A 100,827-nucleotide genomic window follows, 5' to 3' on the forward strand; every position below is an offset into this window, starting at 1 on the left:
TTCGCCTGTCGGTCTACGCGATACCCCTGTGGATTCTCTTTCTCTGGTTCTGCTTTTGCCTGCGCCGCAAGGCGATCCGCTCAAGCACGGCGGCCAGCTGAACCGGGACCCAAAAAAAACCCGGAAGCCAAAGGGATCCGGGTCAAGACCATTAGGAGTCGAAGACGCATTCCTAGCGACTTCAGCTGGCTTCGCATCGGGGGATTGCGTTGCCAGTTGATGAAGTATTGGCGCGAATGGACGGCTTTGCAGGGTGATCGCTGGCTAATTTTTAAACAAATTTGGAATAGCTTTCCCGACGTTGATCGCTAGCCGTTGGCCAGTCGGTGAACGATGGCCAGGGTCTCCTCGATTACCGATGCCGGAGTATAGAAGTGCGGCGACAGCCTGACGCCGCCGCCACGTTGTGCGCATACCACCTGCTCGGCCTTGAGCTGAGCGAACAGCTCGTTGCTATCCAACTGCTCGACCCTGAAGGTCAGGATGCCCGAGCGCCTCGATTGCGCGTGCGGGCTGAGCAACTCGACACCGTCAATTACGTCGAGGCCGCTGCGCAGCCACTCGATACGCTCGAGCACTAGCTTGGCCACCTGATCCATGCCTACCTCTTCGAGCAGTGACAGGCTGGCCTCGAGCGCCATGCAGCCGAGCATGTTGGGGCTGCCGCATTCGAAGCGCCTGGCGCTGCGTGCGGGCTGCCAGTCGTTGCGGTCGTAGTTGCCGGCATCCTCGAGCATGTGCCAGCCGTATTCGTGGAGCTTCAACTGGCTGCGCAGATCGCTGCGGCAATAGAAGACGCCCAGGCCTTCCGGCCCCAACATCCACTTATGTCCATCAGCCATCGCGAACGCGCAGCGCGCGGCCTGCACATCCAGGGGCAAGGCGCCCAGCTGCTGAATGGCATCGATGCACAACAGTACGCCTAGTTGCTCGCAGGCGAGGCCAAGGCGTTCGAGATCCAGACGCAGGCCGCTGGCGTACTGCACGGCGCTGATGGCCATCAGCCGTGTCCTGGGTCCGCAGGCAGCGAGCAGGTCGGCTTCCGGGTCTTGCCCTTTGAGGCTGACCTGGATCACCTCCACGCCTTGCGGAGCAAGCGCCTCCCATACGACGCGATTGGATGGGAACTCTTCGTCGCTGATGACGATCTGGTCGCCGGAACGCCAATCCAGCCCGAAGGCCACGAACGAAAGTGCCTCAGAGGTATTCTTGACCAAGGCGATGTCGGCTCTGCTCGGCGCGTTCAGGAGGCGGGCCAGACGTTCACGCAAGCGTAATTCCACATCAAGCCACTTGGGGTAGTCGCGCGCGCCGATGGTGTGGTTCTCCTTGGCGAAAGCCATTACCGCATCGCTTGCCCGCTTGGGCCAGGGCGCGACCGCAGCATGGTTGAGGTAACGCAGGCCGGCGGGGTGCGGGAATTGCTCGTCGAAGGTATTCATAGGCTGATGTTCCGTGCATTTCTGGGCTAGATAGGCATAATATCCCGCTTCGATTTTCCACCCCGCAGTCTTCTCACCTATGCAGAATGAACCTCGAAAAGTCCGCGAGTTTCGGCGGCGCGAACAGGAAATCCTCGATACCGCGTTGCAGCTTTTTCTCGAACAAGGAGAAGACAGCGTCACCGTGGAGATGATCGCCGACACGGTGGGCATCGGCAAAGGCACGATCTACAAGCACTTCAAGTCCAAGGCCGAGATCTACCTGCGGCTGATGCTTGACTACGAGCGCGACCTGAACGAACTGCTCCACTCTCCGGACGTCGACCGTGACAAGGAAGCGCTTTCGCGCGCCTATTTCGAGTTCCGCATGCGCGATCCACAGCGCTACCGCCTGTTCGACCGCCTCGAAGAAAAGCTGGTGAAGGGCAATCAGGTGCCGGACATGGTCGAAAACCTGCACAAGATCCGCGCGTCCAACTTCGAACATCTGACCCAGCTGATCAAAGGACGCATCGCCGAGGGCAAGCTCGAGGACGTGCCGCCTTATTTCCATTACTGCGCGGCTTGGGCGCTGGTGCACGGTGCCGTGGCGCTGTATCACTCTCCCTTCTGGAGCAGCGTGCTCGAGGATCAGGAGGGGTTCTTCCAGTTCCTCATGGATATCGGCGTACGCATGGGCAACAAGCGCAAGCGCGATTGATCCTCACGGCCTCGCAGGTGCGTTGCTTGTGCCGATGATGGCCTGGATGCTGCATTGCCTCGGGAATTGCCGGTTTTCCGTCACCGGCCTGGAGACGATGATGAAGTATCTGAGCGCGCTATTGGCGCTGGTGCTGTTGAGCGGCTGCATGAACGTCAGCGACATGGCCGAGGGCACGCGCTACCACCTGCGTGACGCTGGCATTCTCGACCACAGCGATACTCAGCGCTCGGCCACCTGGCGCATTCAGCCGGACTCCCTCATCTATATTGCCCAGGGCCACTTCGTACCGCCGGGCCAATTCTATCCGCGGCCGAACGTGGTGGCCGAAGAGGCGTTCAAGGGGTTCGTCGAGTATTTCCCCATGGTCCGGCGGGCGCCGGAACCTGCCGGTCTCGAAGAGGCATTGAACCAGGCGGCCGCCAATGGTGCCCATTACCTGTTGTACACGCGATTCGCCGCTGCGGACGACCGCATCGGCACCTATGAGGAATGGGATGATCAGCGTGTGATCGATCGGCTGGGCGTGGATACCAGCGTCATCCAGCTGATGCTGATCGAAACCGGGACCCGCTATCAGGTGGACAATGCGCGCATTCGCACCCGTGGCGGCATCCTGACCCTTTATGACGCCAAGCCGGATCAGTACCTGGGCCCGCCGCTACGCGACTATGCCCGGCGCCTGCTTGGCCTTGGACGTTGAGGAAAGCGCGATGCCCGTTTCAGGCAAGGCCAACGATTTGCTTGGCCAGATTCCGAAAAGCGAGAAGAAAGGACTGCCTCCGGTTCACCTCTGGAATCCGCCGTTCTGTGGCGATCTGGATATGCGGATCGCCCGCGATGGCACCTGGTACTACCTGGGTACGCCTATTGGCAGGCCGGCGATGGTACGCCTGTTCTCCACCGTGATCAGGCGCGACGGCGACGACTATTTTCTGGTGACGCCGGTGGAGAAGGTCGGTATCCAGGTCGAGGATGCACCCTTCGTGGCAGTGCGCCTGGACGTCCTGGGCGAGGGGGAAGGGCAGGTGCTGCGCTTCATCACCAATGTCGAAGACGAGACAGAGGCTGGTACCGAGCATCCGTTGCGGGTCCTGGTCGATCCCAAGACGCAGGAGCCGGCGCCCTATGTCCACGTCAGGGCCAACCTCGAGGCGTTGATCAGCCGAAACGTGTTCTACCAATTGGTGGAGCTGGCGGTGCCTCGGGATATCGACGGCCAGCCCTGGCTGGGCGTTTGGAGTCACGGCGAGTTTTTCCCGATAGGGCCGCAAGGCTAACCACTGAAGAACTTCGCACAGTTGTGAAAAAGGCTCCCGAGGGAGCCTTTTCTGTCTTACATGTTGGGATAGTTCGGCCCGCCGGTACCTTCGGGCGCTACCCAGGTGATGTTCTGCGCAGGGTCCTTGATGTCGCAGGTCTTGCAGTGCACACAGTTCTGCGCATTGATCTGGAAGCGCTTGCTGCCGTCGTCGTTGGCCACCACCTCGTAGACGCCGGCTGGGCAATAGCGCTGTGCCGGTTCGTCATAGAGTGGCAGGTTCTTGTCGATCGGGATGCTCGGGTCGGTCAGCTTCAGGTGTACCGGCTGATCTTCCTCATGGTTGGTGTTGGACAGGAACACCGAGCTGAGCTTGTCGAAGCTGAGTTTGCCGTCCGGCTTGGGATAGCTGATCTTCTCCGCCTCCGAGGCCTTCTTCAGGCAGGTGTGATCCATGCGGGTGTCACGCAGCGTGAAGGGGAGCTTTCCGCCCAGCAGGTTGTATTCGACGAAGCTGAACGCCGGACCCATGATCGGGCCGAATTTGTGCATCGCCGGACCGAAGTTGCGGCTCTGGTAGAGTTCTTCATGCAGCCAGCTCGCCTTGAACCCTTCGACGTAATTGGTCAGTTCGTCGGCTTCCCGGCCTTCGGCCAGGGCGGCGGCAATGGCTTCGGCGGCCAGCATGCCGGATTTCATGGCGGTGTGGCTGCCCTTGATCTTGGCGGCGTTGAGCGTGCCGAGGTCGCAGCCGATGAGCGCGCCGCCCGGAAATACCATCTTCGGCAGGGAGTTGAAGCCGCCCTTGACCAGCGCTCGCGCGCCGTAGGAGATGCGCTTGCCACCCTCGAGGTACTGTTTGATGACCGGGTGATGCTTGTAGCGCTGGAACTCGTCGAACGGCGAAAGGTGCGGGTTGCTGTAGGCGAGGTCGACGATCAGTCCGACCACGATCTGGTTGTTCTCCAGGTGATACAGGAAGGAGCCACCCGGATTTTCCTTGTTCAGCGGCCAGCCGGAGGTATGAACGACCAAGCCCTGTTCATGCTTGGCTGGATCGATTTCCCAAAGCTCCTTGATGCCGATGCCGTAGTGCTGCGGATCAACATTGGCGCTGAGCTGGAAGCGCTTGATCAGCTGCTTGCCGATGTGGCCGCGGCAACCTTCGGCGAACAGGGTGTACTTGCCGCGCAGCTCCATCCCTGGCGTGTAAACGCCTTCTTTCGGATTGCCCTCGCGGTCGACGCCAAGGTCACCGGTGATGATGCCCCGGACGATGCCTTCTTCGTCGATCAGGGCTTCCTGGGCGGCAAAACCCGGGTAGATCTCGACCCCCAGGTTCTCGGCCTGCTGCGCCAGCCAACGGCACAGGTTGCCGAGGGAAATGATGTAGTTGCCCTCGTTGTGCATCGGCTTCGGCACGAAGAAGTTAGGTACTTTCGTGGCTTTTTCGGCATTGTTGAGCAGGTAGATATCGTCGCGCTTGACCGGGGTGTTCAGCGGCGCGCCAAGGGCTTTCCAGTCGGGAAACAGCTCGTTCAGCGCGCGGGGCTCGAACACGGCACCGGAGAGAATATGCGCGCCAACCTCAGAACCTTTTTCGACGACGCAGACACTGATCTCTTGGCCAGCGTCGGCGGCTTTCTGCTTCAGCCGGCAGGCAGCCGATAGGCCCGCGGGGCCGGCACCGACGATGACAACGTCGAATTCCATGTATTCGCGTTCCATTAGCTATCTCCTACTCAAGGCTTGATATTTTATAAGATGGAGGGCCAGGCTGGTCCCTTCGCTGGCCGAGCGGCAGATTATATCTACACCCCAAGGCAGGTCCAATACAAACGTTTGTTTGAATTTGCTGGAAGCCTGATAGAATCGAGGATCTGTGGTTTATGACGGGGTATTTGCGTTGTTGACCCCTCTATAGGCACCCGTCAAGATACGAGCGGTTTTGCGCGCGCAGACGGTGCTGGCCACAGTTTGGGGTGCCATGCAGGGCCCGGTTCGCCTCGGCGGAATTCAATTCACCGGAGAGTAACGAGGAATCCATGAAGGTTCTTGTAGCTGTCAAACGAGTGGTCGATTACAACGTCAAAGTCCGCGTCAAGGCGGACAACTCCGGCGTCGACCTCGCCAACGTCAAGATGTCGATGAACCCCTTCTGCGAAATCGCCGTGGAAGAAGCCGTGCGCCTGAAAGAGAAGGGCGTGGCCAGCGAAATCGTTGTCGTCTCCATTGGCCCGACCGCTGCCCAGGAGCAGCTGCGCACCGCGCTGGCGCTGGGCGCTGACCGTGCCGTACTGGTCGAGTCTGCTGACGAGCTGAACTCCCTGGCTGTGGCCAAGCTGCTCAAGGCCGTCGTCGACAAGGAACAGCCGCAGCTGATCATTCTCGGCAAGCAGGCCATCGACAGCGACAACAATCAGACCGGACAGATGCTCGGCGCCTTGACTGGTTACGCCCAGGGCACCTTCGCTTCGAAGGTTGAAGTGTCGGGCGACAAGGTCAGCGTGACCCGCGAGATCGATGGTGGTCTGCAGACCGTTGCACTGAACCTGCCGGCGATCGTCACCACCGACCTGCGTCTGAACGAGCCGCGCTACGCTTCGCTGCCCAACATCATGAAGGCCAAGAAGAAGCCGCTGGAAGTGCTGACGCCCGATGCGCTCGGCGTTGCCACCAGCTCCACCCTCAAGACCCTCAAGGTCGAAGCGCCTGCCGCCCGCAGCGCAGGCATCAAGGTCAAGTCGGTAGCCGAACTGGTCGAGAAACTGAAGAACGAGGCGAAGGTAATCTAAATGACTATCCTGGTTATCGCTGAACACAACAATGCGGTCCTGGCGGCTGCGACCCTGAACACTGTCGCGGCAGCCAAGGCCATTGGCGGTGACATCCATGTGCTGGTAGCCGGCGCCGGTTGCGCTGCCATCGGCGAAGCAGCTGCCAAGATCGAAGGCGTGTCGAAGGTGCTGGTCGCCGACGATGCGGCCTATGCTAATCAGCTGCCGGAAAACGTCGCGCCGCTGATCTCCGATCTGGCCAAGCAGTACAGCCATGTTCTGGCGGCCGCCACCACCAACGGCAAGAACTTCCTGCCCCGCGTCGCCGCCCAGCTGGACGTCGACCAGATTTCCGAGATCGTCGCGGTCGAGAGTCCGGACACCTTCAAGCGTCCGATTTACGCCGGCAACGCCATCGCCACCGTGCAGTCCAGCGCTCCGGTCAAGGTCATCACCGTGCGCACAACCGGTTTCGACGCGGTGAATGCCGAAGGCGGCTCGGCTGCCATCGAGCAGATCGCCGGTCCAGGCGATGCCGGCAAGTCGGCCTTCGTCGGTGAAGAGCTGGCCAAGTCCGATCGGCCCGAACTGGCTGGCGCCAAGATCGTGGTTTCCGGCGGTCGCGGCATGCAGAACGGCGACAACTTCAAGTACCTGTACTCGCTGGCCGACAAGCTCGGCGCTGCCGTCGGCGCCTCGCGCGCTGCCGTCGACGCCGGCTTCGTGCCGAACGACATGCAGGTCGGCCAGACCGGCAAGATCGTCGCGCCGCAGCTGTACATCGCGGTCGGCATCTCCGGTGCCATCCAGCATCTGGCGGGCATGAAGGATTCCAAGGTGATCGTCGCGATCAACAAGGACGAAGAAGCACCGATCTTCCAGGTAGCCGACTACGGCCTGGTCGGCGATCTGTTCGAAATCGTGCCGGAGCTTGAACGCCTGGTCTGATCGACCGGCGCGTTACGAAAAACCCGCTTCCAGGAGCGGGTTTTTTCATGGGCGAGCGATCGTGCCGCCAATGGTAAGATTCGCCGCATCGTCCTACAGGCCAAGAGGTATTCATGGGGTTTCCCAGGCTAAAGCCGGCGTTGCTCCTCATCATGCTCAGCGTGACGGGGCTTGCGAGCGCGGCGGGCAAGTGCGATCGGGTGATTGCCACCGGCGCTGCCGACAACCCGCCGTTCCTCTGGCGTGACCCACAACATCCGGAGCGGCTGATCGGTGCCAGTGCAGACCTGCTCAGGCAGATCACTGACGCGATCGACCTGAAACTGGAAATTCTCTACACCGGCGATGCGGACAAGGCGCTCGACGAAGTTCGCAGCGGCAGGGTCGATATTTTCGCCGGGGCGCCGCTCAGTATCGAGCGGCTCGAGGAGCTGGACTTCGTCCACCCGGCCGTCGCCGAGCTGGAAACGCTGCCCTGGGTGCGTCGGGATCATGTCTGGTTCTATGGCAGCCGTGAGGACCTCATCGGGCGAGCCGGTGCTTATGTGTCGAGCTCGCGCTTCGGTAGCCAGTTCGACGCGTTCGCCAGGGACAGCCTGCGCTTGCAGTCGACGCCTAATCTGACGCAGGCCTTGCAGAACCTCCTGGTGGGCGAGAGCGACTACGTGCTGCATGAGCGCTATTCGGCCATGGCACAGGCCGACACGCTGGGGCTGCTCGATGATTTGCTGCCCCTCGACCCGCCGGTGCTGAGCCAGGGTCTGCATCTGGCAGTGTCCCACGATTCGGCTTGTAATGACGCCTGGCTGCGCGGGAAATTGGCGCTGCACATGACGCAGTTGCGCGCTGCTGGCGTGCCCCGCGCACTGCTGATGAAAAACGTCGATCTCTGGAAAAGCCAACAGCTGGCACCTGCCAGCGCAGGTCAAGATTAGGAAATCTGTCGTGAACGCTTTCTCCCCCTGCCTTTTGCTGTCGGCGCTGTTGATCGCCGGCTGTGCTACCGACCCGGCTCCCACCGAGCAACTTCGCCTCTCCGAACAAGCCGTGGCGCAGGCGCGCGCTGTCGGTGCCGACGAAACGCTGGCCGAGCTACCGCTGGCCGAGGCAAAGCTCGCCCGGGCTCAAGCCGCCACGGCGCGCGGCGATAACCGGGCGGCGCGGCTGCTGGCCGAGCAGGCCGAGCTGGACGCTCGCCTGGCCGAGACCCGTGCTCTAAACCGACGCAGCGAGGAGCAACTGGCTGAGTTGACCGCGCGTATCGGCCGGTTGCGCCAGCAATTGGGAGCCCTGCAATGAAGCGCTTCGGATGCGGTTGGCTGGTGTTCATCGGCCTCTCGATCGGCGGCTGCGCCAGTCAGTCGCAAGGCCCGGCGCTGGATGACGCGTTGGCGGCGTACACACGGGTCAAGACGGATCCGGATGTGCTGCGCAGCGCGCCCAAGGATGTGGTTCGCGCCGGTGAGACCCTGGCGCGTGCCGAGCGTTTTTCCAGCTACCTGGGCAGCGGCGAGGACGTCGCGCATTATGCCTATCTCAGCCAGCGCTACAGCGATATCGCCACCCAGCACAGCGAACTGGAAAAAGCGCAGCAGCGTATCGCTCTGCTCGAGCGTGAGCGCGACCGGCTGCGCCTTGCCTTGCGTGAGGGCAGGATGCTCAGTTCGCAGCAGGAGAACCGGTGGGTCGAAGACCAGATGATGAGCCTCGCGGCCAGCGAGACCGATCGCGGGCTGGTGATGACGCTCGGCGACGTGCTGTTCGAGACGGCCAGCGCGACCCTGAGCCCGTCGGCCAACCGTACGCTGCTCAAGCTGGCGCAGTTTCTCCAGATCAACCAGCGACGCAACGTCAGGATCGAGGGCTACAGCGACAGTCTCGGCAGTGCCGAACAGAACCTGGCGCTATCGAAAGCACGTGCGCAGGCGGTTGGCGATCTGCTGGTCGACCTGGGTATCGAGGCTCGCCGGATCGAGGTCGTGGCATACGGCGAACGTTATCCGATCGCTGAAAACGCCTCGGCGCAGGGGCGAGCGCAAAATCGACGCGTCGAGATTCTGTTTTCCGACGACCAGGGGCGGATAGCGCCTCCCCGGTAACAGGCGAAGGCTTTGGCGCGACTGTTTCGCGCACTCTGCTCACAACTGTTATGGTGAAATACCGCTCCGCTGAGCTACTGTTATGGTTCAGTTAGCGGAGGCCGACGGAATGACCAATCTGTTGCTTTATCAGCGTATCGCGCACCAGCTTGCCGAAGACATTCGTCGCGGCGTCTATCGCCCCGGCGAGCGAGTGCCTTCGGTGCGCAAGATGAGCGTCCAGCTCAATGTCAGCCACGCCACCGTGCTTCAGGCCTATGCGAATCTAGAGGATCAGGGGCTGATCCGCGCCCGCCCGCAATCGGGATTCTATGTTCATCAGACGCCTGCGCTGACCGCGCCGACCCCGGATATCGCACGGGTCGAGAAGCCGACGCTGGTAACGCGCAGCAGCATCATCCATCAGGTGCTACGTGAGGCCCGGCGCGAGGGTGTCATCCCGCTCGGTGCGGCGGTACCCCATGTCGATTATCTGCCTGTGCGGGCACTGCACCAGCAGCTGGCCAAGGTCACCCGGTTCCAGAGCGCCGAAGTCTTCGCCTACATGTTCAGCCCCGGATACGAGCCGTTGCGGCGCCAGGTTGCGATTCGCATGCGCGATGCGGGCGTCGTGGTCAGCCCTTCGGACATCGTCATCACCCATGGCTGTGTGGACGCTCTGCAGATGGCGCTGCGGGTCCTGACCAAGCCAGGCGACCTGATCGCCGCCGAGTCGCCTACGTACTATGGGCTCCTGCAGCTGGCCGATCTGTTGGGCCTGAAGGTCATCGAGATTCCCAGTGATCCGGCAACCGGAATCAGTCTTGAGGCATTGCAGCTGGCGGCCAGTCAGTGGCCAATCAAGGCGCTGGTGCTGACTGCGCGACTGAGCAACCCCTTGGGCGGATGCATCCCCGAGATGCGCCAGCGGCAGCTCCTGACGCTGGCCGAGACCTTCGACATCCAGATCATTGAGGACGATATCTACGGCGAGCTGATGTTCGAACAGGGGCTGTCAAAGGCTCTCAAAGCCAATGACCGGCACGACCGGGTGATCTATTGCTCGAGCTTTTCCAAGACCCTTTCGCCGGGCGTGCGCATCGGCTGGATGATCGCTGGCAAACATCAGGAAGAAATCCAGCGCATGCAGACCTTCAGTACTCACTCAGCCTGCAGCGTGACTCAGATGGGGGTTGCCGCCTATCTGGAAAATGGCGGCTACGACCGACATTTGCGCTATATCCGCCAGGAGTATCGCAAGAACCTCAGCGCGTTCCAGTTGGCCGTACAGCGCTATTTTCCCGAAGGGACACAAATGACCCGGCCGATCGGGGGGTTCATTCTCTGGGTTAGCCTGCCGGTCAAGGTCAACACCAAGGAGTTGCATGCCAAGGCGCTCCTGCAGGGTGTGAGTATCGCGCCGGGGCTGATTTTCAGTAACACCGAGCAGTTCAATCACTGCGTGAGACTCAACTGTGCATTTCCCAGGGGGCGTGACGCGGAGCAAGCGGTGCGAACCCTCGGGGCGCTGGCCGGCCAGTTGTGCCAACAGGCGCAATAGCCGAGATTTCATGGTCTAACCGAGGGTGGGTGTTTGGAGAGGCTGACATGAAGCGCTGGATTTTTTTTCTGCTGCTGGTGCCGATGCTTGTCGCCTGTGACAACGCCGATGAGCCGATGTCCCGGGAGGCCGTATCCGAGGCGGCATCGCAGCCGCCGGCCTTGGAACCGGTTGAGTCAGAGCCAGAGGCTCAACCGGCGCCGACAGCGCCCGCCGATCCGGCAGGCGAAACGGCTCCAACCTCGATGCCCCCAGCGATCGAGATCGAATCGCCATCCTTACCCGACCCCCAGGCCGACACGCCACCGGCTGTGGCGATTCGCTTGCCGGATCCGGATAAACCGACCCCGCCGGTTGCCACCGCCAAGTCAGCGAAGCAGGCGGTGAAGGACGTTGAGCTCGCCGCGTCGCGGTTGGACCTCAGCTTGCCTGACGATTGGGTGGACGAGTTCGTCTTCGCCGAGGAAGAAGTCGCCGATGGTAACCGCGTCCTGCCGCCGCTGTTCACCGAGCCTCGCCCACAGCTTCAGATGAGCGGGCGGCTGCTGTCTGGCAGCACCTATGAGGACAACGACAAATTTGACGGCGCCGAGATTCAGTTCGAGCTCAAGCGCTGAGTCTGGGTCATGTCTGTCGAGTCCGTCGGGGGCGGCACCAGACTCGTGAACGGCCCCGTCTGTTCCTTTTGTACGAGGCGGGCACCCTGGACGGATAGCAGGTGCGAATCGTATTGACGGCTGGGTGCGAGCGGCGCGACGCCGATTGCTCGGATGCGCCGTCCATCTATTTCTGCAACCAGGGATGCGCCGGAGGGGTCAGCGGTATTTGGCGTCTTCGGCATCAGCCTGGGCATTGCGTTTGGCAATGCGCTCTTTCTGTTCTTCGGTCAGCGGAATCTTGCGCGCCGTCTTGAGCAGCATCATCAGGCTGGCCACGATCGAGCCGAGCACAATCGCGATCAGCAACCATACGTACCAGGGCATGAAATTCTCCTTTCGCTGGGCAGCCTTCAACAGGCCGGGTCCGCTAACGATAACGGCTGCGCGGTGGCGCAGCATCTACTCTTGTTGGACAGGCGCGGTTCGGTTTCGTCGCGCAGGTTGATTTCTGCGACAATGCGCGCCGAAATTTTAGCCGAGGAGCCGCCATGTCCTGCCAGACCCCCATCATCGTCGCGCTCGACTTTCCGACCCGCGATGCCGCGCTGGCACTGGCTGGCCGGCTGGACCCGTCGTCGTGCCGCGTCAAGGTTGGCAAGGAGCTTTTTACCCGTTGCGGCCCGTCAATCGTAGAAGACCTCCAGGCCAAGGATTTCGAGGTGTTTCTGGATCTGAAATTCCACGACATCCCCAATACCACGGCGATGGCCGTCAAGGCGGCGGCGGAGTTGGGCGTGTGGATGGTCAACGTGCATTGTTCCGGCGGTCTGCGGATGATGCAGGCCTGCCGCGAGGTGCTGGAGCAGCTCGCGGGTGCTCGCCCGCTGTTGATCGGTGTGACCGTCCTGACCAGCATGGAGCAGGCCGACCTTGCCGACCTGGGTCTCGACATCGACCCCCGCCAGCAGGTGCTGCGTCTGGCCGCGCTGGCCGAGCGTGCCGGGCTCGACGGCCTGGTGTGTTCGGCCCAGGAAGCCTCCGCCCTGAAGGACCAGTCGCCGGGTCTGCAGCTGGTGACTCCGGGCATTCGTCCGGCCGGCAGCGCAGCCGACGATCAGCGCCGCATCCTCACACCCGGCCAGGCCATGGCGGCAGGCTCCGACTTCCTGGTGATCGGCCGTCCGATCAGCCAGGCCGCCGACCCTGCGGGTGCGCTGGCGCAGGTGCTGACTGAGCTGGGCTGACGTCGCGGTCGAATGGTGCTCGCCTGCTCAGACCTTGAGTATGAGCTTGCCGAAGTTGCCGCCGGTGAAGAGCTTCATCAGGGTTTCGGGAAAGGTTTCCAGTCCTTCGACGATGTCTTCTTTGCTCTTGAGTTCGCCGCTGGCGAGCCAGCCGGCCATGTCGCGCATCGCCTCGGGGTAGCGCGACATGAAGTCGGTGACCACCATGCCCTCCATCCGGGCGCGGTTGACTAACAGCGAGAGGTAATTGGACGGACCCTTGACCGCTTCCTTGTTGTTGTACTGGCTGATGGCGCCGCAGAGCACCACCCGTGCCTTGACGTTGATGCGAGTAAGCACGGCGTCGAGGATGTCTCCGCCGACGTTGTCGAAATACACGTCCACCCCCTTGGGGCACTCGCGTTTGAGGGCTGCGTGGAGGTCCTCGTTCTTGTAGTCGATGGCGCCGTCGAAGCCGAGCTTCTCGATGAGGAAGCGGCACTTGTCTGCGCCACCGGCAATGCCTACGACGCGACAGCCTTTGATCCTGGCGATCTGCCCGGCCACGCTGCCCACTGCGCCGGCGGCGCCGGACAGCACCACGGTCTCACCAGCCTGGGGTTGGCCGACGGCGAGCAACGCAAAGTAGGCGGTCATGCCGGTCATGCCCAGCGCTGACAAATAGCGCGGCAGCGGTGCCTGAGCAGGGTCTACCTTGTAGAAGCCCTTGGGTTCACCCAGGTAATAGTCCTGAATGCCCAGCGCTCCGTTGACGTAATCCCCTTCGGCAAAGCCCGAGTGGTTGGAGGCGATGACCTTGCCGACGCCGAGCGCACGCATCACCTCGCCCAGACCGACCGGGGCGATATAGGACTTGGCATCGTTCATCCAGCCACGCATCGCCGGGTCCAGCGACAGGTATTCGACCTTCACCAGAATCTGGTTTGGCCCGGGCTCGCCGAGCGGCGTCTCGGCAAAGCTGAAAGTCTCGCGAGTGGGTGCGCCAACCGGGCGCTGGGCGAGCAGGAACTGGCGATTGGTCTGTGTCATGGCAGCCTCGATCTGTCGAAAGCTCAGATGTAGTCCCGCTGGTACACGTGGGCAAGGACGTTCGGCACGTTGGAATGCAGCGGCATCCAGGTGGGTGATAGTCCTGTCGGCGCACTTAAGGCCGCAGCATGAAAACCGGTATAACCGTGACCAGAACAAGAACTGTAGTCACAACGGCTGCGGAACCCATCTGGCAGAGGATGTTTCGATGAGCATGACGTTTTCCGGAAAGGTCGCCCTGGTGACCGGTGGCGCGGCGGGTATCGGGCGGGCGACTGCCCAGGCGTTCGCCCAGCAGGGGCTGCAGGTAGTGGTCGCCGATCTCGATGTCAACGGCGGCGAAGCCTGCGTCGAAGCCATCCGCGGCGCGGGCGGCCAGGCAACGTTCGTGCGTTGCGATGTCACCCGCGAGGCAGACGTCAAGACGATGATCGAGCAGACCCTGGCGAGCTACGGCCGGCTCGATTACGCGTTCAATAACGCGGGCATCGAGATCGAGAAGGGCCGCCTGGCCGAGGGTAGCGAGGCGGAGTTCGACGCGATCATGGGCGTCAACGTCAAGGGTGTCTGGCTATGCATGAAGCACCAGCTGCCAGTCATGCTGGCGCAGGGCGGAGGTGCGATCGTCAACACCGCCTCGGTGGCGGGGCTGGGCGCGGCTCCGAAGATGAGCATCTATGCCGCATCCAAGCATGCGGTGATCGGGCTGACCAAGTCGGCCGCGATCGAATACGCCAAGAAGCGGATTCGCGTAAACGCGGTGTGCCCGGCGGTGATCGACACCGATATGTTCCGCCGCGCCTATGAGGCCGACCCGCGCAAGGCCGAGTTCGCCGCCGCGATGCACCCGGTCGGGCGCATCGGCAAGGTCGAGGAAGTCGCTGGGGCCGTACTTTACCTCTGCAGCGACGGCGCCGCGTTCACCACCGGTCAGGCGCTGGCGGTCGACGGCGGCGCCACTGCCATCTGATTCAGGCGCGGTGGCGGGCGTTGAGGATCAAAAGCGTCAGGATCCCGGCGATCAGCCCCCACAACGCCGATCCGACTCCCAGCAGCGTTAGCCCCGATGCCGTCACCATGAAGGTGATCAGCGCGGCTTCGCGCTCGTTCGGCTGTTGCATGGCCTGGGTCAGGCCGCTGGCGATGGAGCCGAGCAGGGCCAGGGCGGCAATCGACAGCACCAGTGCCGCAGGGAAGGCCGCGAACAGTGCCGCCAGGGTCGCCCCGAACAGCGCCGCCACGCCATAGAACAGACCACACCAGACTGCCGCGGTGTAGCGCTTGGCGGGATCGGGATGCGCCTGCGAGCCTGCGCAGATCGCCATGGTGATGGCCGCCAGGTGAATGCCATGGGAGCCGAACGGCGCCAGCAGAACCGATGCGATACCCGTAGTGGAAATCAGCGGCGAGGCCGGCACCTGGTAACCCTCGGCACGCAACACCGCAAGGCCGGGCGTGTTCTGCGAGGCCATCGCCACGACGAACAGCGGAATGCCGATGCTGATCATCGCCGCGAAGGAAAATGCCGGCGTTGTCCAGACCGGAACGGCGAGTTCCAGGCTCAGCCGCTCGAAATCGAGCAGCCCGAGCAGCGCGGCCAGCACGCAGCCCACCAGAAGGGCGCAGAGCACCGCATAACGCGGCGCCAGCCGCTTGGCCAGCAGGTAGCCGAAGAACATCGATAGCACCAGCAAGGGCTGGAATTCGATGGCGCTGAACATCTCGATGCCGATGCGGAACAGGATACCGGCCAGCAGCGCGGCAGCCAGCGAGCCGGGCAGATGGCGCATCAGCCGCTCGAAGCTGCCGGTCAGCCCGCACAGAGCGATCAGCGCCGAGGCCATGATGAATGCACCGATGGCCTCGCCATAGGGAACCCCCGGCAGACTGGTGATCAGCAACGCTGCGCCGGGTGTCGACCAGGCGACCACCACCGGTGTGCGATAGCGCAGCGAAAGGCCGATGCTGCAGATCGCCATGCCGATCGACAGCGCCCAGATCCAGGACGCGATCTGTCCCTCGCTGAGGCCTGCCGCCTGGCCTGCCTGGAACATCAATACGATGGAGCTGGTATAGCCGGTGAGCATCGCCACGAAGCCGGCGACGATGCTCGAAGGGGAACTGTCTGCGAGCAGGCGCAACGGATGGGAGGTTGCCTGGGTCATTGTTATAGGGTCTCGGTCCTTGTGCAGGTGCGCATAGACTAGCCGGAGCGGCCAGGCTACGTCGCCGTACAGCCGGCCACGCGATGGCAATAACAGTGGAGGGGGCGATGCAGCCAGAGGATCCATACCGCGTGCCCGAAGCCGAGCTGTTGGACAGCGCGCCGGCGGAACGGCTCGCGGGTTGGACGGCCGGACAGTTGCGGCTGTTGGCCATGTTCTGTTTGCTGCTCGTGCTCGGCACCTTGCTGCTCATCGCTCTGGTGCTGGGCGAATCCTTCAGCGGCGTGGCGCTGCCGCTCTGGTATGAAACCTGGTTCGGCCTGGTGCTCGATCTGCTGGGTTGCTATCTGCTGATCAGCTTCAAGCGTTTTGCCGAGGCGCGCTTCGCTGCTCGAGGCCTCGGTTGGCCGGTATGGTTGCTGGTGGGCGTCAATCTTTTGCTCGAGCCGGCCGAATATTGGGCCTCGACTTACGTGGCCGCAGGGCTTTGGCCTATGCGGCTTTACCTGGGCCTGTTGCTGGCTGTCGGGCTTCTGCTGGTCTGGCTAGGCGGGCGCCTGCTGCTTATGCGCAGCGACTGGCACTGCTTTCGCATGATGGGCTGGCTGTATCTGATCGGTGGCGCAGCCTTCGCTTCCCAGGTGTTGATGCCATTGGCAGCGTTACTGCTGATCAGCGCGCAGCTGGCGATGATGCGGGTTTTCCTGCGCGGCTGTTCGGAAGTTCTGACGCTACGCCCTCGCTCTCCTTGAGCACCTGCGCCGGCGCTACGTTTTTCCGAACGGAATCAGTTGGATAGCGGATTTCGAAAAACTGGCACCCTTGTTGCTATATCCCTCTTGCTTGCTGCGTACGCGTCAAAATTTTCGCGGCTGTTGGAGGAAAGATGAGCCAGGGTGTCGAATTCAATCGCTTGATGCTGGAAATGCGCTCCATGCAAATGGACGCAATGGCCCGTGCCAAATCGGCTGCCGCCCCGCAGGAAGTCGCGGGTGCACCGAGCTTTTCCGACATGCTCGGCCAGGCCGTCAACAAGGTCCACGAGACACAACAGATTTCCAGCCAGATTTCTTCGGCTTTCGAAATGGGGCAGGGCGGCGTCGACCTGACCGAGGTAATGATCGCCTCGCAGAAAGCCAGCGTTTCCTTCCAGGCCATGACCCAAGTGCGCAACAAGCTGGTCCAGGCTTATCAAGACATCATGCAGATGCCGGTTTGAGGCAGGGTTGAATCATGGCTGAAGCGTTGTCCACCTCCGTTCCTGTCCCTGCCGCATCGGGCGAGCCGAAAAAGCCGCTGTTCGGCCTGTCGGTTCTGGAAAACCTCTCCGAAATGTCGATGCTGCGCCAGATCGGCCTGCTGGTCGGTCTCGCCTCGAGTGTGGCGATCGGCTTCGCCGTGGTGCTCTGGTCGCAGCAGCCCGACTACCGTCCGCTGCTCGGCAGCCTGGCGGGCATGGACACCAATCAGGTGCTGCAGGCCTTGGGCGAAGCGAACATTTCCTACACCGTCGAACCCAATTCCGGCGCGCTGCTGGTCAAGGCGAGCGACCTCGGCCGTGCGCGGCTGAAGCTCGCCGGGGCGGGCCTGGCGCCGGCCGATACCAATATCGGCTTCGAGATCCTCGACAAGGAACAGGGTCTGGGTACCAGCCAGTTCATGGAAGCAACCAATTACCGGCGCGGCCTGGAAGGCGAACTGGCGCGGACGATCTCCAGCCTGAACAATGTCAGGGCTGCCCGTGTTCACCTGGCCATTCCGAAGAGTTCGGTATTCGTGCGCGACGAGCGCAAGCCGAGCGCCTCGGTATTGGTCGAACTCTATCAAGGGCGTGGCCTGGAGCCGAGCCAGGTGATGGCGATCGTCAACCTGGTCGCCACCAGCGTGCCGCAGCTGGGCAAGTCGGAAATCACCGTGGTCGACCAGAAGGGCAACCTGCTCTCCGACCAGCAGGAGCTGTCCGAGTTGACCATGGCTGGCAAGCAGTTCGACTACAGCCGACGCATGGAAACCCTGTTCACCCAGCGCGTGCACAACATCCTGCAACCGGTGCTTGGCAGCGGTCGCTACAAGGCCGAGGTGTCGGCCGACGTGGACTTCAGCGCTGTGGAGTCGACCTCCGAGACCTTTAACCCGGATCAGCCGGCGCTGCGCAGCGAGCAGAGCGTCAATGAACAGCGCCAGAGCAGCCTGCCGCCGCAAGGCGTACCCGGCGCGTTGAGCAATCAGCCGCCCGGCGCCGCGACCGCTCCCGAGCAGGCCGGTGCAGGGCAGGCCGCTGCCGGCGCGATCGCTCCCGGCCAGCCACTGCTCGACGCCAACGGCCAGCAGATCATGGATCCGGCCACCGGCCAGCCGATGCTGGCGCCGTTCCCGGCCGACAAGCGCGAGCAGGCTACCCGTAACTACGAGCTGGACCGTTCGATCAGCTATACCAAGCAGCAGCAGGGCCGCCTGCGCCGGTTGTCGGTGGCGGTGGTGGTGGACGATCAGGTGCGCGTGGGCCCGAACGGTGAAGTCGTCCGTACGCCCTGGAGCGCCGATGATCTGGCGCGCTTCACCCGCCTGGTGCAGGACTCGGTCGGTTTCGATGCCAGCCGTGGCGACAGCGTCAGCGTAATCAACACGCCGTTCATGGCCGACAACGTCGAGCAGTTCGTGGACATTCCGTTCTATTCGCAGCCGTGGTTCTGGGACGTGGTCAAGCAGGTGCTCGGCGTACTGTTCATCCTGGTGCTGGTGTTCGGCGTGTTGCGCCCTGTGCTCAACAACCTGACCAATGCCGGCAAGAACAAGGACCTGGCCAGCGCGGGCGGCGATCTGGAATTGGGAGACATGGCCGGTGGCCTGGACGGCGACCTTGCCAGTGATCGGGTAAGCCTCAGCGGTCCGCAAAGCATCCTGCTGCCGAGTCCGACCGAGGGGTATGATGCCCAGCTGAACGCAATCAAAGGCTTGGTAGCCGAAGATCCGGGTCGTGTGGCCCAGGTGGTAAGAGAGTGGATCAACAGCGATGAGTGATAATCGAGTCCCTGCCAAGCTGAACAAAGTCGACAAGGCCGCCATTCTGCTGCTTTCGCTCGGCGAAACCGACGCCGCCCAGGTGTTGCGTCACCTGGGGCCCAAAGAGGTCCAGCGCGTTGGCACCGCCATGGCGCAGATGCGCAACATCCAGCGCGAGCAGGTCGAGAAGGTGATGAGCGAGTTCGTCGAGATCGTCGGCGACCAGACCAGCCTCGGCATCGGTTCCGACGGCTATATCCGCAAGATGCTCACCCAGGCGCTGGGCGAGGACAAGGCGGGCGGCCTGATCGATCGCATCCTGCTGGGCGGCAACACCAGCGGCCTGGACAGCCTCAAGTGGATGGAGCCGCGCGCCGTTGCCGATGTGATCCGCTACGAACACCCGCAGATTCAGGCCATCGTGGTGGCCTATCTGGACCCGGACCAGGCCGGCGAGGTGCTGTCGCACTTCGACCATAAGGTGCGTCTGGATATCGTCTTGCGTGTGTCTTCGCTCAACACCGTGCAGCCGGCTGCGCTCAAGGAACTCAACCTGATCCTGGAGAAGCAGTTCTCCGGCAGCTCCAATACCACCCGCGCCAGCCTGGGCGGCGTGAAGCGGGCGGCCGACATCATGAACTACCTCGACAGCTCCGTCGAAGGCGCGCTGATGGACGCCATCCGCGAGGTGGACGAGGACCTCTCCAGCCAGATCGAAGACCTGATGTTCGTCTTCGACAACCTCGCCGACGTCGACGACCGGGGCATCCAGGCGCTGCTGCGCGAAGTCTCCTCCGAAGTGCTGGTGCTGGCGCTCAAGGGTTCGGACGAAGCGATCAAGGAAAAGGTCTTCAAGAACATGTCCAAGCGCGCCGCCGAACTGCTGCGCGACGACCTGGACGCCAAGGGACCGGTACGTGTCAGCGACGTGGAGACGGCGCAGAAGGAAATCCTTACCATTGCCCGCCGCATGGCCGAAGCCGGAGAAATCGTTCTCGGTGGCAAAGGCGGCGAAGAAATGATCTAAGCAGGTACCCCATGGCGAAGGAAAACCCCAGCGACCTGATCCGAGCGAAAGACGCCAGCGTCTTCGATCGCTGGGCCTTGCCGAGCTTCGATCCGGACAAGGCCGATCTGGTCGAGCTGGAGCCCGAGCAGGCGCCGGTCGAGGAAGTCCCACAGATCGAGGACGTTCCGGTCGAAGACGTCAAACCTCTGACGCTCGACGAGCTGGAGGCGATCCGTCAGGAGGCCTACAACGAAGGCTTCGCCACGGGCGAGAAGGATGGTTTCCATGCAGGCCAACTCAAGGCACGGCAGGAGGCCGAGCCGGTGCTGGCAGCCAAGGTCGCCAGCCTCGAACAGATAATGGGCCAGTTGCTCGAGCCGATCGCCGATCAGGACCGAAACCTCGAGCACGCGATCGTCACCCTGGTCAGCCATCTGTCGCGGGAAGTCATCCAGCGCGACCTGCTGATCGATTCGAGCCAGATCCGCCAGGTACTTCGCGAGGCGTTGAAGCTGCTGCCTATGGGCGCCGAAAACGTACGCATCCACATCAACCCTCAGGACTTCGAACAGGTCAAGGCGCTGCGTGAGCGCCATGAGGAAAGCTGGCGGATTCTCGAGGACGAAGGCCTGCTGCCCGGCGGTTGCCGCGTCGAGACCGAGCATAGTCGCATCGATGCGAGCGTCGAGACGCGTTTGTCCCAGGCGATCAAGCAGCTGTTCGAGCAGCAGCGCGAAAATGCGACCAACCCGCCGCCGGCCGATCTGACCATTGATACGGACAGCGCCGATGAAGGTTGATCGGGTCAGCTTCGGGCGGCGTTTCGACACCTACGTCGAGGCGATCAAACTTCCGGGCCAGCCGGTTCTGGAAGGCCGGCTGCTGCGCATGGTCGGGCTGACCCTGGAGGCTGAAGGCCTGCGCGCGGCCATTGGCAGCCGCTGCCTAGTCATCAACGACGACGACTACAGCCCGTCCCAGGTCGAGGCTGAGGTCATGGGCTTTTCCAGCGGCAAGCTGTTCCTGATGCCGGTCGGCAGCCTCGCGGGCATCGCGCCCGGCGCACGGGTCGTGCCGCTGCCCAATACCGGCCGCCTGCCGATGGGCACCTCGATGCTGGGTCGCGTGCTAGACGGCGCCGGCCGTGCTCTGGACGGCAAGGGCGGAATGAAGGCCGAGGACTGGGTACCGATGGACGGTCCGGTGATCAACCCGCTCAAGCGCCATCCGATCAGCGAGCCGCTGGATGTGGGCATTCGCAGCATCAACGGTCTGCTCACGGTTGGCCGTGGCCAGCGCCTCGGGCTGTTCGCTGGCACCGGCGTGGGCAAGAGCGTGCTGCTCGGCATGATGACCCGCTTCACCGAGGCCGACGTCATCGTCGTCGGCCTGATCGGCGAGCGGGGCCGCGAGGTCAAGGAATTCATCGAGAACATTCTTGGCGAGGAAAGCATCAAGCGCTCGGTAGTGGTCGCCTCACCCGCTGACGAGGCGCCGCTGATGCGCCTGCGCGCCGCCATGTATTGCACGCGCATCGCCGAATACTTCCGCGACAAAGGCAAGAACGTTCTGTTGTTGATGGATTCGCTGACGCGCTTCGCCCAGGCCCAGCGCGAGATCGCACTGGCCATCGGCGAACCTCCGGCGACCAAGGGCTATCCGCCGTCGGTGTTCGCCAAGCTGCCGAGCCTGGTCGAGCGTGCCGGCAACGCCGAGGAGGGCGGCGGATCGATTACCGCCTTCTACACCGTGCTATCGGAAGGTGACGACCAGCAGGACCCGATCGCCGATGCCGCCCGCGGTGTGCTCGACGGCCATATCGTGCTGTCACGTCGGCTCGCCGAGGAAGGGCATTACCCGGCGATCGACATCGAGGCCTCCATCAGTCGGGTCATGCCGCAGGTGGTCAGTGCCGACCACGTGCGCGCCTCGCAGCGTTTCAAGCAGCTCTGGTCGCGTTACCAGCAGAGCCGCGATCTGATCAGCGTTGGCGCCTATGTGGCCGGCGGTGATCCGGAAACCGACCTGGCGATTGCACGGCAGGCCGACATGGTTGCCTATCTGCGACAGGGTCTCAATGAAAGCGAAGGCCTGAGCCAGAGCGCCGCAAGCCTCGCTGCGGTATTTGCCGGCCGCCAGGGTAGCTGAGCGTGACGGCCAGCCGCGCCGCCCGCCTGGGGCCGGTCATCGAAATGGCCGAGCGTGCCGAGCGCGACGCCGCGCGAATGCTCGGTCAGGGCCAGGCGCAACTGACCCAGGCACAGAGCAAACTTGGCGATCTGGAACAGTACTTCGGGGACTACCAGCAGCAGTGGATCAGCGAAGGCAGTCGCGGTGTTTCCGGCCAGTGGCTGATGAACTATCAGCGCTTTCTTTCCCAGCTCGAGTCGGCCATCGCCCAGCAGCGGCGTAGCGTGGGTTGGCACAGTGACAACCTCGACAAGCTGCGCGCCCAATGGCAGCAACGCCACGCGCGGCTGGAAGGTTTGCGCAAACTGGTCGAGCGTTATCTGCAGGAAGCGCGGGTGGCCGCCGACAAGCGTGAACAGCGTCTGCTCGATGAGTTCTCGCAGCGACTCGCCGGTCGGGTCAAGAACGATTGAGTTGCCGCTCCGGAGGTTGAGTGCTAAATCTTCAGGGGCGTGGCGTATTTGTCGTCGCTGCGCAGTTCGTTAAGGATCAGGGAGCGCTACATGACCATCACTTCGCAGCCTTCGGCAGATGGACAGGAACTGACCATCAATATCCAGGGCCGCTTCGATTTCAGTACCCATCAAGCTTTCCGTGATGCCTACCAGCGCGTCAGCGAGACGCCCAAGCGCTACGTGATCGACCTCAAAGAAACCACCTATCTGGACAGCTCTGCCCTGGGCATGCTGCTCCTGCTACGCGACCATGCGGGCGGCGAGGGCGCCGTGATCCGCCTGGTCAATTGCAGCCCGGAAGTTCGCAAGATCCTGTCGATCTCCAATTTCGAACAGCTGTTCGCGATCGACTGATGGCCCGCGGCCTGACGATACTCATCGCTGAGGACAATCCGGCCGATCGGATGCTTCTCTCGGCGATCGTCAGTCGCCAGGGGCACCGCGTTCTCACCGCGGGGAACGGCCTGGAGGCCGTGGCGATGTTCGAGCAGGAGCGGCCGCAGCTGGTCCTGCTCGATGCCCTGATGCCGGTGATGGACGGTTTCGATGCTGCTCGCCGCATCAAGACGCTGGCCGGCGACGAGCTGGTACCGATCATCTTTCTCACCTCGCTCACCGAGAACGAGGCGCTGGTCAAATGCCTGGATGCCGGTGGCGACGACTTCGTCGCCAAGCCCTATAACCCGATTATCCTCGAAGCGAAGATCCACGCCATGGGCCGCCTGCGGCAGCTGCAGGCGACAGTGCTGGAGCAGCGCGACCTGATCGCCCGGCAAAACCGACAGTTGCTCGACGAGCAACGCCAGGCCAAGGCGATCTTCGACAAGGTGGCGCATGCCGGCTGCCTTGCGGCGCCGAACATTCGCTACCTGCAGTCGCCGCTGGCACTGTTCAACGGCGACCTGCTGCTCGCCGCGCAGGCGCCCACCGGCAGCATGTTCGTCCTGCTCGGCGATTTCACCGGACATGGGCTACCTGCCGCGATTGGCGCCATGCCCCTGGCCGAGACCTTTTACGGCATGACCGCCAAGGGCTATTCGAGCCAGGACATCGTTCGCGAGCTGAACACCAAGCTCAAGCGCATCCTGCCGGTTGGAGTGTTCTGTTGCGCCACGCTGCTGGACATCAACCTGGCACAGCGAATCCTGCAGGTGTGGGCTGGTGGGCTTCCCGACGGCTATCTGATCAGGTCGGCCGAGGGGGGCCATGTGGCGCTGCGTTCGCGACATCTGCCGTTGGGGGTTCTCGACGCGCAGGTGTTCGACGATCGCTTCGAAAGCTATTCGCTGACGCTCGGCGATCGCCTGCTGCTGGTGTCCGATGGCGTGGTGGAAAGTCGCAACCCCCAGGGCGAGCTGTTCGGCGAGGAACGCTTGCTCGCATTGATAGCCAGCCGCGACCCGTCCAGCCTGTTCGACGAGACCCGTGCCGCGTTGATGGCTTTCCATGGCGAACTCCAGGATGACCTCAGCATGGTCGAGGTTCATCTGGTCGAAGGGGTCGAGAACGGCATCTTGCCCGCAGCGCCGGCGCCGAGCGGGACGCTGCAGCCGAGCCCGCTGGACTGGTCGGCGAGTTTCGAGTTGCGCGCCGAATCCCTGCGCGACTACAACCCGCTGCCGTTGCTGTTGCAGCTGCTGCTGCAGGTGCAACCGCTCAGGCCGCAGGCCGGCACCATCTCTACGGTACTGGCGGAGCTCTACTCCAATGCGCTGGAACATGGAGTGCTCGGTCTGGACTCTTTCCTCAAGAGCGACGCCCAGGGTTTTGCCCGTTATTACGAGCTCAGGCAGCAGCGCTTGCAGGCTCTCGAAGCGGGGCACGTGAGGTTTCACTTCCAGCTGCAGCCAACGCCGGATGGCGGCCGCCTGTGCATCACCGTGGAGGACAGCGGGGGCGGCTTCGATGCCGCCCGGGTATGTGCGCTTCGCTACGATACCAAGGGGCTTGCGGGTCGAGGGTTGCGCCTGGTGGAAGAATTGTCCGACCGATGCGAGTGGGGGGCCGACGGTAGGAGCGTACACGTGGAGTTCAGCTGGTCGCTCGGCGCATAATCACCATTTTCCCGGAGCGGGCCCGTGTCCCTACCACATCTCGACAGTGCCGTACTGGCCACGCTGCAGGACGTGATGGAAGGCGAGTACCCGGTACTGCTGGATACTTTCCTCAACGACTCGGACGAGCGCTTGCGCTCGTTGCACCTTGCCTACGAGGCGAACGATGCCGACGCTCTGCGGCGGGCCGCCCACAGCTTCAAGGGCAGCTGCAGCAACCTGGGCGCGCCGGCCCTGAGCGACTTGCTGCGCAGGCTCGAGGAGCAGGCGAGCGAAGGGCGGCTGAGCGATGCCGCAGGGCTCATTGAACAGGTGGAGCGAGAGTTCGCCATCATCCGTATCCTGTTTCGCGCCGAGCGGCAGCGTCATAGTCCTGACTGATGCCAAGTCTCTGACGGTTTTCGCTGGCCCGGAATTTGCTCTGGTAGCGGTACGACCCATCAAAGCGGAAATAACGATGTCCGTTTCCCCTGATCTGCTACTGAAGCTCACGCCACCTGACCTGCGCGCCAAGGCGCTGTCCCAGGGGCAGAGCGCGCCCGTCAATAATGCAGGCGCCAGCACGGCCCCTAATACGGGCAAGGCCGCCAGCCGAAGCGATGCAGCCAGCTTTGCCCAGGTCTTCGCGCAAGAACGCCAGGCCAAGCCGGCGCAGCCGTCCAAGCCCGCCGAGCGCAGCGAAAGCACCGCAGCCAAGCCGCAGCGGGACAAGCCGGCTGACGCCAAGCCCAAGGCCGATTCGCGAGATGGCGCGGCCGCCGCACCGGCAGAGGCGCCTGGCGCAGCACCAGCCAACGTTGCCGCTAGCGGCAACGATTTGCCTTCGACAGAGACCGAGCAAGCGCCTCCGCAGGAAAGCGACCTCGATCCGCTGCTGATGCTTGGCCTTTCCGGTCAGTTCCAGCCTGCGCTCGATCCACAGGCCACTCAGCAGGCGTCGCAGTTCGGCCTCGGTGGTCTGCTGTCGCAGGCGTTCGACGGTGCGCCGGAAGGCGAAGCTGGCGACTCGACGCTGTCGCTGGCCGGCTTGAGCACCGAACCTGCCGTTGACGAACTTGCCCTACAAAAGACGCTGTCGGCAGCCGTCGAAGGCGAGGCCGAGCCTGACGTCTTGCAGTCCTTCGCTAGCGCGCTGCTGGGCGCTTCACAGAACGCCGAAACCGAATCCTCGGTCGAGCTGGATGCGGACCTCGAAGAGCTGTTGGGCGGGGCGGTGAGCCTCAAGGACAGCCGCGCTCTAGCCAGCGAATCCCAAGACAATCGCGTCAATGCGCTGACTCAGCCGGCCGCCGCTCAGGTCCAACCCCACCGACCGACGCTGGCACCAGGACAGCCGGTGCAGATGCAGCAGGAGGGCTGGAGCGAGGCAGTGGTCGATCGGGTGATGTGGCTGTCCAGCCAGAATCTCAAATCGGCGGAGATCAAGCTCGACCCCGCCGAGCTCGGCCGCATGGAAGTGCGGATCGAAATGAACAAGGATCAGACCCAGGTGACCTTCCTCAGTCCGCACGCCGGCGTGCGCGATGCACTCGAAGGGCAGCTGTCACGCTTGCGCGACATGTTCGCCCAGCAGGGCATGAACCTTGTGGACGTGAATGTCTCGGACCAGTCGCGCGGCTGGCAAGGCCAGGGCGAGGGCGGCGGGCGCAACGCAGGTCGTACCGGCAGCGGCTCGCAGGAAGATGAAACCGTATTGGGCGTCAGTGAAATCAGCAGCTCCCGAACCTCCGGCGATCGCGGCCTGGTGGATTACTACGCCTGATTGCAGCTGGCGACTCGCCGTACTTCGCGACTGGCTTGGTAATACGGTGGGCTTCGCCATTTACGGCATCGCTGGCGTGCCCGATACTTCGACCTATCAAGTTCCTGTCCAGCATTTGACGCTCGGCATGGCGCGCTTAACGACGGATTTTTGTCATGGCTAAGAAACAGGCACCTGCCGCTGCGGCAGGGCCGGACGCTTCCCCCGGCGGCAAGAGCAAACTCAAACTCATCATCATCATGGTTCTGGCGCTGTTACTGGCAGTGGGAGCCTCGGTCGGCGCGACTTGGTTTCTGATGAAAAAGGATGGTGCAGACACCCCCGAGCGTGACGAGGTGGCCTCCACGGCACCGGCCGTCAGGCCGGAGGCGGTGTACGAGGTACTGGCGCCTGCTTTTGTTGTCAATTTCAATCACAAGGGCCGCCAACGCTACATTCAGGTGAGCATCGCGCTGATGTCGCGTGACCAGGTTGCGCTCGACGCGCTCAAGGAACAAATGCCGCTGTTGCGCAATCGCTTGGTGATGCTCCTGTCCAGCCAGGACTTCGCGGCGCTGATGACGCCGGTCGGCAAGGAGATGTTGCGCCAGCAAGTGACCGCGGGCGTGCAGGAGCTGGCCCAGAAAGAAACCGGCAAGCTTGCCGTCGAGCAAGTGCTGTTCACCAACTTCGTACTGCAATAGAAGGGCTTGCCCCAGATGGCCGTTCAAGACCTGCTCTCACAAGACGAAATCGACGCGCTCCTGCACGGGGTCGATGACGGTCTGGTCGAGACCGAAAACGATGCCGAGCCGGGGAGCATCAAGAGCTACGACCTGACCAGCCAGGATCGCATCGTCCGTGGACGCATGCCGACGCTGGAAATGATCAACGAACGTTTCGCCCGTTACACCCGCATCAGCATGTTCAACCTGTTGCGGCGCTCGGCCGATGTATCGGTCGGCGGTGTGCAGGTGATGAAGTTCGGCGAGTACGTGCATTCGCTCTACGTGCCGACCAGCCTGAATCTGGTGAAGATGAAGCCGATGCGCGGCACGGCGTTGTTCATCCTCGACGCCAAACTGGTGTTCAAGCTGGTGGACAACTTTTTCGGTGGAGACGGCCGCCATGCCAAGATCGAAGGTCGTGAGTTCACCCCCACGGAGCTACGCGTCGTGCGCATGGTGCTGGACCAGGCCTTCGTCGATCTGAAAGAAGCCTGGCATGCGGTAATGGACGTCAACTTCGAATACATCAACTCCGAAGTGAACCCGGCGCTCGCCAATATCGTCAGCCCCAGCGAAGTGGTGGTGGTCTCCACCTTCCATATTGAGCTGGACGGCGGCGGCGGCGATCTGCATATCACCATTCCCTATTCGATGATCGAGCCGATCCGCGAAATGCTCGACGCCGGCTTCCAGTCCGATGTCGACGATCAGGACGAGCGCTGGATCAAGGCGCTGCGCGAGGACATCCTCGACGTCAGCGTGCCGCTCGGGGCCACGGTCGTGCGCCGCCAGCTCAAGCTTCGCGACATCCTGAACATGCAGCCGGGCGACATCATTCCGGTTGAAGTACCTGAAGACATGATCATGCGTGCCAATGGGATGCCGGCTTTCCGGGTCAAGCTCGGCGCGCACAAGGGCAACCTGGCCCTGCAGGTGCTGGCGCCAGTGGAACGGCCACGCTAAAGCAACTTTTTCATCTTTAATTTCGCGCCAGTCGAGGATTTGCAATGGCAGACGAGAACGAACAGTCCCCTGAAGAGCAGGCGCTTGCCGACGAATGGGCGGCCGCGCTGGCCGAGGCCGGCGATGCCAGTCAGGACGACATCGATGCGCTGATGAACGGGGGCGCTGCCGCGGCTACTGCTGCTGCTCCGGCAGCACCGCGCGCGCCGATGGAAGAGTTTGGCGGAATGCCAAAGCCCAGCGGACAGGTGAGCCTGGATGGACCGAACCTGGATGTGATTCTGGATATCCCGGTGTCGATCTCGATGGAAGTCGGCAGTACCGAAATCAGCATCCGCAACCTGCTGCAGCTCAACCAGGGTTCGGTGGTGGAGCTGGACCGTCTGGCGGGCGAGCCGCTCGACGTTCTGGTCAACGGAACCCTGATCGCCCATGGCGAAGTGGTGGTGGTCAACGAGAAGTTCGGCATCCGCCTGACCGACGTGATCAGCCCCAGCGAACGCATCAAGAAGCTGCGCTGATATGCGAATCCTCCGACTTTTCGCCTCGCTGGCGTCCCTCGCCGCGTTGCCCGCTTTCGCCGCTGAACCCGCGGCTACCATGAGCAGCGCGAGCATGGGTTCGCAAGTGACCAAGCTGCTGCTCGGGTTGCTGCTGGTCATCGGTCTGATCTTCCTGCTGGCCTGGCTGTTGCGCCGCGTCCAGCAGCTCAACCCGCGTGGCGCTCAGGTCATCAAGCTGATCTCCACCCAGGCCCTGGGACCACGGGATCGCCTGGTGCTGGTACAGGTTGGTGGCGAGCAGGTGTTGCTGGGCATCAGCGCCGGGCGGATCACGCCGCTGCACGTACTCAAGGAACCGGTGCATCTGCCCGATGCGGAGCCGGCCAATCCGGAATTCGCTCAGCGCCTGATGGAGTTGCTGGGCAGGGACAACAAGGACAAGCTTTGATGCCGCGTATTCTGCTGGCGATTTTCCTGGCGCTGGTCGCGCCCTTCGCGCTCGGCCAGGACGCCGGCGGGCTGCTTTCCCAGGGCGACAGCCCATTGTCGATCCCTGCGATCACCCTGAGCACCAACGCGGAGGGGCAGCAGGAGTATTCGGTCAGCCTGCAGATCCTGCTGATCATGACGGCGCTGAGCTTCATTCCGGCGTTCGTCATGCTGATGACCAGCTTCACCCGGATCATCATCGTGTTTTCCATCCTGCGTCAGGCGCTGGGGCTGCAACAGACGCCGTCGAACCAGATCCTGGTCGGCCTGACTATCTTCCTGACGCTGTTCATCATGGCGCCGGTGTTCGACCAGATTAACCGCGACGCCCTGCAGCCCTACCTGAACGAGCAGTTGCCGGCCCAGGAGGCCATCGCGCGTGCCGAGGGGCCGATGAAGAACTTCATGCTGGCGCAGACCCGCGAGAGCGATCTGGAACTGTTCGTGCGCCTGTCGCGGCGTACCGACATCCAGAGTCCCGACGCCACGCCGCTGACGATCCTGGTTCCGGCTTTCGTGACTTCCGAACTCAAGACCGCGTTCCAGATCGGCTTCATGATCTTCATTCCATTCCTGATCATCGACATGGTGGTTGCGAGCGTGCTGATGGCCATGGGCATGATGATGCTGTCCCCACTGATCATCTCGTTGCCGTTCAAGATCATGCTGTTCGTGCTGGTCGATGGCTGGGGGCTGATCATCGGTACCCTGGCCGGCAGTTTCGGAACCCTTTAGGAGGCTCGACCATGACACCCGAAGTCGCAGTCGACCTTTTCCGCGAAGCCCTCTGGATGACCGCCATGATGGTCGGCATCCTGGTGGTGCCGAGCCTGCTGATCGGCCTGGTGGTCGCGATGTTCCAGGCCGCGACCCAGATCAACGAGCAGACCTTGAGCTTTCTGCCGAGACTGCTGGTCATGCTGTTGACCCTGATCTGGGCGGGGCCTTGGCTGGTCCGTGTGTTCATGGAATACACCGAGACGCTGGTCCGCAACATTCCCATGCTGATCGGCTGACATGCTCGAGCTGAGCAATGCGCAGATCGGCGGTTGGGTGGCGCAGTTCCTGTTGCCGCTGTTTCGTATCGCCGCCTTGCTGATGACCATGCCGATCATCGGTACCCAGCTCGTGCCGGGGAGGGTGCGGCTGTACCTGGCGTTGGCGATTACCGTGGTGCTGGTACCGGCTCTGCCGCCGATGCCGGTGGTCGACGCGCTGACCCCGCGGGCGCTGTTGCTGATTGCCGAGCAGATCCTCATCGGGGCGATGCTGGGGTTCGCGCTGCAATTGTTCTTCCAGGTGTTCATCGTCGCCGGTCAATTGCTGGCGATGCAGATGGGCCTTGGCTTCGCCTCGATGGTCGACCCCGCCAACGGCGTCTCGGTGGCGGTGATCGGGCAGTTCTTCAACATGCTGGTCGTGCTGCTGTTCCTGGCGATGAACGGCCACCTGGTGGTGCTCGAAATCATCACTGAGAGTTTCGTCACCCTGCCGGTGGGCGGCGGGCTGAGCAGCAATCATTTCTGGGAGCTGGCCGGCAAGCTGGGCTGGGTGCTCGGCGCCGGCCTGTTGTTGGTGTTGCCGGCAATCACCGCGCTGCTGGTGGTCAATCTGGCGTTCGGCCTGATGACCCGCGCCGCGCCACAACTGAATATCTTCAGCATCGGCTTTCCGTTGACGCTGGTGCTGGGGCTGTTCATCGTCTGGGCCGGCATGGTCGATTTTCTTGCGCAATACCAGCAGTTCGCTACCGAAGCGCTACAACTGCTGCGCGAGCTGGTCGGCGCGCGATGAGCAGCCCATCAACAGAGGCGATTTCGCATGGCTGAAAGCGAAAGCGGTGCCGATAAAAGCGAGGAACCCACGGAGAAACGGCTCCGTGAATCCCGTGAAAAAGGCCAGATCGCGCGCTCGCGCGATCTCACCACCGTCGCTGTCACGCTTGCCGGCGTAGGCGGGTTGCTCGCTTCTGGCGGCAGCCTCGGCCAGGCCATGATGGGAATGATGCGCGGCAATTTCGCCTTGAGCCGGGAAACCCTGCTCGAAGAGGGCGCCATGGCGATGATGCTGATGAGCAGCGGCATGATCGCGCTCAAGGCGATCATGCCGTTATTGATGGTGCTGCTCGTGGCTTCGATCGTCGGCCCGATCGCCCTGGGTGGCTGGCTGTTCTCGGCCAAGGCGATGGCGCCGAAATTCAGCCGGATGAACCCCGGCGCGGGGCTCAAGCGGATGTTCTCGACCAAGGCGCTGGTCGAGTTGCTCAAAGCGCTGGGGAAGTTCCTGGTGGTGCTGCTGGTGGCGCTGGTGGTGCTCTCTGCCTACCAGGACGACCTGTTGTCCATCGCCAAGCAGCCGCTGGATCTGGCGGTCATGCACAGCGCGGAGATTGTCGGCTGGTGTTCCCTGTGGATGGCGTGTGGCCTGATCCTGATCGCGGCGGTGGATGTGCCGTTTCAGCTCTGGGACAACAAGCAGAAGCTGATGATGACCAAGCAGGAGGTGCGCGACGAATACAAGGACACCGAGGGCAAGCCCGAGGTCAAGGCGCGTATTCGCCGCATGCAGCGTGAAATGGCCGACCGGCGGATGATGCAGGCGATCCCCGAGGCCGACGTGATCATCACCAACCCGACCCACTTCGCGGTAGCGCTCAAATACGACGCCGAACGCGGCAACGCGCCGATGCTGCTGGCCAAGGGCGGTGACTTCCTGGCCCTGAAGATCCGGGAGATCGGCCAGGAGCACAAGATCACGGTCTTGGAATCACCGGCACTCGCCCGTGCGGTGTATTACTCAACTGAAATCGATCAGGAAATTCCCGCAGGGCTGTACCTGGCGGTTGCGCAGGTACTGGCCTATGTCTACCAGTTGCGCCAGTACCGCTCGGGCAAGGGCCGGAGGCCCGACCCGCTGCCGGACCTACCGATTCCGCCGGACTTGCGCCGCGACGAATAGCGGCCAGCGCTGCAAGCGGAGGCTGGAAGACTTGCACAGTGGCTCGACAACCACATCCTGCCCAGCTTCCAGCTTCCAGCTTCCAGCTTCCAGCCTTATTCAATCACCCCGCAGGCGACGCGGGCTCCGCCACCACCAAGCGGCTCGGGATGGTCGGAGTGGTTGTCGCCGCCCTTGTGGACCATCAGCGCGAGGCCCTTGAGATCGCCCAGGCTCTTGAGTCGCGGTGCCTGCACGGGTTGGCTAGCAGTACCGTCGCTCTCGACCGTCAGGCCCGGCAAATCGCCCATGTGGCCGTCGCCCCAGGGCTCGCCGTGCTTGCCGGTGTTCTGGGGATCCCAATGGCCGCCCGCAGCTCCGGCCGGTACCGTTTTGCCATCTTGTTCTGCGGTGCCGCAATTGCCCTTGGCATGAACGTGAAAGCCATGAATACCGGGCTCAAGCCCTTTTAGTTCGGGGCGGAACACCAGGCCGTATTCGTTGCTTTCGATCTTTACCGTGCCGACCGATTGGCCGACGCCTTCCTGGTTGACCATGTTCATCGGGACCGAGAGCGTTTCGGCGTGCAGGCCCGCGGCCGTGCAACTGGCCAGCGCGGCGATTATCCATTGCTTCATGTCTCGTCTCCTGTGCGAAGGGGGAAGGGTGGCGTGGCCACCGTTGAGTTCTGACTGCGACATGGCAGTCAGGTTCGCCCTTGGGCTCCACGCCCCGGCCCCGCAGGGTGGGCGCGAGTTTCGCGCCAGCCCAAAAAAGTTGGACCCCTTCTTGCTATAGCTCATGCGAGACGCAGATAGCGTCAAAAGATTGTTATGCCGGTGGGGGCTCCGTGGATCGCACGCAACTAGTCAATATGCGCAACAACCTGGCGGGACTCAGCCGCGGCAACCTCGGGGTGCCACTGCTGTTGCTGGTCATGATGGGCATGATGATGCTGTCGGTGCCGCCGTTCCTGTTGGATCTGCTGTTCACCTTCAACATCGCTCTGTCGATCGTGGTGTTGCTGGTTAGCGTCTATGCGCTGCGCCCGCTGGATTTCGCGGTGTTTCCAACGATCCTGCTGGTCGCGACCCTGATGCGTCTGGCGCTGAACGTGGCGTCGACCCGCGTGGTGCTTATCAACGGTCACGAGGGCGGTTCTGCGGCCGGTCACGTGATCGAAGCCTTCGGCAACGTGGTGATTGGTGGCAACTACGTCGTCGGTATCGTCGTTTTCGCGATCCTGATGATCATCAACTTTGTCGTGGTCACCAAGGGTGCCGGCCGTATCTCGGAAGTGAGCGCACGTTTCACCCTCGATGCGATGCCCGGCAAGCAGATGGCAATCGACGCCGACCTCAACGCCGGCCTTATCGATCAGGCCGAGGCCAAGAAGCGGCGTGTCGAGGTGTCGTCCGAGGCAGACTTCTACGGCTCGATGGACGGTGCCAGCAAATTCGTGCGCGGCGATGCCATTGCCGGCTTGCTGATTCTCTTCATCAACCTCATCGGTGGTGTCGCCATCGGTATGGCACAGCACGCGATGAGCTTCTCCGAAGCCGGCAAGGTCTACGCATTGCTGACCATCGGTGACGGCCTCGTGGCTCAGATCCCGTCGTTGCTGCTGTCCACAGCCGCGGCGATCATGGTTACCCGTGTCACCAGCTCCGAAGACATGGGGCAGCAGGTCCAGCGCCAGATGTTCGCCTCGCCCAAGGCGCTGGCGGTCTCGGCGGCCATCCTGATCGCCATGGGTCTCGTCCCAGGCATGCCGCACATGTCCTTCCTTAGCCTGGGTGGCGTCGCCGCTGGTGGAGCCTATTGGATCTGGCACCGCCAGAATCAGGTCAAGGTACAGGCCGAACAGGAAGTCCAGAAGCAGCAGGAACTGCTGCCAGCCCAGCGCGCGTCCGAAACCAAGGAGCTGGGCTGGGATGACGTGACGCCGGTCGACATGGTCGGACTGGAAGTGGGCTACCGGCTGATTCCGCTGGTCGATCGCAACCAGGGTGGTCAGCTGCTGGCGCGAATCAAGGGCGTGCGCAAGAAGCTCTCCCAGGAACTCGGTTTCCTGATGCCGTCGGTTCACATCCGCGACAACCTGGATCTGATGCCCAACGCCTATCGCCTGACATTGATGGGGGTGAGCCTGGCCGAGGCGGAGGTGTATCCGGACCGGGAGCTGGCAATCAACCCGGGCCAGGTGTTCGGCACGCTCAACGGCATCGCCGCCAAGGATCCGGCGTTCGGCCTGGAGGCGGTCTGGATCGAAGCCAGCCAGCGCGATCAGGCGCAGTCGCTGGGCTACACGGTGGTGGATGCCAGTACCGTGGTCGCGACCCATCTGAACCAGGTATTGCACAAACATTCCCACGAGCTGCTGGGGCACGAGGAAGTGCAGCAGTTGATGCAGCTGCTGGCCAAGAGTTCGCCCAAGCTCGCCGAAGAGCTGGTGCCGGGAATGATTTCGCTGTCGACGCTGCTCAAGGTGCTGCAGGCGCTGCTGCAGGAGCAGGTGCCGGTTCGTGATATTCGCACCATCGCCGAGGCGATCGCGAACGTTGCGCCGCGGAGTCAAGATCCCGCCGCGATGGTTGCTGCGGTCCGTGTCGCGCTATCCCGTGCAATCGTGCAAAGCGTTGTGGGACTAGAGCCCGAGCTGCCTGTGATCACGCTCGAGCCAAGGTTGGAACAGATATTGCTCAACAGCCTGCAGAAGGCCGGACAGGGCTCCGACGACGGAATTTTGCTGGAACCCGGAATGGCCGAGAAGTTGCAACGTTCCCTGATAGACGCCGCACAGCGTCAAGAAATGTTCGGCAAGCCAGCGATCCTGCTGGTAGCCGGTCCGATCCGCGCGATGCTCTCGCGGTTCGCCCGGCTCTCGGTTCCGAACATGCATGTGCTGGCGTACCAGGAAATACCGGACAACAAGCAGGTCACCATCGTTTCGACGGTGGGTCAGAATTAATCGAGGGTGTAGGCCATGCAGGTCAAACGTTTCTTCGCAGCCGATATGCGTCAAGCCATGAAAATGGTGCGTGACGAGCTGGGCGCCGATGCCGCGATCCTCGGCAACCGCAAGGTTGCCGGCGGGGTCGAGCTGACCGCTGCGCTGGACTACCCCGTGCAGGCGCCGGCACCGCGCCAGCCGAACCCGGCACTTGAGGCAGAACTGCGCAAGACGCAGTCGCGTATCGCGGCCGCACACGCCGAGCTGAGCAGTCGTGCCCAGGCCGATGCCGTGAGCAATCGCCAACTGCAAAGCGAGCAGAAGCCTGCCGCTCCGGCCATGCCCGCGCCCGCTGCTGCCCCGGTTGCCGCCGTCGATCCGCGCGCCTTCGATGCGATGCGTTCCGAGCTGCACGGTCTGCGCGAGCTGATCGAAGTCCAGCTCGGCTCGATCGCCTGGGGGCAAATGCAAAGCCGCAAGCCGCAGCAGGCCAACCTCTGGCGCCGCCTGCAGCGCATGGGCCTGCCGGCCGAGCTTTCGCGCGCGCTGCTGGAAAAGGTGGCCGGCATCGACGAGCCACGCAAGGCCTGGCGCATGGTCCTGGCCTACCTGGCCCAGGCGATCAAGACCACCAAGGAAGAGCCGCTGGAGGAGGGCGGGGTGATCGCTCTGGTCGGCCCGGCAGGCGCCGGCAAGACCACGACGCTGGCCAAACTGGCCGCCCGTTATGTTCTCAAGTACGGCGCGCGCAACATTGCGCTGGTGAGCATGGACAGCTACCGCATCGGTGCCCAGGAGCAGCTCAAGACCCTCGGACGGATTCTTGACGTGTCGGTGACCCCGGTGGATGCCGGCCAGTCGCTGACCCAGGCGCTCGCGCCGCTGGCGCGCAAGCGTGTGATCCTGATCGATACCGCCGGTTTGCCGGCGAGCGATCCGGCCCTGCGCATGCAGCTCGAAGCCCTGGCCAGCCGTGGCATCAAATCCAAGAACTATCTGGTGCTGGCGGCAACCAGCCAGAGTCAGGTCCTCAAGGCTGCATGGCACAGCTACAAGCGTTGCGGCCTGGCCGGCTGTATCCTGACTAAACTGGATGAAGCCAGCAGCCTTGGCGAAGTGCTGGGGCTGGCCATAAGCCAGCGTCTGCCGGTAGCCTATCTCGCTGACGGCCCGCGGATACCGGATGACCTGCATCTGCCGCGCAGCCACCAGTTGGTCAGCCGGGCGGTAAGCCTGCAAAGTGCCGAAGATCCCAGCGAGGAGACGATGGCTGATATGTTCGCAGGGCTGTACAACGACTCTTCGCGTCGGGTCGGGTGAACGTTGCCCGCACCGTCCAGACAAAAACAGAGGTGTCCCGCCGGGACGCATCTATGGCCGACAGGCCTCAGCGAGACAAAGGTGTTTAATTAAAATGGGTATGCATCCCGTACAGGTGATTGCGGTGACCGGCGGCAAGGGTGGCGTCGGCAAGACCAATGTGTCGGTCAATCTGGCGCTCGCCCTGGCCGACCTCGGTCGCCGGGTGATGCTGCTCGATGCCGACCTCGGGCTTGCCAACGTCGACGTCCTGCTCGGGCTGAGCGCCAAGCGCACCCTGGCCGACGTGATCGAAGGCGACTGCGACCTGCGCGACGTCATCCTGCAGGGGCCTGGCGGTATCCGCATCGTTCCGGCCGCATCCGGCACGCAGAGCATGGTGCAGCTGTCGCCCATGCAGCATGCCGGCCTGATCCAGGCATTCAGCGACATCAGCGAGAACCTCGATGTGCTGATCGTCGACACCGCGGCCGGCATCGGCGACTCGGTGGTCAGCTTCGTTCGCGCCGCCCAGGAAGTGCTTCTGGTGGTGACCGACGAGCCGACGTCGATCACCGACGCCTACGCCCTGATCAAGCTGCTCAACCGGGATTACGGCATGAGCCGGTTCCGCGTGCTGGCCAACATGGCTCACACCCCGCAGGAAGGGCGCAACCTTTTTGCAAAGCTCACCAAGGTGACCGAGCGTTTCCTCGACGTGGCCCTGCAGTATGTGGGTGCCGTGCCGTACGACGAGACGGTGCGCAAGGCGGTACAGAAGCAACGCGCCGTTTATGAAGCCTATCCTCGTTCCAAATGCTCGCTGGCCTTCAAGGCCATCGCGCAGAAGGTCGATACCTGGCCGCTGCCGGCAAACCCCCGCGGCCATCTCGAGTTCTTCGTGGAACGCCTCGTTCGACCAACCGCAGATAACTCCGTATGACAGCAGCCGGACTTCGTATGTATGAAAACAAGGCACAAGCGAAGGACTCGCAGTACCAGCTGATTGACCAGTACGCCCCCTTGGTTAAGCGCATCGCCTATCACTTGCTGGCCCGTCTGCCGGCCAGCGTTCAGGTCGATGATCTGATGCAGGCCGGCATGATCGGTCTGCTCGAGGCATCCAAGAAGTACGACGCCGGCAAGGGCGCCAGTTTCGAGACCTATGCAGGGATTCGAATACGCGGTGCCATGCTCGACGAAGTGCGCAAGGGCGACTGGGCTCCCCGTTCGGTACACCGTAATTCGCGTATGGTCAGTGACGCGATTCGCTCGATTGAAGCGAAAACCGGACGTGACGCTAAAGATCACGAGGTTGCTGCCGAACTTAAATTGAGTCTCGATGAGTACTACGGCATCCTTGGCGACACTTTGGGCAGCCGCCTGTTCAGCTTCGATGACCTGCTCCAGGAAGGTGAACACGGCGAACTGAACGAAGACGCCAGCAGCGCCCACCCCGAGCCTTTTCGCGACCTTGAAGACGAGCGTTTCCAGCAGGCTCTGGCCGATGCGATCGCCAATCTTCCCGAGCGCGAGAAACTGGTGTTGTCGCTGTACTACGACGAAGAGCTGAACTTGAAGGAAATTGGACAGGTGCTCGGCGTCAGCGAATCGCGCGTGAGTCAGCTGCACAGTCAATGTGCCGCCCGCTTGCGTGCTCGCCTCGGCGAATGGCGCGCGCACTGAACGGTTTCTCAATGGATGACGTGCTCAGCTGCTAAGGCATTTTGAGACTTACGGAGGTCGACTTGGACAAGAACATGAAAATCCTCATCGTCGATGATTTCTCGACGATGAGACGGATCATCAAGAACCTCTTGCGTGATCTTGGCTTCACCAATACTGCCGAAGCGGATGACGGCACCACTGCGCTGCCAATGCTGCAGAGCGGTAGTTTCGATTTCCTCGTGACCGACTGGAACATGCCTGGCATGACCGGTATCGACTTGCTGCGCGCCGTGCGCGCCGATGATCGCCTCAAGCACCTGCCCGTGCTGATGGTGACCGCCGAAGCCAAGCGTGACCAGATCATCGAGGCGGCCCAGGCCGGCGTGAACGGTTATGTGGTCAAGCCGTTCACGGCCCAGGTATTGAAAGAAAAGATCGAGAAGATCTTCGAGCGGGTTAACGGCTGATGTATGCCGCGAGGGCATTATGGCGCATATCGATTCACAACCAGGTGACCTCGAGTCGACCCTGAAAAACCATGCCCGCGAGCTGACGGAACACCTGGAAAAAGGCCAGTTCAGCGATGCGGCGCAATTGATTCACGCAATGGCGCAGGTTCACGACAACGGCCTGTACCGTGAGGTCGGCAAGCTGACCCGCGAACTGCACACCGCCATCGTCAATCTCCAGATCGACCCCCGGACTCCGCACGCGACGGAGGTATCGCAGATTTCCGATGCCACCGAGCGGCTTTCGTACGTCGTCCAGATGACCGAACGCGCCGCCAACCGGACCATGGATCTGGTGGAGGAGTGCGCGCCGCTGGTCAACGATCTGAACGACGAGGCCAAGTTGCTCAGTGTCGAATGGGGCAAGCTGCTGCGCCGCGAGATTGGCCTGGAATCGTTCCGTGAGCTGGCCAAGCGCATCGAACTTTACTTGGCACGCAGCGAGCGCGACACGCAAAAGCTGTCCTCTCACCTGAACGACATCATGCTGGCGCAGGACTATCAGGACCTGACTGGGCAGGTGATCAAGCGCGTTACTCAACTGGTGACCGAAGTCGAGGGGAACCTGGTCAAGCTGGTGCTCATGGCCAGCCAGGTCGACCGCTTCACCAACGTGACGCATGACCATGAACAGATCAAAAAAGAGCAAGAACTACAAAAAGGTCCTTCCAAAGGTGAAGGTCCGCAGATTCATGCCGATAAGCGTGAAGACGTCGTATCCGGACAGGACGATGTCGACGATCTGCTTTCCAGTCTTGGTTTCTAGGGGTATGCCAATATGAGCTTCGACGCCGATGAAGAAATCCTCCAGGATTTCCTAGTTGAGGCTGGCGAGATTCTTGAGTTGTTATCCGAACAGTTGGTCGAGCTGGAAAGCAGCCCTGACGATACGGCACTGCTCAATGCCATTTTTCGCGGTTTCCATACGGTTAAGGGCGGCGCCGGTTTCCTCCAGCTGAACGAGCTGGTCGAGTGCTGCCACATCGCCGAGAACGTGTTCGACATCTTGCGCAAGGGCGAACGACGCGTCGATTCGGAGTTGATGGACGTCGTGCTTCAGGCACTCGACGCCGTCAACGAGATGTTCGGCCAGGTCCGCGAGCGGACCGACATGACGCCTGCCTCGCCCGAGCTGCTCGCAGCCCTTGCACGGCTGGCCGAGCCGGCTTCCGCCGCGGCACCTGTTGCGGCAGCACCGGCGCCGGTCGTCGCTGCTCCGGTGGCCGCCCCACGGCCCGCTTCCGGTGACATCACCGAAGAAGAATTCGAGCAGATGCTCGACTCTCTGGGCCAACCGGACACTGCTACCGAGCCGTCCGCCGCGGGAGCGGCTTCGGACGAAATCAGCGACGACGAATTCGAATCGTTGCTCGATCAGTTGCACGGCAAAGGTCAGTTTTCCACAGCGCCGGCGGCCCAAGCGCCAGCGGCCGCTCCGTCGGCCAATGCCGCGGCAGGCGATGAAATCAGCGACGACGAATTCGAGGCCCTGCTTGATCAGCTGCACGGCAAGGGCAAGTTCGAGCCGGCCGTGGCCGCTGCCGAAGATAAGCCCGCCGCACCGGCACCGGCACCGGTGGCGGCCTCGGGCGATGAAATTACTGATGACGAATTCGAAGCCCTGCTCGATCAGCTGCATGGCAAGGGCAAGTTCGTCGAGCCCGTTGCAGCGTCCAGCGCGCCAGTTGCTGCGCCAAAGCCCGCCGCTGCTCCTGCCCCGGTAGCTGCCGCGCCGGTCAAGGCTGCGGCCGCTGCTGCCGAAGCGCCCAAGCGCGCCGCGGCTGCAACAGCCGAGAAGCCGGCTGCGGCCAGCGAGGCGGAGACAACCGTTCGGGTCGACACGGCGCGCCTCGACGAGATCATGAACATGGTCGGCGAGCTGGTGCTTGTGCGTAACCGTCTGGTGCGCCTGGGTTCCAACAGCGGCGACGAGGCGATGTCCAAGGCCGTGTCGAACCTGGATGTTGTGACCGCCGATCTGCAGACCGCGGTCATGAAGACCCGCATGCAGCCGATCAAGAAGGTCTTCGGACGCTTCCCCCGGCTGGTTCGCGACCTGGCGCGCAACCTGAAGAAAGAAATCAATCTGGAGCTGGTCGGTGAAGAAACCGACCTGGACAAGAACCTCGTCGAGGCGCTGGCCGATCCGCTGGTGCACTTGGTGCGCAACGCGGTCGACCATGGCATCGAGTCGCCGGATGAGCGCGAGGCCGCCGGCAAGCCGCGCACCGGTCGAGTGGTGTTGTCCGCCGAGCAGGAGGGTGACCACATCCTGCTGATGATCACCGATGACGGCAAAGGGATGGACGCCGCGGTCTTGCGTGCCAAAGCGGTCGAAAAAGGCCTGTTGGACAAGGATGCTGCCGATCGTCTGAGCGAGCTGGAGTGCTACAACCTGATTTTCGCGCCTGGCTTCTCGACCAAGACCGAAATCTCCGACGTCTCCGGGCGCGGCGTGGGCATGGACGTGGTCAAGACGAAGATTTCCCAGCTCAACGGCACGGTCAACGTGTTCTCCACCAAGGGCAGCGGATCGAAGATCGTGATCAAGGTCCCGCTGACACTGGCGATCATGCCGACCTTGATGGTGATGCTGGGCGAACAGGCCTTCGCCTTCCCGCTGGTCAACGTCAACGAGATCTTCCACCTCGACCTGTCGCGCACCAACGTGGTGGACGGCCAGGAAGTGGTCATCGTCCGCGACAAGGCTCTGCCCCTGTTCTACCTCAAGCGCTGGCTGGTCCGGGGCGCCGCCCACGAAGAGCAGCACGAAGGGCACGTGGTGATCCTCAGCATTGGCAACCAGCGCATCGGCTTTGTCGTCGATCAGTTGGTCGGCCAGGAAGAAGTGGTCATCAAGCCGCTGGGCAAGATGCTGCAGGGCACGCCCGGCATGTCTGGCGCGACTATCACCGGCGACGGACGCATCGCTTTGATCCTCGACGTGCCGAGCATGCTCAAGCGTTACGCGCGCAAGATCTGATTCAGCGAGGCAGTGGCCGCACGGCCGCTGCCGCTAGGAGTTGTTCAATGGCAGTCAAGGTCCTGGTGGTAGACGATTCCGGCTTTTTCCGCCGGCGCGTCTCCGAGATCCTCTCATCCGATAAAAATATCCAGGTTGTTGGCACCGCGACCAATGGTCGTGAAGCCATCGATCAGGCGCTGGCGCTCAAGCCGGACGTCATCACCATGGACTACGAGATGCCGATGATGGACGGCATCACGGCGGTTCGGCAGATCATGCAACGCTGCCCGACGCCGGTCCTGATGTTTTCCTCGCTTACCCACGAAGGGGCCCGAGTCACTCTCGATGCGCTCGACGCCGGTGCGGTCGATTATCTGCCGAAGAATTTCGAGGACATCTCGCGCAACCCCGAGAAGGTCAAACAGATGCTCTGCGAGAAGGTCCATACCATCGCGCGGAGTAATCGACACTACGGCAGTTTCTTGAGCACTGCTGCTTCGGCAACGACTTCCACCGCAGCCCCGGCTTCGCGCTCCGCTGCCGCTCCGGCGCCGCGGCCGAACGCCACGCCAACGACCAGCGCGGCGCCCAAGCGCAAGAACTACAAGCTCGTTGCCATTGGCACGTCCACCGGCGGCCCGGTCGCGCTGCAGCGCGTTCTGACGCAGCTGCCGGCCGGCTTTCCGACGCCGATCGTGCTGATCCAGCACATGCCTGCGGCCTTCACCAAGGCTTTTGCCGAGCGCTTGGACAAGCTCTGCCGGATCAACGTCAAGGAGGCCGAGGACGGCGATCTGCTACGTCCCGGCCTGGCGCTGCTGGCGCCAGGCGGCAAGCAGATGATGATCGACGGGCGCGGATCGGTACGCATCCTGCCCGGCGACGAACGCCTGAATTACAAACCCTGTGTCGACATCACTTTCGGCTCGGCCGCCAAGTCGTTCAATGACAAGGTGCTGGCCGTCGTGCTGACCGGCATGGGCGCCGACGGCCGTGAAGGCGCGCGCCTGCTCAAGCAGTGCGGAAGCCAGGTCTGGGCTCAGGACGAGGCCAGTTGCGTGATTTACGGAATGCCGATGGCGATCGTCAAGGCCAATCTCAGCGACGCCATCTACAGCCTCGACGACATCGGCCGTCACATCGCCGAGGCATGCAGCTAGTGGATGTACTGAGCCTCATTGGGCTTGCCTTGGCGTTCATCGCCATCGTCGGCGGTAACTTCCTGGAAGGCGGTCACATTTCGGCCCTGCTCAACGGCCCGGCTGCGCTGATCGTGCTCGGCGGTACGCTTGGCGCGGTGCTGCTGCAGACGCCGATCACGGTGTTCAAGCGTGCCATGGTGATAGGCCGCTGGATATTGTTCCCGCCGCGTATCGATCTGGCCCGGGGCATCTCCGATGTGGTTGGCTGGAGCATGACGGCGCGCAAGGAAGGCCTCCTAGGATTGGAGCCGGTCGCCGACAGCGAAGCCGATCCCTATGCGCGCAAGGGGTTGCAACTGCTCATCGACGGTGCCGAGCCCGAGGCGATCCGTAGCATCCTCGAAGTCGATCTTTACACTCAGGAAGGGCGAGATCTGCGCGCGGCCAAGGTGTACGAAAGCATGGGCGGCTATTCGCCGACCGTCGGTATCATCGGCGCGGTGATGGGGCTGATTCACGTCATGGGCAATCTCGCCGACCCCAGCCAGCTCGGCAGCGGTATCGCCGTGGCCTTTGTCGCGACCATTTACGGGGTTGCCTTCGCCAACCTTCTGGTGTTGCCCATTGGCAACAAGCTCAAGTCCGTCGTGCAGAAACAGTCGGCCTATCGGGAAATGATCCTCGAAGGTGTGCTGTCGATCGCCGAAGGAGAAAATCCACGCTCGATCGAACTCAAGCTGCAAGGCTTCATGGACTGAGCGATGGCACGACGCAGGCGTGAGGAAGAGCATGAAAACCACGAGCGTTGGCTGGTCTCCTATGCCGACTTCATTACGCTGTTGTTCGCATTCTTTGTGGTGATGTATTCGATTTCGTCGGTGAACGAAGGCAAATACAAGATTCTTTCCGAGTCGCTGGTTGGCGTATTCAGCAGCCAGGATCGCGCGATCAAGCCGATCCCGGTCGGCGAGGAGCGTCCGCGCACGACTGAGCCGATTCGCCTGGACATCGACCAAGGCGCCACAAACGACCAAGCCGAAGCGCCTGAAGACCCGCTGAAAAGCATCGCACGGAGCATGCGCGAAGCGTTTGGCGATCTGATCGGCGACGGTCAGTTGACGGTTCGGGGCAACGAATTGTGGATCGAGCTGGAGCTGAGCTCGAGCCTGCTGTTTCCCAGTGGCGATGCGATTCCCAATGACCGTGCGTTCGAGCTGATCGAAAAGGTCGCCGCCATTCTCGCGCCGTATCAGAACCCGATCCATGTCGAAGGCTTTACCGATAACCTGCCGATCAGTACCGCCAGCTACCCGACCAATTGGGAGCTGTCTGCCGCCCGTGCCGCCAGTGTGGTGCGCATGTTGGCCGCCCAAGGCGTCGACGCCGACCGGCTGGCTGCCGTCGGTTATGGGGAATTCCAGCCGGTGGCCGACAATGCGACGGCCGAAGGGCGCGCGCGCAACCGGCGCGTCGTGCTGGTGGTCTCGCGCAATCTCGATGTGCGCCGCAGTGTGACGAGCGCCGGCAGTGCCAATACCGAGGCGGACGCGACGCTGCAACGCGCTGGCACGCAAACTGCACCACGTGCCGACAGGTAGTCTGCCCGTGTCGGCACCGTCAAATCACCGTCGTGCCTGTTCGGGGCGACGCCAGTTCCCGATCCGTATCGGTCCGGGAGGAAGAACGTCATGAGAGTCTGGGCTGTAGCCAATCAAAAAGGTGGGGTAGGCAAGACCACCACCTCTGTCGCGCTGGCAGGCTTGCTGGCCGACGCGGGCAAGCGCGTGGTCGTGGTCGATCTGGATCCACATGGGTCGATGACCAGCTATTTCGGCCAAGACCCCGATAGCCTCGAGCACAGCGTCTTCGAGCTGTTCCAGCATCAAGGCAGCGTGCCGGAGGGTTTGCCGCGCCAGCTGCTACTGCCGACCAGCCACGAGCGCATTTCCCTGCTGCCATCCAGCACCGTGCTGGCGACGCTCGAGCGGCAATCGCCGGGCCAGAATGGCCTTGGGTTGGTGGTTGCCAAAAGTCTGACACAGCTCTGGCAAGACTATGATCACGCGATCATCGACAGCCCGCCGCTACTCGGCGTGCTGATGGTCAATGCCCTGGCGGCCAGCCAACAGCTGGTGATACCCGTGCAGACGGAGTTTCTGGCAGTGAAAGGACTCGAGCGGATGGTCAGCACGCTGGCGATGATCAACCGTTCACGCAAGCAGGCGTTGCCATACACCATCGTGCCGACGTTGTTCGATCGGCGTACCCAGGCGTCGATGAACACGCTCAAGGTGCTGCGTCAGGGTTATGAGGCGAACCTATGGCAGGCGTTCATCCCGGTCGATACCCGTCTGCGCGATGCGAGCCGTGCGGGTCTGGTGCCATCACAGTTCGATTCGGGTAGCCGCGCGGTGATTGCCTATCGTGCGCTGCTCAAGCATTTGCTGGCCTACCAGGCTACCCCACAGGTAGCCTGAGATGTACGCAACTAATTGCGGTCGGGGCTCAAGTCCGCGGCGATGCCAGCCGATAGCCTGTTCAGATATTTCCTACGAGTGCGTTTCATGAGTCGCTCTGTTCTCGCCGCAACCCGCCCTCAGCTGGCTCTCCAGTCCTATCTCGACGCGCTGCTTCAGGATGCGGCGATCGAGCTGGCCGACTCGGTCACGCTCGACGAGTTTCAGGCTGCCGTGCTCGAAGAGCAGCAGCGCGACGCGGTGCCGAAGGTGCCCGTGGTCGCATCGCCTGCGGTGGCCCCGGCACCTGTTGCGGCAGTGCCGGCTGCGCCTGTGCTTGTCGCGCCGGGTGCGGAAAGGCCTGTGCTGGTTCCGCCGGTACCTGCGGTCGTGCCCGCTGTTGCGCCTGTACTGGACATCGGTTCGCCTGTGGTCGAGCTGGTGCCGAAGAGCGAGCCGCCGCTGACACCGCCATTGCAGTTCGATGGACAGCCTGCGTGGGGTGAAGAGCCGTTCGAGTGCCTGCTGTTCGATGTCGCGGGGCTGACATTGGCCGTCCCGCTGGTCAGTCTGGGCTCGATTTATCCGTTGGCAGGACAGGAGCTGACGCCGTTGTTTGGTCAGCCCGACTGGTTTCTCGGAATCCTGCCGTGCCAGGCGGGCAATCTCAAGGTGCTCGATGCGGCGCGCTGGGTAATGCCGGACCGCTACCGTGACGATTTCCGCGAGGGCCTGCAGTATGTGATTTCGGTAGAGGGTTACGAGTGGGGTTTGGCGGTGCATCAGGTCAGCCGTTCGATCCGGCTCGATCCGCGGCAAGTCAAATGGCGTTCCCAGCGCAGCCAGCGTCCCTGGCTCGCTGGAACGGTGATCGAACACATGTGCGCACTGCTCGATGTGGCCGCGCTGGCCGAGTTGATCGCAAGCGGTGCGGCCAAGCGCGCCGAGCATGAGCAAGCGTCGGCGGCGAAGCCAGCAGGGCGCAAGCGAAACTGAATGGAAACCCGGGCGTGTCTTGCTCCCGGTATGGATAATCGACCGTCACAGCGGTAACTGAGAGGCTGGGCTATGAAAATGACGTCTTCACAGGGTTCGGAAGATCCCATTCTGCAATGGGTGACCTTCCGCCTGGACAACGAGACCTACGGCATCAACGTGATGCAGGTTCAGGAAGTGCTGCGTTACACCGAGATCGCCCCGGTACCGGGTGCGCCGAGCTACGTGCTGGGGATCATCAACCTGCGTGGCAACGTGGTGACGGTGATCGACACGCGCCAGCGTTTCGGTCTCGATCCCGCGCCGGTCAGCGACAATACCCGTATCGTCATCATTGAGGCCGATCGCCAGGTCGTCGGCATTCTGGTCGATAGCGTTGCCGAAGTCGTTTACCTGCGGCAATCGGAGATCGAAACCGCGCCCAACGTGGGCAACGATGAGTCGGCCAAGTTCATCCAGGGCGTCTGCAACAAGAACGGCGAACTTCTGATCCTGGTCGAACTCGACAAGATGATGACCGAAGAAGAATGGTCGGACCTGGAGAACATCTGATCCATGCTGATCGCTGCGGTGGCTGTGCTGGCGGTGTGCTGCGTCGGCCTGTTGGGTCTGCTGCTTTGGCTGATGCAGAGCCACAAGTTGCAGGCACAACTACAGGCCGAGCGCGACGCCATGCGCGACCAGCGCATCAAGGAGCTGGGCAAGCGCCTGGATGCCTATCTTGAAGGCAGCGTCCGCATCGGCGAGGAGCTGCATGAGGTGCGCCGTCTTGTTGCGCCGCTGCCTGACAAGCTGACCCAGCTCGAGCAGCGCGATCCAGGCAGCCTGTCGTTCACCCAGGCCGCCCGGCTGGTGGGCATGGGCGCCAGCGTCGATGATCTGACCCAGTCCTGCGGCCTGACCCAGGCCGAAGCGGAGTTGATGAGCAAGCTGCACCAGAGTCGGCGCCCGCAGCGCTGACTTTCCTGATGCCGGCATGCCGGCTCCGAGTCCCTTCCACCCGCCAGCGCGATGCCTGGCCGATCCCCTCGACATCAGGTCGATTGAACCCCGCGCGACTTCCTGCTCTCCAAGGTTAAGGAATGACCCTTCGGTCATTCGGGCTCCGCATGGCTCAGGCCGGGGAGGGCGTGATGTTGCGCATTCTGGTTCTCATCCTGTTCAGCGTTCCCGCCTGGGGGCAAGCCGAAGAAGCGCCGCTTGAAGTCGAAGGCGCGATGACAGTCAACGTCTATCAGGCCAAGCGTCTCTACGACCTGGGGGCAGTATTCGTTGACGTCAGGCCGACGCGAGAGTGGAGCTGGGGGCATATCCATGGCGCCGTTCATCTCGACCTGCACGGTCGCTTTCCGGGACTGTCCCAGGGGCAGTGGCCGCGCGAGGTGCCGCTGGTGCTCTATTGCGACAGCGAAGTCTGTCCCAGTGGCGCGGCCGCGGCGCGGCGCGCGGTGGCATGGGGCTACAAGCAGGTGTTCTATTTTCGCGAGGGCTACTTCGCCTGGCAGCTGGCGGATTTCCCCCAGGGCAAGAGTATGGCGGGCGAACTCTCCGCCCTTAGCGCTCAGGCCCACTGAGCAACAGCGGCGCGTCGCCGTCGTCGCGCTGGCCGAAGCCTACGGGGGCCTTGCCCTTGAGATACCAGGCGAAGGCGATGACTTCGGCGATGCTGCGGTAGAGCGCCTCGGGAATCGCGTCGCCGAGTTCGAGCCTTGCCAGCAGCCGGACCAGTTCGGCGTTCTCGTAGATCGGCACCTCGTGTTCGCGAGCGATGGCGAGAATTGCCTCGGCCAGCGCGTCGTCACCCTTGGCGGTCACGCTCGGCGCGTTGCGGCCGTCATAGGCCAGTGCGATGACTTGCTTGCTCATGCGGTTTCATCCACGAAACGTTGTTCAAGCGAGGTTTTTGGCCCTTGCGGTGGCGTGCCCTGGCGACAGGCCAGTTCGGCGACTGCGAGGCCGGCCGCCGTTAATCGTTCGCGAAGATGCGCGAGTTCTCCATTGATCAGTTGTGCAGTGCCGGCGCGCTCGGCCCATAGCTGGCTCGACAGATTGCCCTGCGCCAGCTGAGCCTGTACCTGCAGCGGGCCGAGGGGCGACAGGTCGAAGGCGAGCTCCACTCGCCAGACGATTTCCGGCTTTTCCTTGCGTTGTTCGGGTGGGCTTTCCTCGCGCTGCAGCTTGACCTGCAGGGGCACGATATCGCGTTGATCGCGCATGGGGATTTCCATCTGCCAGGTCGTCAGCAAGGTGCCTTCCGGGCCGACCTGGGATTGCGCCAAGCTGGACAGTTGATGCGTCTGCAGGCGAGAGACGGCTGCGGCGGCGAGTTTGAGCAGGGTTTCCAGGTCCGCTTCCTCATCCATGCCTTGAAGCAGCCGGCTCGGTAATGGAAAGCCCATTGCCGGCTGGCGCGCGCCGTTCTGCCCGAATACACCGAGTGCGTGACGGGCGAAGGCCGGTAGCGCTTGGCCCATGGCTGCGCCGGCCTGGGCGGAGGCGAGCGGCGTGCTGCCGGGCAGGTTGGGTAGCAGTTGGGCGATGAGCCGCAGCAACGCGGCCTTCATGTCGCCCTGCGCCGCGCCGTGCTGGCCTGCGAGCAGCCGTGCCTCCAGCAGCGTGCCGCTTTTTTCCAGTGCCTGAGCCAGGGCCTTCGGGTCGGTGAGTTCGCTGACGTCCGGCATGAGACCGAGCAGTTTTTCCGCGGCGCCCCTCAGGCCCTCCGGCAGCGAGCCTGCATTGCGCAACGCCCCGAGCAGGCCCTCGAGCGAAGCCTGGCGCTCCTGCTGCGAGGCCATCTGCTGGCCGAGCGCGAGCTGGTCCAGCCGACCGCTCAGGGGCAGGAAGCTCAGGGCCTGGCTGCCCTTGACCTGGGCAGTGAGCAAGGTGCCCAGGGGCAACGGTGTGGTGGACTCGATCTCGAGTTTTTCACTGGCCATGGCGGTATTGAGCAGCTGGATCACCATCTTGAATACGGCTTGTTCGCCTTTGGCCGCCGCGATCTGCTGGCTGGCCACCACCTTGCCCTGCAGCACGGTGCCAATGGGCACTCGCTCCAGATCGATGCTGCCCACTGGCTGACGAGCCAGCGCCTGCAGACTGGCCATCAACCGATTGTCGGAAAGGGCGGTGACGGCATAGGCGGTGCCGCTGGCCACGGCACGATTGCTGAGGGCTTCGAGGGTGGTTTGGCGACCGTTGTCGAGCGTCAGGCGCAGGATGAGCTGGAACGCCTGACCGCTTTCCTTGACGCTGACGACCTCCGCCTCGGCGCTCTCGCCAGCGGCGAGCAGGCCCTGCATCGGCTGGAGCAGCTTGAGCGCCAGATCCGCAGCGGCCGCCGCGGAGCGGGGCGGGGCGGCTGGAAGAGGCTGTGCGGCCTTGATCTCGGTCATGTTTGCTTCAAATGCCCTTACAACCTGATGACTTTGCGGTCTTCGGCGGTCATGGATGCCATGTATAATCGCGCCCCGGTTCGGCCGGCGCCCGGTGTCAGTATAGCGGCCCGTCCATTCCCTTCTTGAATGCCAGCAGGTGTCCACAAGCGTGACCGATCCTTTCCTTCAAGCTGTTGCGCTCACCTGCGAGAGGGATTGGCGGCTGCTGTTCGACGGTCTGGCCTTTAGCCTTGAGCGTGGTCAGATGCTTCAAGTCTCCGGGCCCAACGGCAGTGGCAAGACCAGCCTGCTGCGTGTGCTGGCCGGTCTGATGCAGCCGACCGCGGGCGAGGTCCTGCTGGACGGCGAGCCGTTGGCGGCGCGCCATGCCGATGTGGCCCGCAATCTGTTGTGGATCGGCCATGCCGCGGGCATAAAAGGGTTGCTCAGCGCCGAGGAGAACCTTGCGTGGCTCTGCGCGCTGCAGCAGCCGGTCAGTCGCGAGAGCATCTGGCAGGCCTTGGCGACGGTCGGACTGCGCGGTTTCGAGGATGTTCCTTGCCATACGCTTTCGGCCGGCCAGCAGCGCCGTGTCGCCCTGGCCCGGTTGTACCTCACTGCCGCACCGCTGTGGATTCTCGACGAGCCGTTCACCGCGCTGGACAAGCATGGCGTGGCCCAGCTCGAAGCGCATCTGGCTGCCCATTGCGAGCAGGGCGGTGTCGTGGTGTTGACTACCCATCACAGCCTGCAAGTGCGGCCGTCGGAGTTTCGCGACATCGCGCTGGGGCAGGCGGCATGAGTGGCGTGTTCACGCTGCTGCTCAAGCGCGAGGCGCGCCTGCTCGTTAGGCGTCCTGCGGAGCTGGCCAACCCGCTGGTGTTCTTCGCCATCGTCATTGCGCTGTTTCCGCTGGCGGTCGGGCCGGAGTCTCAACTGTTGCAAGGCATTTCCCCAGGATTGTTGTGGGTAGCGGCGCTGCTGGCCGTGCTGCTCTCGCTCGACGGGCTTTTTCGCAGCGATTTCGAGGATGGTTCCCTGGAGCAGTGGGTCGTTTCGCCGCACCCTCTGGCGCTTCTGGTGCTCGCCAAGGTGCTGGCACACTGGTTGTTCTCCGGCCTTGCGCTGGTTCTGCTGGCGCCCTTGCTCGGGTTGATGCTGGGCTTGCCACTCCAGGCGCTACCGGTGTTGCTGCTGTCGCTTTTGCTGGGCACGCCTGCCTTGAGTCTACTGGGCGCGGTGGGTGCGGCACTGACCGTCGGCCTCAAGCGCGGCGGCCTGTTGCTGGCGCTGCTGATTCTGCCGCTGTACATCCCGGTGCTGATTCTTGGCAGTGGGGCGTTGCAGGCGGCCTTGCAAGGATTGCCGACGGCCGGCTACCTGTTGTGGCTGGCCAGCCTCACTGCATTGGCTGTGACCCTGACACCCTTTGCGATTGCCGCCGGGCTGAAGATCAGCCTCGGTGAATAGACGCAGGTACGGACCGCTGGGGCTCGACGGCGCCCTGGCAGAGCATTCTCCGGGGGCTTGCCCTCACCGGAAACGAGTCATTCGATGAACTGGACATGGTTTCACAAGCTGGGTTCGCCCAAATGGTTTTACGAAATCAGCGGCCGCTGGCTGCCCTGGTTAGGCTGGAGCGCCGCCCTTTTGCTGGCGGTGGGCGTGGTCTGGGGCCTGGCATTCGCGCCGCAGGATTACCAGCAGGGCAACAGCTTCAGGATCATCTACATCCATGTGCCGGCCGCGTTCCTGGCTCAATCGGTCTACGTGATGCTCGCGGTCGCGGGCGTCGTCGGGCTCGTGTGGAAGATGAAGCTGGCAGACGTCGCACTTCAGCAAGCGGCACCGATCGGCGCCTGGATGACCTTCATCGCACTGCTGACCGGCGCCGTCTGGGGCAAGCCGACCTGGGGCGCCTGGTGGGTCTGGGACGCGCGACTGACCTCGATGCTGATCCTGCTGTTTCTCTATTTCGGCATCATCGCGCTGGGTAACGCGATCAGTAATCGGGACAGCGCTGCCAAGGCGTGCGCGGTGCTGGCGCTGGTCGGCGTGGTGAACATCCCGATCATCAAGTACTCGGTGGAGTGGTGGAACACCCTGCATCAGCCAGCCACGTTCAAGATCACCGAAAAACCGGCGATGCCGATGGAGATGTGGCTACCGCTACTGGTCATGGTGCTCGGTTTCTATTGTTTCTTCGCTGCCGTGCTGCTGATGCGCATGCGCCTCGAGGTACTGCGTCGCGAGTCGCGCAGCAGTTGGGTAAAAAGCGAGATCAAGGGATTGGTAGGGGGCTCACGATGAATTTTTCCTCGTTCGCCGAATTCGTCGCCATGGGTGGCCATGGCGTCTATGTCTGGTCCTCCTATGGCATCAGCCTGGCGGTACTGGCTTTGAACGTCGCGCTGCCTGTACTGGCACGTCGGCGTCACCTGCAAGACGAGGCGCGTCGTTTGCGCCGGGAGGAAATGAAGTGAATCCGGTACGCAAGAAGCGGCTCTACATCGTCCTGGCGATTCTCGCCGGTGTCGGTATCGCGGTTGCCCTGGCGCTTTCCGCGCTGCAGCAGAACATCAACCTGTTCTACACGCCGACCCAGATTGCCCGGGGCGAAGCGCCCGAAGGCACGCGTATACGCGCTGGAGGCCTGGTCGAGGAAGGTTCGGTCAAGCGTGATCGGGACTCGCTGTCGGTCGATTTTCGCGTTACCGACGGCGCCGAGACTGTCACCATTCGCTTTCAGGGCATCCTTCCCGACCTGTTCCGCGAGGGGCAGGGCATCGTCGCGCTAGGGCGCGTGAATGAGGAGGGCATCATGGTGGCCGACGAGGTGCTGGCCAAGCACGACGAAAACTACATGCCGCCCGAGGTCACCCAGGCGCTGGAGCAGAGCGGCATGATGAAGCATTACGAAGATGGCAAGGGGTACTCGAAATGATTCCGGAGCTCGGCCATCTGGCAATGATTCTGGCCCTGTGCCTGGTCCTGGTACAGTCGATCTTCCCGCTGATCGGCGCCTGGCGCGGTGATCGTCTGTGGATGAGTCTGGCGCAGCCGGCGGCGTGGGGGCAGTTCGCCTTCCTGGCGTTCTCCTTCGCCTGCCTGACCTACGCGTTCATGGTCGACGACTTCTCGGTCGCCTACGTCGCGAGCAATTCCAACAGCGCATTGCCGTGGTACTACAAGTTCAGCGCCGTATGGGGTGCCCACGAGGGCTCGCTGCTGCTGTGGGCGTTGATCCTGGCCGGTTGGACCTTTGCCGTGTCGGTGTTTTCCCGCCAACTGCCCGAAGAAATGCTGGCGCGCGTGCTCGGCGTCATGGGCCTGATCAGTCTCGGCTTCCTGCTGTTCCTGATCGTCACCTCGAACCCGTTCGAGCGCTTGCTGCCGCAGGCGCCGACCGATGGCCGCGACCTGAACCCGTTGTTGCAGGACTTCGGTCTGATCGTTCACCCGCCGATGCTCTACATGGGCTACGTCGGCTTCTCCGTAGCCTTCTCCTTCGCCATCGCGGCCTTGCTCGGCGGCCGGCTGGACGCGGCCTGGGCGCGCTGGTCGCGGCCCTGGACGCTGGTGGCCTGGGCGTTCCTCGGGATCGGTATCGTGCTCGGCTCCTGGTGGGCCTACTACGAACTGGGCTGGGGCGGCTGGTGGTTCTGGGATCCGGTGGAAAACGCTTCCTTCATGCCCTGGCTGGTCGGCACCGCACTGATCCATTCCCTGGCGGTGACCGAAAAGCGCGGCGTGTTCAAGAGCTGGACGGTGCTGCTGGCGATCGCGGCCTTTTCGCTGAGCCTGCTTGGGACCTTCCTGGTGCGCTCCGGGGTGCTGACCTCGGTGCATGCCTTCGCGACCGATCCGGAGCGCGGCGTCTTCATTCTGTGCTTCCTGCTCCTGGTCGTCGGTGGATCGCTGACGCTGTTCGCTTTGCGGGCCCCGGTGGTCAAAAGCCAGGTCGGCTTTGGACTCTGGTCCAGGGAAACCCTGCTGCTGGTCAACAACCTGCTGCTGGTAGTGGCTACCTCGATGATCCTGCTGGGCACGCTTTATCCCTTGCTGCTCGACGCGCTGTCAGGGGCCAAGCTGTCGGTTGGCCCTCCCTATTTCAACGCGATGTTCCTGCCGCTGATGGCGCTGGTCATGCTGGCGATGGCGGTCGGTATCCTGGTGCGCTGGAAGGACACGCCGGTGAAGTGGCTCACGGGCATGCTGGTGCCGGTGCTGATTACCAGTGGCGTGCTCGGGGTCGTCGCCGCGTTTGTTTTCGGCGATTTCCACTGGTCGGTCCTGGCGACCTGCTTCCTCGCCGCCTGGGTGGTGGTCGCCGGTGTTCGCGACCTGCTCGACAAGACTCGCCACAAGGGCCTCTACAAAGGTGCTCGCGGCCTGTCGCGCAGTTATTGGGGCATGCAGGTCGCCCACCTGGGGATCGCGGTCTGCGCGCTCGGCGTCGTGTTGTCCAGTCAGCAGAGCGACGAGCGCGACCTGCGCATGGCGCCGGGCGACTCGCTGCAGATGGGGGGCTACAGCTTCATATTCGAGGGTGCCATCCATCATGATGGCCCCAACTTCACTTCGGACAAGGCCACCATCCGCGTGCTCAAGGGCGACCGCCAAATCGCCGTGCTGCATCCGGAAAAGCGGCTCTACACCGTTCAGCAGATGCCCATGACCGAGGCCGGTATCGATCCGGGCTTCACCCGCGACCTCTATGTCGCCCTGGGCGAGCCCCTGGAAGATGGCGCCTGGGCCGTGCGCGTGCACATCAAACCCTTCGTCCGCTGGATCTGGCTGGGCGGCTTGCTGATGGGGCTCGGCGGTGTGCTGGCGGCCTGCGATCAGCGCTACCGGGTCAAGGTCAAGACGCGGGTACGCGAAGCCCTCGGCCTGGCTGCCCAAGGAGCCTGATGATGAAAAGAGTGCTGCTGCTGTTGCCGCTAGTGATCTTCCTCGGCATCGCTGTCTTTCTCTACCGTGGGCTGTTTCTCGATCCGTCCGAGCTGCCCTCGGCGCTGATCGGCAAACCCGTACCGCAATTCTCGCTGCCTTCGGTTGAAGATGAGCAGCGCCTGATCAGCGAGGCCGACCTCAAGGGCAAGCCTGCGTTGGTCAATGTCTGGGCGACCTGGTGCGTGGCCTGCAAGGTCGAACATCCGGTGCTCAACGCGCTGGCGGCGCAGGGCGTGAACATCCACGGGGTCAACTACAAGGACGACAACGCCGCGGCGCAGAAATGGCTTCGCGAGTTTCACGACCCCTACCAGCTGAATATTCGCGACGAACACGGCAGCCTGGGCCTGGACCTTGGTGTCTACGGCGCGCCCGAGACTTTTCTGATCGACAAGCACGGCGTGATTCGGCACAAGTTCGTCGGCGTCATCGACGAGCGTGTCTGGCGCGAAAAACTCGCCGTGCTCTATCAGGAGCTGGTGGACGAATGAACAGATTTCTTTGCGCCTTGCTGTTCGGATTGACGCTAAGCACGGCTGTCTTCGCTGCGATCGATACCTATGAGTTTCGCGACGAGACCGAGCGTCAGCGCTACCGCACGCTGACAGAGGAGCTACGGTGTCCGAAATGCCAGAACCAGAACATCGCCGATTCGAACTCGCCGATCGCGATGGACTTGCGCCAGGAAATCTTCCGCATGCTCGAGGAGCAGAAGAGCGACGACCAGATCGTCGACTATCTGGTCGCCCGCTATGGTGATTTCGTTCGTTACAAGCCGCCAGTCAACACCAAGACCCTGGTCCTCTGGTACGGCCCGTTCGTGCTCCTGGCGATCGGTTTTGGCACTGTAGCGATGATCCTCTTGCGCCGTCGCCGTCGTGTCGATGGCCCCACCTCAAACACCCTTTCCGAGGCCGAGCGCGAACGGCTCGCCACGCTGCTGGATAACAAAGACCCATGATCGATTTCTGGATTGGCGCCGGCCTGCTGTTGATGGCGGCGCTGCTGTTTCTGCTGCTGCCCATCATGCGCGGTCGCCGCGCCCAGACGGAGGAGGATCGCACCTCCCTCAACGTCGCGCTCTATCAGGAGCGGCTCGATGAACTGCAGGCTCAACATGCCTCGGGTACGCTCACGTCCGAGCAGCTCGAGGCGGGACGGGCAGAGGCCGCCCGCGAACTGTTGAATGACACCGAAGGCGGCGAAGCGCATCGGGTCTCGCGCCTGGGTCGAGGTGCGCCGCTGGTGGCCGCATTGCTGGTGCCGCTGATGGGCTATGGCCTGTATCTGCATTGGGGCGCCAGCGACAAGGTGGAGCTGGCGCGCCAGTTCGCCCAGCAGGCCGGCTCGATCGGAGAAGTCACCCAGCGCCTCGAGCGCGCCGTCGAGGCCCAGCCGGAATCTGCCGAAGGTTGGTATTTCCTCGGCCGCGCCTACATGGCCCAGGAGCGTGCCGCCGATGCGGCCGTGGCCTTCGAGCGTGCTACCAATCTGGCGGGGCGCCAGCCCGAACTGCTGGGGCAATGGGCCCAGGCGTTGTATTTCGCGGGCGACAAGCAGTGGACCGAGCAGCTTCAGGCGCTGACCGACGAGGCGCTGAAAGCCGATCCGGCAGAAGTCACCAGCCTTGGGCTGCTAGGCATCGCCGCCTATGAAGAAGGTCGCTTCGCCCAAGCGATCGCCTTCTGGGAGCGGCTGGTGGCAGTGCTGGGTGACCAGGATCCGTCTCGCGCCGCCATCGAAGGTGGCATCGCTCGCGCCCGCGCCGAACTCGGTGAGTCCGCGGTTGAATCGCAGGCGGCTGTCTCGGGCGGATCGGCCCCTTCGGTAGAAGTGAAGGTAAGCGTTCAGCTGAGTCCTGAACTCGCCGACGAGGTGCAGCCGGATGACAGCGTTTTCGTCTTCGCCCGTGCCGTATCGGGTCCGCCGATGCCTCTGGCGGTGAAGCGGTTGAGCGTTGCCGATCTTCCCGCCGAGGTCACGCTAGCAGATGCCGATGCAATGATGCCGCAACTGAAGTTGTCCAACTTCGAACAGGTGCAACTGGTTGCCCGGATTTCCCGCGATGGCGATGCCACCCGGGGCGAATGGACCGGGCAGAGCGATGCGCTGGACCTCGCTGCGAGCGCCGAGCGTCCGGTTCAGCTGACCATCGACAAGCCGGAGCGCCGCTGATTCGTTCTGACGATCGAGGTAATGCATGACCGCACAGGATTTTCCCCCTCGCCAGGTGGCCTTCAGGCGTGTGCGCCTGGGCGCGGTGGCTGCGCTAGGCGCCTTGCTCGCGGCGTGCGCCGGCACGCCCTATGAGACCGCCCCTCAGCCTCAGCCGCCGGTGCCGCAGACACCAGCGCCGGGCCCGGTGATCACCACCCCGCCGCCGGTGCAGACGCCGCCGGCACCGCGCCCGCCGGCCACACAGCAGAGCCACCCCCGTTATGCACCGCCGCCACATGCGCCGGCGCACTGGGACAATCGTCTGGGCGTCTATGTGGTGGAAGGCAAGGATCTTTACTACCGTGAACGGCTCTATTACCGCTGGGATGGCGAGTGGCTGTGCGCCGGCCGGCCTGACGGCCCCTGGGAGCCTGTAGCGCTGCCGAGCGTGCCACCGGGGTTGCGCAACCGCTATTGAGTCGGGACACGCTGTAGCGGCGCTGCGATGGTTATTTGGGCTAAAGCTGTTCCGCCGCTTGCCGATAAGAGGGACAAGCGCGAACAGTGCGCCTTTTTCCGTCCCGGTGGATGCCCGGTGACGCAGGACAATCGGAGTAGATTCATGAATGCCTCTGTGAAGCGTCTCGAAGAAACCGGCAGCGCGCTGCGCTCGGCCCTGGCACAGCAGGACTGGACCGCCATCGGCGAGCTGGATCTGCTGTGCCGGCAAGCCGTGGAAGACGCGATGCGCGAGCCGGAGCGGGACGAGGGTGTCATTCGTTTGCGCATCCAGGAGCTGCTTGAGCTCTATCGCGAGTTGGTCGGCTTGTGCCAATCCGAGCAGCGCCGCATTGCCGATGAGCTCATGCAGCTCAATCAATCCAAGCAAGGGGCCAAGGTCTATCAGCTTTTCGGCTGATCTCACCATCGTGCCGTTCCATCCGTCGTGCCGGGATCATTCGGCGCCGATGCCTCACATTCGTTGTTGCGTTTCCTTACCGTCTTCGTGTTTAAATCACGTCATAAATTTGACTCAGTGCTCGTTTTTTACTTAACTAGTGGCCAAATGCCGGTTTGTGAGGTCGTCTGACGTCAGTGCCGGCTTTCTTCCAGCCCCATAGAGTTCTGAAACCACGATGTGGCGCGAAACCAAGATTCTGTTGATCGACGATGACAGCGAACGTCGCCGCGACTTGGCGGTAATTCTGAATTTTCTGGGCGAAGACCATCTGGCCTGCTCGAGCACCGACTGGCGTAACGCCGTTGCACCGCTCGAATCCAGCCGCAGCGTGCTCAGCGTGATGCTCGGAGAGGTCAAGGCTCGGGACGGAGCCGTCGAGCTGCTCAAGCAGATCAGCAAGTGGGACGAGAACGTTCCCCTGCTGCTGATCGGCGATCCGGCGCCGGCCGAGTGGCCGGACGAAACCCGCCGCCGCGTGCTGACCAGCCTGGAGATGCCGCCCAGCTACAACAAGCTGCTCGACTCGCTGCATCGCGCCCAGGTCTATCGCGAGATGAACGACCAGTCCAAGGCACGTGGGCGGCAGCGCGAACCGAACCTGTTCCGTAGCCTGGTTGGTACCAGCCGGGCCATCCAACACGTGCGGCAGATGATGCAGCAGGTTGCCGATACCGAGGCCAGCGTGCTGATCCTTGGCGAGTCCGGCACCGGCAAGGAAGTGGTCGCACGCAACCTCCACTATCACTCCAAGCGTCGTCAGGCGCCTTTCGTACCGGTCAATTGCGGCGCGATTCCGGCCGAGCTGCTGGAAAGCGAACTGTTCGGTCATGAAAAGGGCGCCTTCACCGGGGCCATCACCGCGCGGGCAGGGCGCTTCGAGCTGGCCGAAGGCGGGACCCTGTTTCTCGATGAAATCGGCGACATGCCACTGCCGATGCAGGTCAAGCTGCTGCGCGTGCTGCAGGAGCGCACTTTCGAGCGCGTCGGCAGCAACCGCACGCAAAGTGCAGACGTGCGGATCATCGCCGCGACGCACAAGGACCTGGAGAAGATGATTGAGGAAGGCAGCTTCCGCGAGGATCTCTACTACCGGCTCAACGTCTTCCCGATCGAAATGGCACCGCTGCGTGAGCGCGTCGAAGACATTCCGCTGTTGATGAACGAACTGATTTCGCGGATGGAACACGAGAAGCGCGGCTCCATCCGTTTCAATTCGTCCGCCATCATGTCCTTGTGTCGCCACGACTGGCCGGGCAACGTACGCGAGCTGGCCAACCTGGTCGAGCGCATGGCGATCATGCATCCCTACGGGGTGATCGGCGTGATGGAACTGCCGAAGAAATTCCGCCACGTCGACGATGACGACGAGCAGTACATGAGCGCCGCCAGCGATGATCTCGAGGAACGCGTTGCCTTCCATGTGCCGATGACCGGCCTGGAGGCCAGCGCCATGCTGCCTGCCGAGGGGCTGGATTTGAAGGACTACCTGGGTAACCTCGAACAGGGCTTGATTCAGCAGGCACTCGATGATGCCGGTGGGGTGGTCGCCCGTGCCGCGGAGCGCTTGCGCATCCGTCGGACCACGCTGGTCGAGAAAATGCGAAAGTATGGAATGAGCCGGCGCGACGATGAGGGCGACGAGGCCTAGCGCCTCTCTCTTCAGCCCACCAACGCCCCGCCATGCGGGGCGTTTTCGTATCTCTCTCGCTCCGTTCGTCCGGTGCTGGCTGAGGCCGGGCACGATGTTTGCTCCTGCCTCTACAAACGCCCAACTTTTGACGGCACGAGTAAAGCGCAGTGAAGCCCATCGTCCATTCGATCAACCCCGAACCTGCCGAGCATGAAACAGCGCTCGAGCTGGAGCAGTCGTTGCGGCGGTTCAGCCAGATGTCTGCCCAGCTGGGGCAGTCGCGTGGGTTGCTCGAAGAGCGAGTGGCTGAACTCAAGCAGGAACTGGCTCTCGCCGGAGCCCAGCGCGAGCAGGAGCTGGCGGAGAAAGAGCGCCTTGCCGGTCGCCTGCGTAATCTGCTGGACCTGCTGCCCGGTGGCGTAATCGTGATCGATGGTCAGGGGCGCGTGAGCGAGGCCAATCCTGCTGCGTGCCAGTTGCTTGGCGACGCTCTCGAGGGTGAGCGCTGGCGCGATGTCATCGCGCGCAGCTTCGCACCGCGCCGCGACGACGGCCATGAGATTTCCCTGAAAAACGGCCGTCGCCTGTCCATCGCCACGCGCTCGCTGGCTGGCGAGCCGGGCCAGCTGGTGCTGCTCACCGATTTGACGGAAACCCGTCACCTGCAGGAACAGCTGGCGCGTCACGAGCGGCTTTCTTCGCTGGGACGGATGGTCGCCTCGCTGGCGCATCAGATCCGCACGCCACTGTCTGCCGCACTGCTCTATGCCAGTCATCTGACGGACAGCACCCTGGCGCCCCAGCATCATCAGCGCTTCGCCAGTCGGCTCAAGGAGCGGCTGCATGAACTCGAGCATCAGGTGCGCGACATGTTGGTGTTCGCCCGGGGCGATCTGCCGAAATCCGATCGCTTGAGCCCGGGAGCGCTGCTGCAGGCCTTTCGCCTGGCGGCCGAGACCCAGGTCGAAGGCACGGCGGTTCGCTGGCAGTGCGACAGCTACGTCGGCGAGCTGCTGTGTAATCGCGACACCCTGGTGGGCGCCTTGCTCAATCTGCTGGAAAACGCGATTCAGGCGGGCGGCCGTGAGGCGCGGATCAAGGTCCACTTCTACACCCGTGGGACGACGCTGAGGCTCTGTGTGAGTGACAACGGCCCGGGCATCGAGCCGGCGTTGCTGGCGCGCCTGGGCGAACCCTTTCTTACCACCAAGACCACTGGCACCGGCCTCGGTCTTGCGGTCGTGCAGGCGGTGACACGCGCTCACCAGGGCCAGCTGAGCCTGGTGTCGCGCCCTGGCCGCGGTACCTGCGTGCTGCTGTCGCTACCGCTGATTCTCCCGGCTGCGGCCGGAAACAAGGAGTGAAGTCCATGACAGCGAAAATCCTGCTGGTGGAAGACGATCGAGCTTTGCGCGAAGCGCTTGGCGACACGCTGATGCTTGGCGGGCACGAGCATCGGGCCGTGGATTGCGCCGAAGCGGCGTTGGTAGCACTGCAGGAAGAAACCTTCGGCCTGGTGCTCAGCGATGTGAACATGCCAGGCATGGACGGCCACGCGCTGCTGCGAATGGTGCGCACGCGATATCCGCAGGTCCCGGTGCTGCTGATGACGGCCTACGGCGCGGTCGAGCGGGCGGTCGAGGCCATGCGCCTTGGTGCCGTGGATTATCTGGTCAAGCCGTTCGAGCCGCGCACGCTGCTCGAGCTGGTCGCGCGTCACGCCTGCGGCCATCTGGGCAAGGCCCATCGCGATGGCCCGGTGGCCTGCGAACCGGCCAGCCAGCAATTGCTGGCACTCTCGGCACGGGTGGCCCGCAGCGATTCGACTGTCCTGATTTCGGGTGAGTCCGGTACCGGCAAGGAGGTGCTGGCGCGCTATATCCATCAGCAATCGCCTCGTCAGGCCAGCCCTTTCATCGCCATCAATTGCGCAGCGATCCCTGACAACATGCTCGAGGCCATGCTGTTCGGGCACGAGAAGGGCGCCTTCACCGGGGCCATTGCGACCCAGGTCGGCAAGTTCGAACAGGCCAATGGCGGAACCTTGCTGCTGGACGAAATTACCGAAATGCCGCTTGGCCTGCAGGCCAAGTTGCTACGTGTTCTGCAGGAGCGTGAAGTCGAGCGAGTTGGCGGTCGCAAGCCGATCGCCCTCGATATCCGGGTGGTCGCCACCACCAACCGCGACCTGGCCGCCGAAGTCGCGGCCGGACGGTTCCGCGAAGACCTGTTCTATCGGCTTTCGGTATTCCCTCTGGCCTGGCCGCCGCTGCGCGCGCGCCCGGCCGACATCCTGCCCCTGGCTGAGCGGCTGCTGGCGATGCATGCGCAAAAAATGAAAGTTGGTCCGGTGCGTCTGTCGGGCAACGCTCAGCGTTGCCTGCTGGCGCACCCCTGGCCGGGTAACGTCCGGGAGCTGGACAATGCCATTCAGCGTGCGTTGATTCTGCAGCAGGGCGGACTGATCCAGCCCCATGATCTGTGCCTGAATTCAACCATCGGGCTGGTGCCGCCGGCTGCGGTCAGTGCGGCGCCGGCGGTCCCCGTGATCGAGCCGGTGGAAACCACGGCGGGTCTGGGTGAGGATCTGCGCCGGCGCGAATTCCAGGTGATCATCGACACCTTGCGCACCGAGCGCGGGCGGCGCAAGGAAGCGGCAGACCGCCTCGGCATCAGTCCGCGTACGCTGCGTTACAAGCTGGCGCAAATGCGCGAGGCCGGGTTCGATGTCGAGGCCTACCTGTACGCCAGCTGAGTCCTGGGGAGGACGGCGGTCAGCGGTTTCTGTGCGTGCGCGCCAGGGCCTGGTTCACTGCCTGCCATCCTCCGACTGCCGTCTCGCCGACCTCGGCGAATACCTTCTCCAGCAGCCGCGCCTGTTCTCGGCGTAGCGCCTGTTCCAGCTTGGCTCCTTGGGCCGATAGCCGCAGCAGGCGCTTGCGCTTGTCCTCTTCAGCCGTGAGGCTTTCCACCAGATGCATCTCTATCAGCTGACGCAGCGGGATATTCAGCGCTTGCTTGCTGACGCTCAGGTGACCGAGCAGATCAGTCACGCTGAGCCCTGGGTAGCTGGCGATGAAGAACAGGATTCGATGGTGTACGCGCGATAGGCCACGACGCGCCAGCATCTCGTCGGGCTTGGCCGTGAACGCCTGGTAGCCATGGAACAGGCTTTCCATGAACTGGCGCTGAACGGCGCTTTTTTTTAGGTCAGCCATATTGACGTTTTTACCGTTGGGAGCGTAGTTTCGGTCAAGTAGTTTGACTTATTTGTCCGGCCCCTGCATCTGGTACTCCCATGGCTTTATCGAAACGCGTCGACCGCCTGAAAAGCTCCCTGATCCGCGAAATACTGGCTGCCGCGCAGCGCCCTGAAGTCATGTCATTCGCAGGCGGATTGCCGGCCGAGGCCATGTTGCCCAAGGTCGACTGGGCACAGATGCCTGCCGGTATCGGGCAGTACGGGATGAGCGAGGGCGAGCCGGCGTTGCGCGAGGCGATCGCGGCCGAGGCGCGTGCGCTGGGCGTACCCTGCGAGGCCAGTCAGGTGCTCATCGTCAGCGGATCGCAGCAGACCCTGGACCTGGCGTCCAAGCTGTTCATCGATCCGGGTACTCAGGTTCTGCTCGAGGCGCCGACCTACCTGGCTGCGCTGCAGGCGTTCCAGTTCTTCGGCGCGGATTGCATCGCCGTCGCGCAGGAAAGCGATGGGCCCGAACTCGAGGCGCTACGCCAGGCGCTGGAGCAGAGCGCACCGGCCTTCGCCTACCTGATACCGACCTTCCAGAATCCTTCGGCGGTGCGCTACAGCGAAGCCAAGCGCGAGGCGGTTGCCGCGCTGCTCGATGAATTTGGCGTGACCCTGATTGAGGACGAGCCCTATCGCGAGCTGGTGTTCGACGAGGGCAGCGCGCGCCCCATCGTCAGCCGGTTGCGCAAGGCCAGCTGGATCTACACCGGTACCGTTTCCAAGACCCTGCTGCCGGGGCTGCGCGTCGGTTACCTGATCGCTTCGCCGGACCTGTTCCCCTACCTGCTGCGCCTCAAGCAGTCGGCGGACCTGCATACCAATCGCATCGGTCAGTGGCAGGCATTGCAGTGGCTCGGTAGCGAGCAGTACCGCGCTCATCTGGCCGAATTGCGCGACTTCTACCGCATTCGCCGCGACGCCATGCAGGCGGCGCTGCTCGAGCATTTCGCCGACCTGGCTGACTGGGAAATTCCCCAGGGCGGGTTGTTCTTCTGGCTCACCCTCAAGCAACCGATCGATACGCGCACGCTGCTCGACGCGGCGCTGCAGCGCAACGTCGCCTTCATGCCGGGCGAGGCGTTCTTCGTCGACCCGGATCGACATCCAGGCCACTTGCGTCTGAATTTCAGCCATGTCGGCCCGGACCGGCTTGGCGAGGGACTGCGCCGTTTGGCTGCGGTGATGCGCGAGGCGTTGCCGGCCGAGGCGGCATAGAGCGAGGGGGTGTCATGTACAAGGTTTATGGCGATTACCGTTCGGGCAACTGCTACAAGGTCAAGCTGATGCTGCATCTGCTCGGCCGCGAATACGAGTGGGTCCCGATCAACATCCTGCGCGGCGAAAGCCGCTCGCCGGAGTTCCTGAAAAAGAATCCGAACGGCAAGATCCCGGTTCTGGAACTCGATGACGGCAGCTGTCTATGGGAATCCAACGCGATTCTCAATTACCTGGCCGACGGCAGCGAGTTTCTCCCGGCCGATCCGCGGCTGCGTACCCAGGTGCTGCAATGGCAGTTCTTCGAGCAGTACAGCCACGAGCCCTATCTGGCGGTGGCGCGCTATATCAAGCTCTATCTCGGTTTGCCGGAGGAGCGCCGTGAGGAATACGAGGCCAAGCAGCTCGATGGCTATCACGCGCTGGCGGTCATGGAACAGCAGCTGCAGCGCACGCCTTATCTGGTCGGGGAGCAATATTCCATCGCCGATGTGGCCTTGTATGCCTACACCCATGTGGCTGAGGAGGGTGGATTCGATCTGGCGGCGTATCCGGCGATACGTGCCTGGCTGCAGCGAGTGGGCAGCCATCCGCGGCATGTCGGGATGTATGACTGACGGGTAGGACGGGCAAAGCCCATATCGAAGGGGCGCCAGGCGGCGCCCCTTTTCATTGTCGAAGAATCAGCGGACCAGGCCCAGGAACTCGCTGCGCGTGGCGGCGTTCTCGCGGAACTGGCCGAGCATCACCGAGGTGACCATCGAGGAGTTCTGCTTCTCCACGCCGCGCATCATCATGCACATGTGCTGCGCCTCTATGACGACCGCGACGCCCCAGGCACCAGTAACGTTCTGGATGGCCTCGGCGATTTCGCGGGTCAGGTTCTCCTGGATCTGCAGGCGGCGCGCATACATGTCAACGATGCGTGCGACCTTGGACAGGCCCAGCACCTTGCCATTGGGCAGGTAGGCAACGTGAGCCTTGCCAATGAACGGCAGCATGTGGTGCTCGCAGAGCGAGTACAGCTCGATGTTCTTGACCAGCACCATTTCACTGTTGTCGGAGCTGAACAGGGCGCCGTTGGTGACCTCTTCGAGGGTCTGCTGATAGCCCTTGCACAGGTACTGCATGGCCTTGGCGGCGCGTTTGGGCGTGTCGAGCAAGCCCTCGCGGTTGACGTCCTCGCCAAGCTGGCCAAGGATCGCGGTGTAGTGTTGTTCCAGAGACATTGAAATACCTGTCAGGCGTCGGGAGCGCGAGAGGCGCAGGGTAGGGGGCAAGCGCAGCGCTGGCAAGTGCGGGATGGGCGTACGTTTCGTACGTTATTCGTCCCGCCCCTCCAGCATCGTGCGCTTGAGCATGACGTAGAGTGCGCCGCTGCCACCATGGCGCGGAAGGCACGAGGTAAAGCCCAGAACCTGCGGGTGCTGACGCAGCCAAGTGTTGACGTGGCTCTTGATCAACGGCCGCTTGCCATCGAGCCGCGCGGCCTTGCCATGGGTAACGCGCACGCAGCGGATCTCATATTTTCCGGCTTCGGCCAGGAAATCCCATAGCTGTTCTCGGGCCTTCTCGACGGTCAGTCCATGCAGGTCGAGACTGCCTTCGAACGGAATCTGCCCGGCTTTGAGCTTGCGCATCTGCGCCTCTTGTACGCCGTCACGGCACCAGTACAGCTCGTCTTCGGCGCCGACATCGATGACGAACTGGTCGGACAAGCCGTCGATGCGCTGCTCACCGGTGCGCACCGTCGCGTTGGCGCGGCGGGTGGCGATCTGCTCGCGGTTGTCGCGTGGCTTTCCGGTCTCGGCGCGCTCGTGGCGGATCGGTTTCACGCCGCGTACGGCTGACTGGAAAAGGGAAAAGTCGTCGTCTTGCATAGGGCCTCCACAGAGGCGGCCAGTTTATCAGTCGAACGCGGGAGCGGGAGGGTGGGTTGCCCCGAGCGACTAGCGGCGTTTGCGCAAAAGATGCGGCGACATGCTCAGGCCGTCGGGCTGGCGCAGGCGGCGTCGGCAACGACGGCAAATGGCGATACCCAGCCACAACAGCACGACACCGACGACCAGCATCACGATGGCACCGTCTCGCCCGGTTCCGAGGCTACCCAGCGCCTGCCCGTGGCCGAGCAGCGAGGCGGTGCCTGCCAGCGCCAGCAACACGCCTAGGGTCGCGAACAACGCGCCGAGGAGTGCCGCCAGGCGTAGACCCCAGCCGCGGCGCTCGCGTGGCGGGCGCAGGCGGCGAGCGTCGAAACCATCGGATGACTTCATTGCGGTACCTCTTCAGGACAGGGCTGTGACCGGAACATCCCGGTCGGGTTCATTGCCCGTCAGCATCGAGTTCGGCACGCTGCAGCGGAATCGCTCGATCAGAGAAGCGCCTGGGTATTGTCGACGCAGGCCGCGAAGTTGTCGGCGAGGATGGTCATTTCCATCCGATGGACATCGGCCGCACTGACCACGCCCTGGCCGTGGGGCAGGTCGCGGGTGGCGCAGGCGTCATCGACCAGCGTGCAACGATAACCGTAGTCCTTCGAGGCGCGCACGGTGGTGCTGATGCTCGAATGGGTCATGAAACCGCAGACGATGATGTCCAGCCGCCCCAGCGCTTGAAGCCGATCATGCAGGTCGGTGCCGGCAAAGGCGTTGGGCAGGCGCTTCTCGACGACCGCCTCGCCGGCCTGCGGCGCGGCCTCGGGCATGATCTGACCGCGCTGAGCCTGGGGATCGAACAGACCGCCGCTGATGCCCAGATGACGCACGTGCACAACCGGCGCGCCGGCTTCACGGGCGGCGGCGAGCAGGGTGGAAACTTCCTTGAGCGCGGCTTCCAGCCCCGGCAGTGCCAGCACGCCATCGCGGTACTCTTCCTGCGCATCGATGATGACCAGGGTGGCGTTTGCCAGCTTTGCCGGCGCGTAACCACGGCCACTGAGCTGAAACATGGTCTGTGGCAGGGACATTGCTGACTCCTTGTGTGAAAGAGGGTGATTGTGGCGCCAGATGACGAGGATGTGAACCGCTGCGATGCAATGAGTCCCCGTCGACGCGCTGCGCTCATGCCCTCAACCCTGGCCAGCCCAGGAGAAAAGGCCGCCTGGCTGGGCTAAACTGCCGCCCTTTGACTTGGGAGATGCTCTGTGACCGCTTCGCCATCGCGCCTGCGTACTCTGCGTGATTACATCCGATGGGCCGTCAGCCGCTTCCAGGCCGAGCAGTTGTTTTTCGGTCACGGCACCGACAATGCCTGGGACGACGCCAGGCAGTTGGTGCTCGGTGCGCTGCACCTGCCTTACGAAATCGCCGACAGCTACCTCGACTGCCGCCTGGAGGACGACGAACGCGAGCACCTCGTGCAGTTGCTGCACCGTCGTATCGAAGAGCGCGTACCGACCGCCTACCTGTTGGGCCAGGCCTGGTTCTGCGGCTTGCCCTTCATCGTCGACGAGCGCGTGCTGGTGCCTCGTTCGCCGATCGGCGAGCTGATCGAGCAGCAGTTCAGGCCATGGCTGGCGCAGGAGCCGGCGCGAATCCTCGACCTCTGCACCGGCTCGGGTTGCATCGGCATTGCCTGCGCCTACGAGTTCATGGATGCCGAGGTGGTGCTGGCCGATCTGTCGTTCGATGCCCTGGAAATCGCCAACCGCAACATCGAACAGCATGGTCTCGAAGAGCGTGTCTACACGGTACAGGGCGACGGTTTCGACGGCCTGCCGGGGCAGCGCTTCGACCTGATCGTCTCCAATCCGCCCTATGTCGATGCCGAGGATTTCGCCGACATGCCGGACGAGTTCGGCCATGAGCCAGCGATGGGGCTCGCCTGTGGCGAGGATGGCCTGGATCTGGTCCGGCGGATGCTTGCCGAAGCGGCCGACCATCTGACCGACAAGGGCACGCTGATCGTCGAAGTGGGTAACAGCCAGGTCCACGTCCAGGCGCTTTATCCAGAAGTGGATTTCACCTGGCTGGAATTTTCCCGCGGCGGGCATGGGGTATTCCTGCTGGCGGCCAGCCAGTGCCGCGAGCATCAGACGCTGTTCCGCTCCCGCGTGAAGGGTTGAGCGTCAGCGCGTCGCGATCCAGATGAGCAGCCCTGCCTGGAATAGGGCGAAGGCCACCAGGCAGACGATGGTGAAGCGCAGGGTGCCGTCTTCGCGCTGGAAACGCGTCATGCGCTCCTGCAGTTTGCGGATCGCCGCCTCCTGTTCCAGCAGGTTGCGATCGGCCTGCTCGAGCATCGCCGCACCGTCGAGCAACTCGACGATCTGCACTTTGTCCTTATTCCAGTCCCCATGCAGCGCGCTGACTCGCGGAGCGGCGTAGGTGGCCTTCAGCGTGCGGGCATCGGGGTAGTCGACATCGAAGCCTTGAGCCTTGATGAAATGGTCGCGGCGCATCCGGGCGTCTTCGCTGAGCACGTCCTTCATGCTCAACGATCCGCCTTCGACTTGGTAGTGAGCCCAGCGTTTCTTCGCCCATGCGGCGCCCCAGGCCAGCAGGAAGCGCCCGAGGCCACGGTTCAAGGGCTCGATCTTGAGGCCCGAGTCAGGGCCGAAGCGTACTTCCTTGCTGCGGTGGTCGGCCCACACCTCCAACACATTCTGTTGTTTGTGCAACGCCTGGCCGGGCAGGTGAATGAATAGCCGTAGCAGGCTCTGTTGTGGCGTGTGCCGCTCCACTTCGCCGAACTGGACGAAGCGCAGTGGCCGCGCACCGGTGGCGCGGTCGGTGGGTAATGCCGTCAGGCGCAGCAGGCGAAAACGCTCGGCTTGCAGCTCCGCCCAGGGATGCGGCGAAGGCGGCGCTGCGGCAGCGATTTCGGCTTCGGCTTCGTGGTTTTCCGGGGTAACGGGTGTATCGGTCATCGTGGGGCCTGCATCGTCTCGGCGCTTGGGCGCAGGGTTCGGCAACGCAGACCCTGTCCTCTGTGCAGCAGGGTATCGGCCGGATCGCGATTAACTGGAGGGTGGCAACAGGCCGTGGGCACGCAGGAAGCGGCCGATGTGCTCGCCGACCGCTCTGGCGATCGGTAGCGAGGGGTCGTTGTAGGACGCCATCTGGAGGTTGCGTTCGGCCGGAACGATGCGTAGCACGTGGTTCATGCCGTCGATCAACGCCAGTTCGGCGTCCGGCTTGGCCCGCTGCAGGGCCTGGGCGTCGGCAACGCTGACCTGGATGTCGTGCCGGCCCTGGATGATCAATGCGGGCATTTGCAGCGCGGCGAAGGCAGCGGCGGGGTCCTGGCGAAACAGTGAGATCAGATAGGGCTGTACGCTGGGGCGGAACAGGGCCTGCAGCGGTTGAGGGATGTCCGCGTGCTGGCGTCCGGCCTTGAGCTCGTCGAGCAGATAGAAGCTGGTCGCCAGTAGCGGTGGGGGCAGTCGGCCCTGCAGTTGGTCGCGCAGCAGGATGTCCACCGGTTCGCCCGTACCGGCGATCGAAATCACCGCGTCGGCCTGCGCGACGGGTGCGGCCAGGCTGGCGATCAAAGCGCCTTCGCTGTGGCCGATCAGGATCACCGAGGCGAAGCGGGCATCCTGCCTGAGCTGGCGGACCCAGCCGACTGCATCTTCGACATAGCCTTCGACGCTGAGGTCGCGCTCGTCCGGCGAGGCCGGCCTGCTGGCGGCGATCCCTCGCTTGTCGTATCGCACGCTGGCCACGCCTAATCGTGCCAGCGCCTGGGCCAGACGCTTGAGTGCATCGTTGTGGGCGTCGGGGTTGTTGCCGTCGCGGTCGGTTGGCCCGGAGCCGGCGATCAGCAGCGCGACGGGCACGGCGGCATCGCGCTGCGGCAGCATCAGGCTGCCGTGCAGGACGCCGGTCGGCGTCTCCAGGCGCATGGACTGGTGGAGCAGGGTCTGTGCCTGAAGGGAAGGGGCGAGCATGGCGAGCAGGGTTATCAGTAGAAGGCGCATGGCGGATTCGTTTCGACGACGCGGCTTGGACGCAGCAGGTGACGCAAGGTTCGGCGCGAGTGTAGGCACATCGCCGGCAACAGCGAAACACTGGTCGGCTCAGGTATACTGCCGGCCCTTTCTCGAGGTCGTTCGCGGAGCGTCGTGCATGTCCGGCAATACTTTCGGCAAACTGTTCACCGTCACCACCGCTGGTGAAAGCCATGGTCCGGCACTGGTGGCCATCGTCGATGGATGCCCGCCTGGCCTCGAGCTGAGCAGCGCCGACCTGCAGCGCGACCTCGACCGGCGCAAGCCGGGCACCAGCCGTCATACCACCCAGCGCCAGGAGGCCGACGAGGTCGAGATCCTTTCCGGGGTGTTCGAGGGCCGCACGACCGGCACGCCGATCGGCCTGCTGATTCGCAACACCGACCAGAAGTCCAAGGACTACTCGGCGATCAAGCACGTCTTCCGTCCGGCTCACGCCGATTACACCTATCACCACAAGTATGGCGTGCGCGACTACCGCGGCGGCGGCCGTAGTTCGGCACGCGAAACCGCCATGCGTGTGGCCGCCGGGGCCATCGCCAAGAAGTATCTGGCGAAGCTGGGCATCCAGGTGCGTGGCTACATGAGCCAGCTCGGGCCGATCGAGATCGCCTTCAAGGGCTGGGACAGCGTGGAGCAGAACGCCTTCTTCAGTCCCGACCCGGAAAAAGTTGCGGAGCTTGAGGCCTACATGGATCAGCTGCGCCGTGACCAGGACTCGGTGGGCGCGAAGATCACAGTGATCGCCGAAGGCGTGCCGCCGGGCCTTGGCGAGCCGATTTTCGATCGCCTCGATGCGGACCTCGCCCATGCGCTGATGAGCATCAACGCGGTGAAGGGCGTCGAGATCGGCGTCGGCTTCGCCTCGGTCGCGCAGCGTGGCACCGAGCATCGCGACGAGCTGACGCCCGAAGGCTTTCTCTCCAACAATGCCGGCGGCATCCTCGGCGGTATCTCCAGCGGCCAGCCGATCGTTGCGCACCTGGCGCTCAAGCCCACCTCCAGCATCACCACCCCGGGCCGCTCGATCAGCATCGACGGCAGCGCGTCGGACGTCATCACCAAGGGACGTCACGATCCCTGCGTCGGCATCCGCGCCACGCCGATCGCCGAGGCGATGATGGCCATCGTCCTGCTCGACCACCTGCTGCGTAACCGTGGACAGAACGCCGATGTGCAGGTCGACACGCCGGTATTGCCACAGCTTTGAGATATCGACCCGTGGCGACGACTGCGCGCGCTCCTGTGCGTGATCCGACATGAGTAACGCATTGCCTTACTGGCGCCTGTCTGGCTTCTACCTGTTCTATTTCGCCCTGCTGGGCGCGACGGCGCCATTCCTCGGGCTTTATTTCGATCACCTGGGGTTCGCCCCCGAGCGGATCGGCGAGCTTGTCGCCATCCCCATGCTGATGCGCTGCCTTGCGCCGAACCTGTGGGGCTGGCTGGGCGACCGTACCGGCCAGCGCCTGGTGATCGTGCGCATCGGCGCGATCTGTACGCTGGTTTCCTTCGCGCTGATCTTTTACAGCAAGAGCTACGCATGGCTGGCGCTGGTGATGGCCCTGCATGCGTTCTTCTGGCATGCCGTGCTGCCGCAGTTCGAAGTCATCACGTTGGCGCACCTGCGCGATCAGGCGTCGCGCTACAGCCAGATCCGTTTGTGGGGCAGCATCGGCTTCATCCTGGCTGTGGTCGGGTTGGGCGTCCTGTTCGACCGTTTCGGCCTGGGCATCTACCCGCTGGCGATCGTCGTGATCATGGCCGGCATCGTCGTCAGCAGTGTCTGGGTGCCCAACGCCCAGCCGCAGCAGCGTGACGAGCGGCCCGGTGAGGGTGGCTTTCTGCGTCAGCTGTTTCGCAAGCCAGTACTGGCGTTCTACCTGGCCGTCGGTCTGATGCAGTTGTCCCATGGCCCGTACTACACCTTTTTCAGCATCCATCTTGAAAGCCTCGGTTACCCGCGTACCACCATCGGCCTGTTGTGGAGCCTCGGGGTGGTCGCCGAGGTGCTGCTATTCCTGGTGATGATGCCGATACTGGCGCGCTTCAGTCTGCGCCAGGTGCTGATGGCGAGCTTTCTGCTCGCGGCGTTGCGCTGGTTGCTGCTCGGCGCCCTGGCCGAGAATCTGACGGTGTTGCTGATCGCACAGCTGATGCATGCCGCCACGTTCGGCAGTTTCCATGCGGCGGCCATCCATTTCGTCCAGCACAGCTTCGGGCATCGACAGCAGGGTCAGGGCCAGGCGCTGTACGCCTCGCTGGCCGGCATCGGTGGCGCGCTCGGCGCGTTGTACTCGGGTTACAGCTGGACTAGTCTCGGCCCGGTCTGGACCTTTGCCATCGCCAGCCTGGCGGCGCTGGCCGCAGCCGTTATCATTGCCATCCCGTTGCAAGAGGACCGGGCATGACTGCCACACGTGAATCCCTTTCCCGCGCCATCATCGAGGCGGGGCGCTTTCTCTACAGCCGCGGCTGGTCGCCCGCCACCAGCAGTAACTACTCGGCGCGCCTGAGCGGCACCGAGGCGCTGCTGACGGTGTCGGGCAAGCACAAGGGCGAACTCGGCATTGACGATTTGCTCGCGGTTGACATGCAGGGCCAGAGCCTCGAGCCTGGCAAGAAACCTTCGGCCGAAACCCTGCTGCACACCCAGCTGTACGCTTGGAAGCCGGATATCGGCGCGGTGCTGCATACCCATTCGGTGAATGCGACGGTCCTGTCGAGGATCAGCCTCAGCGACTCGCTGGTATTTGCCGATTACGAACTGCAGAAGGCCTTTTCTGGCGTCTCGACCCACGAGAGCCAGGTGCTGGTGCCGATCTTCGACAACGATCAGGACATTGCCCGCCTGGCCGGGCGCATCCAGCCCTGGCTCGAGGCGCATCCCGACTGTGTCGGCTACCTGATTCGCGGCCACGGCCTCTACACCTGGGGGGCGCAGATGAGCGACGCGCTGCGGCAGATCGAAGCCTTCGAATTTCTCTTCGAGTGCGAGCTCGCCGTGCGCGCGTTGCAGCGGAACTGATTACATCCCTGACACATGCCGCGAGGCGCCACGCGTCCCGGCCAGAAACCCGAGCGGAAATCAACCATGAGCACACTGAGCGTTTATCACCAGGCATCGCCCGAACTGCCGAACAAGGTCTTGACCCATGCCGAGGACATCGCCGCCACGCTGGCCGAAGTCGGCGTGCGCTTCGAGCGCTGGGAGGCGAGCGTTCCGGTGGCAGCCGGTGCGTCCCAGGAGGAGGTCATTGCCGCCTACCGGACGCAGATCGAGCGGCTCAAGGCCGAGCGCGGTTACGTCACGGTCGACGTGATCAGCCTCGATCGCGATCATCCGCAGAAAGCCGAACTGCGCGCCAAGTTTCTCGACGAGCACCGCCACGCCGAGGACGAGGTGCGTTTTTTCGTGGCGGGCCGTGGGCTGTTCACCCTGCACATCGATGACTATGTCTACGCGGTGCTGTGCGAGAAGAATGACCTGATCTCGGTCCCGGCCGGCACGCCGCACTGGTTCGACATGGGGGAAAACCCACATTTCGTCGCCATCCGCCTGTTCAACAATCCGGAAGGCTGGGTTGCGAACTTCACCGGCGAAGACATCGCCAGCCGCTTCCCGCGCCTGGAAGACTGACCTCCACGACGGCGGCCGCATCTGCGGTCGCCGGCCTTCAACCCGGCTGCCGCCGCACCATCGGAAACGCCATGACCATCAAAGCGATCCTTACCGACATCGAGGGCACCACCAGCGCCGTCAGCTTCGTCTTCGATGTGCTGTTTCCCTACGCGAAAAAGCATCTGCCAACCTTCGTGCGGACCTATGCCAGCCAGCCCGACGTGGCCGCGCAGCTCGACGCCGTGCGCCAGGAAAGTGGCGAGCAGGACGCCAGTACCGAGCGTCTTATCGAGATCCTGCTGGAGTGGATCGCGGCCGATCGCAAGGCGACGCCCCTCAAGGCGCTGCAGGGGATGGTCTGGGCGAAGGGCTATCGGGCCGGTCAGCTCAAGGGGCACGTGTATCCCGATGCGGTCGCTGCGCTTCGACGCTGGCACGAGGACGGCTATCGGCTCTACGTCTATTCGTCCGGTTCGGTTCAGGCGCAGAAGCTGATCTTCGGCTGCTCCGAGGCAGGCGACCTGACACCGCTGTTCACCGATTTCTTCGATACCACCACGGGCAACAAGCGCGAGCCCGAGGCCTACGAGCGTATCGCTCGTGCGGTCGGGTTGCCGGCTGAGCAGATCCTGTTCCTTTCCGACGTGGTGCAAGAGCTCGATGCCGCCCGAGCCTCTGGCATGCGCACCTGCGGGCTGTCCCGGGACGGCGCCGAGCTGCCCGAACACCCGGTCGTCGCGTCGTTCGACGATATCGACCTCTCGGTCTACTGAGCCCTCTGCGTGGACTGAACCCTGCTCCCGCCCTGGCATCCTAAATTAGGAACCTATCTGAAACAGGAGCGACCTCATGGATGCCTTTGGCGGAATTTTCGGCCTGATCATTCTTCTTCTGGATATCTGGGCCATCGTCAGCGTGCTGCGCAGCGACAGCGAGACCGGCAAGAAGATTCTCTGGGTGCTGCTGATCGTGATCCTGCCGGTTCTGGGTCTGATCATCTGGGGCATCATGGGCCCGCGCGGGAACCGCAACGGCGATGCCGGCCAGCTTCGACCCTGACACCTGTTGCCCCGCTTTGCGGGGCACTCTGACGCGGGTGCGCGATGGATACCTTGAGCACGGTCCTGATGGTGCTGGTCGCGATCCTCGATGTCGTTGCGCTGTTTTTCGTGTTGCGTAGCGGTATCGAACCGGGCCGCAAGCTCGTCTGGTCTGTCGTGATCATCGTGTTGCCGGTCGTCGGCATCATCATGTGGGCCTGGGCTGCCGGGCCGCTTGGAAAGGTGAGGCTCTAGTCGTGTCCGGGCGCCGACACGACGGGTTCTGGCTAACGGTTTTACTGGCATTTGCACCCTTGGCATGGGCCGACGACTTGGCTTGGGAGGCACTGCGCGAAGGGAGGGCGTTGTTGATGATGCGCCATGCGACTGCGCCGGGCCTGGGTGACCCCGCGGGCTTTGTCCTGGCCGATTGCAGCACACAGCGCAACATCGATTCGCGCGGCCGTGCCGAGGCGCAGCGCTGGGGCGAGTCGTTGCGCGCCCGGGGCATCACCCGTGTACGGTTGTTCAGCAGCCGCTGGTGTCGCGCGCTGGATACCGCACGGGAAATGGCGCTTGGCGAGGTTCGGCCGCTACCGTCTCTCGACTCGTTCATTTCCGACAGTCACCGCAGTGACGCTCATGTCGCCACCCTGCGGCGTGATCTCGCAGCAATGCCGCCTGGCGACCCGCTGGTGCTGGTCACCCATCAGATCAACTTCACCGCACTGACCGGAATCTTCCCGCGCTCCGGGGAAGCCGCCATCATCGAGCTGCCGTTGGCCGATCCGGTGCGGGTCCTGGCGCGCGTGCCAACGCCCTGAATCATCGTCCTGCGTAGTTGCGCCATAGATGAATCGCGGCATAGGCGCGCCAGGGGCGCCAGGCATCGGCGCGCTTGGCCAGGGCCTTGGCGCCGATGCCATCCGGACCCCAGGTCGGCGCTTTGAGCAGGCCCAGGTCCGCGGCCGGAAAGGCATCCGCTTCGCCGAAGCCGCGCAGGGCGATGTACTGCGCCGTCCAGGGACCGATGCCGGGGAGTTCGCACAGGCGGGCCACCAGCGCATCGGCACCGTCTTCGACATGCAGTTCAAGCGCGCCCTGGGCGACGCTGGCGGCGAAACGCTGCAGCGCGGCCAGCCGTTTGGCGGGCATGCCGATGGCGTCGAGCGTCGCGCTGGCGATAGCTTCGGGGGTCGGGAACAGCCGGTCCAGCATCGGCATCGCTGGGTCGTGCTGGGGTTCGCCAAGCCGCTCGACGAGGCGACGGGTGATGGTGACCGCCGCCTTGATCGAAACCTGCTGGTTGATGATCGCCCGAACCGCCTGCTCGAACGGGTCGAACGCCGCCGGAAGACGCAGCGACGGTTTGGCGGCTATCAGGGGGCCGATCGCGTCGTCCTGGGCGAAGTGCCGGAGCAGCGTCTGCGGCTCGGTATCGAGATCGAACATCTTGCGCACGTGCGCGGCCAGAGGCTCGCGCACGCCGGCGGCCGAAGCGCTCAGGGTCAGCTCCAGGGCGTCCCGTTCGGGCAGTGGTCGCACGCTGAACCAGCCGCGGACCTCGGCCAGGCGGAAGTTGCGGCTGTAGCGCTCTTGCTCCAGCGCCTCGACGCCCGGCAGCAGACGCAGGGCGAAATGCTCATGGAATTGCCCCCATTCCCATGGCGGGCAATAGGGCAGATGTATGACGATCGGTTCACTCATGTGTAGACGATATTCGCTTGGAAGGTCGCTGTCGCGTCGGTTAGTGCTTTCAAAGCGGCAAGGTTTCACCTGTCCTTGAAGGCGACGTAGAATGCGCGGCCCTTTTCCAGGGCGGCCGGATGCGTCGCCCTCCATCGTCAGCCAGCGGAGATCGACCCCATGAGCGACTATCAGGAAACTCTCTACGAGGGTTACGGCCAGCGGTTTCGCATGGACCGGCTGCTGCACGAGGTGCGCACCGAACACCAGCATCTGGTGATCTTCGAGAACGCCCGCATGGGGCGCGTCATGGCGCTCGATGGTGTGATCCAGACCACCGAGGCCGACGAGTTCATCTACCACGAGATGCTCACCCACATGCCGATCCTCGCCCACGGGCTGGCGCGGCGGGTGCTGATCATCGGCGGCGGCGACGGCGGCATGCTGCGCGAGGTCGCCAAGCACGACAGTGTCGAGCACATCACCATGGTCGAGATCGACGGCACGGTGGTGGACATGTGCAAGACCTTCCTGCCCAATCATTCCCGCGGCGCGTTCGATGATCCGCGACTGAACCTGGTGATCGACGATGGCATGCGTTTCGTCGCCACGACCGACCAGAAGTTCGATGTGATCATCTCCGATTCCACCGACCCCATCGGCCCGGGCGAAGTGCTGTTCTCGGAAAACTTCTACCAGGCCTGCCGCCGCTGCCTGGCCGACGGCGGGATCCTGGTGACCCAGAACGGTACGCCCTTCATGCAGTTGTCCGAGGTGAAGACCACCGCCAACAGAATGAATGGTCTGTTCGCCGACTGGCATTTCTATCAGGCGGCGGTGCCGACCTACATCGGGGGTGCCATGACCTTTGCCTGGGGCGCGTGCGACAGCCAGACGCGCAAGCTGCCGCTCGACGTGCTCAAGCAACGGTTCGCCGGTAGCGCAATCGTTACCCGGTATTACAACCCGGAAATCCATCTGGGTGCTTTCGCCCTGCCGCAATACGTCTTGCAGGCCATCAACAAGTCCAGCAACAGCTGACCCCTCCTCGCGGGGCTCCCCAGGCCCCGCAGCCGGCCCGCCAGAGTCTCCTCCAGGCCAGGCGCGCAGGCTATCCCGGCGCGCTTCGTTCGAACTCCTCCCGCCGGCGGCTCTCAGAACTGATACGTAGGCTCACTGGCTTGCCCGCAATAACGGATCGCTGTTGGCCTCCATAGTGGATGTCAGGCGACAGTTGCCGGCGGCTGGCATACAGTCAGGGAGTTCGCACTAGCAAATGCCCGAGGAGGTTGATCATGAGTACTACCTTCCAAGAGGACATCAGCAGCAGCGTATTGCGGAGAATGAAGGAGGGTGGATTCGATTTTGCCCGGGTTCACCCCATCGAGTTCTACGCCATCTTTCCCGACGAAGGTTGCGCACGTTTGGCTGCGAGCAAGTTTCGCGGCGAGTCCACCAATGCGCAGATATCGGCCCGGGACGATGGTGCCTGGAGCCTGCAGGTCAGCAAGGTGATGTACGCCACCCACAACGGCATCGACGACTTCGAACAGGACCTCGAAGAGCTGGTGGAGCCCCTGGGTGGTGTGCTCGATGGCTGGGGCGTGACTCAGGAAATCAACGTCGAAGCCTGATCGTCAGCGTTCTCCGAAACGGCCCTGCAGCGCCAGATCCCAGGGGGCGGTCGGGCCGAATCGACTTTTCAGAAACTCCAGCAGCAGGCGAGTCCGCGAATCGGCTTCGCGGGTCAGGCGCAGCGCGTAGATGCCGCTCGGTTCCGGCGAGGGCAGGCCGTTTTCGCAGAACAGGGCTTGCAGCTCCCCGGCCTGCAGATGGTCACTGATCAGCCAGGTCGGCAGATGCGCGATGCCAAGTCCGGCGCGTGCGCCGGAAAGCAACGCCTCGGCGTTGTTGGCCACCATGCGCAACCGCCGGGGTCGCAGCAGGCGGCTGCGCCCTTCATGCTCGAAACGCCAGGCATGCGGCGGGGCCGGGCTGTCCCAGTCCAGTCCGTCATGCTCAGGCAGCTCCGCCGGAGTCAGCGGTACTCCGCGGCGTTGCAGATAGTCAGGGCTCGCGCATACCACTCGAATCATCGGCGCCAGAGGCGTGGCCACCAGTCGGGTGTCGGCCAGCGGGCCGATACGCAGTACCAGATCGACCTCGCCCAAATGCTCGCCCTGCAGATCGATAAAGCTGTCGATCAGGCGCAGCTGGATATCGACGCCCGGGTAGGCCTGGAGGAATTCAGCCAATGCCGGTGCCAGGTATCGCCTGCCGAAGGGCGCCGGGGCGTCGATGCGGATACGGCCTTCCGGCGAGTTGCCATGGGCAGCGGCCTCGGCCCGCGCCAGTTGCAGCTCCTGAAGGATGCGCCGGGCGCGTTCGGCAAACGCCAAGCCCGCGGCGGTCGGCCGTACCGCATGGGTGGTGCGACTGACCAGCCGGCAGCCGAGCGTCGCCTCCAGCGCATCGATGCGCCGCGAGACGGAAGAGGGCGTAAGCCCCTGTTGACGGGCCGCGCTGGAAAAGCTTCCGCTTTCCAGTACCGCGAGAAACAGGCTCAGTTGATCGGACAGGTTGTCTGGTTGCATCGTTGGCTCTTTGCGTTTTATGCATAGCCATTGTGCGTGGCTATGCGTTTCGCTGCCAGTCCGAGGGCCGTAGCATGTCGCCTTTCGTTGACGGAGTGTGGCATGTCGATCATGGAGTTCGCGCTGGACGTCGTCCTGGGTCTGGTGCTGGGTACGTTGGGAGGGCTGTTCGGCATCGGTGGCGGGTTGATCGCTATTCCCGTGCTGGGTGTACTGTTCGGCCTCGATCAGCAACTGGCCCAGGGGACTGCGCTGGTGATGGTGGTGCCCAACGTGCTGCTGGCAGTGTGGCGGTATCACCAGCGCAACCGCATCGACATTCGTCACGCGGGCGCCCTGGCGGTCAGCAGTTTCGCCTTCGCGATCATCGGCGCAGCGGTCGCCGTGTCGCTGGATGCAGGCCGTATGCGCATGGCTTTCGTCGGCTTTCTGCTGGCGCTGGCGGCCTACACATTGCTGCGAGCCTTCCTGCGCCAACAACCTGGCGGTACGGAGTTGAGGCATCCCTGGCCCTGGCTCGGCCTGCTGGGCGCAGGCGCGGGCTCGCTGGGCGGGCTGTTCGGCGTCGGCGGTGCGGTGCTTGCCACGCCCATTCTGACCGGCGTGTTCGGCACCAGCCAGGTCGTCGCCCAGGGGCTGTCGCTGGCGCTGGCGGCTCCGAGCACCGGCGTGACGCTGGCGACCTACGCGATGCACGGGCAGGTCGACTGGTGGCTCGGGTTGCCACTGGCCCTGGGCGGTCTGCTTAGCATCAGTCTTGGCGTTCGGCTGGCCCACGCGCTGCCCGAGCGCTTGCTGCGCGTCCTGTTCAGCGGGTTCCTGGTGGCAAGCGCGCTGCTGCTCGCCTACAAGGGCTGAGGGCCTCTCAGTCCTCGACGCGAGCTCTGCGGGCGCGGTGGATTTCCCGCCTGGCGCTCCGGGCCAGCCGGATGCCAAGCAGGATCGCCGCACAGCTGAGCCCGGCGATCAGGCCCTGCCAGAGGCCTTTAGGTCCGCTCGGCTCGCCCATCCAGTCGGTCAGGCCCAACAGGTAACCGATGGGCAGGCCGATTCCCCAGTAGGCGAACAGAGTGAAGACCATGGTCATGCGGGTGTCCTGGTAACCGCGCAGGGCGCTGGCGGCAGTGACCTGCACCACGTCCGAGAACTGGAACAGCGCGGCGTAGTAGAACAGACTGGCCGCTACCGCGATAACCGCCGGATCCGCCGTGTAGAAGCGGGGGATCTGCTCGTTGAGCAAGAGCATCGAACTCGCCGAAAAGCACGCGTAGATCAGCGCGGCGCCAATGCCCACGCCGGCGACGAAGCGCGCATCGCGTGGCGCGCCGCGCCCCAGCGATTGGCCAACTCTGACGGTGATGGCGATGCCCAGCGACAAAGGGATCATGAAGATCAGCGAGGTAAAATTGAGCGCGATCTGATGGCCCGCCACGACTTCGGCGCCGAGGCCACCGATCAGCAGCGCGATGACCGAGAAAATGCTGGCTTCGGCGAACACTGCAACGCCGATAGGTACTCCGACCGATAGCAGGCGCGCGATCGGCTCCCTTCGTGGCCATTCGAAGCGCAAGAAAAGCGCACTGGCTCGATAGTGCTCTTCACGGCTGACATGAAACAGCATGCCCAGGAACATGCAGCACATGACGATCGCGGTGGCCCAGCCGCAGCCGACCCCACCCATGGCCGGCAGCCCGAGCTTGCCGTAGATGAAGATGTAGTTAAGAGGGATGTTGAGCAGCAGCCCGAAGATGCCGATCTTCATGGCCGGCAGGGTCCGTCCGATCCCATCGCTGAAGCAGCGCAACACCTGATACAGCGCGACCGCGGGGAAGCCGCAGGCGACGGCACGGAGGTAGGCGATCGAAGGGTCGATAAGTGCCGGGTCGACCTGCATGAGGCCCAGGATCGGACCGGCGTTCCAGAGCGCCACCGCACAGAGCGCGCCCACGCCAAGCCCCATCCACATCGCCTGGCGCACCAGTGGACCGATCTGCTCCTGCTGGTTGGCGCCGAAACGCTGGGCCACGTTTGGCGTGGTCGCAAGGATGGTGCCCGTCATCAGCAGGAACATCGGAACCCAGAGGGAATTGCCGAGCGCCACGGCGGCGAGGTCCGACGCGCTGACGCGGCCGGCCATCACGGTATCGACGAAGCCCATGGCGGTATGTGCCAGTTGGGCGATCATGATGGGGAAGGCAAGGGCGAAGAGGGTACGCAGTTCGCTGAGTACACGCCCGAGTCGGGGCTGCGTGGGCATTGCGGTTTTCCGGTTGTATACAAAATGGACGGCAAGTCTACGCGCCGGCGCAATGACCCGAAAGCGGCCGTGATGCCTTTGCTAGAATGACCAGCCGACCCCCGCAGGAGCTGCGCATGCGTATTCTCGCCGACGAAAACATTCCCTTGGTCGACGCCTTCTTCGCCGAGCTGGGGGAGATCCGGCGCATGCCCGGGCGGGCAATCAATCGCGCCGCCGTCGAACACACCGATGTGCTGCTGGTCCGCTCGGTAACGCGGGTCGATCACGAGTTGTTGAAGGACTCGGCGGTGCGCTTCGTCGGTACCTGCACCATCGGCACCGATCACCTAGATCTGGATTACTTCGAGCAGGTCGGGATCGACTGGGCAAGCGCGCCCGGCTGCAACGCCCGCGGTGTCGTGGACTATGTACTCGGCAGTATCCTCGCGCTGGCAGAGCGCAGCGGAGTGGACCCGGCCTCGCGCCGTTACGGCGTAGTCGGCGCCGGCGAGGTCGGAGGCCGCCTGGTAGAGGTCTTGCGCGGTCTGGGTTGGTCGGTGCAGGTCTGCGATCCGCCGCGGGCTGTCCGTGAAACGGGCGATTTCGTGGCTCTCGAGCAGTTGCTGGCCGAGTGCGATGTCATCAGTCTGCACACGCCGCTCGAGGCCGAGGGTGCGTTCGCTACCTTTCACCTGATCAGTGACGCCGAACTGGGCCGCCTCGAGCCGGGCACCTGGCTGATCAACGCCAGTCGCGGCGCGGTGGTCGACAATGCGGCGCTGCTGCGCAAGCTCGAAGGTGGCGCAGACCTGCAGGTGGTGCTGGACGTCTGGGAAGGTGAGCCGCAGGTCGATGTCGAGTTGGCCAGGCATTGCCTGATCGCCACGCCGCATATCGCCGGCTACAGCCTCGAAGGCAAGCTGCGCGGTACTGCGCAGATTCACCAGGCGTTCTGCGCTGCCCGTAGCCTGGCGCCTGGCGCTAGCCTGGACAGATTGATGCCGCCGCCTGGGCTGCAGGGTCTGAGCTTCGCCGCCAGTGCCGAGCCGCTATCTGCTCTGTCCACACTATGCCGAGCGGTCTATGACCCGCGCCGTGACGACGCCGATTTTCGCCGTAGCCTGTCCGGCGACGAGGCCAGCCGCCGGGCCGCCTTCGACGAGCTACGCAAGCGTTATCCGGTCAGGCGCGAAATCGACGGGTTGCAGGTGCACATCGACGGCGACAATCCGGCTCTCGAGCGAATCGTGCGGGCGCTGGGCGCTTCGCTGATCTAGCGTGGCGCTGATTGGCGCCCGGGCAGTCGGGCTCAGATCGGATGCAATTTGGCGCCTGCTCCGCTAGCATAACCAGTCCTCCGCTTCAGCTCGCGATGGTGTTATGAGTTATCAGGTGCTTGCCCGTAAATGGCGTCCGCGATCGTTCCGCGAAATGGTCGGACAGACGCATGTGCTGCGGGCTCTGATCAACGCGCTGGACAACCAGCGGCTGCACCACGCCTATCTGTTCACCGGTACCCGCGGGGTCGGCAAGACCACCATCGCGCGGATCATCGCCAAATGCCTCAACTGCGAGAGGGGTGTCAGCTCGACGCCCTGTGGGCAGTGCTCGGTCTGCCGGGAGATCGATGAGGGGCGCTTCGTCGACCTGATCGAAGTGGACGCGGCGAGCCGCACCAAGGTCGAGGACACCCGCGAACTGCTCGACAACGTGCAGTACGCGCCCAGCCGTGGTCGCTACAAGGTCTACCTGATCGACGAAGTGCACATGCTCTCGTCGCACTCGTTCAACGCGCTGCTCAAGACCCTCGAAGAGCCGCCGCCGCACGTCAAGTTCCTGCTGGCCACCACCGACCCGCAGAAGCTGCCAGTGACGATCCTTTCGCGCTGTCTGCAGTTCTCGCTGAAGAACATGCCGCCCGAGCGGGTGGTCGAGCACCTGACCCACGTGCTCGGCGAAGAGCAGGTGCCGTTCGAAGAAGATGCGCTCTGGCTGCTGGGCCGTGCGGCTGACGGCTCGATGCGCGACGCCATGAGCCTGACCGATCAGGCCATCGCCTTTGGCGAAGGGCGGGTGATGGCCGCCGATGTGCGTGCAATGCTCGGGACGCTCGATCACGGGCAGGTCTATGGCGTGCTGCAGGCGCTGCTCGAAGGCGATGCTCGAGCGATGCTCGAGGCGGTGCGCCATCTTGCCGAACAAGGGCCCGACTGGTCGGGCGTGCTCACCGAGATGCTCAACGTCCTGCACCGCGTGGCCATTGCCCAGGCACTGCCCGAGGCGGTCGACAATGGCCAGGGCGATCGCGACCGGGTGCTGGCGCTTGCCCAGGCTTTGCCGGCCGAAGACGTGCAGTTCTACTACCAGATGGGCCTTATCGGGAGGCGCGACCTGCCGCTCGCTCCGGAGCCGCGCAGCGGTTTCGAAATGGTGCTGCTGCGCATGTTGGCGTTCCGCCCGGCCGACAGCGACGATGCGCCTCGAACATCGCTAAAGACAGCAGGAATCAGCCCGGCCACGACTGATTCCTCGCGTCAGGTGGCCGGTACGGTTAGTCCGCCGCCGGTCGCTCCTGTCGTTCCAGCGGGGCCAGCAGTCGCAGCCCCGGCGCCGCAGACACCCGCGAATGTGCCTGCCACGCCGCCAGTCGCCGAGCCGGTCGGGTCCGTTCCGAGCGTGCCCGCTGCGCAACCGGAGCCGCACGGCGAGCCGTACGTTGAGCCGCATTCCCAGCCGCAACCCAGCGCCGCACCGTCAATGGCTGAAGCCGAAGCGCCTTCGGACAACCCGCCGATCGCCGATCTGCCCTGGGAAGAGCCGCCTGCCACGCCGCCGGTCGCCGCGCTTCCCGAAGCCGTGGCGGACGTGCCGTCGCTGGCTGCCGAGGAGCATCACGCGCCGGTGGTACTGGTCAATGAGCCCGATGACGACGAGCCGCCGATTACCGACGAAGACTATTTCGAAGTCGAGGCGCAGGCCGAGGCTTACCTCGACGGGCTGGACGAGCCGATCGCCGAGCCGCAGCCGCCGGCCCAGCCTGCGCTGGCCATTCGGCCTGCCAGCGGGCTGAGCGCCGAGTGGCTGGAACTGTTTCCCAAGCTCGGTCTGGGTGGGCTGACCGGCAGCATCGCGGCCAACTGCACCCTGGTGGCCGTAGAGGGTGATCGCTGGCTGATGCACCTGGACCCTGCTCAGAGCGCGCTGTTCAACGCGACCCAGCAGCGTCGTTTCAACGATGCGCTCAACCAGTATCACGGGCGTATCCTGCAGCTGGACATCGAGCTCAAGGAACCGCAACAGGAAACGCCCGCCCAGGCCGCCGCCAGGCGTCGTGTCGAGCGTCAGCGGGCCGCGGAGCGCTCGATCCAGAGCGATCCGGTTGTCCAGCAGCTGATGCAGCAGTTCGCTGCCGTGGTCCGCGACGGCACCATCGAACCCGTAGAAAACACCGAAAGCTGATTTTGATTCCGAGGTGATACCCATGATGAAAGGTGGCATGGCCGGCCTGATGAAGCAGGCGCAGCAGATGCAGGAAAAGATGCAGAAGATGCAGGAAGAGCTGGCGAACGCCGAGGTCACTGGCCAGTCCGGTGCCGGCCTGGTCAGCGTCGTGATGAACGGCCGACACGACGTCAAGCGCGTCAGTCTCGACGACAGCCTGATGCAGGAAGACAAGGAGATCCTCGAAGACCTGATCGCCGCAGCGGTGAACGACGCGGTGCGCAAGATCGAGCAGAACAGCCAGGAAAAGATGGCGGGCATGACCGCCGGGATGCAGTTGCCCCCAGGGTTCAAGATGCCGTTCTAATCGGCGGACGAACCAGGCGGGAAGTTGCCGCTCCCTGTCCATTCGCGGACAGGTGCACGCCGGCGGCCTCCGCTTTTTAGATTTCAGCGTTTCGAGACCTCCATGAGCTTCAGCCCCCTGATTCGCCAACTCATCGACGCATTGCGCATCCTGCCCGGCGTCGGCCAGAAGAGTGCCCAGCGCATGGCGCTGCAAATGCTCGAGCGCGACCGCAGCGGCGGCTTGCGGCTCGCCCAGGCCCTGTCGCGGGCGATGGAAGGCGTGGGTTATTGCCGCCAATGCCGCACCCTGAGCGAAGACGAGATCTGTCCGCAATGTGCCGACCCTCGGCGTGACGACAGTTTGTTATGCGTGGTGCAGAGCCCGATGGACGTGTTCGCCGTCGAACAGACCGGTTTTCGAGGCCGCTATTTCGTGCTCAAGGGTCACCTCTCGCCGCTTGATGGGCTGGGCCCTGAGGCCATCGGCATCCCCGAGTTGCTCGAGCGTGTCGCCAATGCCACGTTCGCCGAAGTGATTCTTGCCACCAATCCAACTGTGGAGGGTGAGGCGACCGCCCATTACATCGCCCAGATGCTCGCCCCCAAAGGCCTGGCGGTCAGCCGCATCGCGCACGGCGTGCCGCTGGGTGGCGAGCTCGATCTGGTGGACGGTGGCACGCTGGCCCATGCCCTGGCGGGTCGCAAGCCAATCAGTGTCTAGGGCGCGCTAATACGGCACGTCGTCTTGCAATTAATGGCTAATTGCCGGATCGGATGGATGACGGCCATCAGCTGATTCGTGTAAAGTTATAAGTGCTCTTTAGTATATAACTTAAAAGAATATCTTGCATGTTTCCGGTTATATGCGCCGGTCTGCCGATGTTGGAGGTTTGGTAATGAAAGCTCGGAATTTATTGATCCCCGCGCTGCTGTTGATCAGCGCCTTCGCTCAGGCCCAGGAGAAATTCAAGGTCGGTTATATCCGCGTGATGGACGATGCCCAAGCCATGGTCGCCCATGAGGCCGGGCTCTATCAGAAGCACGGCTTGGACGTCGAGCTGATCGAGTTCAGTTCGGGTACCGATTTGATCAAGGCCATCGTCGGCGGCCAGCTCGATACCGGCGTATTGGGCTTCACCAATGCGGTCGCCTGGGCCTCCAAGGGGGCCGACCTCAAGGTCGTCGGCGGCGCGCAGCAGGGTTATCACTCAATCGTCGCGCGCGAGGCGACCGATATCAAAGAGGTAGCCGACCTCAAGGGTCATAGCCTGGCCTCCCAGAAGGAAGGCAGCACCGCCGATACCGTTCTGCGCGGCGTGACCTTCCGCGACGCCAACCTGCAACCGGGTGATGTCAACGTGCTCGGTGTCAGCCCTGCCGTTGCGGTGCAGTCGCTGGTCTCCGGTCGGGTCGATGCGGCTTTCCTGTTCGAGCCTTATGACCGCATCGCCCAGTTGGTCGCGCCGGTTCGCCAGATCTACGAGATTGGTGAGGTCTGGCCGTTCCCCTGCATGGTGGTGATCACCTCCGGCGACATTCTCGCCAAGCGCAAGGATGCCGTATGGAAGAGTCTCGATGCGCAGCGCGAGGCAATCGAGATGCTGGAAAACCAGCCCGCCGACGCAGCCAAGCTGATCGCCAACTACTTCATCGCCGAACCGACGCTCAAGACGCTGCAACGCGGCGAAGTGCCCCGTGAAGTGGTGATCGAGGAGGCCATCGCTACCCAGACGTTCAGCCCGAAGCTGGACGCCGATGACCTGGCGCGCATCCAGGAGCTGGCCGATATCCTGCAACAGCAGGGTTCGCTCAAGACTCGCGACGGCAAGCCGTTCGATACCAGCGCTATCGTCGACCTGTCCTGGCAGCAGGCGCGCGAACTCTGATCATGACGCCATGACCGCCCGGCCCGGTGCCGGGCGGTCGCGTTTCCTGCGCCGCTGCGGCGCTCCGATGGTTTTTGGATGGTTATGCAGCTTAGCTTCGAAGACGTAGACAAGCGCTTTGGCGAGCTTGAAGTCATCAAGGGCTTCTCCCGCCAGATCGCCCAGGGCGAGCTCGTTGCCCTGGTAGGCCCCTCCGGTTGTGGCAAGTCGACCCTGCTGCACTTGGTGGCGGGGCTCGAACAGCCCACGGCTGGCCGCGTGCTGGCCGACGGCAAAGCCATTACCGGGCCCAGCCCGCGGCGTACCCTGGTATTTCAGGAGCATGCGCTTTATCCCTGGCTGTCGCTGCAGGCGAACGTGGCGATGGCGCTGGAACTGCAAGGCGTGGCCAAAAGCCAGGCTTTCGACCAGGCAAGGAGTTGGCTGGCTCGGGTCAATCTCGTGGGTTTCGAGGATTACTACCCCCACCAGGTATCCGGCGGTATGCGCCAACGCACCGCGCTTGCCCGTGCGTTCATCGCCAAGCCTGAAGTGCTGTTGCTCGACGAGCCGTTCGGCGCCCTCGATGCGCTGACCCGGATGGCACTGCAGGACGTGCTGGGCGAGCTCATCGACGAGCATCGCCCCACGGTGCTGCTGGTGACTCACGATGTTGACGAAGCGCTGTACCTGGCCGATCACATTCTGGTGTTCAGCAATCGTCCGGCGCGGGTCCTCAAGGCTTTCGATTTCGCCCATTGCGAAAAAAGCCACGACCTGTCCGGCTTTGCCGCCGAGCGCAAGGAAATACTCCAGCTGTTGGGAATCAAGACGGAGGTCGAGCACCCATGAGTCAACCTCGTCGGCTTACCGGCCCCCGAAAATATCTTGCCGTGCTGCTCGCGGTGCTGTTCATCGCGCTGATCTGGCAGGCGGCGGCTTGGAGTCTACCCTCGTTCCTGATGCCCGGAATTCCCGCAGTGTTCGCGCGATTGGTCGAGGCGGTGCAGGAGCCCGCGTTCCGTGACGGCCTGCTAGGCAGTATGAGCCGCCTGGGCAGCGGTTACAGCTTCGCCTTGTTGTTCGGCATCGGCTTCGGGCTGGTCGGTGGCGTGCTGTTTTTCTTCCGCGAGATCCTGCGCTCGGCGATCGTCATCCTGCAGTCGATCCCCTCGATCGCCTGGGTGCCGCTGTTTCTTATCGTGATGGGTTTCGGCAACCTGCCGATCATCGTTGTGGTCGCCCTGGCGGCGTTCTTTCCGATGGCACTGTCGGTGATGAACGCCACCGAGAGCGTACAGCCGGTGCATGTGTCGGCCGCACGAGTGATGGGCGCGTCTCGCTGGCAATTGCTGCGCCGAGTCTACCTGCCCGCGGTCATGCCGGAGCTGATCACCGGGGCCCAGCTGGCGTTCGGCAACGCCTGGCGTGCGCTGATCTCGGCGGAGATGCTGATCGGTTTCGGTCAGGGCCTGGGGCGCTCGCTGGCGTATTCGGGCGAGATCGCCGATATGGTGGGTGTGATGATGAATATTCTGGTCATCGCCATACTCGCAACGCTGATCGATCAGGTCGTGCTGGAAAAATTCAAGCAGCGGATGCTCCGTTACCAATACGTCTGAGGCCCGAATCATGGCTGCTCGGTTGCTTGCGGGGTTGATGCTTGCATGCCTGGCGGCGCCGGTTTCGCTGGCGGCGCCTGCGCTGCAGGTCGCCCTGGCTGGTGACCATCGCGCGCTACGCGCTAGCACTCAGGACGTAGTGCCCGGCAGTTTCGAGCAGGAACTGGCCGAGCGGTTGGCGGCATCGTTGCAGCGGCCCGTCGCTGTTGGCGATAGCGCAGCTGCGGATCTGATCATCGGCCCGCAAGAGCAGGGCGCTATTTTCTACCAGAGCGAGATGGCCGCCCTGACCGCTGCTCAAGGCGGTATCGAGCGGTGGGATCAACTTCGCGAAAAGCCGTTCTGCGTGACTCAAGGCAGCCCTTATGGTCCGCAGGTGGTGGAACGCTTTGGCGGGCGGATGCGTGAATACCCCAGCGCTGCCCATGCGTTGATCGGTCTCAAGCTGGGTGAGTGCCAAGCGGTGGTGGATGACAATCGGTTGCTCGCCGACATCGCGCCGCTGCCGGAGTGGCAACGCTATAACCGGCTATTGCCAGCGTTCGCTGAGGTCGTTGTGACGCTGCGGGCCGCGACCAACGAGGCAGCCTTGCAGACGCAGGTGGGGGAGAGGCTGGAGACCTGGCGCCGCGACGGTAGCCTCGATCAGCTGATCCAGCACTGGATCGATGAAGTAGCCTTCCAGGCCTACGTCCTGGCCGACACCCTCGACTGCCACTAAAGCTCGTTATTCGCCGTCGCGTGCCCTGATCAGTTCGGCTAATGCCTGTTGCAGCCCCTCGAGATTGAGCGGTGCACGAAGATGGCCGCGCAACGTCGCGTCCGGCCCGACTAGGGCGAGATTGCCGCTGTGGCTGACGCTGTAGTTGCCTTGGGTATCGCTTGCCGGCACGAACGGCAGACCCAACCCCCTGGACAACGTCTGCAGTTGATCCACTTCGCCAGTCAGGCCGAGGAATCCCGCGCGGTAGAAACCCAGGTACTGCTTCAATTGCGCGGGGGTATCGCGAGCCGGGTCGGCGCTTACCAGGATCACTTGCAGCTGGTCGCGCACATCTGGCTCGAGTTGCGACAGCAAACGGCGGACATCGGCCAGGGTCGTTGGGCAGATATCAGGGCAATGGGTAAAGCCGAAGAACAGCAACGACCAGCGTCCCCGCAGCTCTGAAGTGCTGAAGGGCTGATCATCCTGATTGGTCAGGGTGACCTCGGGCAGGGCCCGCTCGCGCGGCAGCACCAGCAGGTTGGCTTCATCGAGCAGTGCCTGGCGGTCCAGCCCCTGGGCTGCCAGAGGCAGACACAGGGCGCAGCTCAGAGTCAGGATCAGCGCCTTGCGCATGGTGAATGGCTTCCGGGGATGAGGAGCTGCGCCGAGCGCGGGCTCAGCGATCGTCCAGGGCGAACGCGGTCAGGGTAAAGGTCGGTATGCCGGCGTCCTGCAACTTGCGCGAGCCGTCCAGCTCCGGCAGGTCGATGATCGCGGCCGCTTCGTGGATGCGGGCGCCCATTCGCCTGACCAGCTGGGCCGCGGCGAGCAGGGTACCGCCGGTGGCGATCAGGTCGTCGAACATCAGGATCGAGTCGCCTTCGCAGAGGCTGTCGGCGTGGACTTCCAGATAGGCTTCGCCGTATTCGGTGCAGTAGGACGCTGACAGCACGTCGGCAGGCAACTTGCCCTGCTTGCGGAACAGGATCAGCGGCTTGTTCAGCTCATAGGCGATGATCGAGCCGATCAGGAAGCCGCGTGCATCCAAGGCGCCGATATGGCTGAAGTCGGCCTCCACGTAGCGCTGGATGAAACTGTCGGCGACCATGCGCAGCGCGCGCGGCGATTGGAACAGCGGGGTGATGTCGCGGAATACCACGCCGGGCTTGGGAAAGTCCGGCACCGGGCGGATCAGGGTCTTGATACTGAATTCGTCGAATATCATCTCAGAGATCCATGTTGCCGCCGGCCAGTGCGCAGAGGCCGATGGAGTCCACTATCCGGACTTCCTTGCCTTCGGCTTCGATCAGGCCGTTTTGCTGGAAGCGTGTAAAGACTCGCGAGACCGTTTCCACGGCCAAGCCGAGGTAGTTGCCGATCTCGTTGCGCGACATCGACAGGCGGAACTGGCTCGCCGAGAAGCCACGAGCGGTGAAACGCGCCGAGAGGTTCACCAGGAAGGTGGCGATGCGCTCGTCGGCGGTCTTTTTCGAGAGCAGCAACATCATCTGCTGATCGTCCCGAATCTCGCGACTCATGATGCGCATCAGCTGCCGGCGCAGCTGGGGCAGGGCGACGCTGAGCTCATCGAGGCGTTCGAAAGGTATTTCGCAGACCGAGGTGGTCTCCAGCGCCTGCGCCGTGACCGGATAGGCTTCGGTATCCATGCCGGACAGGCCGACCAGCTCGCTCGGCAGGTGGAAGCCGGTGATCTGCTCTTCGCCATTGTCAGTCACGCTGAAGGTGCGCAGGGCGCCTGAGCGGACCGCGAACACCGAATTGAAGGTGTCGCCCTGGCGGAACAGCGTTTCGCCTTTTTTCAGCGGACGCCCGCGCTTGACGATCTCGTCGAGTGCATCCATGTCCTGCATGTTCAGCGAGAGGGGCAGGCAAAGACCGGAAAGGCTGCAATCTTTGCAGTTCACCTGTCTTTGCGCGCGGGCGTTGATCGGCTCGGCCATCGTTGCGTCCTGGGTACATGCGAGTGGTTTGTAAGGTTAACCCAGGCAGGGGATGGAGCCAACCGAGCCGGTGTCGCATGCGCGGCACCCGATGATCAGATCACTCGCGAATAACGCTGTGTCGTTTGTTGCGGCAGGTAGTGGTCGAAGGCCATGCAGACTACGCGTACCAGCAGGCGACCGGCAGGCAGGACCGAGATCAGCTGTTCGTCCAGGGTGATCAGGCCATCGTCGCTCATCTGTACCAGCAAGGGCCAGGCATCCTGGAAGTAGGTCTGAAAATCGATCCCGTGGCGGCGCCCGAGTTGGGTATGGTCGAGTTCGAAGTCGCAGATCAGGCGGCGAATCACGTCGCGGCGGATACGGTCGTCGTCGTTGCAGTGCAGGCCGCGCTGCGTGGCGAGCTGGTCGTGCTCGAGCTGCTGTTGATAGGTGTTGAGGTCGCTGCTGTTCTGGCAGTAGAGGTCACCTATCTGGCTGATCGCCGAGACGCCCAGGCCGATCAGGTCGCAATGGCCATGGGTGGTGTAACCCTGGAAGTTGCGCTGCAGAGTGCCGTCTTCCTGGGCGACGGCCAGCTCGTCATCGGGCAGGGCGAAATGGTCCATGCCGATGTAGCGGTAGCCCGCTTCGGTCAGCTGCTCGATGCTGTGCTTGAGCATGTGCAGTTTGTCCGATGGGGTCGGCAGATCGTGGGTATTGATCCGCCGTTGCGGCATGAAACGCTCCGGCAGGTGGGCATAGTTGAAGAGCGAAAGCCGGTCCGGCTGCAGCTTGATGATGGCCTCCACCGTGCTGGCGAAGCGGTCCGGCGTCTGCAGGGGCAGGCCATAGATCAGGTCTATGTTAACTGACTTGAACTGCAGCGTGCGCGCGGCCTCGACGATGGCCTGGGTCTCCTCCAGGCTCTGCATGCGGTTGATCGCCCGCTGCACCTGCGGATCGAGGTCCTGCACGCCCAGGCTGACGCGATTGAAGCCCAGTTCGCGAAGCAGGCCCATGGTCGGCCAGTCCGCTTCGCGTGGGTCGATCTCGATGCTGTAGTCGCCTGCGCCGTCTTCCAGCAGGTTGAAATGCCGGCGTAGGAGGGACATCACCCGGCGCAGCTCGTCATGGTTGAGAAAGGTCGGAGTGCCGCCGCCGAAATGCAGTTGCTCGACGAGCTGCCCGGGGCCGACGTGGGCGGCGACCAGTTCGATCTCCCGTTCCAAACGATCCAGGTAGATCTGGGCGCGACTGCGGTCCTTGGTGATGACCTTGTTGCAGGCGCAGTAGTAGCAGATGTTGGCGCAGAACGGGATGTGCACGTAGAGCGATAGCGGCCGGTTGGCCTTGCGGCTGTCACGCAACGCGTGCAACAGGTCGAACGAGCCGATGTTGCCATTGAACTGGACGGCCGTCGGATATGAGGTATAGCGAGGGCCGGCCTGATCGTAGCGGCGGATCAGATCGATATCCCAATGAATGACGTCTAGCATGATGGCACCCCGGCAAAACAGCGATGGGCCGATTCTAGGGGCCGCCCCGGCCGTGCGACTTGACATGAATCAAGCAAGGCCGGAGGCCGGGTACCGGCGGTCGCCACCGGACCTGCATTTTCCGTGAGTCCTCGTTGTCCAATTCCCGAGACGCCGCCGCTCTGCCGCGCTGTTTACCCCGCGCCAGCGGTGCAGTATTTTCCCTCTGTCCCAAATACCCGGCCCAAGGCCCCAGGAGGAACCACCGATGCATAGCCGTCAGCCTGAAATTGCCGCAGCACTGAAGGTTTGCGCACCCTTTGACGGCCCTGCCTCGATCCAGGCGGAAATAGACCGGCGCGTGGCATTCATTCAGCAGTGCCTGAGAGTCTCGGGGATGAAAACCCTGGTGCTCGGGATCAGCGGCGGTGTCGATTCGACGACCGCCGGGATGCTGGCGCAGCGTGCCGTCGAGGGGATGCGCGCGGCGGGCGAGGGGGACGACTACCGGTTCATCGCGGTGCGCCTGCCGTATCAGGTCCAGCACGACGAGCACGAGGCGCAGCTGGCGATCGACACCATCAAGCCAGACGAATGCCATACGGTGAATATCGGTACGGCGGTGCTGGGGCTCGCCAAGGCGACCGAAGCGCTGGAAGCGCTCACGCCTGAAAAACGCGATTTCGTGCTGGGCAACGTCAAGGCGCGGATGCGCATGGTGGCCCAGTACACCATCGCCAATGCGAGGCAAGGGCTGGTCATCGGTACCGATCATGCCGCCGAGGCGGTGATGGGATTCTTCACCAAGTTCGGTGATGGCGCTTGTGACCTCACGCCGCTGACCGGTCTGGTCAAGCATCAGGTCCGCGAAGTCGCCGCCGCCCTGGGTGCGCCGCAGCAACTGGTGCAGAAGGTGCCAACCGCCGATCTGGAAGAGCTCACCCCCGGCAAGCCGGACGAGGATGCCCACGGCGTTACCTACCAGGACATCGATGCCTTCCTGCAAGGCAAGGATGTACCGGATGCTATCGCGCAGACCATCGTCGATACCTACGACAAGACGGCGCACAAGCGCGAGCTGCCCAAGGAGCCGTAAGGCCAGCGGCCGCCTCTCGCCTGAGCACGGTGGCCATGTGTCGTTGTCTCGACCGCAGCAGGGCGACTCCTCGCCGCTGTCAGTGGTGGTGATATTCGCTGGTGGGTGCCTGATCGCCTGTTGCCGGCGCGCCGTGACCCATCAGCCAGTGCTGGTGTGGTCCGGGTAGCGTCCAGAGGCCGAACAGCATCACCAGCACACCGCCGGCCATCCGGACGCGCCGCTTGCGCAGCACCGCCATCAGGCGTTCGGCGGCCAATCCGGTCGCCAGCAGCACCGGCCAGGTGCCGATACCGAACGCAAGCATCAGCAATGCGCTTTCCCAGGCGTCGCCCTGGCTGGCTGACCACAGCAGCGTGCTGTAGACCAGGCCGCAGGGCAGCCAGCCCCACAGGGCGCCGAGTAGCAATGCACGAGGAAGGGTTTTGACGGGCATCAATCGACTGGCCACCGGTCGCAGGTGCTTCCACAGGCCTCGGCCCAGCGCTTCGATACGGGTCAGACCGCTCCACCAGCCGGCCAGGTACAGCCCCATCGCGATGAGCAGAAGCGCTGCCACGACCCGCATGGCCGTCGATGCCGGGCTATTGGAAACCGCCCAGCCGGCCAGACCGACCAGCAGCCCGGCGGCGGTGTAGCTGAGTACACGGCCGAGGTTGTAGCCCACCAGCAGGCGCAACCGCCTGCTGCGCTGCTCGGCCGGTATGCCCAGGGTCAGGGCGCCCATCAGACCTCCGCACATGCCCAGGCAGTGACCGCCGCCGAGCAGGCCGAGTACGAATGCCGAGATCAGCAGGGGGAACAGTTCAATCACGACGGCGCTCGTCCGCTGGCATATCGCCGTCTTCGGCTTGTTCGACGCCCGCCTTGTGCCGCGGATCCTCGTCGTCGAACAGGATGCTGTGTGCCGGGCCTTCAAGGTCGTCGTACTGGCCGCTGTCCACCGCCCAGAAGAATACCCAGATCGCGATCGCGACCAGCACCACGGCGATGGGAATCAAGACATACAAGGCAGCCATGGCAACTCCGGATTGATGGCGCATGCGAGCGCAAAGGGCCAGTGGGCTTGCGAGGTGCGATCAGTGACGGGCGAGTCGCAGCGCATTGAACACCACCAGCAGCGAACTGACCGACATGCCCAGCGCCGCCCACAGCGGGGTGACCCAGCCCACGGCGGCGAACGGCAGTACCAGGCCATTGTACAGGCTTGCCCAGGTGAGGTTTTCGATGATGATGCGCCGGCTGCGGCGGGCCACCGAGAACGCCTCGACCAGGCTGTCCAGACGGTTGGACAGGAGCACGGCATCGGCGCTGGTCTTGGCCAGGTCGGTGGCCGAACCCATCGCGACGCTGATGTCCGCCGCCGCCAGAACCGGGACGTCGTTGACCCCGTCGCCGAGCATCAGCACGCGGTGTCCCTGGGCCTGCAGAGCCTGGACCCTGGCCAGCTTGTCGTCCGGCGTCAGGCCGCCTTCGGCCTGCTCGATGCCCAGCGTCCGAGCCACGTGGCCAACCATCGGCGAACTGTCACCCGACAGCAGCAGCGTCTGCCAGCCCTGGCGTCGGCAGGCCTCCAGCAGCGCTGGCGCGTCGTTGCGCAGGCGATCATCAAGCACCAGCCAGGCCAGCGCGCCCTGCTCGTCGCCGAGCAGTAGCCATTGCCCCTGGTCGCCTGGAATCTGCGGGGCAGGGGCGCCATAGCCTCGGGCGACGAAGGCTGGTTGGCCGATCCGCAGCCTGCGACCGTCCACCCTTCCTTCAAGGCCGAGGCCGGGGACGCTTTCGACCTGGTCCGCCGCCAGCGGCGCCTGGCCGAAGGCGCGGGCGATGGGGTGCTCGGAGCGATTTTCCAGCGCGGCGGCCAGCGCCAGGCACTGGTCGGCGTCCAGCGTTCCGAGTGGCAGCACCTGGACGAGGTTCAGGCGTCCTTCGGTCAAGGTCCCGGTCTTGTCGAAGACCACGGTGTCGATCTGCCTGAGGCCTTCGAGCACATGGCCGCGAGTCAGCAGCAGCCCGAGCTTGTGCAGGGTGCCGGTGGCGGTGGTCAGTGCTGTCGGTGTCGCCAGCGAGAGGGCGCAGGGGCAGGTCGCCACCAGCAGGGCCAGCACGATCCAGAAGGCGCGCGCGGGATCGATCTGCCACCACACGAGGCCGACCACGGCGGCGACGCCGAGCACGATCAGCAGGAACCACTGCGCTACCCGATCCGCCAGCTCGGCAATCCGTGGCTTGTCGGCCTGGGCGCGTTCGAGTAGACGAACGATGGCAGACAGGCGCGTCTCGTCCCCCAATGCCGCCACGCCGATCGTCAGCGGGCCTTCGACATTGAGCGTGCCCGCCGTGACCGTATCGCCGACGACTCGCGGTTGCGGCAGGTATTCGCCAGTCAGCACCGATTCGTCGACGCTCGACTGTCCGTCGAGGATCAACCCGTCGGCCGGGATCAGCGAGCCGGGTGTCACCAGTACGCGGTCGCCGATGAGCAGTTCGCTGAGCAGAATCCGGCGGCTCTGGCCATCTTCGTCCAGCCTTAGGCAGGACGTGGGCAGCAGGTTGACCAACTGCGCCGTCGCCGATGCGGTACGTTCGCGGGCACGGCGTTCCAGGTAGCGTCCGGCCAGCAGAAACAGCGCGAACATGCCGACCGCATCGAAGTACAGCTCGCCATGGCCGGTTACCGTCGACCAGATGCCCGCCACGTAGGCGCCGCCGATGGCGAGGGATACCGAGACGTCCATGGTCAGGTGACGGGTCCGCAGATCGCGGACCGCGCCCTTGAAGAAATCGGTGCAGCAATAGAACACGATCGGCGTGGTAAGCAGCAGGGCGGTCCACCGCAGGATGCGGTCCATTCCCGCTGACAGGTCGAGGTTGAATTCCGGCCAGGTCGCCATGCTCGCCATCATCACCTGCATCCAGAGCAGCCCGGTAACGCCGAGCTGGCGCATCGCCCGACGGTTTTCCCGGGCGATGCGTTCGGCAGCCTGGTCAGCTTGATACGGATGGGCGGCATAGCCGATACGGCGCAACTCGCCGAGCAATTCGCTGAGCGGCAGGTGGGCATCGCTCCAGCGCACCTGCAGGCGGTGATTGGACAGGTTGAGGCTGGCCTCGGCCACACCTTCCAGAGCGCGCAGGTGGCGCTCGATCAGCCAGCCGCAAGCCGCGCAGCTGATGCCTTCGATATGCAGAGCGGTGCTGGCGAGCTCGCCGTCATGGCGGACAAAGGGCTCCTGCACATCGGCGCGGTCGTACAACTGGAGCTCGTCGCTGAGCGCCTGGGGCAATGCCTGGGGATTGGCAGAGGTGTCGCTGCGGTGCTGGTAGTAGCTTTCCAGGCCGCCCTCGACGATCGCCTCGGCGACCGCCTGGCAACCCGGGCAGCACATGTCGCGGGATTCACCGAGAACGGTAGCAGTGAAACGGCTACCTGCGGGTACCGGCAACCCGCAGTGATAGCAGGGCAGAGGTGTCGCCATCAGCCCTTGCTCAATGGTTCAGCTCGAGCGTCTGGCCGGGTTCGATGGTCATTTCCTCGAACAGACGCCAGTCCTGGTCGCCCTCGCGCCCCAGCAGTTCGACGAAGCGCCGTCCCGTGACCGCATCCTGCATGTGCCCTTGATAGATGCCGTCGCCCTGAGGCTGCAGCACAACGCGACGGTCGCGCTCCGGCTGAGTCGGGGAAATCAGATTGAGGACCAGCTGCTGCGGCCGGCTGACGCCCGAAAGCTGCAGCTCGGCGATGCCGGCGTCGTCGTTGAACGTCAGCTGTGCATTCATCTGCAGGCGCGTGGCGAGCGTTTCGCGTTCCAGCGACTGGTTGATCCCTTTGCCGGCATCGTAATAGTTGTCGGAAACCAGCGAGTCGGAATTGCGAATCGCGATGGTCAGTAGCGACAGGCCCAGCACCACCGCGAAAACCAGAATGGCGATGATGAACCAGGCCCAGGGTTGGGTGTACCAGCGAGTGATTTGAGTATCGGTATGCATGCGGTGCCTGTTAGCGAACGCTGGGGCCGATGAAGCGGCTGTCGGCGTCGTCAGTGATGGAGTCGTCGTCCGCCGACTGGATGTGGAAGACGATCTTGTTGGTGCTCGAGGGCAGTTTTTCCGGCGGAACCGACAGCCCTACCGGGATCGACAGTTGCTCGCCAGCGGCCAGGCGCACCTCCTTGCGGCCGTGGTAGATCAGACCTTCCAGACCGGATGCGTCAATCACCACCGTTTGCTCATGCTGCGCCTTGTTCATCAGCTTGAGCGTATAGACGTTCTCGATGTTGCCTTCCTGATTCTCGCGGAACAGCACGCGGTCCTTGCTGACGTCCAGCTTGACCAGCGGTCGTTCGACGACGGCGTAGGCGAACAGGCCCATCATCACCAGCAGTGCGATGGCGTAGCCGATCAGACGCGGGCGTACCAGTCGGGTCTTCTGCCCGGAAAGGTTGTGCTCGGTCGTGTAGCTGATCAGGCCCTTGGGGTAGTTCATCTTTTCCATGATGGTGTCGCAGGCGTCGATGCAGGCGGCGCAGCCGATGCATTCGATCTGCAACCCATCGCGGATGTCGATGCCGGTCGGGCAGACCTGGACGCACATGGTGCAGTCGATGCAGTCACCCAGGCCCATGGCCTTGTAGTCGGCATCTTTCTTGCGCGGCCCGCGGCGTTCGCCTCGGCGCGGGTCGTAGGAGACGATCAGGGTGTCCTTGTCGAACATCACGCTCTGGAAGCGCGCATAAGGGCACATGTAGATGCACACCTGCTCGCGCAGATAGCCGGCATTGCCGTAGGTGGCGAGGGTGAAGAAACCGACCCAGAACACTGCCCAACCGCCCGCCTGCAGCGTGAACAGCTCAGGAATCAATTCGCGGATGGGGGTGAAGTAGCCGACGAAGGTGATCGCGGTCACCAGGGAGACGGCCAGCCAGATGGCATGCTTGCCAGCCTTGCGGGTGAGCTTGTTGGCACTCATCGGTGCCTTGTCCAGCTTCATGCGCTGGTTGCGATCGCCCTCAGTGACCTTTTCTGCCCACATGAACACCCAGGTGAACACGCTCTGCGGGCAGGTGTAGCCGCACCAGACGCGCCCGGCGAAGACGGTGATGAAGAACAGGCCGAAGGCGGCGATGATCAGTAGGGCCGAAAGCAGGATGAAATCCTGCGGCCAGAAGGTAGCCCCGAAGATGTAGAACTTGCGTTCGGGCAGGTTCCACCAGACCGCTTGCCGGCCTTCCCAGGTTAGCCAGACGGTGCCGAAGTAAAGAAGGAAGAGGGCGGCGCCACCGAATCGACGAAGGTTGCGAAACAGGCCGGTGAACGCGCGGGTGTAGATTTTTTCACGCTGTGCATACAAGTCGACGGAACCTTCGACCTGACGCGGGGCAGTGACATCTCGAACGGGAATCTGCTCAGTCATCGGTTGCGTACCACGGCGTTGGGTAGGTGTCCCGGTCGATGCGTGCCGACCGGGATCTCTTCTGACTTGGCTGCGTATGGTACGCCCCGGGGGAGGGGGTCAGGTGCGACAGGTCGTCGCCCCTGGCTTACTCGTTCTCCGGCTGCCGAGACAGGCTGTAGACGTAGGCGGCCAGCAGGTGAACCTTGTCGTTGCCAAGGTGCTGCTCCTGAGCCGGCATGTGACCGTTACGGCCATAGCGCAGGGTCTGCTGAACCTGGCCGAAGCTCGAGCCATAGAGCCAGACTCGATCGGTCAGGTTCGGTGCGCCCATGGCCTGGGTGCCTTTGCCTTCGGCGCCATGGCACACGGCGCAGTTGGCAGCGAAGACTTCCTTGCCCTTGGTCATGTCGACCTGAATGCCTTCAGGATTCTCCAGGCCCGAGAGGCTGCGCACGTAGCCGGCCACGTTGCGGATGCCTTCTTCGCCGATCACATCGAGCCAGGCCGGCATCGCGGCTTGGCGGCCGCCCATGATGGTGGTCTTGATGGTCTCGGGTTCGCCGCCCCACAGCCAATCATTGTCGGTCAGGTTGGGGAAGCCATAGGCGCCACGGGCATCGGAGCCGTGGCAAACGGCGCAGTTGGATGCGAACAGGCGGCCGCCCATGCGCAGGGCCTGTTCGTCCTGGGCGACTTCCTCGATGGGCATGGCCGCGTACTTGGCGAACAGCGGGCCGTACTGCGCCTCGGCGCGAGCGACTTCCTTCTCCCACTGGTGCACACCGGTCCAGCCCTGCTCGCCGGTTTCGAAGGCGACTTGGGCTTCGCCGTCGAGGTACTGGTAGCCGGGCAGGATGCCCTTCCAGTTACCCAGGCCCGGATAGAGCACCAGGTAGCCGAGGGCGAAGATCACGGTGGCGACGAACAACATGAACCACCACTTGGGCAGCGGGTTGTCGTATTCCTCGATGCCGTCGAAGGCATGGCCGACGGTTTCGTCAGTGCTGTCGTTACGCTGTCCCTTGCGCGTGGCAAACAGCAGCCAGACCAGGGCCGCGATGGTGCCCAGCGTCAGCAGAGTAACGTACCAACTCCAAAACAAGCTCATTTGTTCTTACTCCTGGAAGCTTCTTCATCAGGCTTCTTGGCGTCGGTCTCATCCGCGAAGGGCAGGTTTGCCGCGTCATCGAAGCTACTTTTGCGCTTGCTGCTGTAAGCCCAGAGCACGACGCCGATGAATGCGACAAAGACCAGCACTGTGCCCAGGCCGCGGAGAGTTCCGATATCCATCATGAATTACCGTTTGTTGGTGAGCGCGGTGCCGAGCACCTGCAGGTAAGCGACGAGGGCATCCATTTCGGTCTTGCCCCTCACGGCGTCCCGTGCGCCTGCAATGTCTTCCTCGGTGTAAGGGACACCGAGCGAGCGCAAAGCTTCCATCTTCTTGGCGGTGTCCCTGCCGTCGAGGGTGTGTTCGACCAGCCAGGGGTAGGACGGCATCTTCGACTCGGGTACCACGTTGCGCGGGTTGTAGAGGTGCGCGCGGTGCCAGTCGTCGGAGTAGCGGCCGCCGACGCGGGCCAGGTCCGGGCCGGTACGCTTGGAGCCCCACAGGAACGGATGGTCGTAGACGCTCTCGCCAGCGACCGAGTAGTGGCCGTAGCGCTCGGTCTCGGCACGGAACGGACGGATCATCTGCGAGTGGCAGCCAACGCAGCCTTCGCGGATGTAGATGTCACGTCCTTCGAGCTGCATGGCGGTGTAGGGCATCATGCCTTCGACCGGCTCGTTGACCGCGTCCTGGAAGAACAGCGGGACGATCTGAGTAAGACCGCCAATGCTGACCGCCAGGATCATGAACAGGGTCAGCAGGCCGATGTTCTTTTCTACTTTTTCGTGTTGCTTCATTTCCCGTCAGCTCCTCAGGCGATCTGCGCCGCGGCTTCGTATTCGGCCGGCTTGGCGGCCCGTACGGTGCGCCAGGTGTTGTAGGCCATCAGCAGCATGCCGGTGAGGAAGAACGCACCACCGATCATGCGCACCACGAAGCCGGGATGGCTGGCTTCCAGTGCTTCTACGAACGAGTAGGTCAGGGTGCCGTCCTCGTTGACTGCGCGCCACATCAGGCCCTGGGTGATGCCGTTGACCCACATCGAGGCGATATAGAGCACGGTGCCGATGGTGGCCAGCCAGAAGTGCGCGTTGATCAGACCGACGCTGTGCATCTGCACACGGCCGAATACACGCGGAATCAGGTGGTACATCGAGCCAATGGTGATCATCGCCACCCAGCCGAGGGCGCCGGCGTGTACGTGGCCGATGGTCCAGTCGGTGTAGTGGGAGAGGGCGTTGACGGTCTTGATGGCCATCATCGGGCCTTCGAAGGTGGACATGCCGT

115 protein-coding genes (1 of these 115 cut by a window edge) are annotated in these 100,827 nt (G+C 63.4%); 84 read left to right on the forward strand and 31 right to left on the reverse strand.

The features are described from left to right. Positions 1-101, forward strand: the 3' end of a protein-coding gene (locus G7026_RS05340) for an amino acid permease (protein WP_181069714.1). It extends 1,300 nt beyond the left edge of the window; only the last 101 of its 1,401 coding nucleotides appear in the window; the start codon falls outside the window, past its left edge; it ends in the stop codon at positions 99-101. Between the two features lie 207 nt (positions 102-308). Here G7026_RS05340 and G7026_RS05345 read toward each other — a convergent pair whose 3' ends face one another. Then, the gene (locus G7026_RS05345) at positions 309-1,442 is read right to left on the reverse strand and encodes an aminotransferase class V-fold PLP-dependent enzyme (RefSeq protein ID WP_181069715.1); all 1,134 of its coding nucleotides are present in this window, start codon (positions 1,440-1,442) and stop codon (positions 309-311) included. 79 nt (positions 1,443-1,521) lie between these two features. Between G7026_RS05345 and G7026_RS05350 the strand changes: the two genes are divergently transcribed. The 3 genes from G7026_RS05350 (at position 1,522) to G7026_RS05360 (ending at position 3,422) form a co-directional block, all read left to right on the forward strand. Next, positions 1,522-2,142 (forward strand): TetR/AcrR family transcriptional regulator, encoded by a 621-nt coding sequence (locus tag G7026_RS05350; RefSeq protein ID WP_181069716.1) that lies wholly within the window; start codon positions 1,522-1,524, stop codon positions 2,140-2,142. Between the two features lie 97 nt (positions 2,143-2,239). Continuing rightward, the gene (locus G7026_RS05355) at positions 2,240-2,845 is read left to right on the forward strand and encodes a DUF4823 domain-containing protein (RefSeq protein ID WP_375138184.1); all 606 of its coding nucleotides are present in this window, start codon (positions 2,240-2,242) and stop codon (positions 2,843-2,845) included. A 10-nt stretch (positions 2,846-2,855) separates the two neighbouring features. Then, positions 2,856-3,422 carry a DUF1285 domain-containing protein gene (locus G7026_RS05360; protein WP_181069718.1) on the forward strand — a complete coding sequence of 189 codons (567 nt, stop codon included), beginning with the start codon at positions 2,856-2,858 and terminating at the stop codon, positions 3,420-3,422. 56 nt (positions 3,423-3,478) lie between these two features. Here G7026_RS05360 and G7026_RS05365 read toward each other — a convergent pair whose 3' ends face one another. Beyond that, on the reverse strand, positions 3,479-5,131 hold the full coding sequence (locus G7026_RS05365) for an electron transfer flavoprotein-ubiquinone oxidoreductase (protein ID WP_181069719.1): 1,653 nt from the start codon (positions 5,129-5,131) through the stop codon (positions 3,479-3,481). A gap of 317 nt (positions 5,132-5,448) precedes the next feature. Here G7026_RS05365 and G7026_RS05370 point away from each other — a divergent pair, with 317 nt between their 5' ends. The 7 genes from G7026_RS05370 (at position 5,449) to G7026_RS05400 (ending at position 11,384) form a co-directional block, all read left to right on the forward strand. Then, a complete protein-coding gene (locus G7026_RS05370; RefSeq protein ID WP_181069720.1) occupies positions 5,449-6,198 on the forward strand; it encodes an electron transfer flavoprotein subunit beta/FixA family protein in 750 nt (249 codons plus the stop codon). Then, positions 6,199-7,128, forward strand: a complete 930-nt coding sequence (locus G7026_RS05375) for an electron transfer flavoprotein subunit alpha/FixB family protein (protein ID WP_181069721.1) — start codon at positions 6,199-6,201, stop codon at positions 7,126-7,128. A gap of 113 nt (positions 7,129-7,241) precedes the next feature. Next, complete coding sequence (locus tag G7026_RS05380; protein WP_181069722.1) at positions 7,242-8,063, forward strand: substrate-binding periplasmic protein; 822 nt, start codon at positions 7,242-7,244, stop codon at positions 8,061-8,063. Positions 8,064-8,073: 10 nt separating this feature from the next. Then, positions 8,074-8,427: a DUF4398 domain-containing protein gene (locus G7026_RS05385; protein WP_308811758.1), complete on the forward strand. Its 354-nt coding sequence runs from the start codon at positions 8,074-8,076 to the stop codon at positions 8,425-8,427. Then, complete coding sequence (locus G7026_RS05390) at positions 8,424-9,227, forward strand: OmpA family protein (protein WP_181069723.1); 804 nt, start codon at positions 8,424-8,426, stop codon at positions 9,225-9,227. The genes G7026_RS05385 and G7026_RS05390 overlap by 4 nt, the downstream gene beginning before the upstream one ends. Before the next feature lie 109 nt (positions 9,228-9,336). After that, entirely contained in the window at positions 9,337-10,767 is a 1,431-nt protein-coding gene (locus G7026_RS05395; RefSeq protein WP_181069724.1) for an aminotransferase-like domain-containing protein, read from the forward strand. A 47-nt stretch (positions 10,768-10,814) separates the two neighbouring features. After that, entirely contained in the window at positions 10,815-11,384 is a 570-nt protein-coding gene (locus tag G7026_RS05400) for a hypothetical protein (protein WP_181069725.1), read from the forward strand. A gap of 198 nt (positions 11,385-11,582) precedes the next feature. Here the strand turns inward: G7026_RS05400 and G7026_RS05405 are convergent, their stop codons facing one another. Then, on the reverse strand, positions 11,583-11,750 hold the full coding sequence (locus G7026_RS05405; RefSeq protein ID WP_181069726.1) for a DUF2897 family protein: 168 nt from the start codon (positions 11,748-11,750) through the stop codon (positions 11,583-11,585). A gap of 164 nt (positions 11,751-11,914) precedes the next feature. Here G7026_RS05405 and pyrF point away from each other — a divergent pair, with 164 nt between their 5' ends. Beyond that, entirely contained in the window at positions 11,915-12,610 is a 696-nt protein-coding gene (gene pyrF / locus G7026_RS05410) for an orotidine-5'-phosphate decarboxylase (protein ID WP_181069727.1), read from the forward strand. A 27-nt stretch (positions 12,611-12,637) separates the two neighbouring features. Here the strand turns inward: pyrF and G7026_RS05415 are convergent, their stop codons facing one another. After that, on the reverse strand, positions 12,638-13,639 hold the full coding sequence (locus tag G7026_RS05415; RefSeq protein ID WP_181069728.1) for an NADP-dependent oxidoreductase: 1,002 nt from the start codon (positions 13,637-13,639) through the stop codon (positions 12,638-12,640). Positions 13,640-13,847: 208 nt separating this feature from the next. Between G7026_RS05415 and G7026_RS05420 the strand changes: the two genes are divergently transcribed. Continuing rightward, positions 13,848-14,609, forward strand: a complete 762-nt coding sequence (locus G7026_RS05420) for an SDR family oxidoreductase (protein ID WP_181069729.1) — start codon at positions 13,848-13,850, stop codon at positions 14,607-14,609. A gap of 1 nt (position 14,610) precedes the next feature. On the opposite strand, the gene G7026_RS05425 is transcribed toward G7026_RS05420, so the two are convergent. Then, positions 14,611-15,804 (reverse strand): benzoate/H(+) symporter BenE family transporter, encoded by a 1,194-nt coding sequence (locus G7026_RS05425; RefSeq protein WP_181069730.1) that lies wholly within the window; start codon positions 15,802-15,804, stop codon positions 14,611-14,613. A 107-nt stretch (positions 15,805-15,911) separates the two neighbouring features. Between G7026_RS05425 and G7026_RS05430 the strand changes: the two genes are divergently transcribed. The 19 genes from G7026_RS05430 (at position 15,912) to flhB (ending at position 31,897) form a co-directional block, all read left to right on the forward strand. Then, positions 15,912-16,556, forward strand: coding sequence for a hypothetical protein (locus G7026_RS05430; RefSeq protein WP_258190169.1), 645 nt, complete (start codon positions 15,912-15,914; stop codon positions 16,554-16,556). 134 nt (positions 16,557-16,690) lie between these two features. Next, positions 16,691-17,023, forward strand: coding sequence for a flagellar hook-basal body complex protein FliE (gene fliE, locus G7026_RS05435; protein WP_181069731.1), 333 nt, complete (start codon positions 16,691-16,693; stop codon positions 17,021-17,023). A 14-nt stretch (positions 17,024-17,037) separates the two neighbouring features. Continuing rightward, a complete protein-coding gene (gene fliF / locus G7026_RS05440) occupies positions 17,038-18,825 on the forward strand; it encodes a flagellar basal-body MS-ring/collar protein FliF (protein ID WP_181069732.1) in 1,788 nt (595 codons plus the stop codon). Then, the gene (gene fliG, locus G7026_RS05445) at positions 18,818-19,834 is read left to right on the forward strand and encodes a flagellar motor switch protein FliG (RefSeq protein ID WP_181069733.1); all 1,017 of its coding nucleotides are present in this window, start codon (positions 18,818-18,820) and stop codon (positions 19,832-19,834) included. Before fliF ends, fliG begins: the two co-directional genes overlap by 8 nt. Positions 19,835-19,845: 11 nt before the next feature. After that, positions 19,846-20,616: a flagellar assembly protein FliH gene (gene fliH, locus G7026_RS05450; RefSeq protein ID WP_181069734.1), complete on the forward strand. Its 771-nt coding sequence runs from the start codon at positions 19,846-19,848 to the stop codon at positions 20,614-20,616. After that, positions 20,606-21,964 (forward strand): flagellar protein export ATPase FliI, encoded by a 1,359-nt coding sequence (gene fliI / locus G7026_RS05455; RefSeq protein WP_181069735.1) that lies wholly within the window; start codon positions 20,606-20,608, stop codon positions 21,962-21,964. Before fliH ends, fliI begins: the two co-directional genes overlap by 11 nt. Before the next feature lie 2 nt (positions 21,965-21,966). Then, on the forward strand, positions 21,967-22,419 hold the full coding sequence (gene fliJ, locus G7026_RS05460) for a flagellar export protein FliJ (protein ID WP_181069736.1): 453 nt from the start codon (positions 21,967-21,969) through the stop codon (positions 22,417-22,419). 90 nt (positions 22,420-22,509) lie between these two features. Continuing rightward, positions 22,510-22,815 carry an STAS domain-containing protein gene (locus tag G7026_RS05465; protein ID WP_181069737.1) on the forward strand — a complete coding sequence of 102 codons (306 nt, stop codon included), beginning with the start codon at positions 22,510-22,512 and terminating at the stop codon, positions 22,813-22,815. Then, the gene (locus G7026_RS05470; RefSeq protein WP_181069738.1) at positions 22,815-24,515 is read left to right on the forward strand and encodes an ATP-binding SpoIIE family protein phosphatase; all 1,701 of its coding nucleotides are present in this window, start codon (positions 22,815-22,817) and stop codon (positions 24,513-24,515) included. Before G7026_RS05465 ends, G7026_RS05470 begins: the two co-directional genes overlap by 1 nt. 24 nt (positions 24,516-24,539) lie before the next feature. Continuing rightward, positions 24,540-24,896, forward strand: a complete 357-nt coding sequence (locus G7026_RS05475; RefSeq protein WP_181069739.1) for an Hpt domain-containing protein — start codon at positions 24,540-24,542, stop codon at positions 24,894-24,896. A gap of 76 nt (positions 24,897-24,972) precedes the next feature. Next, entirely contained in the window at positions 24,973-26,277 is a 1,305-nt protein-coding gene (locus tag G7026_RS05480) for a flagellar hook-length control protein FliK (protein ID WP_181069740.1), read from the forward strand. 155 nt (positions 26,278-26,432) lie between these two features. After that, positions 26,433-26,960 (forward strand): flagellar basal body-associated protein FliL, encoded by a 528-nt coding sequence (gene fliL / locus G7026_RS05485; RefSeq protein ID WP_181069741.1) that lies wholly within the window; start codon positions 26,433-26,435, stop codon positions 26,958-26,960. A 15-nt stretch (positions 26,961-26,975) separates the two neighbouring features. Further along, complete coding sequence (gene fliM, locus G7026_RS05490; RefSeq protein WP_181069742.1) at positions 26,976-27,947, forward strand: flagellar motor switch protein FliM; 972 nt, start codon at positions 26,976-26,978, stop codon at positions 27,945-27,947. Between the two features lie 44 nt (positions 27,948-27,991). Then, complete coding sequence (fliN, locus tag G7026_RS05495; RefSeq protein WP_181069743.1) at positions 27,992-28,468, forward strand: flagellar motor switch protein FliN; 477 nt, start codon at positions 27,992-27,994, stop codon at positions 28,466-28,468. 1 nt (position 28,469) lies between these two features. Continuing rightward, entirely contained in the window at positions 28,470-28,898 is a 429-nt protein-coding gene (fliO, locus tag G7026_RS05500) for a flagellar biosynthetic protein FliO (RefSeq protein WP_181069744.1), read from the forward strand. Continuing rightward, a complete protein-coding gene (gene fliP / locus G7026_RS05505) occupies positions 28,898-29,674 on the forward strand; it encodes a flagellar type III secretion system pore protein FliP (protein ID WP_181069745.1) in 777 nt (258 codons plus the stop codon). The genes fliO and fliP overlap by 1 nt, the downstream gene beginning before the upstream one ends. Before the next feature lie 11 nt (positions 29,675-29,685). Beyond that, positions 29,686-29,955, forward strand: coding sequence for a flagellar biosynthesis protein FliQ (gene fliQ / locus G7026_RS05510; protein ID WP_138410007.1), 270 nt, complete (start codon positions 29,686-29,688; stop codon positions 29,953-29,955). Between the two features lies 1 nt (position 29,956). Next, a complete protein-coding gene (gene fliR / locus G7026_RS05515; RefSeq protein WP_181069746.1) occupies positions 29,957-30,733 on the forward strand; it encodes a flagellar biosynthetic protein FliR in 777 nt (258 codons plus the stop codon). A gap of 27 nt (positions 30,734-30,760) precedes the next feature. Then, positions 30,761-31,897, forward strand: a complete 1,137-nt coding sequence (flhB, locus tag G7026_RS05520) for a flagellar biosynthesis protein FlhB (protein ID WP_181069747.1) — start codon at positions 30,761-30,763, stop codon at positions 31,895-31,897. Positions 31,898-31,992: 95 nt separating this feature from the next. On the opposite strand, the gene sodC is transcribed toward flhB, so the two are convergent. Next, the gene (sodC, locus tag G7026_RS05525) at positions 31,993-32,514 is read right to left on the reverse strand and encodes a superoxide dismutase family protein (RefSeq protein ID WP_181069748.1); all 522 of its coding nucleotides are present in this window, start codon (positions 32,512-32,514) and stop codon (positions 31,993-31,995) included. 212 nt (positions 32,515-32,726) lie between these two features. Here sodC and flhA point away from each other — a divergent pair, with 212 nt between their 5' ends. From flhA to G7026_RS05600, 15 genes are all read left to right on the forward strand, one after another. Then, on the forward strand, positions 32,727-34,847 hold the full coding sequence (gene flhA / locus G7026_RS05530; protein WP_181069749.1) for a flagellar biosynthesis protein FlhA: 2,121 nt from the start codon (positions 32,727-32,729) through the stop codon (positions 34,845-34,847). Between the two features lie 15 nt (positions 34,848-34,862). Then, positions 34,863-36,149 carry a flagellar biosynthesis protein FlhF gene (flhF, locus tag G7026_RS05535; protein WP_181069750.1) on the forward strand — a complete coding sequence of 429 codons (1,287 nt, stop codon included), beginning with the start codon at positions 34,863-34,865 and terminating at the stop codon, positions 36,147-36,149. Between the two features lie 94 nt (positions 36,150-36,243). After that, positions 36,244-37,071, forward strand: coding sequence for a flagellar synthesis regulator FleN (gene fleN, locus G7026_RS05540; protein WP_181069751.1), 828 nt, complete (start codon positions 36,244-36,246; stop codon positions 37,069-37,071). Further along, positions 37,068-37,814: an RNA polymerase sigma factor FliA gene (fliA, locus tag G7026_RS05545; RefSeq protein ID WP_181069752.1), complete on the forward strand. Its 747-nt coding sequence runs from the start codon at positions 37,068-37,070 to the stop codon at positions 37,812-37,814. The genes fleN and fliA overlap by 4 nt, the downstream gene beginning before the upstream one ends. A 74-nt stretch (positions 37,815-37,888) precedes the next feature. Beyond that, a complete protein-coding gene (locus G7026_RS05550; protein ID WP_176947307.1) occupies positions 37,889-38,263 on the forward strand; it encodes a chemotaxis response regulator CheY in 375 nt (124 codons plus the stop codon). A gap of 19 nt (positions 38,264-38,282) precedes the next feature. Further along, positions 38,283-39,071, forward strand: a complete 789-nt coding sequence (locus G7026_RS05555; protein ID WP_181069753.1) for a protein phosphatase CheZ — start codon at positions 38,283-38,285, stop codon at positions 39,069-39,071. Positions 39,072-39,083: 12 nt separating this feature from the next. After that, positions 39,084-41,288, forward strand: coding sequence for a chemotaxis protein CheA (locus G7026_RS05560; protein ID WP_181069754.1), 2,205 nt, complete (start codon positions 39,084-39,086; stop codon positions 41,286-41,288). Between the two features lie 47 nt (positions 41,289-41,335). After that, a complete protein-coding gene (locus G7026_RS05565) occupies positions 41,336-42,430 on the forward strand; it encodes a protein-glutamate methylesterase/protein-glutamine glutaminase (protein ID WP_181069755.1) in 1,095 nt (364 codons plus the stop codon). Further along, complete coding sequence (locus G7026_RS05570; protein ID WP_181069835.1) at positions 42,430-43,170, forward strand: flagellar motor protein; 741 nt, start codon at positions 42,430-42,432, stop codon at positions 43,168-43,170. Before G7026_RS05565 ends, G7026_RS05570 begins: the two co-directional genes overlap by 1 nt. A 3-nt stretch (positions 43,171-43,173) precedes the next feature. Beyond that, the gene (gene motD / locus G7026_RS05575) at positions 43,174-44,010 is read left to right on the forward strand and encodes a flagellar motor protein MotD (protein ID WP_181069756.1); all 837 of its coding nucleotides are present in this window, start codon (positions 43,174-43,176) and stop codon (positions 44,008-44,010) included. 90 nt (positions 44,011-44,100) lie between these two features. Beyond that, positions 44,101-44,889 carry a ParA family protein gene (locus tag G7026_RS05580; protein WP_181069757.1) on the forward strand — a complete coding sequence of 263 codons (789 nt, stop codon included), beginning with the start codon at positions 44,101-44,103 and terminating at the stop codon, positions 44,887-44,889. An 87-nt stretch (positions 44,890-44,976) separates the two neighbouring features. Continuing rightward, entirely contained in the window at positions 44,977-45,864 is an 888-nt protein-coding gene (locus G7026_RS05585) for a CheW domain-containing protein (RefSeq protein WP_181069758.1), read from the forward strand. 72 nt (positions 45,865-45,936) lie between these two features. Then, positions 45,937-46,416 (forward strand): chemotaxis protein CheW, encoded by a 480-nt coding sequence (locus G7026_RS05590; RefSeq protein WP_178077614.1) that lies wholly within the window; start codon positions 45,937-45,939, stop codon positions 46,414-46,416. 3 nt (positions 46,417-46,419) lie between these two features. Beyond that, positions 46,420-46,824 (forward strand): DUF2802 domain-containing protein, encoded by a 405-nt coding sequence (locus G7026_RS05595; protein ID WP_181069759.1) that lies wholly within the window; start codon positions 46,420-46,422, stop codon positions 46,822-46,824. A gap of 173 nt (positions 46,825-46,997) precedes the next feature. Continuing rightward, positions 46,998-47,438 carry a rhodanese-like domain-containing protein gene (locus G7026_RS05600; protein ID WP_181069760.1) on the forward strand — a complete coding sequence of 147 codons (441 nt, stop codon included), beginning with the start codon at positions 46,998-47,000 and terminating at the stop codon, positions 47,436-47,438. Here G7026_RS05600 and G7026_RS05605 read toward each other — a convergent pair. Then, the gene (locus G7026_RS05605) at positions 47,419-47,730 is read right to left on the reverse strand and encodes an EscU/YscU/HrcU family type III secretion system export apparatus switch protein (protein WP_181069761.1); all 312 of its coding nucleotides are present in this window, start codon (positions 47,728-47,730) and stop codon (positions 47,419-47,421) included. The two genes, G7026_RS05600 and G7026_RS05605, sit on opposite strands and share 20 nt — an antisense overlap. Then, positions 47,727-49,256, reverse strand: coding sequence for a flagellar hook-length control protein FliK (fliK, locus tag G7026_RS05610; RefSeq protein ID WP_181069762.1), 1,530 nt, complete (start codon positions 49,254-49,256; stop codon positions 47,727-47,729). Before fliK ends, G7026_RS05605 begins: the two co-directional genes overlap by 4 nt. 151 nt (positions 49,257-49,407) lie before the next feature. Between fliK and ccmA the strand changes: the two genes are divergently transcribed. The 14 genes from ccmA to G7026_RS05680 all read left to right on the forward strand — a co-directional run bounded on the left by ccmA (position 49,408) and on the right by G7026_RS05680 (position 61,697). Next, positions 49,408-50,040: a cytochrome c biogenesis heme-transporting ATPase CcmA gene (gene ccmA / locus G7026_RS05615; RefSeq protein WP_181069763.1), complete on the forward strand. Its 633-nt coding sequence runs from the start codon at positions 49,408-49,410 to the stop codon at positions 50,038-50,040. Further along, a complete protein-coding gene (gene ccmB / locus G7026_RS05620) occupies positions 50,037-50,708 on the forward strand; it encodes a heme exporter protein CcmB (protein WP_181069764.1) in 672 nt (223 codons plus the stop codon). Before ccmA ends, ccmB begins: the two co-directional genes overlap by 4 nt. Positions 50,709-50,792: 84 nt before the next feature. Next, the gene (locus G7026_RS05625) at positions 50,793-51,548 is read left to right on the forward strand and encodes a heme ABC transporter permease (protein ID WP_181069765.1); all 756 of its coding nucleotides are present in this window, start codon (positions 50,793-50,795) and stop codon (positions 51,546-51,548) included. After that, entirely contained in the window at positions 51,545-51,721 is a 177-nt protein-coding gene (ccmD, locus tag G7026_RS05630) for a heme exporter protein CcmD (protein WP_181069766.1), read from the forward strand. Before G7026_RS05625 ends, ccmD begins: the two co-directional genes overlap by 4 nt. After that, a complete protein-coding gene (ccmE, locus tag G7026_RS05635; protein ID WP_181069767.1) occupies positions 51,718-52,182 on the forward strand; it encodes a cytochrome c maturation protein CcmE in 465 nt (154 codons plus the stop codon). Before ccmD ends, ccmE begins: the two co-directional genes overlap by 4 nt. Further along, positions 52,179-54,152, forward strand: a complete 1,974-nt coding sequence (locus G7026_RS05640) for a heme lyase CcmF/NrfE family subunit (protein ID WP_181069768.1) — start codon at positions 52,179-52,181, stop codon at positions 54,150-54,152. The genes ccmE and G7026_RS05640 overlap by 4 nt, the downstream gene beginning before the upstream one ends. 2 nt (positions 54,153-54,154) lie before the next feature. Further along, entirely contained in the window at positions 54,155-54,685 is a 531-nt protein-coding gene (locus G7026_RS05645; RefSeq protein WP_181069769.1) for a DsbE family thiol:disulfide interchange protein, read from the forward strand. Continuing rightward, entirely contained in the window at positions 54,682-55,155 is a 474-nt protein-coding gene (locus tag G7026_RS05650; protein WP_181069770.1) for a cytochrome c-type biogenesis protein, read from the forward strand. The genes G7026_RS05645 and G7026_RS05650 overlap by 4 nt, the downstream gene beginning before the upstream one ends. Beyond that, entirely contained in the window at positions 55,152-56,369 is a 1,218-nt protein-coding gene (gene ccmI / locus G7026_RS05655; protein ID WP_181069771.1) for a c-type cytochrome biogenesis protein CcmI, read from the forward strand. Before G7026_RS05650 ends, ccmI begins: the two co-directional genes overlap by 4 nt. A 25-nt stretch (positions 56,370-56,394) precedes the next feature. Then, positions 56,395-56,829 carry a hypothetical protein gene (locus tag G7026_RS05660; protein ID WP_181069772.1) on the forward strand — a complete coding sequence of 145 codons (435 nt, stop codon included), beginning with the start codon at positions 56,395-56,397 and terminating at the stop codon, positions 56,827-56,829. A gap of 144 nt (positions 56,830-56,973) precedes the next feature. Further along, complete coding sequence (gene fliT, locus G7026_RS05665; protein ID WP_181069773.1) at positions 56,974-57,270, forward strand: flagellar protein FliT; 297 nt, start codon at positions 56,974-56,976, stop codon at positions 57,268-57,270. 217 nt (positions 57,271-57,487) lie between these two features. Next, positions 57,488-58,960, forward strand: a complete 1,473-nt coding sequence (locus tag G7026_RS05670) for a sigma-54 dependent transcriptional regulator (protein WP_181069774.1) — start codon at positions 57,488-57,490, stop codon at positions 58,958-58,960. A gap of 239 nt (positions 58,961-59,199) precedes the next feature. Then, complete coding sequence (locus tag G7026_RS05675; RefSeq protein ID WP_181069836.1) at positions 59,200-60,306, forward strand: sensor histidine kinase; 1,107 nt, start codon at positions 59,200-59,202, stop codon at positions 60,304-60,306. Between the two features lie 5 nt (positions 60,307-60,311). Next, a complete protein-coding gene (locus G7026_RS05680; RefSeq protein WP_181069775.1) occupies positions 60,312-61,697 on the forward strand; it encodes a sigma-54-dependent transcriptional regulator in 1,386 nt (461 codons plus the stop codon). 19 nt (positions 61,698-61,716) lie between these two features. On the opposite strand, the gene G7026_RS05685 is transcribed toward G7026_RS05680, so the two are convergent. After that, positions 61,717-62,160, reverse strand: coding sequence for a MarR family winged helix-turn-helix transcriptional regulator (locus tag G7026_RS05685; protein ID WP_181069776.1), 444 nt, complete (start codon positions 62,158-62,160; stop codon positions 61,717-61,719). 80 nt (positions 62,161-62,240) lie between these two features. Here G7026_RS05685 and G7026_RS05690 point away from each other — a divergent pair, with 80 nt between their 5' ends. Together G7026_RS05690 and G7026_RS05695 are read left to right on the forward strand one after the other, a co-directional pair. Next, positions 62,241-63,407 (forward strand): aminotransferase-like domain-containing protein, encoded by a 1,167-nt coding sequence (locus G7026_RS05690; RefSeq protein WP_181069777.1) that lies wholly within the window; start codon positions 62,241-62,243, stop codon positions 63,405-63,407. Between the two features lie 14 nt (positions 63,408-63,421). After that, a complete protein-coding gene (locus G7026_RS05695; protein ID WP_181069778.1) occupies positions 63,422-64,024 on the forward strand; it encodes a glutathione S-transferase family protein in 603 nt (200 codons plus the stop codon). A gap of 66 nt (positions 64,025-64,090) precedes the next feature. Here the strand turns inward: G7026_RS05695 and folE are convergent, their stop codons facing one another. From folE to G7026_RS05715, 4 genes are all read right to left on the reverse strand, one after another. Next, positions 64,091-64,636 carry a GTP cyclohydrolase I FolE gene (gene folE / locus G7026_RS05700; protein WP_178077593.1) on the reverse strand — a complete coding sequence of 182 codons (546 nt, stop codon included), beginning with the start codon at positions 64,634-64,636 and terminating at the stop codon, positions 64,091-64,093. Positions 64,637-64,729: 93 nt separating this feature from the next. Continuing rightward, positions 64,730-65,287, reverse strand: coding sequence for a Smr/MutS family protein (locus G7026_RS05705; protein ID WP_181069779.1), 558 nt, complete (start codon positions 65,285-65,287; stop codon positions 64,730-64,732). Positions 65,288-65,356: 69 nt separating this feature from the next. Further along, on the reverse strand, positions 65,357-65,680 hold the full coding sequence (locus G7026_RS05710; protein ID WP_181069780.1) for a hypothetical protein: 324 nt from the start codon (positions 65,678-65,680) through the stop codon (positions 65,357-65,359). A 98-nt stretch (positions 65,681-65,778) separates the two neighbouring features. Next, positions 65,779-66,372 (reverse strand): cysteine hydrolase family protein, encoded by a 594-nt coding sequence (locus G7026_RS05715; protein WP_181069781.1) that lies wholly within the window; start codon positions 66,370-66,372, stop codon positions 65,779-65,781. A 177-nt stretch (positions 66,373-66,549) separates the two neighbouring features. Here G7026_RS05715 and prmB point away from each other — a divergent pair, with 177 nt between their 5' ends. Then, the gene (gene prmB, locus G7026_RS05720; RefSeq protein WP_181069782.1) at positions 66,550-67,470 is read left to right on the forward strand and encodes a 50S ribosomal protein L3 N(5)-glutamine methyltransferase; all 921 of its coding nucleotides are present in this window, start codon (positions 66,550-66,552) and stop codon (positions 67,468-67,470) included. A gap of 3 nt (positions 67,471-67,473) precedes the next feature. Here the strand turns inward: prmB and G7026_RS05725 are convergent, their stop codons facing one another. Both G7026_RS05725 and G7026_RS05730 read right to left on the reverse strand, forming a co-directional pair. Beyond that, positions 67,474-68,274, reverse strand: a complete 801-nt coding sequence (locus G7026_RS05725) for a hypothetical protein (protein WP_181069783.1) — start codon at positions 68,272-68,274, stop codon at positions 67,474-67,476. A gap of 90 nt (positions 68,275-68,364) precedes the next feature. Continuing rightward, positions 68,365-69,327, reverse strand: coding sequence for an alpha/beta hydrolase (locus tag G7026_RS05730; protein ID WP_181069784.1), 963 nt, complete (start codon positions 69,325-69,327; stop codon positions 68,365-68,367). 148 nt (positions 69,328-69,475) lie between these two features. Between G7026_RS05730 and aroC the strand changes: the two genes are divergently transcribed. The 8 genes from aroC (at position 69,476) to G7026_RS05770 (ending at position 74,843) form a co-directional block, all read left to right on the forward strand. Further along, the gene (gene aroC, locus G7026_RS05735; protein ID WP_181069785.1) at positions 69,476-70,567 is read left to right on the forward strand and encodes a chorismate synthase; all 1,092 of its coding nucleotides are present in this window, start codon (positions 69,476-69,478) and stop codon (positions 70,565-70,567) included. Between the two features lie 49 nt (positions 70,568-70,616). Further along, positions 70,617-71,768 (forward strand): MFS transporter, encoded by a 1,152-nt coding sequence (locus G7026_RS05740; protein ID WP_181069786.1) that lies wholly within the window; start codon positions 70,617-70,619, stop codon positions 71,766-71,768. Then, positions 71,765-72,385: a methylthioribulose 1-phosphate dehydratase gene (locus tag G7026_RS05745; RefSeq protein WP_181069787.1), complete on the forward strand. Its 621-nt coding sequence runs from the start codon at positions 71,765-71,767 to the stop codon at positions 72,383-72,385. Before G7026_RS05740 ends, G7026_RS05745 begins: the two co-directional genes overlap by 4 nt. Positions 72,386-72,451: 66 nt before the next feature. Further along, complete coding sequence (locus tag G7026_RS05750) at positions 72,452-72,997, forward strand: 1,2-dihydroxy-3-keto-5-methylthiopentene dioxygenase (protein ID WP_181069788.1); 546 nt, start codon at positions 72,452-72,454, stop codon at positions 72,995-72,997. Positions 72,998-73,068: 71 nt separating this feature from the next. Further along, complete coding sequence (gene mtnC, locus G7026_RS05755) at positions 73,069-73,752, forward strand: acireductone synthase (protein WP_181069789.1); 684 nt, start codon at positions 73,069-73,071, stop codon at positions 73,750-73,752. A gap of 76 nt (positions 73,753-73,828) precedes the next feature. Further along, positions 73,829-74,038, forward strand: coding sequence for a PLD nuclease N-terminal domain-containing protein (locus G7026_RS05760; protein WP_138408636.1), 210 nt, complete (start codon positions 73,829-73,831; stop codon positions 74,036-74,038). 44 nt (positions 74,039-74,082) lie between these two features. Then, positions 74,083-74,274 carry a PLDc N-terminal domain-containing protein gene (locus G7026_RS05765; RefSeq protein ID WP_181069790.1) on the forward strand — a complete coding sequence of 64 codons (192 nt, stop codon included), beginning with the start codon at positions 74,083-74,085 and terminating at the stop codon, positions 74,272-74,274. 116 nt (positions 74,275-74,390) lie between these two features. Beyond that, positions 74,391-74,843, forward strand: a complete 453-nt coding sequence (locus tag G7026_RS05770) for a histidine phosphatase family protein (RefSeq protein ID WP_181069837.1) — start codon at positions 74,391-74,393, stop codon at positions 74,841-74,843. A gap of 1 nt (position 74,844) precedes the next feature. On the opposite strand, the gene G7026_RS05775 is transcribed toward G7026_RS05770, so the two are convergent. Beyond that, positions 74,845-75,726, reverse strand: coding sequence for a DNA-3-methyladenine glycosylase family protein (locus tag G7026_RS05775; RefSeq protein WP_181069791.1), 882 nt, complete (start codon positions 75,724-75,726; stop codon positions 74,845-74,847). A 159-nt stretch (positions 75,727-75,885) separates the two neighbouring features. Here G7026_RS05775 and speE point away from each other — a divergent pair, with 159 nt between their 5' ends. Then, positions 75,886-76,746 carry a polyamine aminopropyltransferase gene (gene speE / locus G7026_RS05780; RefSeq protein WP_181069792.1) on the forward strand — a complete coding sequence of 287 codons (861 nt, stop codon included), beginning with the start codon at positions 75,886-75,888 and terminating at the stop codon, positions 76,744-76,746. A gap of 254 nt (positions 76,747-77,000) precedes the next feature. Beyond that, a complete protein-coding gene (locus G7026_RS05785; protein WP_181069793.1) occupies positions 77,001-77,339 on the forward strand; it encodes a ribonuclease E inhibitor RraB in 339 nt (112 codons plus the stop codon). Positions 77,340-77,342: 3 nt separating this feature from the next. On the opposite strand, the gene G7026_RS05790 is transcribed toward G7026_RS05785, so the two are convergent. Then, positions 77,343-78,299 carry a LysR family transcriptional regulator gene (locus G7026_RS05790; protein ID WP_181069794.1) on the reverse strand — a complete coding sequence of 319 codons (957 nt, stop codon included), beginning with the start codon at positions 78,297-78,299 and terminating at the stop codon, positions 77,343-77,345. A gap of 102 nt (positions 78,300-78,401) precedes the next feature. Here G7026_RS05790 and G7026_RS05795 point away from each other — a divergent pair, with 102 nt between their 5' ends. Further along, positions 78,402-79,157, forward strand: coding sequence for a sulfite exporter TauE/SafE family protein (locus G7026_RS05795; protein WP_181069795.1), 756 nt, complete (start codon positions 78,402-78,404; stop codon positions 79,155-79,157). A gap of 7 nt (positions 79,158-79,164) precedes the next feature. Here G7026_RS05795 and G7026_RS05800 read toward each other — a convergent pair whose 3' ends face one another. Next, a complete protein-coding gene (locus G7026_RS05800; RefSeq protein ID WP_308811760.1) occupies positions 79,165-80,610 on the reverse strand; it encodes an MATE family efflux transporter in 1,446 nt (481 codons plus the stop codon). A gap of 62 nt (positions 80,611-80,672) precedes the next feature. Here G7026_RS05800 and pdxB point away from each other — a divergent pair, with 62 nt between their 5' ends. The 8 genes from pdxB (at position 80,673) to G7026_RS05840 (ending at position 88,535) form a co-directional block, all read left to right on the forward strand. Beyond that, entirely contained in the window at positions 80,673-81,815 is a 1,143-nt protein-coding gene (gene pdxB / locus G7026_RS05805; protein WP_181069797.1) for a 4-phosphoerythronate dehydrogenase PdxB, read from the forward strand. 103 nt (positions 81,816-81,918) lie between these two features. Beyond that, the gene (gene dnaX, locus G7026_RS05810; protein WP_181069798.1) at positions 81,919-83,997 is read left to right on the forward strand and encodes a DNA polymerase III subunit gamma/tau; all 2,079 of its coding nucleotides are present in this window, start codon (positions 81,919-81,921) and stop codon (positions 83,995-83,997) included. Between the two features lie 22 nt (positions 83,998-84,019). Beyond that, complete coding sequence (locus G7026_RS05815) at positions 84,020-84,346, forward strand: YbaB/EbfC family nucleoid-associated protein (RefSeq protein ID WP_008567825.1); 327 nt, start codon at positions 84,020-84,022, stop codon at positions 84,344-84,346. A 102-nt stretch (positions 84,347-84,448) separates the two neighbouring features. Further along, entirely contained in the window at positions 84,449-85,048 is a 600-nt protein-coding gene (gene recR / locus G7026_RS05820; RefSeq protein WP_181069799.1) for a recombination mediator RecR, read from the forward strand. A gap of 175 nt (positions 85,049-85,223) precedes the next feature. Continuing rightward, positions 85,224-86,213, forward strand: a complete 990-nt coding sequence (locus G7026_RS05825) for an ABC transporter substrate-binding protein (RefSeq protein WP_181069800.1) — start codon at positions 85,224-85,226, stop codon at positions 86,211-86,213. Positions 86,214-86,297: 84 nt separating this feature from the next. Then, positions 86,298-87,044 carry an ABC transporter ATP-binding protein gene (locus tag G7026_RS05830; RefSeq protein WP_181069838.1) on the forward strand — a complete coding sequence of 249 codons (747 nt, stop codon included), beginning with the start codon at positions 86,298-86,300 and terminating at the stop codon, positions 87,042-87,044. Beyond that, positions 87,041-87,814: an ABC transporter permease gene (locus G7026_RS05835; RefSeq protein WP_138408622.1), complete on the forward strand. Its 774-nt coding sequence runs from the start codon at positions 87,041-87,043 to the stop codon at positions 87,812-87,814. Before G7026_RS05830 ends, G7026_RS05835 begins: the two co-directional genes overlap by 4 nt. Positions 87,815-87,824: 10 nt before the next feature. Continuing rightward, the gene (locus G7026_RS05840; protein ID WP_181069801.1) at positions 87,825-88,535 is read left to right on the forward strand and encodes a transporter substrate-binding domain-containing protein; all 711 of its coding nucleotides are present in this window, start codon (positions 87,825-87,827) and stop codon (positions 88,533-88,535) included. A gap of 6 nt (positions 88,536-88,541) precedes the next feature. Here G7026_RS05840 and G7026_RS05845 read toward each other — a convergent pair whose 3' ends face one another. The 4 genes from G7026_RS05845 to hemN all read right to left on the reverse strand — a co-directional run bounded on the left by G7026_RS05845 (position 88,542) and on the right by hemN (position 91,959). After that, complete coding sequence (locus G7026_RS05845) at positions 88,542-89,153, reverse strand: SCO family protein (RefSeq protein ID WP_181069802.1); 612 nt, start codon at positions 89,151-89,153, stop codon at positions 88,542-88,544. Between the two features lie 43 nt (positions 89,154-89,196). Then, entirely contained in the window at positions 89,197-89,745 is a 549-nt protein-coding gene (locus G7026_RS05850) for an adenine phosphoribosyltransferase (RefSeq protein ID WP_181069803.1), read from the reverse strand. Position 89,746: 1 nt separating this feature from the next. Next, complete coding sequence (gene fnr, locus G7026_RS05855; protein WP_181069804.1) at positions 89,747-90,481, reverse strand: fumarate/nitrate reduction transcriptional regulator Fnr; 735 nt, start codon at positions 90,479-90,481, stop codon at positions 89,747-89,749. Between the two features lie 95 nt (positions 90,482-90,576). Next, complete coding sequence (gene hemN, locus G7026_RS05860; protein WP_181069805.1) at positions 90,577-91,959, reverse strand: oxygen-independent coproporphyrinogen III oxidase; 1,383 nt, start codon at positions 91,957-91,959, stop codon at positions 90,577-90,579. 247 nt (positions 91,960-92,206) lie between these two features. Here hemN and nadE point away from each other — a divergent pair, with 247 nt between their 5' ends. Beyond that, positions 92,207-93,034, forward strand: a complete 828-nt coding sequence (gene nadE / locus G7026_RS05865; RefSeq protein WP_181069806.1) for an ammonia-dependent NAD(+) synthetase — start codon at positions 92,207-92,209, stop codon at positions 93,032-93,034. A gap of 79 nt (positions 93,035-93,113) precedes the next feature. Here nadE and G7026_RS05870 read toward each other — a convergent pair whose 3' ends face one another. The 9 genes from G7026_RS05870 to G7026_RS05910 all read right to left on the reverse strand — a co-directional run. After that, positions 93,114-93,848 (reverse strand): sulfite exporter TauE/SafE family protein, encoded by a 735-nt coding sequence (locus G7026_RS05870; RefSeq protein ID WP_181069807.1) that lies wholly within the window; start codon positions 93,846-93,848, stop codon positions 93,114-93,116. Next, a complete protein-coding gene (gene ccoS / locus G7026_RS05875; protein ID WP_181069808.1) occupies positions 93,841-94,053 on the reverse strand; it encodes a cbb3-type cytochrome oxidase assembly protein CcoS in 213 nt (70 codons plus the stop codon). Before ccoS ends, G7026_RS05870 begins: the two co-directional genes overlap by 8 nt. Positions 94,054-94,113: 60 nt before the next feature. After that, the gene (locus G7026_RS05880; RefSeq protein ID WP_181069809.1) at positions 94,114-96,513 is read right to left on the reverse strand and encodes a heavy metal translocating P-type ATPase; all 2,400 of its coding nucleotides are present in this window, start codon (positions 96,511-96,513) and stop codon (positions 94,114-94,116) included. 10 nt (positions 96,514-96,523) lie between these two features. Continuing rightward, the gene (locus G7026_RS05885; protein ID WP_181069810.1) at positions 96,524-97,024 is read right to left on the reverse strand and encodes a FixH family protein; all 501 of its coding nucleotides are present in this window, start codon (positions 97,022-97,024) and stop codon (positions 96,524-96,526) included. Between the two features lie 10 nt (positions 97,025-97,034). Then, positions 97,035-98,447 (reverse strand): cytochrome c oxidase accessory protein CcoG, encoded by a 1,413-nt coding sequence (gene ccoG / locus G7026_RS05890; protein ID WP_181069811.1) that lies wholly within the window; start codon positions 98,445-98,447, stop codon positions 97,035-97,037. Positions 98,448-98,574: 127 nt separating this feature from the next. Next, positions 98,575-99,537: a cytochrome-c oxidase, cbb3-type subunit III gene (gene ccoP, locus G7026_RS05895; RefSeq protein ID WP_181069812.1), complete on the reverse strand. Its 963-nt coding sequence runs from the start codon at positions 99,535-99,537 to the stop codon at positions 98,575-98,577. Next, positions 99,534-99,719 (reverse strand): cbb3-type cytochrome oxidase subunit 3, encoded by a 186-nt coding sequence (locus G7026_RS05900; protein WP_138408609.1) that lies wholly within the window; start codon positions 99,717-99,719, stop codon positions 99,534-99,536. The genes ccoP and G7026_RS05900 overlap by 4 nt, the downstream gene beginning before the upstream one ends. A 6-nt stretch (positions 99,720-99,725) precedes the next feature. Beyond that, positions 99,726-100,337 carry a cytochrome-c oxidase, cbb3-type subunit II gene (gene ccoO, locus G7026_RS05905; RefSeq protein WP_181069813.1) on the reverse strand — a complete coding sequence of 204 codons (612 nt, stop codon included), beginning with the start codon at positions 100,335-100,337 and terminating at the stop codon, positions 99,726-99,728. 14 nt (positions 100,338-100,351) lie between these two features. Beyond that, positions 100,352-100,827, reverse strand: a 476-nt coding sequence (locus G7026_RS05910) for a cbb3-type cytochrome c oxidase subunit I (protein WP_181069814.1), incomplete at its 5' end; no start/stop codon positions are given.

The sequence above is a fragment of the Stutzerimonas azotifigens genome (genome assembly GCF_013522725.1).
GTDB classification, from domain to species: domain Bacteria; phylum Pseudomonadota; class Gammaproteobacteria; order Pseudomonadales; family Pseudomonadaceae; genus Stutzerimonas; species Stutzerimonas azotifigens_A.

What these genes read in the sequence shown, in the direction of transcription:
- G7026_RS05425 (WP_181069730.1), bottom strand. Translation starts at nt 15,804, where the DNA reads ATGACCCAGGCAACCTCCCATCCGTTGCGCCTGCTCGCAGACAGTTCC.
- G7026_RS05785 (WP_181069793.1), top strand. Translation starts at nt 77,001, where the DNA reads ATGAGTACTACCTTCCAAGAGGACATCAGCAGCAGCGTATTGCGGAGA.
- motD (WP_181069756.1), top strand. Translation starts at nt 43,174, where the DNA reads ATGGCACGACGCAGGCGTGAGGAAGAGCATGAAAACCACGAGCGTTGG.
- G7026_RS05645 (WP_181069769.1), top strand. Translation starts at nt 54,155, where the DNA reads ATGAAAAGAGTGCTGCTGCTGTTGCCGCTAGTGATCTTCCTCGGCATC.
- mtnC (WP_181069789.1), top strand. Translation starts at nt 73,069, where the DNA reads ATGACCATCAAAGCGATCCTTACCGACATCGAGGGCACCACCAGCGCC.
- G7026_RS05730 (WP_181069784.1), bottom strand. Translation starts at nt 69,327, where the DNA reads ATGCGCCTTCTACTGATAACCCTGCTCGCCATGCTCGCCCCTTCCCTT.
- G7026_RS05680 (WP_181069775.1), top strand. Translation starts at nt 60,312, where the DNA reads ATGACAGCGAAAATCCTGCTGGTGGAAGACGATCGAGCTTTGCGCGAA.
- G7026_RS05415 (WP_181069728.1), bottom strand. Translation starts at nt 13,639, where the DNA reads ATGACACAGACCAATCGCCAGTTCCTGCTCGCCCAGCGCCCGGTTGGC.
- G7026_RS05770 (WP_181069837.1), top strand. Translation starts at nt 74,391, where the DNA reads ATGATGCGCCATGCGACTGCGCCGGGCCTGGGTGACCCCGCGGGCTTT.
- G7026_RS05745 (WP_181069787.1), top strand. Translation starts at nt 71,765, where the DNA reads ATGACTGCCACACGTGAATCCCTTTCCCGCGCCATCATCGAGGCGGGG.
- G7026_RS05765 (WP_181069790.1), top strand. Translation starts at nt 74,083, where the DNA reads ATGGATACCTTGAGCACGGTCCTGATGGTGCTGGTCGCGATCCTCGAT.
- fliP (WP_181069745.1), top strand. Translation starts at nt 28,898, where the DNA reads ATGCCGCGTATTCTGCTGGCGATTTTCCTGGCGCTGGTCGCGCCCTTC.
- fliK (WP_181069762.1), bottom strand. Translation starts at nt 49,256, where the DNA reads ATGACCGAGATCAAGGCCGCACAGCCTCTTCCAGCCGCCCCGCCCCGC.
- G7026_RS05370 (WP_181069720.1), top strand. Translation starts at nt 5,449, where the DNA reads ATGAAGGTTCTTGTAGCTGTCAAACGAGTGGTCGATTACAACGTCAAA.
- G7026_RS05565 (WP_181069755.1), top strand. Translation starts at nt 41,336, where the DNA reads ATGGCAGTCAAGGTCCTGGTGGTAGACGATTCCGGCTTTTTCCGCCGG.
- fliT (WP_181069773.1), top strand. Translation starts at nt 56,974, where the DNA reads ATGAATGCCTCTGTGAAGCGTCTCGAAGAAACCGGCAGCGCGCTGCGC.
- G7026_RS05685 (WP_181069776.1), bottom strand. Translation starts at nt 62,160, where the DNA reads ATGGCTGACCTAAAAAAAAGCGCCGTTCAGCGCCAGTTCATGGAAAGC.
- G7026_RS05750 (WP_181069788.1), top strand. Translation starts at nt 72,452, where the DNA reads ATGAGCACACTGAGCGTTTATCACCAGGCATCGCCCGAACTGCCGAAC.
- G7026_RS05560 (WP_181069754.1), top strand. Translation starts at nt 39,084, where the DNA reads ATGAGCTTCGACGCCGATGAAGAAATCCTCCAGGATTTCCTAGTTGAG.
- G7026_RS05420 (WP_181069729.1), top strand. Translation starts at nt 13,848, where the DNA reads ATGAGCATGACGTTTTCCGGAAAGGTCGCCCTGGTGACCGGTGGCGCG.
- recR (WP_181069799.1), top strand. Translation starts at nt 84,449, where the DNA reads ATGAGCTTCAGCCCCCTGATTCGCCAACTCATCGACGCATTGCGCATC.
- fliR (WP_181069746.1), top strand. Translation starts at nt 29,957, where the DNA reads ATGCTCGAGCTGAGCAATGCGCAGATCGGCGGTTGGGTGGCGCAGTTC.
- G7026_RS05815 (WP_008567825.1), top strand. Translation starts at nt 84,020, where the DNA reads ATGATGAAAGGTGGCATGGCCGGCCTGATGAAGCAGGCGCAGCAGATG.
- G7026_RS05355 (WP_375138184.1), top strand. Translation starts at nt 2,240, where the DNA reads ATGATGAAGTATCTGAGCGCGCTATTGGCGCTGGTGCTGTTGAGCGGC.
- G7026_RS05465 (WP_181069737.1), top strand. Translation starts at nt 22,510, where the DNA reads ATGACCATCACTTCGCAGCCTTCGGCAGATGGACAGGAACTGACCATC.
- G7026_RS05695 (WP_181069778.1), top strand. Translation starts at nt 63,422, where the DNA reads ATGTACAAGGTTTATGGCGATTACCGTTCGGGCAACTGCTACAAGGTC.
- ccoG (WP_181069811.1), bottom strand. Translation starts at nt 98,447, where the DNA reads ATGACTGAGCAGATTCCCGTTCGAGATGTCACTGCCCCGCGTCAGGTC.
- G7026_RS05830 (WP_181069838.1), top strand. Translation starts at nt 86,298, where the DNA reads ATGCAGCTTAGCTTCGAAGACGTAGACAAGCGCTTTGGCGAGCTTGAA.
- G7026_RS05375 (WP_181069721.1), top strand. Translation starts at nt 6,199, where the DNA reads ATGACTATCCTGGTTATCGCTGAACACAACAATGCGGTCCTGGCGGCT.
- fliI (WP_181069735.1), top strand. Translation starts at nt 20,606, where the DNA reads ATGAAGGTTGATCGGGTCAGCTTCGGGCGGCGTTTCGACACCTACGTC.
- aroC (WP_181069785.1), top strand. Translation starts at nt 69,476, where the DNA reads ATGTCCGGCAATACTTTCGGCAAACTGTTCACCGTCACCACCGCTGGT.
- fliG (WP_181069733.1), top strand. Translation starts at nt 18,818, where the DNA reads ATGAGTGATAATCGAGTCCCTGCCAAGCTGAACAAAGTCGACAAGGCC.
- fliO (WP_181069744.1), top strand. Translation starts at nt 28,470, where the DNA reads ATGCGAATCCTCCGACTTTTCGCCTCGCTGGCGTCCCTCGCCGCGTTG.
- G7026_RS05395 (WP_181069724.1), top strand. Translation starts at nt 9,337, where the DNA reads ATGACCAATCTGTTGCTTTATCAGCGTATCGCGCACCAGCTTGCCGAA.
- G7026_RS05715 (WP_181069781.1), bottom strand. Translation starts at nt 66,372, where the DNA reads ATGTCCCTGCCACAGACCATGTTTCAGCTCAGTGGCCGTGGTTACGCG.
- G7026_RS05595 (WP_181069759.1), top strand. Translation starts at nt 46,420, where the DNA reads ATGCTGATCGCTGCGGTGGCTGTGCTGGCGGTGTGCTGCGTCGGCCTG.
- hemN (WP_181069805.1), bottom strand. Translation starts at nt 91,959, where the DNA reads ATGCTAGACGTCATTCATTGGGATATCGATCTGATCCGCCGCTACGAT.
- nadE (WP_181069806.1), top strand. Translation starts at nt 92,207, where the DNA reads ATGCATAGCCGTCAGCCTGAAATTGCCGCAGCACTGAAGGTTTGCGCA.
- ccoO (WP_181069813.1), bottom strand. Translation starts at nt 100,337, where the DNA reads ATGAAGCAACACGAAAAAGTAGAAAAGAACATCGGCCTGCTGACCCTG.
- fliH (WP_181069734.1), top strand. Translation starts at nt 19,846, where the DNA reads ATGGCGAAGGAAAACCCCAGCGACCTGATCCGAGCGAAAGACGCCAGC.
- G7026_RS05555 (WP_181069753.1), top strand. Translation starts at nt 38,283, where the DNA reads ATGGCGCATATCGATTCACAACCAGGTGACCTCGAGTCGACCCTGAAA.
- fliM (WP_181069742.1), top strand. Translation starts at nt 26,976, where the DNA reads ATGGCCGTTCAAGACCTGCTCTCACAAGACGAAATCGACGCGCTCCTG.
- fliF (WP_181069732.1), top strand. Translation starts at nt 17,038, where the DNA reads ATGGCTGAAGCGTTGTCCACCTCCGTTCCTGTCCCTGCCGCATCGGGC.
- fliA (WP_181069752.1), top strand. Translation starts at nt 37,068, where the DNA reads ATGACAGCAGCCGGACTTCGTATGTATGAAAACAAGGCACAAGCGAAG.
- folE (WP_178077593.1), bottom strand. Translation starts at nt 64,636, where the DNA reads ATGTCTCTGGAACAACACTACACCGCGATCCTTGGCCAGCTTGGCGAG.
- G7026_RS05380 (WP_181069722.1), top strand. Translation starts at nt 7,242, where the DNA reads ATGGGGTTTCCCAGGCTAAAGCCGGCGTTGCTCCTCATCATGCTCAGC.
- G7026_RS05825 (WP_181069800.1), top strand. Translation starts at nt 85,224, where the DNA reads ATGAAAGCTCGGAATTTATTGATCCCCGCGCTGCTGTTGATCAGCGCC.
- G7026_RS05470 (WP_181069738.1), top strand. Translation starts at nt 22,815, where the DNA reads ATGGCCCGCGGCCTGACGATACTCATCGCTGAGGACAATCCGGCCGAT.
- G7026_RS05790 (WP_181069794.1), bottom strand. Translation starts at nt 78,299, where the DNA reads ATGCAACCAGACAACCTGTCCGATCAACTGAGCCTGTTTCTCGCGGTA.
- fliE (WP_181069731.1), top strand. Translation starts at nt 16,691, where the DNA reads ATGAGCCAGGGTGTCGAATTCAATCGCTTGATGCTGGAAATGCGCTCC.
- G7026_RS05900 (WP_138408609.1), bottom strand. Translation starts at nt 99,719, where the DNA reads ATGGATATCGGAACTCTCCGCGGCCTGGGCACAGTGCTGGTCTTTGTC.
- G7026_RS05360 (WP_181069718.1), top strand. Translation starts at nt 2,856, where the DNA reads ATGCCCGTTTCAGGCAAGGCCAACGATTTGCTTGGCCAGATTCCGAAA.
- flhF (WP_181069750.1), top strand. Translation starts at nt 34,863, where the DNA reads ATGCAGGTCAAACGTTTCTTCGCAGCCGATATGCGTCAAGCCATGAAA.
- G7026_RS05345 (WP_181069715.1), bottom strand. Translation starts at nt 1,442, where the DNA reads ATGAATACCTTCGACGAGCAATTCCCGCACCCCGCCGGCCTGCGTTAC.
- speE (WP_181069792.1), top strand. Translation starts at nt 75,886, where the DNA reads ATGAGCGACTATCAGGAAACTCTCTACGAGGGTTACGGCCAGCGGTTT.
- ccoP (WP_181069812.1), bottom strand. Translation starts at nt 99,537, where the DNA reads ATGAGCTTGTTTTGGAGTTGGTACGTTACTCTGCTGACGCTGGGCACC.
- G7026_RS05845 (WP_181069802.1), bottom strand. Translation starts at nt 89,153, where the DNA reads ATGCGCAAGGCGCTGATCCTGACTCTGAGCTGCGCCCTGTGTCTGCCT.
- pdxB (WP_181069797.1), top strand. Translation starts at nt 80,673, where the DNA reads ATGCGTATTCTCGCCGACGAAAACATTCCCTTGGTCGACGCCTTCTTC.
- G7026_RS05600 (WP_181069760.1), top strand. Translation starts at nt 46,998, where the DNA reads ATGTTGCGCATTCTGGTTCTCATCCTGTTCAGCGTTCCCGCCTGGGGG.
- pyrF (WP_181069727.1), top strand. Translation starts at nt 11,915, where the DNA reads ATGTCCTGCCAGACCCCCATCATCGTCGCGCTCGACTTTCCGACCCGC.
- G7026_RS05390 (WP_181069723.1), top strand. Translation starts at nt 8,424, where the DNA reads ATGAAGCGCTTCGGATGCGGTTGGCTGGTGTTCATCGGCCTCTCGATC.
- ccmI (WP_181069771.1), top strand. Translation starts at nt 55,152, where the DNA reads ATGATCGATTTCTGGATTGGCGCCGGCCTGCTGTTGATGGCGGCGCTG.
- G7026_RS05650 (WP_181069770.1), top strand. Translation starts at nt 54,682, where the DNA reads ATGAACAGATTTCTTTGCGCCTTGCTGTTCGGATTGACGCTAAGCACG.
- G7026_RS05640 (WP_181069768.1), top strand. Translation starts at nt 52,179, where the DNA reads ATGATTCCGGAGCTCGGCCATCTGGCAATGATTCTGGCCCTGTGCCTG.
- G7026_RS05550 (WP_176947307.1), top strand. Translation starts at nt 37,889, where the DNA reads ATGAAAATCCTCATCGTCGATGATTTCTCGACGATGAGACGGATCATC.
- G7026_RS05675 (WP_181069836.1), top strand. Translation starts at nt 59,200, where the DNA reads ATGTCTGCCCAGCTGGGGCAGTCGCGTGGGTTGCTCGAAGAGCGAGTG.
- G7026_RS05365 (WP_181069719.1), bottom strand. Translation starts at nt 5,131, where the DNA reads ATGGAACGCGAATACATGGAATTCGACGTTGTCATCGTCGGTGCCGGC.
- G7026_RS05405 (WP_181069726.1), bottom strand. Translation starts at nt 11,750, where the DNA reads ATGCCCTGGTACGTATGGTTGCTGATCGCGATTGTGCTCGGCTCGATC.
- flhB (WP_181069747.1), top strand. Translation starts at nt 30,761, where the DNA reads ATGGCTGAAAGCGAAAGCGGTGCCGATAAAAGCGAGGAACCCACGGAG.
- G7026_RS05840 (WP_181069801.1), top strand. Translation starts at nt 87,825, where the DNA reads ATGGCTGCTCGGTTGCTTGCGGGGTTGATGCTTGCATGCCTGGCGGCG.
- fliN (WP_181069743.1), top strand. Translation starts at nt 27,992, where the DNA reads ATGGCAGACGAGAACGAACAGTCCCCTGAAGAGCAGGCGCTTGCCGAC.
- G7026_RS05350 (WP_181069716.1), top strand. Translation starts at nt 1,522, where the DNA reads ATGCAGAATGAACCTCGAAAAGTCCGCGAGTTTCGGCGGCGCGAACAG.
- G7026_RS05430 (WP_258190169.1), top strand. Translation starts at nt 15,912, where the DNA reads ATGCAGCCAGAGGATCCATACCGCGTGCCCGAAGCCGAGCTGTTGGAC.
- fnr (WP_181069804.1), bottom strand. Translation starts at nt 90,481, where the DNA reads ATGGCCGAGCCGATCAACGCCCGCGCGCAAAGACAGGTGAACTGCAAA.
- G7026_RS05760 (WP_138408636.1), top strand. Translation starts at nt 73,829, where the DNA reads ATGGATGCCTTTGGCGGAATTTTCGGCCTGATCATTCTTCTTCTGGAT.
- G7026_RS05590 (WP_178077614.1), top strand. Translation starts at nt 45,937, where the DNA reads ATGAAAATGACGTCTTCACAGGGTTCGGAAGATCCCATTCTGCAATGG.
- G7026_RS05710 (WP_181069780.1), bottom strand. Translation starts at nt 65,680, where the DNA reads ATGAAGTCATCCGATGGTTTCGACGCTCGCCGCCTGCGCCCGCCACGC.
- G7026_RS05580 (WP_181069757.1), top strand. Translation starts at nt 44,101, where the DNA reads ATGAGAGTCTGGGCTGTAGCCAATCAAAAAGGTGGGGTAGGCAAGACC.
- ccmD (WP_181069766.1), top strand. Translation starts at nt 51,545, where the DNA reads ATGAATTTTTCCTCGTTCGCCGAATTCGTCGCCATGGGTGGCCATGGC.
- ccmB (WP_181069764.1), top strand. Translation starts at nt 50,037, where the DNA reads ATGAGTGGCGTGTTCACGCTGCTGCTCAAGCGCGAGGCGCGCCTGCTC.
- fliQ (WP_138410007.1), top strand. Translation starts at nt 29,686, where the DNA reads ATGACACCCGAAGTCGCAGTCGACCTTTTCCGCGAAGCCCTCTGGATG.
- G7026_RS05795 (WP_181069795.1), top strand. Translation starts at nt 78,402, where the DNA reads ATGTCGATCATGGAGTTCGCGCTGGACGTCGTCCTGGGTCTGGTGCTG.
- G7026_RS05585 (WP_181069758.1), top strand. Translation starts at nt 44,977, where the DNA reads ATGAGTCGCTCTGTTCTCGCCGCAACCCGCCCTCAGCTGGCTCTCCAG.
- G7026_RS05850 (WP_181069803.1), bottom strand. Translation starts at nt 89,745, where the DNA reads ATGATATTCGACGAATTCAGTATCAAGACCCTGATCCGCCCGGTGCCG.
- dnaX (WP_181069798.1), top strand. Translation starts at nt 81,919, where the DNA reads ATGAGTTATCAGGTGCTTGCCCGTAAATGGCGTCCGCGATCGTTCCGC.
- G7026_RS05690 (WP_181069777.1), top strand. Translation starts at nt 62,241, where the DNA reads ATGGCTTTATCGAAACGCGTCGACCGCCTGAAAAGCTCCCTGATCCGC.
- G7026_RS05885 (WP_181069810.1), bottom strand. Translation starts at nt 97,024, where the DNA reads ATGCATACCGATACTCAAATCACTCGCTGGTACACCCAACCCTGGGCC.
- fleN (WP_181069751.1), top strand. Translation starts at nt 36,244, where the DNA reads ATGGGTATGCATCCCGTACAGGTGATTGCGGTGACCGGCGGCAAGGGT.
- sodC (WP_181069748.1), bottom strand. Translation starts at nt 32,514, where the DNA reads ATGAAGCAATGGATAATCGCCGCGCTGGCCAGTTGCACGGCCGCGGGC.
- G7026_RS05835 (WP_138408622.1), top strand. Translation starts at nt 87,041, where the DNA reads ATGAGTCAACCTCGTCGGCTTACCGGCCCCCGAAAATATCTTGCCGTG.
- G7026_RS05400 (WP_181069725.1), top strand. Translation starts at nt 10,815, where the DNA reads ATGAAGCGCTGGATTTTTTTTCTGCTGCTGGTGCCGATGCTTGTCGCC.
- G7026_RS05740 (WP_181069786.1), top strand. Translation starts at nt 70,617, where the DNA reads ATGAGTAACGCATTGCCTTACTGGCGCCTGTCTGGCTTCTACCTGTTC.
- G7026_RS05880 (WP_181069809.1), bottom strand. Translation starts at nt 96,513, where the DNA reads ATGGCGACACCTCTGCCCTGCTATCACTGCGGGTTGCCGGTACCCGCA.
- G7026_RS05480 (WP_181069740.1), top strand. Translation starts at nt 24,973, where the DNA reads ATGTCCGTTTCCCCTGATCTGCTACTGAAGCTCACGCCACCTGACCTG.
- G7026_RS05775 (WP_181069791.1), bottom strand. Translation starts at nt 75,726, where the DNA reads ATGAGTGAACCGATCGTCATACATCTGCCCTATTGCCCGCCATGGGAA.
- G7026_RS05660 (WP_181069772.1), top strand. Translation starts at nt 56,395, where the DNA reads ATGACCGCACAGGATTTTCCCCCTCGCCAGGTGGCCTTCAGGCGTGTG.
- ccoS (WP_181069808.1), bottom strand. Translation starts at nt 94,053, where the DNA reads ATGGCTGCCTTGTATGTCTTGATTCCCATCGCCGTGGTGCTGGTCGCG.
- G7026_RS05605 (WP_181069761.1), bottom strand. Translation starts at nt 47,730, where the DNA reads ATGAGCAAGCAAGTCATCGCACTGGCCTATGACGGCCGCAACGCGCCG.
- G7026_RS05670 (WP_181069774.1), top strand. Translation starts at nt 57,488, where the DNA reads ATGTGGCGCGAAACCAAGATTCTGTTGATCGACGATGACAGCGAACGT.
- G7026_RS05705 (WP_181069779.1), bottom strand. Translation starts at nt 65,287, where the DNA reads ATGCAAGACGACGACTTTTCCCTTTTCCAGTCAGCCGTACGCGGCGTG.
- G7026_RS05625 (WP_181069765.1), top strand. Translation starts at nt 50,793, where the DNA reads ATGAACTGGACATGGTTTCACAAGCTGGGTTCGCCCAAATGGTTTTAC.
- G7026_RS05725 (WP_181069783.1), bottom strand. Translation starts at nt 68,274, where the DNA reads ATGACCGATACACCCGTTACCCCGGAAAACCACGAAGCCGAAGCCGAA.
- fliL (WP_181069741.1), top strand. Translation starts at nt 26,433, where the DNA reads ATGGCTAAGAAACAGGCACCTGCCGCTGCGGCAGGGCCGGACGCTTCC.